This window comes from Streptomyces sp. NPDC001732 (assembly GCF_053596315.1).
This window is the reverse complement of the sequence record NZ_JBSFFY010000007.1, coordinates 114418-229760: the sequence shown is the minus strand read 5'-3', so window position 1 is coordinate 229760 and position 115343 is coordinate 114418. Positions and strand designations below refer to the sequence as shown.

The window sequence follows — 115343 nt, the reverse complement described above, 5'->3', positions numbered from 1 at the left end:
CCGCGGCGGTCCGGGCCCGCTGGAGCTTCACCCACGGATCGGTGGACCAGACGCGCTGGGTGATCAGCAGACAGGGCGCGTGGACGGCGAGGATCGGTACCCGGTGGTAGTCCGAGAGCCTGCGCAGCGCCTCGATGTCCTGGCTGACGGGGTCGGTCCACACCATGACCTCGACACCGTCGTAACCGAGACGCGCGGCGATCTCGAAGGCCGTCGCCGTCGACTCCGGGTAGACGGAAGCCGTCGACAGGGCGACCTTCGCATCCGGGATGCGCACCACTGGTTCTGCCACTGGGCCAGCGTACGGGCAGCCGTACGCCGGACCGAGGGCTCCGGGCGGAAAGTGAGAAGGGCCATGTGGCTGGTTCCGGCCGCCGCACGTCCTTCAGGACGGGCTCGCGGACGGGCCTCCGGAGCTCTTCCGAAGAGCCCTGGCGGTCTCCCGGACGGGTTCGTGAACGGCCGCCCGGACGGGTACGCGGACGGCCGCGCCTCCCCGTACGGCCCGGTGCGCCCCGCGCCGGTCAGTCCCGCGCCGGTCAGCCTTGCACCGATCAGTCCCGCGCGGTGAGCCTTGCACCGGTCAGCCCCGCGCCGGTCAGCTCAGCGCGGCCCGTTCCGCGGGCAGGTGGTCCAGGCGGCGCAGGATGACGCCCTCGCGCAGCGCCCAGGGGCAGATCTCCAGCTCCTCGACCCCGAACAGGTCCATGGCCCCCTCGGCGACCAGCGCCCCGGCGAGCAGCTGCCCGGCCCGGCCCTCGGAGACTCCGGGCAGGGCGCTCCGCTGCTCGACGGTCATCGTCGCCAGCTTGGGCACCCACTCCTCCAGCGCCTTGCGGGTGAGGCCGCGCTGCACGTACAGGCCCTCGGCGGAGCGCGCGGCGCCCGCGATCCTGGCGAGCTGCTTGAAGGTCTTGGACGTGGCCACGACATGGTCCGGGCGGCCGAGGCGGGTGAATTCCCCGACGCTGCGGGCGATACCGGCCCGCACATGGCGGCGCAGCGCCTTCACCTCCGCCGGGTCCGGCGGGTCGCCCGGCAGCCATCCGGCGGTGAGCCGGCCGGCGCCGAGCGGCAGCGACACCGCGGCGTCCGGCTCCTCGTCCATGCCGTAGGCGATCTCCAGCGAACCGCCCCCGATGTCCAGGACCAGCAGCCGTCCCGCCGACCAGCCGTACCAGCGGCGGGCGGCGAGGAAGGTGAGCCGGGCCTCCTCCGCGCCGCTGAGGACGGCGAGCTCGATGCCCGTCTCGTCCCGTACCCGGGCCAGCACCTGATCGGCGTTGCTCGCCTCCCGCACCGCGGACGTGGCGAACGGCAGGACGTCCTCGCACCCCTTGTCCTCGGCGGCCTGGAGCGCGTCGGTGACCGTCGCCACCAGCCGGTCCACGCCCTCGGGGCCGATCGCCCCGTCCTCGTCGAGGAGTTCGGCCAGGCGCAGTTCCGCCTTGTGCGAGTGCGCGGGCAGCGGACGGGCGCCGGGATGCGCGTCCACCACCAGCAGGTGCACCGTGTTCGAACCCACGTCGAGGACTCCGAGTCTCATACCCGGAACGCTACCGGCCCTGCGGACTTACCCTTGGCGCGTGCCAAAGACGAAAAAGGCGAAGCCGGGCAAAAACACGAAGAAGCAGAGAACGAAGCAGGAGATGCGGCAGGAAGTGAACGGGCCGGACCGGGCCGAGGACGAGAAGGGCATCGATTTCGCACGCGCCTGGGTCGAATTCCCCGACCCCGCGGACGACGAACAGATCTTCCGCTGCGACCTGACCTGGCTGACCTCCAGGTGGACCTGCATCTTCGGCAGCGGCTGCCAGGGCATCCAGGCGGGGCGGGCCGACGACGGGTGCTGCACGCTGGGCGCGCACTTCTCGGACGAGGACGACGAGAAGCGGGTGGCCGAGCACGTCGCGCGGCTGACTCCCGAGCTGTGGCAGTTCCACGACGTCGGCACGGAGACGGGCTGGGTCCAGCTCGACGACGACGGGGAACGCCAGACGCGGCGCTGGAAGGGCTCCTGCATCTTCCAGAACCGCCCCGGCTTCGCGGCGGGCGCGGGCTGTTCGCTGCACATCCTGGCGCTGCGGGAGGGGCGGGAGCCTCTGGAGACCAAGCCGGACGTCTGCTGGCAGCTGCCGATCCGGCGCACGTACGAATGGATCGACCGGCCCGACGACACCCGGGTGCTCCAGGTGTCGATCGGCGAGTACGACCGCAGGGGCTGGGGTCCGGGCGGCCACGACCTGCACTGGTGGTGCACGTCGGCGACCTCGGCGCACGGGGCCGGGAAGCCGGTCTACGTGTCCTACCGCCCCGAACTCGTCGAGCTGATGGGCGAGAAGGCGTACGCGCGCCTGGTCGAGCTGTGCGAGGAGCGCCTGTCCGCGCTCCTGCCGATGGCCCCGCACCCGGCGGACCCGGTCGATCCGGAATGACGGCGTGACGGGGTGGGCGCGGGGCCCCTCCGGGCCTCGGCGTCCTGTCCGGGCCTCGGCCTCCCGAGCGGCCTCCGCGGCTCCCGTGGCCCGGCCGCCCTCCGCGGCCTCAGCCCGTCGAGGTGGAGCCGCTCGGGTCGGTGGGGGTCGGGGTGCCGGACGGGTCCGGGGACGGTGACGGACCTGTCGGGCCCGGGTCCGTCGGTGACGGCGCGGTGTCGCTGGGGCCGGGGGTGGGGCCGGTCGACTGCGTGGGCTGCGGCGAGGACGTGGGCGGGCCGGACGGGCCGGGGGTCGCGGAGGGTTCGGCCGGGCCGGGACCGCCGGGCGTCGCCGCCCCGTGCCCCCGGATCACCACCGCGGCCCCCGACGGGGCGAGTTCGACGCGCGCGCTCCACGGGCCGACCGGTTCCCGCCGGTGATGCACGAGCACGCGGATCGTGACGCTCTCGCCCGCGGCGAGCGTGCCCGAGTGACGGCTCGGGCCCAGCCAGGAGGCGTTGGCGCGGGCCGACCAGGCGACGGGGGCGCCACCCGACGCGGTCAGCCGGATCAGGGTCGTGCCGCCGGACGAACGGGCCTCGACGGTGAGCCCGCCGCCGTCCCGGCCCGCGCTGACCACCTCCGCCGAGACGTCCGAAGCCCGCCCGGCCCCGAAGCGGGTGTCGGGTCGGGGCCGGGCGTTGCCCGCGTTCTCGTAATGGCCGTCCGAGGTGCCGCCGGGGCCGTACCGGGCGTCGCTCTCGGTGGCGGCGACCGACAGGCCCTCGCGGCCCTCGCCTGTCTGCGGCGCCCCCCGGTAGGCCGTCCACAGCGCGATCATCGGGGCCGCGACGACCGTCGCGACCACCGTCGTCGTGACGACCCTGGCCCGCAGCCGGTCCCGGCGCGCCGCGTGGTCCTTCGGGTTCATGGGGAAGCCGGCCCGGTCGAACCGCGGACCGCCCGACCGGTTGCGCTGGGCGTGTGCCATCGCGACGTACGCGGAGGGCCGGGGCGCCTCGACGACCGGCAGCGCGGCGGCCGGGGGGACCGCGGCACCCGGCCACGGCCCCTGGGCACCGGCCCGCTCGGCGGCCCTGCGGCAACGGGGGCAGTCGTCGACGTGGCGGACGATCTCGCGGCGCAGGGCGGTGGAGAGCAGGACGCGGCGGTCGCCGGTGAGCCGGGCGACGAGCGGGCAGTTGCCGGTCTCGACGACGGCGAGGGCGGCGCGGGTGCGCTCCACCTCGCAGGACGCGGCGGCCAGGAGTTCACGGGCGGCCGCCGGGTCGAGGCCCAGGACGGAGGCGACGGCGCTCGGGGCGAGGCGGTGGCGCACCGCGAGTTCGAGCGCTTCGCGCTGCTCCGGGGTGGTGCCTGCGGCCTCGGGCCAGGCCAGCTGGGCGAGTTCGCGGCGGTGCGCCTCGGCGGCGGCCTCGGACTCGGGGGCGCGCCCGGGGCTTACCTGCGCGCCGGCCGACCCGGAGGGGGCGGCGGGGGCCTTCGCGGCGACGGCCGGGGACGTACGGCGCCCGGTGCGCGTCCCCGGGGCGGCCGTACCGCCCGGCTGCTTGGCCGAGGGACCGCCCGGGGAGCCGCCCGGCCGTTTCCCGGACTTGTGCCGGTACGGCCTGCTGCCCTGCTTCTGCTCGACGAGCCTGCGCATGCACATCCATCTGGCCAGGGCGTACAGCCAGGATTTACGTTCCTCCTCGCCCGACGGGCACCGGCTCTCCTGCCGTTGCGCGATCGCGAGCACCCCGCCGAGCGCCTCGGTGGCGGCGTCGTGGTCGCAGAGCACGGAGAGGCAGTAGGTGAACAGTCCGTCGAGATGTGGTTCGTAACGAGCGGGCGGGCGGCGCGGCGAAGAGTGCGTCGAGAGGTGGGGCGCACCGTGCCTCGCCCGGTGTGCGCCGGTGGTGTGCGTAGGGGGCTCCAGACTGCTGCTCGTCACCTTGCGACCGTAGGCAGCACAGGCACATTTTTGGCCACTCTTCAGCACTTTTAACCCTTACGGGTGAACGTATCCCTCGAAAGGGGACAGGAATACCTCATTCCGCCGAAGTCGAGCGGCTCCGACCTGTGCGCCCGTCCGCTCCGGGCGGCTCCGGGCGGCTCCGGCGGGCGGTGCCCGGCGGCATTGTCAGAGCCCACCTATACGGTTGCGACATGGCTGCCCGTACGAAATCCGCGAAGGACCGGCCGTCCTACCGCTGCACCGAATGCGGCTGGACGACCGCCAAATGGCTCGGTCGTTGCCCCGAATGCCAGGCGTGGGGGACGGTCGAGGAGTTCGGCGGCGCCCCCGCCGTGCGGACCACCGCGGCGGGCCGGGTCAGTGCCGCCGCGCTCCCCATCGGCCAGGTCGACAGCCGGCAGGCCACCGCCAGATCGACCGGCGTCGGCGAGCTGGACCGGGTGCTCGGCGGCGGTCTCGTGCCCGGGGCCGTGGTGCTCCTGGCGGGCGAGCCGGGCGTCGGCAAGTCGACGCTGCTGCTGGACGTCGCCGCGAAGGCGGCGAGCGACGACCACCGCACGCTCTACGTCACGGCCGAGGAGTCCGCGAGCCAGGTGCGGCTGCGCGCCGACCGCATCCGGGCGATCAACGACCACCTCTACCTCGCCGCGGAGACGGACCTCTCCGCCGTCCTCGGTCATCTGGACGCGGTCAAGCCCTCGCTCCTCATCCTCGACTCCGTGCAGACCGTCGCGTCGCCCGAGATCGACGGGGCGCCGGGCGGCATGGCTCAGGTCCGGGAGGTGGCCGGGGCCCTCATCCGGGCCTCCAAGGAGCGCGGCATGTCCACGCTGCTGGTCGGTCACGTCACCAAGGACGGGGCGATCGCGGGCCCGCGGCTGCTGGAGCACCTGGTCGACGTGGTGCTGTCCTTCGAGGGCGACCGCCATGCCCGTCTGCGGCTCGTGCGCGGCGTCAAGAACAGGTACGGCGCGACCGACGAGGTCGGCTGCTTCGAGCTGCACGACGAGGGCATCACCGGCCTCGCCGATCCCTCCGGCCTCTTCCTCACCCGGCGCGACGAGCCCGTGCCCGGCACCTGCCTCACCGTCACCCTGGAGGGCAAGCGTCCGCTCGTCGCCGAAGTGCAGGCGCTGACGGTCGATTCCCAGATCCCTTCGCCCCGGCGCACCACCTCGGGCCTGGAGACGTCCCGGGTGTCGATGATGCTCGCCGTGCTGGAGCAGCGCGGCCGGATCAGCGCGCTCGGCAAGCGGGACATCTACAGCGCGACGGTCGGCGGCGTGAAGCTCTCCGAGCCCGCGGCGGACCTCGCGGTCGCGCTGGCGCTGGCCAGCGCGGCAAGTGACACCCCCCTGCCCAAGAACCTCGTGGCGATCGGCGAAGTGGGCCTCGCGGGCGAGGTCAGACGGGTCACGGGCGTCCAGCGCAGGCTCGCCGAGGCGCACCGGCTGGGCTTCACTCACGCGCTGGTCCCGACCGATCCGGGGAGGGTCCCGGCCGGTATGAAGGTCACAGAAGTCGCCAACATGGGTGATGCGCTGAGAGTCCTCCCGCGCCGCCCCCGCGCACAGGCCCCGCAGGAGGAGAACGCGCGCCGGTAGACTTTGCCCTGGTCTCGACCGTCCGTACGAACGGAACGAGGGACGCAAGGGCACCGCAAACCTGTGACCGGAGGAGTGCAGTGGCAGCCAACGACCGGGCAGCAGCGCCCGGAAAGTCCGGCCAAGGCACCGGTAACGAGGCGCTGATGCGCGCCTCGCTGAGCGCCGTCGCGCCCGGAATGGCGCTGCGGGACGGCCTGGAGCGCATCCTCCGTGGCAACACCGGCGGGCTGATCGTGCTCGGCATGGACAAGACCGTCGAGTCGATGTGCACCGGCGGATTCGTGCTGGACGTGGAGTTCACCGCGACGCGCCTGCGCGAGCTGGCCAAGCTCGACGGCGCACTGATCCTCGACAAGGACATGACCAAGATTCTGCGGGCCGGCGTGCAGCTGGTCCCGGACGCGTCCATCCCCACCGAGGAGACCGGCACCCGCCACCGCACGGCGGACCGGGTCTCCAAGCAGTGCAACTTCCCGGTCGTCTCGGTCTCGCAGTCGATGCGCCTGATCGCGCTCTACGTGGACGGTGAGCGCCGGGTCCTGGAGGAGTCCGCGGCGATCCTCTCCCGCGCCAATCAGGCGCTCGCCACCCTGGAGCGGTACAAGCTCCGGCTCGACGAGGTCGCGGGCACGCTCTCCGCGCTGGAGATCGAGGACCTGGTGACCGTCCGGGACGTCACGGCCGTCGCGCAACGACTCGAAATGGTCCGCCGGATCGCGACCGAGATCGCGGAGTACGTGGTCGAGCTGGGCACCGACGGCCGGCTTCTCTCGCTCCAGCTCGACGAGTTGATCGCGGGCGTCGAGCCGGAGCGCGAGCTGGTGGTGCGCGATTACGTGCCGGAGCCGACCGCGAAGCGCTCCCGCACGGTCGCCGAAGCGCTGACCGAGCTCGACGCGCTCTCCCACACCGAGCTGCTGGAACTTCCGGTCGTGGCACGGGCGCTGGGCTACAGCGGCTCGCCCGAGACGCTGGACTCGGCGGTGTCGCCGCGCGGTTTCCGGCTGTTGGCGAAGGTGCCCCGGCTGCCCGGAGCCATCATCGACCGGCTGGTGGAGCACTTCGGCGGCCTGCAGAAGCTGCTCGCCGCCAGCGTGGACGACCTCCAGACCGTGGACGGCGTCGGCGAGGCGCGGGCCCGGAGCGTGCGCGAGGGCCTGTCCCGGCTGGCCGAGTCCTCGATCCTCGAACGGTACGTGTAACGGCGCTCGCGGATACGCGCCGCGGGTGCCGTGCGTCCCGGCGCCGTTCAGTCCCTCCGCGGGTGCCGGTCAGTCCTTCGCGAGGACGAACGAGGCGCGCTGCACCGGCTCGCCCGGCGCCTTCGCCTCGACCAGGTACGTACCCGGGCCCACCGTCGCCGCGGGGGGTGTCGCGCACTGCGGGGAGCTCTTCCTGCGGTCCCATTCCACGACGTGCACGACGGTCTCGCCCGCCGGGACCTTCAGCAGCAGGGTCCCCGCGTCGCGCGGGCAGTCCTTGGAGGACCACACCTGGCTGTCGTCACCACCGGCCTCGGTGACGGTGAGCACCGCGCTCTTCGGACCGAGGTCGGCCTTGCAGGCGGTGGCCGAGGTGTTCCTGGCGATCAGCCGGAACTTCGGCTTCTCGCCGGGGCTGTAGTCGAGTTCGGTGCGCAGGCTCAACTGGAGTGCCGCGGGGGCGCAGTCTGGGAGCGGGGAAGAAGCGGGGACGCGCTGACCGGTCGTCACTCCGTCGCCGCCCACACCGCCGACCCCTGCGCCCGAGCCGTCGCCCGTACCGCCGTCGGCGCCGGAACCCTGGTCCGTACCGTCGCCGGAGCCCGCGGACGTGCCGCCGTCGCTTCCGGCGGTGCCGTCCGACTCGTCCGACTCGTCGCGTCCGCCCGGCTGTTGGCTGATGGCCGGGCCGGAACCGCCGGGTCCGGGCGTGATCGCATGCGTGGGAGCCGAGCCGCTCGGCCGGGAATCGTCCTTGTTCTCCTTGCCGTCGCGGGAGGTGACGCCCCACACGATCAGCACGGCGAGCAGCGCGACCAGCGTCGCCGCTACCGCCCTCCGCCGCCAGTAGATGCTGGAGGGAAGCGGCCCGATCGGATTACGCAAAGATCCCACGGCTCAAACTGTACGAGAGATCGGCGCGCTCTCCCGCCCACCCGCCGTTCCGAACCCCAAGTTTTACGGATCATCATCACGGGATGGCCGATTCTCTCCCCTGACTCAGATCGCCCGAAGCCTCGGTCCCCGCCACCCGGAGCCCCTGTTTCCGTCCTCTCGGGCCCCGTCCGACGGCCCGGAAGGACCACCCGGTTCCACTTACTACCCTCTGCACATGGACAGTTCAGTTACCGCCCCGCTCTACCGGGACATCACCGACTTCGCGCATGACATGCCGTCATGGGTGCAGCACCTCGCCGAGATATGGACGGAGCTCGGGCTCCTGGTCTTCGGTGTCCTGTTCGTCACCGGGTGGTGGCGGGCCCGCCACCGGACGGACGGCGCCCTGGCGCTGGCGGTGCTCGCCCCCGTCGCGACGGCCTTCGGCTACGTGTGCAGCGAGGTGCTCAAGTCGGTGGTGGACGAGGAGCGCCCCTGCCGGACGGTCGCCGGGGCGGCGGCCTCGCTGGTGACGTGCCCGCCGACCGGCGACTGGTCGTTCCCCAGCAACCACTCCGCGATCGCCGGCGCGGCGGCCGTCGCCCTCGCCATGGCCCGGCCCCGGCTGGCCTGGCTCACCGCGCCGCTGGCCCTGCTGATGGCCTTCTCCCGGGTCTTCGTCGGAGTGCACTACCCGCACGACGTGGCGGTCGGCCTGCTGCTGGGCGCCGCGGTCTCGGCCACCGTGGTCGCCGTGCTGCGCCGCCCGGCGCAGGCACTCGCCCGGACCGTACGGGACAGCTCCGCCCCGGTCGCCGCCTGGGCGTCGGGGCCGGGCGCGGGCACGGACACGGCCGGGCGCTCCTCGCGGCGGCACCGCCGCGGCTGACGCCCCGAGGGGGAGCCGAGGGAGCCCGGAGGGGTCCGGCCGGATCCGCTTGGGCCGGTTGCCGGACACCGGGGCGCAGACGGGTGGCATTATCACCCCAAGGGCCCTCACGGGAGACGACACCACCGTGCGCGGGGCCCTCGTCCGTTCTTCCGTGCCAGGATCGACAGTGCGATGACTGCCACGACTGCGACACAGACGCCCCCCACTTCCCTCCACTCCCCCGTGATCGGGTGGTTCGAACAGCACGCCCGCGATCTGCCCTGGCGCCGCCCCGAAGCGGGCGCCTGGGGCGTGATGGTGAGCGAGTTCATGCTGCAGCAGACCCCCGTCAACCGGGTCCTCCCGGTGTACGAGCAGTGGCTGGCCCGCTGGCCCCGCCCGGCCGACCTGGCCGCCGAACCGCCCGGCGAGGCGGTCCGCGCCTGGGGCCGGCTCGGCTACCCGCGCCGGGCACTGCGACTGCACGGCGCCGCGCAGGCCATAACGGAACGGCACGGCGGCGACGTACCGAGCGAGCACGGCCAGCTGCTCGCCCTGCCCGGCATCGGCGAGTACACCGCCGCGGCCGTGGCCTCGTTCGCGTACGGGCAGCGGCACGCCGTGCTCGACACGAACGTCCGCCGGGTGTTCGCACGGGCCGCGACCGGCATCCAGTACCCGCCGAACGCGACCACCGCGGCCGAGCGCAGGCTGGCCCGCGCGCTGCTGCCCGACGAGGACGAGCGGGCGGCCCGCTGGGCCGCCGCGACGATGGAGCTCGGCGCCCTCGTCTGCACCGCGAAGAACGAGGACTGCACCCGGTGCCCGATCGCCGGGCAGTGCGCCTGGCGGCTGGCCGGGAAGCCCGCCCACCAGGGGCCCCCGCGACGCGGCCAGACCTACGCCGGTACCGACCGGCAGGTGCGCGGACGGCTGCTCGCCGTGTTGCGCGAGGCCGTGACCCCGGTGCCGCAGTCGGCGCTGGACGCGGTGTGGGACGAGCCGGTGCAGCGCGCCCGCGCACTGGACGGCCTGGTCGCCGACGGCCTGGTCGAACCGCTGGCAGGCGGGTTGTACCGACTGCCGCTGACCTGAGGTCCGCGCCCCTCGCGCCCCGAGGTCCGTACCTCCACCGGTCCAGCGCTGTTACACAACCGATGGACAGCCGTGCGTCGGCGTATGGCTGCTCCGCACAGCCCCGTGACAACAGCTCCGTAGCGTCTTCGACGTCAGCCCGACCGAACGATGGCTGACGACGGTTCTACGGGGATCCACGGGGACGGAGGCGGTTGGAATGGCGCAGGGCGAGGTGCTCGAATTCGAGGAGTACGTACGTACCCGGCAGGACGCGCTGCTGCGCAGCGCGCGTCGGCTGGTGCCCGACCCCGTGGACGCGCAGGACCTGCTGCAGACCGCGCTGGCCCGCACGTACGGCCGCTGGGACGGCATCGCCGACAAGTCCCTCGCCGACGCCTACCTGCGCCGCGTCATGATCAACACCCGTACCGAGTGGTGGCGGGCCCGCAAGCTGGACGAGGTCCCCACCGAGCAGCTGCCCGACGCCAGCGTCGAGGACGGCACCGAGCAGCGCGCCGACCGCGCCCTGCTGATGGACGTGCTGGGCGTCCTGGCTCCCAAGCAGCGCAGTGTCGTCGTGCTGCGACACTGGGAGCAGATGAGCACGGAGGAGACGGCTGCGGCGCTCGGCATGTCGGCCGGTACGGTGAAGAGCACTCTGCACCGTGCGCTGGCACGGCTGCGCGAGGAGCTGGAGAGCCGTGAGGCGGCGAGCAGGGAGGCCCGGCTCCGCGAGGAGCGGGGCACGGCGGCCGACCGTGCTCCGGCCGTCGGCACCCCGGCGCGTGCGCGGGAGACCGCGCGGGTGCGGGTGCAGGCGGGCAGGCGTATGGACGAACGGGGGCGGGAGCGGTGCGCGGCCTGACAGCCAGCGACGACAGCGGCCACGGCGGCGACCGTGGCGGCGGGAGAGACGGCAGTGGGAGAAACAGCGGTGGCCGCACGGCCACCGGCAGACGGAGCCGGTCGCTGACCGGCTGGGCGGCGGGCGCCACGACTCTGGTCGGGCTCGCCGCCTTCGGGCTGCTCGTCACCGGCTGCTCGACAGGCGGGACCGGCACCCGGGACGAGGGCCCGGCCGGCACCCAGCCGATCATGCAGGCCACCCCCAGCCCCGACGCCTCGTCGTCGAACCGGCCCGCGCGGATCGACCCCGTGACGCTGCTCAAGCACGACCCCAAGGTCAGCGAGCGGGTCAGGACGGACCTGAAGCCCTGCACCGGCTCCGACTACCCGGTGGACACCTCGTACGGCACCCTGACCGGCGGCCCCTCGGCCGATGTCGTGGTGAACGTGATGACCTGCGGGGACTCGGTGGGCGTCGGCACCTACGTGTACCGCTCGCGGGGCAGCGGCTCGTACGAGAACGTCTTCGCCATCGAGCAGCCTGCGGTGTACGGCACCATCGACCGCGGCGATCTCGTGGTGACGACGCAGGTGTACGGGCAGAAGGACTCGGTCGCCTACCCCTCCGGCGAGGAAGTGATCACCTACCGCTGGGCGACCAACCGCTTCATCGAGCACGACCGGGTGCACAACGACTTCAACCGAGCCGTCGGCAACGGGGAGCCGGGCCTCTCCGCCGCACCGGCGGAGAACTGAGAGCTGCCCGATGGCCGAGACCCACGTCCTGTTCGTCGAGGACGACGACGTCATCCGCGAGGCCACCCAGCTGGCGCTGGAGCGCGACGGCTTCGCGGTCACCGCGATGCCCGACGGACTGTCGGGCCTCGAAGCGTTCCGGGCGAACCGCCCGGACATCGCCCTGCTCGACGTGATGGTGCCGGGGCTGGACGGCGTCAGCCTCTGCCGCCGCATCCGCGACGAGTCGACCGTCCCCGTGATCATGCTGTCGGCGCGGGCCGACTCGATCGACGTGGTCCTCGGCCTGGAGGCCGGCGCGGACGACTACGTCACCAAGCCCTTCGACGGAGCGGTCCTGGTCGCCCGCATCCGGGCCGTGCTGCGCCGTTTCGGCCATGCGTCGGGCGGACAGCCGGGCACCGGGGAACCGGAGTCGCAGGCCGTCGGCGGGGTGCTGGTCTTCGGCGACCTGGAGGTCGACACCGAGGGCATGGCGGTCCACCGCGGCGGCGAGCGGGTGTCGCTGACACCGACCGAGATGCGGCTGCTGCTGGAGTTCTCCGCGGCACCCGGCACGGTGCTCTCCCGCGACAAGCTCCTGGAGCGGGTCTGGGACTACGGATGGGGCGGTGACACCCGGGTCGTGGACGTCCATGTGCAGCGGCTGCGCACCAAGATCGGCCAGGACCGGATCGAGACGGTCCGCGGCTTCGGCTACAAGCTGAGGCCATGAAGCTACCGGCGCTGCGGACCGGAGTCCGCTGGAAGATCAGCATCGCGATCGCGGCGGTCGGCGCACTGACCGCGGTCGCCCTCAGCTTCGTCGTCCACAACGCCGCCCGGGTCTCGATGCTGGAGAACGCCCGCGAGGTGCAGCTGGAGCGGCTGACGTACGCGCAGCTGCTGTACGAGGCGACGAAGCCCCGCAAGGCCGACCCCCGGTTCGGGGCCAAGCTCAACGACCCGACGATGCCGCGCAGCCTGCGCGCGGAGACCAGCAGGAACCGGCGCGCCACCCACGTCGAGGAGTACGGGAACGGCACCCCCGACGTGTGGGCGGCCGTGCCGGTGGGCAACGGCGACGTGCTCTCGCTGCACACCCCGTTCGCGGACCGCAGCGCCACGATCATGGGCGACCTCGACCGGGCGCTGATCATCGGCTCGGTCTCGGTGGTGTTCGGCGGCTGCGCGTTGGGCGTGCTGATCGGCGGGCAGCTGTCGCGCCGGCTGCGCAAGGCGGCGGCCGCGGCGGGCCGGGTCGCGCAGGGCAACACGGACGTACGGGTCAGGGAGGCCGTCGGCGGGGTCGTCCAGGACGAGACCGACGAGCTGGCCGGCGCCGTGGACGCACTGACCGACGCGCTGAACGAACGGATCGAGGCGGAGCGCCGGGTCACCGCGGACATCGCGCACGAGCTGCGCACCCCGGTGACGGGCCTGCTGACGGCGGCCGAGCTGCTGCCGCCCGGCCGCCCCACGGAGCTGGTGCGGGACCGGGCACAGGCGATGCGGACGCTCGTCGAGGACGTGCTGGAGGTGGCCCGGCTGGACAGCGCGTCGGAGCGGGCCGAGCTCCAGGAGATCGCGCTGGGCGAGTTCGTCAGCCGGCGGATCGCGCTGCTGGACCCGGACGTGCGGGTGCGGGTCGTCCACGAGTCCTGGGTCGCCACCGATCCGCGTCGGCTGGAACGCATCCTCGGCAATCTGCTGGGCAACGCCGCGAAGCACGGCGCCACCCCGGTGGAGGTCACGGTCGAGGGCCGGGTGGTACGCATCCGCGACCACGGTGCCGGGTTCCCGGCGGCGCTGCTGCGCGAGGGGCCGAGCCGGTTCCGTACCGGGAGCAGCGACCGGGCCGGGCGCGGACACGGCCTCGGGCTGACGATCGCCGCCGGTCAGGCGCGGGTCCTCGGGGCCCGGCTGACCTTCCGCAACGCGGCGCCGGAAGGGGCGGCGCAGGGCACGGGCGGGGCGATCGCCGTGCTGTGGCTGCCCGAGCACGCGCCGACGAACACCGGCAGCTTCCCGATGCTCCCGCTGGCCGAGCAGCGGAGACCGGACGAGGACGACACGGCCGACGGGACCGGCCGGACGGGCAGGGCGAGCAAGGCAGGCAAGGCAGGCAAGGCAGGCAGGCCGGGCAGGCCGGGCAAGGACGGCAAGAGCAGCAAGGGCGGCAAGGAGTCGACCGGCCCGAAGCCGCTGCCCGGGGGCTGACCCGGAACCGGAAGCCACGGCCCGGGGGGCTGAACGGTGGTCGGCAGGAGGCCCGCGAGAGCACGAACGGCCGGGGCCGGGCCGGTGCTTGCCTGGCCCGGTACGACGGGAGGCTCCCGGGGCGTGCCCCGGGAGCCTCCTCTTACACGTACGCCGTTGGCGTCCTCCGTATCCGCGCGGCAGCGGGGTCAGACGGACTCGGCCTGCCTGGCGTCGGCGGGCGGGGCGTCCGTGACCGGCTTGGCCTCCGGGCCCGCCCCGCGCAGCGGCACCTCCTTGACGAAGACCGAGGCGACCAGGGCGACCACGCCGACCGAGGCGCCCACGAGGAACGCGATGTGCGTGCCGGACGACACCGCGAACTGGTAGGCCTCGCGGGCCGCCTCCGGCAGTTTCGCCAGGCTCGCCGCGTCCAGCTGGGCCGACTTCGCGGTGGCCGCCCCGCCGCCGCGGGCGACCATCTCGTCCTGCACCCGGCCGGTGAACAGCGCGCCCATGATCGCGACGCCGAAGGAGCTGCCGAGCGTACGGAAGAGGGTGGTCGCGGAGGAGGCGACACCCATGTCCCGCATCTCCACGCTGTTCTGCGCGACGAGCATCGTGATCTGCATCAGGAAGCCCATGCCGGCGCCGAGCACCGCCATGTAGACGCCGGAGGTGAGCCGTGAGGTGTCGACGTCCATCTGCGAGAGCAGGAACAGGCCGACCACCATCAGGGCGGAGCCCGCGATGGGGAAGACCTTGTACTTGCCGGTGTTGGTGGTGACCCGCCCCGCGACCAGCGAGACGACCATCATCGCCAGCAGCATCGGCAGGAGCAGCAGACCCGAGTTGGTCGCCGAGGCGCCCTGGACGGACTGCTGGTACAGGGGCAGGAAGAGCACCGCGCCGAACATCACGAACCCCGATATGAAGCCGAGGACGGACATCAGGGTGAAGTTGCGGTTGTGGAAGATGTGCAGCGGCATGATCGGTTCTGCCGCCTTCGTCTCGACGAAGAGGAAGCCGACGAGCGAGGCGACGCCGATCGCGACGAGCTCCATGATCACGGCGGAGTTCCAGTCGTACTCCGAACCGCCCCAGGTGGTGACCAGCACGATCGCGGTGATGCCGAGGGTCAGCAGTGCCGCGCCGAGGTAGTCGGCCTTCACCTCGGCGCGCTCCCGCTTCGGCAGGTGCAGCACGGCGGTGACCATGGCGAGGGCGACCGCGCCCAGCGGCAGGTTGATGTAGAAGCTCCAGCGCCAGCCGAGGTGGTCGGTGATGGTGCCGCCGACCAGCGGTCCGCCGATCATGGCGACGGCCATGACCCCGGCCATCATGCCCTGGTACTTGCCGCGCTCGCGGGGCGGTACGAGGTCGCCGATGATCGCCATGACGCCGACCATCAGGCCGCCCGCGCCGAGCCCCTGGACCGCCCGGAAGCCGATCAGCTGGCCCATGTCCTGGGCCATTCCGCTCAGTACCGAGCCGATCAGGAAGATCACGATGGACGTGAGGAAGATGCCCTTGCGCCCGTACAGGTCGCCGAGCTTGCCCCAGATCGGGGTGGAGGCGGCGGTGGCCAGGGTGTACGCGGTGACGACCCAGGACAGGTGCTCCAGGCCGCCGAGGTCGCCGACGATGGTCGGCATGGCCGTGCCGACGATCAGGTTGTCCAGCATGGCGAGCAGCATCGTGATCATCAGGGCGAGAATCACCACCCGCACGCTCCGCTGCGGTGCCCCGGATTTCCCGGCCGGACGGTCGGCGTCGGCCGCCTTCCCGTCGGCCGCCTTCTTCAGATCGGTCATTCGATCCCCCACTCCCCTGATCCCCTGCGCCGGCCCCGACACTTACTTGCCGCCCGGCTAGTTCACTACACTGGGGAAAGTAGACCCGTAACTTGCCGGGCGTCAAGTAAGTTTTTTGAGGGAGAGCTTCATGGGCAACACGTCGCAGCCGCGTCGCGGCAACACGCGTCAGCGCATTCAGGACGTTGCCCTGCAACTCTTCGCCGAGCAGGGCTACGAGAAGACCTCGCTCCGCGAGATCTCCGAGCGGCTGGATGTGACGAAGGCCGCACTGTATTACCACTTCAAGACCAAGGAAGACATCCTGATCAGCATCTTCGAGGACCTCAACCGGCCGCTCGGGGAGCTGATCGCCTGGGGCAGGGAGCAGCCCCGCACCCTGGAGACGAAGAAGGAGATCCTCCGGCGCTACAGCGCGGCGCTGACGGCCGCCTCCCCGCTCTTCCAGTTCGTGCAGGAGAACCAGGCGTCCGTACGGGAGCTCAGCATCGGCCGGACCGTCAAGAAACGCGTCATGGACCTGGTCGACCTGTTCATGGACCCCGGCGCGTCACTGGTCGACCAGATGCGCTGCTTCACCGCGCTCCTCGCGATGCACTCCGGCATGTTCGCCCTCAGGGACGCCGAAGGCGACCCGGAGGAGAAGCGCGCGGCCGTCCTCGAAGTCGCCTTCGAACTGATCACCCGGGCACACGCCCCGGAGTCCGGGGAGTAGGGCCCCTCGTCCGGGCCGTGCCGGGCGGGAGCGGGTCCGGGTCAGACGCGCACGCCCTTCTTGTGCAGGAAGCCGACCGGGTTGACCGCGGAGCCGTAGTCGGCGGTGTGCCGGATCTCGAAGTGCAGGTGCGGGCCGCTGGAGTTGCCGGTGTTGCCGGAGAGCGCGATCTTCTCGCCGGTCCTCACGGTCTCGCCGATGTGCACCTCGATCTTCGACAGGTGGGCGTACTGCGAGTACGTGCCGTTGGCGTGCTTGATCACGACGGCGTTGCCGTACGCGGGACCGTCGCCGCCACCATTGGGACCGGCCTTCACGACGGTGCCGCTGTGCGCGGCCTCGACCTTGGTGCCGACCGGCACGGCGAAGTCCTGGCCGGAGTGCTTGTGGGCCCAGCGGCTGCCGTCGTTGCCGAAGCTCGCGCTGAGCTCGTAGTGGTGCACCGGGGCCGACCAGCCGTGGGCCTTCTTCTGGGCGGCCTTCTCCGCCGCGGCCGCCTTCTTGACCGCCGCGGCCTTCTCGGCCGCCGCCTTGCCCTGCGCGGCAGCCTGCTCGGCGACCGACCGGGCCGCGGTGGTGCCGGTGAGGTCCGCGAGGTCCGGGGCACCCGTCGTGCCGCCTGCGAACGCAGCGCCCGCGCCGAGGACCATCGACGTACCCAGACCGGCCGCCACGACGGCACCACGGACACGGGACAGGGACGGACGGCGGGAGTGCTGGAACGAAACGCGCTTCGACATGGGCGGGAATCCTCCGGGAACGACTGGACCCGGCACTCGGCCGGGCTGGCCATCCCTTGGTAACCCCCACCCCCACTTCCACTCAAACACCCCATCTACGAATAAAAGCCGTATTCGAGACGTCGGGAATTCGCCAAGGCCCGTCGGGCGCGCACCCCGCTCACAGCTGTCGAAAGTCTTGCCGCGGACAGGTTTAGCCCCAGCTCCAAACCGTTCGAAACGGACAGATGGCAACGATCCGGCCCCCTGCCCCTCCGCTGCCGGAAACCCGCACCGCCACGGGCCGAAAGCCCCTGCGGCGACCACGACATCGCCTCCTACCGCCGCTAGTAGGCCCGAAACGGGCTGTGCGCCTTGTCACCGCCGGGGGCCGGAAGACCGCCGGTTCCGGGCCCTCCGACCCGCACGCTGGCTAGGGTGACGGGACCAGCTCGGCTCCAGGGGGGACAAGGCCATGGCCAGTGACGCCGCAGGCACCAGCGACATGAACGGGATCGAGCTCGCCGATGCCGTCGAGTCGATCCGCAACCAGCTCGTCGACGCCGCGGGCCGCGCCACCGGCCGCCCCCTGGCCTTCGAGGTCGGCGACATCCAGATGGAGTTCACCCTCGAACTCCGCAAGGAGATCAAGGGCGGGAGCAAGGTCAAGGCGTGGGTGGTCGAGGCGGGCGCCGACGCCTCCCGCGCGACCGGCCGCACGCACAAGGTCGCGTTCACCCTGAAGCCGCGCGACGCCGCGACCGGCGGGGCCTGGCAGATCGGCAACGACGAGCAGGGCAGTACGGCGAACTTCGGCGGTGGGGCCGACCGGCCGTGAGCCCCGCCCCGCCCGCCGCACCCGTGATCCGCACGGTCGTCGTCCTCGGCGCCGGAACCACCCAGGGCAGCGGCGTCCTGCTCACCGACCGGCTCGTGCTGACCTGCGCCCATGTGGTCCGGGGCAGCGGCCGGGCCTCGGTCGCCCACCCCCGGCGGACCGCCGGCACGACGGCGACGGTCGCCTGGATCGACCACGACCTCGACGCCGCCCTGCTGCTGACCGCCGACCCGGTGCTGCCGGTCGCCCCGGTGCGGCTGGGCGTCCTCCACTCCGAGCACGCCGTCGCCGGATGCGAGATCACCGGCTTCCCCGACATACAGCGGTACGGCTCCGAGCGGCATCTGGAGGCCGACCAGTACACGGCCACCGCCCTGCCGATGGCCGGACTCCTGCGCGGACTGCTGGTCTGCGAGCTGGACGGCCCGCCCCCGGTGAACGACACGAGGGCCCCGTCGCTGCGCGGCGTGTCCGGCGGCCCGGTCTTCGCCGGCAACGTCCTCGTCGGCATCGCCCGGCAGATCCCCCGGCAGCGCGACGGCCGACGCGTGGAGTGCGTACCGCTCGCCCCGCTGCTCGCCTCGAAGCCGTTCGAGCTGGTCTACGGGCAGACCGGCACCCCCCTGCGCCACGAGCGGGTGCACGGCCGCTTCCCCCGGGACGCGCGGTACGAGGAGGAGTACGCGGCGGCGCTCGGGGCCGCGTACCGCCGCACGAAGATCTTCGGCCTCGACGAGCTGGGCCGACGCGACTCCGAGTGGGACCTGGACACCGCGTACCTGAGCCTGGAGGCCCAGGAGAACCCCACGGGCCCCGGCCCGGAGACCACCGTCGAGCCGCCCCGGCGGATCGACGCGCTGCTCCCCGACCGCCCGCGGGTCCTGCTGCGCGGCGACGCGGGCGCGGGCAAGACGACGCTGCTGTGGTGGCTGGCCGCGCACGCCTCGGCCGGCACACTGAGCCCGGAGCTGGCCCCGCTCAACGGCCTGGTCCCGTTCGTCGTACCGCTGCGCACCCTGCGCGCCGAGGGCGGCACCTTCCCCTCCCCCGCACAGCTGCCCGACGCCGCCCGGCTGGTGGTCGACCGGGCCCCCGAGGGCTGGGTCGGCCGGGTGCTGGAGTCCGGCCGGGCCCTGCTGCTGGTCGACGGCCTGGACGAGGTCCCGCTCGACGACCGCGAGCAGGCACACCAGTGGCTCTCCCGCCTCCTGGACCGCTACCCGGACATCCGCTGCGTGGCCACCGTGCGCCCACTGGCCGTCGAGCCGGGCTGGCTGGACTCCCAGGACTTCGAGGAACTTCGGCTGCTGCCGATGGGGGACGAGGACATCGAATCCTTCGTCGCCGCCTGGCACCGGGCCGCCCGGCTGGACGACGACGACCACGAGACGCTCGGCATGCTGGAGAGGGACCTGATCGAGCAGTTCACCCAGAACCGGGCGCTGCGCAATCTCGCCCGTACGCCGCTGCTCTGCGCGGTGATCTGCGCCCTGCACCGACGCCGCCAGGGCATTCTGCCGGAGACCCGCTGGAGCCTGTACAAATCGGCCCTCACCATGCTGCTCGGCGACCGCGACAACCAGCGCAGGATCGACGCCCCCGAGGGCATCACGATGAACGTGGAGGAACAGGCCCAGCTCCTCCAGCGCATCGCGGTCTGGCTGGTGCGGGGCGGCCAGTCGGAACTGCACCGCTCGGCGGCACTGCACCAACTGGAACGCGCCCTGCCGGGCATGGAACGGCTACGGGACAAGGGCTCGCCCGAGGCGATCCTGGCCCATCTGCTGAACCGCAGCGGAGTCCTCCAGGAGCGCGCCGACGACGTCTACCAGTTCGCCCACCGCACCTTCCAGGACTTCCTCGCCGCGAAGGAGTTCGTCGAGGGCGACCACCTGCACGAACTGCTCGGTCGGGCGGGCTCCCAGAACTGGTACGACGTCATCCTGCTCGCCGCCGGCCACTGCGACCGCCGGGACCACCCCGTACTGGTCAACGGGCTGCTGGACTTCACCCCCGGCCCGGCCGACACCGTCACCCGCGACGAGATCGTCGTCCTGGCCGCGCTCTGCGCGCAGCACGCGACCTGGCTGGACGAGCCGACCCGGGAGAAGGTCCACGCGGCCGTCGCGGCACTGTTCCCTCCGACGGGCTACGGGCGGGCGGGGCTGCTCGCCCGCCTCGGTCCGGCCGCCCTGGCCCACCTGCCGGACCCGGCGCACGTGGCCGAGAGGAAAGAGGTCATCCCGTTCATCGACCTGATCAACAAGATCGGCGGGGCGGAAGCCGTACCGCACGCCCGCCGCTGGGCACTCGCCCACCCGGACCACAGCCACTGGTTCGAGGAGGACTGGGACAGGTATCCGGTACGGGCATACGCCCGAGAGGTCCTCGCCACCTTCGACCTGGCATACAGCACCCTGCGCATCGACACCCCGGAGAAGCTGGCGGCCCTGTGCGACCTGCCGTCCGCCACGAGCCTGGAGCTCCTCGGGAGCCTCGGCACCGCCGACCTCCACGCCGCTCTGCGCGACCGCCCATGGACCGGACTGACCTTCTGGCGGAACCCCTGCCTGACCGACCTCTCGTTCCTGGCGGACTGCGCCGGACAGCTCCACTCGCTGACGCTGAGCCACTGTCCCGGCGTACAGGACCTCGGCCCGCTCGCCGAACTTCCCACGCTGCAGAGGGTCGGGCTGAACATGAACCGCCTCCCCGTCGCCGCACTCGCCGGCACGGCTTCGAGGAAACTGCGCTACCTGTGGCTCAGCGGCCTGGCGGCCGAACGGCTCTCCCAGCTGCCCGTCCACCCCGAGCTGGGCACGCTGGCCATCAGAGGGAGGGCCCCGCTGGAGATCGACTCGCTCGATGGCTGGACGAACCTGCACCGACTGGAACTGAGCACCCGCACCCCGGTCCGCTCGCTGCTCGGCGCGCTCCGGCATGCTCCGCAGCTGACCCACCTCAACCTGACCGTGTCGTCCGCGAGGGAGTTCGCCGACGAACAGCCCGTGCCTTCCCTCGGCGGTCTGAGTCTCCGCCTCGGAACCGATGTGCTCGGGCTGGAATGGATCCCCCGGGTCTTCCCCTCCCTGAGGTTGTTGACGCTCCTTCCGCCCGAACATGTCCGCCGCATCGACGTCTCCCCGATCCGGGCGCTCCCCGACTGCAGGGTGAGGGTGCCCGGCTCCACAACGGTCATCGGCAACACCCCACCCCCCTGACCCCGCTCACCCACCGAAAAAGGGGCTGCCCCGGACCGTTCGCACGGTCCGGGGCAGCCCCTTCAGTCACTCAGCTCGGCGGCGGTGTCCTCACACGTCCTTCGACATGTTCGGGCCCGCGCCACCGGCCGCCTGCTCGATCGGCGGGACGTCGGGGAGGGCCGACTTCTCCTCGCCGCGGAAGGTGAACTTCTTCTCCTCACCCTCGCCCTCGGTGCCGACGACCACGATGTGACCGGGGCGCAGCTCACCGAAGAGGATCTTCTCGGAGAGGACGTCCTCGATCTCGCGCTGGATCGTCCGGCGCAGCGGCCGGGCGCCCATCACGGGGTCGTAGCCCTTCTTGGCGAGGAGCGTCTTGGCGTCCGCGCTGAGCTCGATGCCCATGTCGCGGTCCTTCAGGCGCTCGTCCACCTTGGCGATCATCAGGTCGACGATCTGGATGATGTCTTCCTGGCTGAGCTGGTGGAAGACGACCGTGTCGTCGACACGGTTGAGGAACTCGGGGCGGAAGTGCTGCTTCAGCTCTTCGTTGACCTTGTTCTTCATCCGCTCGTAGCCGGTCTTGACGTCGCCCTGGGCGGCGAAGCCCAGGTTGAAGCCCTTCGAGATGTCCCGCGTCCCGAGGTTGGTCGTCATGATGATGACCGTGTTCTTGAAGTCCACGACCCGGCCCTGGGAGTCGGTCAGGCGACCGTCCTCCAGAATCTGGAGCAGGGAATTGAAGATATCGGGATGGGCCTTCTCGACCTCGTCGAAGAGGACGACGGAGAACGGCTTGCGGCGCACCTTCTCGGTGAGCTGCCCGCCCTCTTCGTAACCCACGTAACCGGGGGGAGAACCGAAGAGCCGGGAAACCGTGTGCTTCTCGCTGAATTCCGACATGTCGAGGGAGATCAGCGCGTCCTCGTCGCCGAAGAGGAATTCGGCGAGCGTCTTGGAGAGCTCCGTCTTACCGACACCGGACGGGCCGGCGAAGATGAACGAGCCACCGGGGCGCTTCGGGTCCTTCAGACCGGCTCGCGTACGGCGGATCGCCTGCGAGAGGGCCTTGATGGCGTCCTTCTGCCCGATGACGCGCTTGTGGAGCTCGTCCTCCATGCGCAGCAGACGGGAGGACTCCTCCTCCGTCAGCTTGAAGACCGGGATGCCGGTGGCGGTGGCCAGGACCTCGGCGATCAGCTCGCCGTCGACCTCGGCCACGACGTCCATGTCGCCGGCCTTCCACTCCTTCTCGCGCTTGGCCTTCGCGGCGAGCAGCTGCTTCTCCTTGTCGCGGAGGGAAGCCGCCTTCTCGAAGTCCTGGGAGTCGATGGCCGACTCCTTGTCGCGGCGGACGCCCGCGATCTTCTCGTCGAACTCGCGGAGGTCCGGCGGCGCGGTCATCCGGCGGATGCGCATCCGGGAACCGGCCTCGTCGATCAGGTCGATCGCCTTGTCCGGCAGGAAGCGGTCCGAGATGTACCGGTCGGCCAGCGTCGCGGCCTGGACCAGCGCCTCGTCCGTGATGGAGACACGGTGGTGGGCCTCGTAGCGGTCGCGCAGACCCTTGAGGATCTCGATGGTGTGCGGCAGCGAGGGCTCCGCGACCTGGATGGGCTGGAAGCGGCGCTCCAGCGCGGCGTCCTTCTCCAGGTGCTTGCGGTACTCGTCGAGCGTGGTGGCGCCGATGGTCTGCAGCTCACCGCGGGCCAGCATGGGCTTCAGGATCGAGGCCGCGTCGATGGCACCTTCCGCGGCACCCGCACCGACCAGGGTGTGCAGCTCGTCGATGAACAGGATGATGTCGCCGCGGGTGCGGATCTCCTTGAGGACCTTCTTCAGGCGCTCCTCGAAGTCACCGCGGTAGCGGGAGCCGGCGACCAGCGCGCCGAGGTCGAGGGTGTAGAGGTGCTTGTCCTTGAGGGTCTCGGGCACCTCGCCCTTGACGATGGCCTGCGCCAGTCCCTCGACGACCGCCGTCTTGCCGACTCCGGGCTCGCCGATGAGGACCGGGTTGTTCTTGGTACGGCGGGACAGCACCTGCATGACCCGCTCGATCTCCTTCTCGCGCCCGATGACCGGGTCGAGCTTGGATTCGCGGGCGGCCTGGGTGAGATTCCGGCCGAACTGGTCGAGCACCAGGGACGTGGAGGGCGTGCCTTCCGCGGGGCCGCCCGCGGTTGCCGCCTCCTTGCTGCCCGAGTACCCGGAGAGCAGCTGGATGACCTGCTGCCGCACCCGGTTCAGGTCGGCGCCCAGCTTCACGAGGACCTGGGCGGCGACGCCCTCGCCCTCGCGGATCAGGCCGAGCAGGATGTGCTCGGTGCCGATGTAGTTGTGGCCGAGCTGGAGGGCCTCACGGAGCGAGAGCTCCAGGACCTTCTTGGCCCGGGGCGTGAAGGGGATGTGCCCGGACGGGGCCTGCTGGCCCTGGCCGATGATCTCCTCAACCTGCTGGCGGACCGCCTCGAGCGAAATCCCGAGGCTCTCCAGGGCCTTAGCGGCGACACCCTCACCCTCGTGGATAAGGCCCAGGAGGATGTGCTCGGTGCCGATGTAGTTGTGGTTGAGCATCCGGGCTTCTTCCTGAGCCAGGACGACAACCCGCCGCGCGCGGTCGGTGAACCTCTCGAACATCGTTAATCGCTCCTCAGAGCGGTCAGGCAGTTAGGGGTCGGTCCCCTCCCTGTCCTTCCGCAGCTTAGTCCCGCAAGCGGGGACCGCTCATTCCAACTGCCGACACCGTCCTTGGCCTCCTGCCCCGAACGCCGACAACTTCTCCAACCCGATGGTGCGAGACGATGTTCCCGCAGGCCAGGCAGATACCCCTTTCGCCAGTACGCCGATGGCGAACGTGAGACGCCCGAACCTGCGTGTCGCCCCTCCCCACTAGGGATGTCTTACCCGCAATTACAGACAGTCCATGCGGCGCGCGCCGGTTCCCTCCGCTACGGGCGAACATTTTCGCGCTCCCGAACACGCCCCTACGCTCCCACCACGGACACATTGCGCACCCGTGTGCGGACCCTGCGTAACTCCCGGGGTGCCCGGACCGTTCTTCCGGCATGGTCATCACCGTCCCGTCTCCCCCGCCGTCGGTCAGCGGCGGGCGGGAGATCCATGGCGACCGCGCCCGGTGGGCGCATTGGTACGAACGAGAGCTCGGCTGGGCGACGGCGGGCACCGAGCCGGTGCGCCTGCTGACCGGGCTGCGGTTCGACGTGCTCCAGGTGCCCGCGGCCGTCGGCCACGCGGTGCTGCGGCGGGTGGACCGCACCGGGCCCGTGGCACTGTCGGGCGCACGGATGAACCTGCTGGTGGCGGCCGGGAGCGCCGAAGAGCTGCCCGGACTGCTCGACTGGCTGGAGTGGGGAGGCGTCACCCTCTCGCTGACCGCCTTCGGCGCGGGTGGCCGGATCACCGCCCCCGCGCCGCCCGGACGGGCGGTGGGCCGGCCGGGGGCCGCCGTGTGGCTGCGGCCCCCCGGGCTGCGGCACGAGGAAGGGTCGGGACTCCCGGCCCTCACCGGTCTCGGGAGCAGGGGCGGGAATGCTCCCGATCTCGTACGACTGGTGGACTCGGTGGCGACGGAATGCCACCGGGCCCGGTTGATGCGTGCCCGAACGGGGCGATCGACCGGTGGGTCGACCGCTCAGCCGTTGGCCTTCTCGTAAGCTTCGCGGATCTCCGCGGGAACACGGCCCCGGTCATTCACATTGTGGCCGTTCTCGCGGGCCCACTTACGGATCTCCGCGGTGTCCTTGTTGCCACCCGTGACGGCACGGCCCTTGCCGCGACCGGCCGCCGCACGGCCGCCCGTCCGCCGACCACCCTTGGTGTACGGCTCAAGAAGGCCACGAAGCTTGTCCGCGTTGCTGGTGGTGAGGTCAATCTCGTACGTCTTGCCGTCGAGCGCGAACGTGACCGTCTCGTCCGCCTCGCCGCCGTCGAGGTCATCGACAAGAAGGACCTGAACCTTCTGTGCCACTGGATTCCCTTTCATCGAAAATGCAGTACGCGGAAAGGAAACCGCTTTTCCCCGAAAAACACAAACCCCCGGGAGAGGTTCAGGATCGCGAGGACGCGGGAAACATGCGCGATTCGGACATAGGGTTCCGGCTTCTTGTGGCGGTCACAGATGCAGAAGCATCCGACTGTTGCCCAAGGTGTTCGGCTTCACTCGTTCGAGACCCAGGAACTCCGCTACACCCTCGTCATAGGAACGCAGCAGCTCACTGTAGACATCTCCGTCGACCGGTGTCTCTCCGATCTCCACGAAGCCGTGCTTCGCGAAGAAGTCGACTTCGAAGGTGAGACAGAAAACCCTGCGCACACCCAGCCAGCGGGCGGTCTGCAACAACTTGTCGAGCACTTGATGTCCGACTCCCGCACCCCTGATGCTGTGATCCACGGCGAGAGTACGCACTTCGGCGAGGTCTTCCCACATCACGTGCAGTGCGCCGCAACCGATGACGCGGGCGTCCTCGTCGCGTTCCGCGATCCAGAACTCCTGGATGTCCTCGTAAAGCGTCACCGTCGCTTTGTCGAGCAGGATGCCTTCACGTACGTAGCCGTCCAGGAGACGGCGGACCGATGCCACATCACTGGTCCTGGCACGGCGGACCGTGATGGCTACGTTTATGGCGGACGGGTCGGTACGGGAATCGGCGGAGGGAAGCTCTGGGGACATACCCCGACGCTATCGCCCGGCCTCCGGGCCCGCGCCATCGGCCGGTTCTCCGTCCACCGTCCCGGGCGCCTCTTCGGAAGCTTCTCCGGCCGCGTCCCCGTCCGCCCCGCCGGACGCTTCTCCGGTCGCCGCACCCTCGCGCTCCCCGGCCCGTTCGCCCCCGTCGGCCCGTTCGTCCGCGGATGCGCCGCCCGATTCGGCGGCCGGTGCGCCGGAGGGTCCGGCGAGATCGGGAAGAATGATCCGCATGGCGTCCTGGAGGGCCTCGCGCTGCTCGGGGGACATCATGCCGAAGAAGGCGACAAGAGCCGCTGCCGGGTTGTCGCTGTGCGACCATGCTTCGTTCATCAGTGCGGCCGAGTAGGCGGCCCGGGTGGAGACCGCCGTATATCTATATGCACGGCCGTCGACTTCCCTGCGCACCCAGCCCTTCTGATGGAGATTGTCCATTACCGTCATGACGGTGGTGTAGGCGATGGAGCGTTCCTGCTGAAGGTCCTCGAGGACTTCCCGCACGGTGACCGGACGGTTCCATTGCCAGACCCGTGTCATCACGGCGTCTTCCAGATCTCCCAATTGACGGGGCACAATGTCACTTTAGTGCCGCATGACCGGAATGACCGGTTATTCGTGCGACAAAAAGGCGCACGGCTCAAGACGAGCCGTGCGCCCTTCGTGTGCTGCGGGGTGCGGGGTCAGGCACCGCCGTCCGTCGAGGACTGCTGGGACGATCCGAAACGGCCCATCGCCATGTCCACGGCCTCGTCCTCCTTCGCCTTGTTGGGACCGCCCTGGCTCTTGACGATCGTCACGACGAGGCCGATGAAGAAGGCGGCCATCACCACGGGAGGCAGGAGCGCGGATACGTAGTCCATGCCGTCCAGAGTAGCGAGGCCGGTACGGACGTCCACGCGCCCCCTCCGCGTCGCGCCGCGGCCACCCCACGGCGTCGCGGTGCGACTACCCCACGGCGCGCTGCCGCGGCGGCGGGCCCGGACGGCGGCGGGGCGGGAAGACCTCCGAGGGCTTCGGTGCGGGACGCCCGGACGGCGCGGGACGCTCGGACGGCGCGGCGGGCCCGGACGGCGTCGCCGGGGTCTTCGGCCGTTCGGGTTCGTCACCGGCCACCCGGCCGCCCGGCAGGGCGAGCAGCCGACCGCGCGGCGCGGGGGCCGTCGCCGGGACGGCGCGTCCGGCCAGGCGGGCCCGTACCGACCGTTCCGCGAGCGTCCGGCAGCGTTCCAGGAGCACCGCGGCCGTCGGCCTGTGGCGCAGGGCGCGCAGTGCGGCGAGGTCGTCGGGAGAGGGGTCGTACCCGCCGGCCAGGGCACCCTGGAGCAGTTCCAGGTAGCCGGTGGCGGAGCCGGGGAGGGCATTGCGGTAGCGGGCGAGGTCGGCGAGGAGGAAGGCGCGCATCCGTCCCGCCTCGCCGACCGCCTCGTCCACGGCGCCGGCCAGGCGCAGGCACTCCTGGACGTCCTCGGCGGGCAGGGGCATGGGGTGGAGGACGGTGGCGAGGGCGCGTCGGAGCACACGCAGCTCGTCCGCGCCGAACGCCATGCCGCCCCGTGTTCCGTAAGGCGTGGGCATGAAGCGACAATACGTGCTAAATGGACAAAATCGGCTTAACGGGTCGTTGGCGGCGCGGCGGCGGCACTTCGCCACGCGCCGCGTTCCCGCAGGTACGACCCGTTTCCGCTACAGCCGCGAGGCGTTGCGCTCGTACACCAGGCGCAGGCCGATGAGGGTGAGCCAGGGCTCGTGCTCGTCGATCACGGAGGACTCGCCCAACACCATCGGAGCAAGGCCCCCCGTCGCGATGACGGTGACGTCGTCGGGGTCGGCCGCCAGCTCCTTCTTCATCCGGGTGACGACGCCGTCGACCTGGCCGGCGAAGCCGTGGATGATGCCCGACTGCATCGCCTCGACCGTGTTCTTGCCGATCACGCTGCGCGGCCGGGCCAGCTCGATCTTGCGGAGCTGGGCGCCCCTGACGCCGAGCGCCTCCACGGAGATCTCGATGCCGGGCGCGATGACGCCGCCGGTGTACTCGCCCCGGGCGGAGACCGCGTCGAAGGTGGTGGCCGTGCCGAAGTCGACGACGATCGCCGGACCGCCGTACAGGTCGACGGCGGCGACCGCGTTGACGATGCGGTCCGCGCCGACCTCCTTGGGGTTGTCCATCAGGATCGGCACCCCGGTCTTGACGCCCGGCTCGACGAGGACCGCGGGGACGTCGCCGTAGTAGCGGCGGGTCACCTCGCGCAGCTCGTGCAGGACGGTGGGGACCGTGGAGCAGATCGCGATGCCCTCGATGCCGTCGCCCAGTTCCATGCCCAGCAGCGGGTGCATGCCCATCAGGCCCTGGAGGAGCACGGCGAGTTCGTCGGCGGTGCGGCGGGCGTCGGTGGAGATCCGCCAGTGCTCGACGATCTCCTCGCCGTCGAACAGGCCGAGGACGGTGTGGGTGTTTCCGACGTCGATGGTGAGCAGCATCAGGCGTCGGCCCCGTCGGTGTCGGCCCCGTCGGTGTCGCGGAAGTCCAGGCCGATGTCGAGGATCGGCGAGGAGTGGGTGAGCGCGCCGACGGCCAGGTAGTCGACGCCCGCCTCGGCGTAGGCGCGGGCGTTGTCGAGGGAGAGCCGTCCGGAGGACTCCAGGACCGCGCGGCCGGCGACCAGGGCGACCGCCTCGGCCGTCTGCAGCGGGGTGAAGTTGTCCAGCAGGATCAGGTCGGCGCCCGCGTCGAGGACCTCGCGGACCTGCTGGAGCGTGTCGACCTCGACCTCGATCGGTACGTCGGGGAACTCGTCCCGCACCCGCTTGAACGCCTCGGCCACCCCGCCCGCGGCGATGACGTGGTTGTCCTTGACGAGCGCCGCGTCCGAGAGGGACATGCGGTGGTTGACGCCGCCGCCGCAGCGGACCGCGTACTTCTCCATGGCGCGCAGACCCGGGGTGGTCTTGCGGGTGTCGCGAACTGCTGCCTTGGTGCCTTCGAGCGCGTCGGCCCAGGCGCGGGTGGCGGTCGCGATGCCGGAGAGCCGGCAGAGCAGGTTGAGCGCGCTGCGCTCGCCGGTGAGCAGGTCGCGGGTGCGGGTGGTGACGGTCAGCAGCTTCTGGCCGGGGGCGACGCGGTCGCCGTCCTCGACGTGGCGCTCGACCTCGAACTCCTCGGTGCAGACGATGGACAGGACGGCCTCGGCGATGCGCAGCCCGGCCACGACGCCCGCCTCGCGGGCGGTGAAGTCACCGGTGGCCATGGCGTCCTCGGCGACCGTGGCGACGGTGGTGACGTCCACCCCGCCGTCGAGGTCCTCCTCGATGGCGACGTGCGCGACGTCCTCGACCTGCACCGGGTCCAGGCCCGCGTCGGCCAGCAGTCGCGCGAGGGCCGGGTCCAGGCCGCACTCCATGGCGCCGGGCCCGTAGGCCTCGTCCCCGCCGCAGCCGCAGCCGTCCCCGCAGCCGCCCTCGGACGCTGCGGACGCGCCGAGCTGGATCAGCGGTACGTCCACGGGGGTGGGGCGCGGATTCTCTTCGGGCGTGCTCACGGTTGCTGCTCCTCGGTGACGTCGGCGGGGTGGGTCTGGGGTGCGGCCGCGCGGTCCGGTTCCCGCGCGGGGTGTACGGGGCCGAATGCCTCGGTCTCCGTCGTGCGCAGGACCGGCCGGCGCTCCGGGGCGATCCGGACGACGATGTGGCGGCGCCAGTTCTCGTCGTCGCGCTCGGGCAGGTCCTCGCGCCAGTGGCAGCCGCGGGTCTCCGCGCGCTGCCGGGCTGCGGCGACCAGGACGCGCGAGACGAGCAGCAGGTTGGTGGCCTCCCACGCCTCGACGCCGGGCACCGCGACCTTGGGCTCGGCCGTCTCCACCGCCCGGACGGCGCCCTCGTGCAGGGCCTCCAGCTCGGCGGCGGCGGCGTCCAGGCTCCCGGCGGAGCGCAGGACCCCGGCGCCCCGGGTCATGATCCGCTGGATCGTGGTGCGGGACTCGGGGGCGATCAGCGGGGAGGGGGCACAGCTGGGCCCGGTGACCGGGGCGCCCGCGCGGGGCCGGTCCGCGACGATGTCCGCCGCGATGCGCTCGGCGAAGACGAGCCCCTCCAGGAGGGAGTTGGACGCCAGCCGGTTCGCGCCGTGCACGCCGGTGCAGGCGACCTCGCCGCAGGCGTACAGGCCGGGCACGGTCGTGCGGCCCCGCAGGTCGGTGCGGACGCCGCCGGAGGCGTAGTGCGCGGCGGGGGCGACCGGGATCGGTTCGGTGACCGGGTCGATGCCGTGGGCGCGGCAGGCGGCCAGGATCGTGGGGAAGCGCCGCTCCCACATCTCGGCGCCGAAGTGGCGGGCGTCGAGGTACATGTGCTCGGTGCCGTGCAGTGCCATCCGGCGGGTGATGGCCTTGGCGACGATGTCGCGCGGCGCCAGCTCCGCCAGTTCGTGCTGTCCGAGCATGAAGCGCGTGCCGGACGCGTCCACGAGGTGGGCGCCCTCGCCCCGTACCGCCTCCGACACCAGGGGCTGCTGGCCCTCGGAGTCGGCGCCGAGGTAGAGGACCGTGGGGTGGAACTGGACGAATTCGAGGTCGGAGACCTCCGCACCGGCCCGCAGCGCCAGGGCCACGCCGTCGCCGGTGGAGACCGCCGGGTTGGTCGTGGCGGAGAAGACCTGGCCCATGCCGCCGGTGGCGAGGACCACCGCGGGGGCGCGGACCGCGCCGACGCCGTCGTGCTGGCCCTCGCCCATGACGTGCAGGGTGACGCCCGCGGTGCGGCCCTCGGCGTCGGTGAGGAGGTCCAGGACGAGGGCGTTCTCGACGGTGTGCAGGGCGGCCTCGCGGACCGCCTCGACCAGGGCGCGGGAGATCTCGGCGCCCGTCGCGTCACCGCCGGCGTGGGCGATGCGGCGGCGGTGGTGGCCGCCCTCGCGGGTCAGCGCGATGTCGCCGTCGTCCGTGGTGTCGAAGCGGGCGCCCGTACCGATCAGCCGACGCACCGCGTCGGGGCCCTCGGTGACCAGGGTGCGCACCGCTTCCTCGTCACACAGTCCGGCGCCCGCGACCAGGGTGTCGTCCAGGTGCTGGCGGGGGGTGTCGCCCTCGCCGAGGGCCGCCGCGATGCCGCCCTGCGCCCAGCGGGTGGAGCCGTCGTCGAGACGGGCCTTGGTGACGACGACGGTGGCGAGGCCCGCGGCGGCGCAGCGCAGTGCTGCGGTGAGACCGGCCACGCCGGAGCCGACCACCACGACGTCGGCGTCGATGGACCAGCCGGGGGCGGGGGCGGTCAGCCGTATTCCGGTCACGGGATGGCTCCGAAGGTCAGCGGGATGTTGTCGATCAGTCGGGTGCGGCCCACCCGGGCGGCGACCGCGAGGATCGCGTCGCCGGTGGTGCGGTCGTCGGGGATCTCGGTGAAGTCGGCGGGGTCCACGAGCGCCAGGTAGTCCAGGGCGAGCGGCGGCTGCGCGGCCGCCGCGTCGTCGAGGACGAGGGACGCCGCGGCGCGCACCGCCGAGGGCCCGTCGACGGGGCGGGCCAGGGCCACCGCCTGGGTGTCGGCGGCGGCGCGGGTCTCGCCGAGCGCGGTGAGCGCGGCGGCCCTGCCGGTGGTGGCCGAGGTGGTCCGTGCGCGGGCGTGCAGCGCCTGCTGGGCGACGAGCCGGTCGCGGGCGGCGAACAGGGCCCGGGACAGGGCGAGGGCGGTGCGCCGCTCCTGGGCGTCCAGGAAGCGGTTGCGGCTGGAGAGCGCGAGGCCGTCCGGCTCGCGGACCGTCGCCACGCCGACGATCTCCACGGGGAAGTTCAGGTCGCGCACCATGCGGCGGATCAGCGCCAGCTGCTGGGCGTCCTTCTGCCCGTAGAACGCGAGGTCGGGGCGGGTCAGGTGGAGGAGCTTGGCGACGACGGTGAGCATTCCGTCGAAGTGTCCGGGGCGCGAGGCCCCTTCGAGCCGCTCGCCCATGGGGCCCGCAGAGATCCGGACCTGCGGTTCGCCGCCGGGGTAGACCTCGTCGACGGACGGCGCGAAGACCGCGTCGGCCCCGGCGGCGCCCGCCACGGCGAGGTCCGCGTCGAGGGTGCGGGGGTAGCGGTCCAGGTCGGCGGCCTCGCCGAACTGGAGCGGGTTGACGAAGACGGTGACGACGACCTGCCCGTCCGGGCCTGCGGCCTCCCGGGCGGCGCGGATCAGCGTGGCGTGGCCCTCGTGCAGGGCGCCCATGGTCATGACGACGGCCCGCGGCCCCTTCAGCGGGGCGAAGGCGCCGAGTTCGGCGGCGGTGCGGAGCAGGGCGGGCGCGGGGGCGTCGGGGGTGTTGGTCGGGTCGCTCATGTCGGGTGTGTTGGTGGTGCCTGGTGTGTTGGTCGTTCCGGGTGTGCCGGTTGTGTTGGTAGCGCCGGGCCTGCCGGTCGTTCCGGGTGTGCCAGTGGTATCGGTCGTGTCGGTCATCGGGACTCCTGTGGGCCGGTACCCGTGCCGTCCGCCAGTGCCCCGAGCAGGTCCTCGGCCAGCTCCGGCTTGAGCATGCCGTGGGCGAGCGCGCGGTCGGCGGTGGCACGGGCCATCGCGACGTATCCGGCCACGGTCTGCGGGGCGTGCCTGCGCAGCTCGCCGATGTGCGCGGCGACCGTACCGGCGTCGCCGCGGGCCACCGGGCCCGTCAGGGCGTCGTCGCCGGAACGCAGGGCGTTGTCGAGCGCGGCGCCCAGGAGCGGGCCGAGCATCCGGTCGGGGGCCGAGACGCCCGCCGTGCGCAGCAGCTCCATGGCCTGGGCAACCAGGGTGACCAGGTGGTTCGCGCCGAGGGCGAGCGCCGCGTGGTAGAGCGGACGGGACTCCTCCGCGATCCATTCGGGCTCGCCGCCCATCTCGATGACCAGCGCCTCGGCGGCGAGCCGCAGTTCCTCGGGGGCGGTCACGCCGAAGGAGCAGCCGGCCAGCCGCTGGACGTCGACGGGGCTGCCGGTGAACGTCATCGCCGGGTGCAGGGCCAGCGGCAGGGCACCGGCCCTCAGCGCCGGGTCCAGGACCCGGGTGCCGTACCGCCCCGAGGTGTGGACGATCAGCTGTCCCGGCCGTACCGCACCGGTCTCGGCGAGGCCCTCGACCAGGCCGGGCAGGGCGTCGTCGGGAACGGTCAGCAGGACCAGTTCGGCGCGCGCGAGGACCTCGGCGGGCGCCACCAGGGGGATGTCGGGGAGCAGGGCCGCGGCCCTGCGCCGGGAGGCGTCCGAGACGCCCGACACGGCGACCGGCCGGTGTCCGGCGAGCTGGAGGGACGCGGCGAGAGCAGGGCCCACCCGGCCCGCGCCCACGACACCGACGGTCAGACGGGCGGGGCGGTCCCTCGCGTCGAGGGGTTCCTTGGGAACTGTTGCATTCACGCGGCGATGGCCTTCCGTTCCAGTCCGCAGGGGGTACCGGACGATTTCTCTGCATGCTACGCCAGCGTTTCGCCGGGCTCCCGGCCGTCCACAGCCTGTGGGAAACTCCGGCCCCGCCCTCGCCCCGGGGGCCGGGACCTGGGGCCGGGAAAACGAGGTGGCCCCCGTCGGGTCCTGCGTGATGATCGTCCCATGACCGACACGGACGAGCAGGCACGGCAGCGGCGGGAACGGGAACAAGCGCAGGAGCAGGAGCAGGAGCAGGAACGGGATCAGGAGCCGGAGCAGAGCCAGGGACAGACGCAGGAGGACGCGCAGCGGCTGCGCAGGCTGAAGGCCTGGCGGACGGCCGAGCGGTCCCTGGCCCGGCTCTCCTCGGACTTTCCGCTCGGCGAACGGCTGGCCGAGCTGGCGGCGGAGGCCGGCACGGTCACCGCTCTCGACCGCCCCACGGACTTCTACGGCGACGGCATCGTCGCCGACCTGGAGGAACGGATCGCCGGCCTGCTGGGCACCGAGGCCGCCTCGTTCTTCCCGACCGGGACGATGGCGCAGCAGGTCGCACTGCGCTGCTGGGCGGGGCGGACCGGCAGTTCCACGGTGGCCCTGCACCCGCTCGCCCACCCCGAGGTGCACGAGCGCGGCGCGCTGGAGACGCTGAGCGGGCTGCGCACCGTCCACCCGACGACCGAGCCCCGGCTGCCCACGGCACAGGAGGTCCGCGACTGCGCCGAGCCGTTCGGCACCCTGATGCTGGAGCTGCCGTTGCGCGACGCCGGTTTCGTGCTGCCCACCTGGGACGAGCTGGAGGCCGTGGTGGCCGCCGCCCGGGAACGTGATGCGGTGGTGCACTTCGACGGCGCGCGGCTGTGGGAGTGCGCCCCGCACTTCGGGCGGGAGCTGTCGGAGATCGCGGCGCTCGCGGACAGCGTGTACGTGTCGTTCTACAAGACCCTCGGCGGGATCTCCGGGGCCGCGCTGGCCGGTCCCGCGTCCCTGGTCGAGGAGGCCCGCACCTGGCGCCACCGGTACGGCGGCCAGCTCTTCCAGCAGTTCCCGGCGGCGGTCGCCGCGCTGATCGGGCTGGACCGGGAGCTGCCGCATCTGGCGTCGTACGTGGCGCAGGCGCGGATGGTGGCCGGGGCGCTGGCCGAGGGCCTCGAAGCGGCCGACGTCGGATGGTTCCGGGTGCATCCGGAGCCGCCGCACACGCACCAGTTCCAGGTGTGGCTGCCGTACGGGGCGGACGCCCTGACGGAGGCGGCGGTGCGGCTGGCGGAGGAGACGGGCGTGGCGCTCTTCCGCTCGTGGCACCCCGCGCCCTCCGGCCCGCCCGGCCTGTCCTTCACCGAGATCACGGTGGGGCAGTCGGGGCTGGAGTGGACGGCGGAGGACGTGCGGGAGGCGGTGAAGGAGTTTGTGAAGCGGCTGGCGTAGCAGGGCCCCGGTACCGGGACCGTGCGCCGCCGGCGGACAGGGGCCACAGCGCCGCCCGCAGTGCCGTCCGCAGACGGCCGCGCGCCGGGCGGCCCGCGATCACCGCCTCGAAGCGGCGGCGGTCCCGCATCTCGCGCACCACCGCCCGGTCGTGCCGTCCCGGCTCCGGCGGCGGCCCTTCTCCCCGCTGGGCCGCGCGGTAGCTGTCGAACATGCGCTGCTGAATGGCGTCCATGGCCTCAGCGTGGTGCGGCCCCCGCCGGGACGGCCCGTCACTTGACGAGCACCGTCAAACGACCGGGACGCTTCCGTCCGCACCCCGCACCATGGAGGAGTGAGCGTGCACATCGACATCGCCGGGCTGGCTCCCGAGCACATCGTCTTCCAGACCTCTCCCCTCGCCGAACTGGGGCTGGCCCTGCATGCCCTCTCCGAACCCGGTCACCACCCGGGGCTGCACGGCTGGGCGACGGCCACCGCCAGTGCGCTGGAACCCGACCTCGCCGACCGGCTCCACGAGGCCGAGTTCCTGTGGCGCAACACGTTCTCGGACATCTTCATGGCCTTCGCCGGAGTCCCCGGCGGTGACGGCAGGACGGGCGCGACCCTCGCCGAGGACCTGGACGTCCTCGACCGGCTGGACGACGAGCGGTTCACCTCCGCCGCCCTGGAGTTCACCTGCTCCCGGCTGTACGGGGAGGGCGCGCCCTCCCCGCTCAGCGACGCGACGATGCGGGCCCGCGCCCTGGACATGGCGGCGGCGCGCGGCCCCCTGCAGGTGGAGTTCACCCAGCAGCTGCTGGCCGACCCCGCCCCCGTGCGCTGCTGGATCCGGCGCCTCTTCGAGGACTGCGACCAGGCATTCTTCGCCGACACCTGGCAGCGGGTGCGGGTCCAGCTGGTCGCCGACGCCCGGCACAAGACGGATCTGCTGCGGCGCAAGGGCATCGGCGAGGCGCTGGAGGCGGTGTCCCCGGCACTGTCGCTCGACGAGACCGGGACCCGGATCAACGCCGACAAGCTGGTCGAGGGCCGGACCAGCGCGGTCGACCCGGCCATCGGCCCCGGGCTCACCCTCGTCCCGTCCACCTTCGGCTGGCCCCACCTGAACCTGCTGCACGCGCCCGGCTGGCGCCCGGTGATCCACTACCCGGTGCACCGGCCCGAGCTGCCCTCCCCCGCCTCCGTGGAACTGCTCCAGCTGCGCATGGAGGCGCTGGCCCACCCGATGCGGATGCGCCTGTGCCGCCACCTCGCCCGTTCCCCGTACACGACCGGCGAACTCGCCGACACGCACGGCATCACGGCGCCCGAGGTCTCCCGGCACCTCGCGGTGCTGAAGAAGGCGGGCCTGGTCACCACCCGACGGCGCGGCCGGTACGTGCTGCACCAGCTGGACCTGACCTCGGTGGCGCGTCTCGGCAGCGACTTCCTGGAGGGCATCCTGCGCTGACGCCCGACGGGCCGGGCCGGCCTCGGCCGCGCCCCCGTGCAGCCGCCCGAGCCGTCCCGTCCCGCCGAACGGCTCAGCCGGCCCCGCCGCCGGCCCGGACCAGCCCCGTCTCGTACGCGAGGACCACGACCTGCACCCGGTCGCGCAGGCCCAGCTTGGTGAGGATGCGGCCGACGTGCGTCTTCACGGTCGCCTCGGAGAGCACCAGGCGCGCCGCGATCTCGCCGTTCGACAGGCCCTGGGCGACCAGCAGCATCACCTCGCGTTCGCGTTCGGTGAGGCGGGCGATGTCCTTGTGCTGCGGCTCGCTGTTGCCGGTCGGCAGCAGCGAGGAGAAACGATCGAGCAGTCGGCGGGTGGTGGACGGGGCGACGACCGCGTCGCCACTGTGCACGGAACGGATGGCGGCGAGCAGTTCGGCGGGCGGCACGTCCTTGAGCATGAAGCCGCTCGCCCCGGCCTTCAGCCCGGAGAACGCGTACTCGTCGAGGTCGAAGGTGGTCAGTATGAGCACCTTGGGAGCGTTGGGCTGCGCGCAGATGCGGCGGGTGGCCTCGACCCCGTCCAGCCTCGGCATCCGCACGTCCATCAGCACCACGTCGACGGCGGTGGCGCGAAGGATCTCGATCGCCTCCGCGCCGTCACCGGCCTCGGCCACGACCTCCATGTCCGGCTGGGCCGCGAGCACCATCCTGAAGCCGGTGCGCAGCAGCACCTGGTCGTCGACGAGCATCACGCGGATCGCCATGAGGGGTTCTGTCTCCTGTCTGTCCCGCAGCCTGCGGATAGGTCCCGGAAGCCTCCGGGACGAGAACGTCTAGTGGGCCGGTTTCAGCGGCAGCAGCGCACTGATCCGGAAGCCGCCGCCGGGGCGCGGCCCGGCGTCCAGTGTGCCGCCGACCATGCCGACCCGCTCCCGCATGCCGATCATGCCGTGGCCCGCGCCGTCGGCGCCGCCGTCCTCGTACAGCTCGTGCGCCGCGCCCCGCCCGTCGTCCTCGACGAGCAGCCCGAGCCCGTCGTCGAAGTAGACCAGCCGCACACTGGCCCCGGCGTCCGGGCCGCCGTGCTTGCGGGTGTTGGTCAGGGCCTCCTGCACGATGCGGTACGCGGTCAGTTCGACGCCGCTGGGCAGCGGGCGCGGGGTTCCCTCGACCTTGAAGTCGACGGGCAGACCGGTCTGCCGGACCTGTTCGATCAGCTCCTCGATCTGCTCCACGTCGGGTTGCGGGACGTACTCCCCGCTCTCCTTGGTGTCACCGGTCCGCAGCACCCCGAGCAGCCGCCGCATCTCGGCAAGGGCCTGCCGACCGGTGCTGGAGATGGTCTCCAGGGCCTGTTTGGCCTGGTCGGGGGCGGCTTCCATGACGTATGCCGCGCCGTCGGCCTGCACCACCATCACCGACACGTTGTGCGCCACGACGTCGTGGAGCTCGCGGGCGATCCGGGCCCGCTCGGCCGCCACCGCGACCTTCGACTGCGCCTCTCGCTCCCGCTCCAGCCGGGCGGCGCGCTCCTCCAGCTGGCTGAAGTAGGCGCGCCGGGTCCGCATCGAGTCGCCGAGCACCCAGGCGAGCACGAACGGCACGGTCAGCACGACGACGACGAAGACTTCCTCGACCCAGCTGCTCGGCCGGACCTGCCCGTGCCAGCGCAGCTGGGCCAGGCCCGCCGCGCCCAGGCTGCAGACCAGCGCGAGCCGGGACGCCCAGCGCTTCCCCACGGTGGCCACGGTGAAGACGATCACCAGCAGGGAGAAGTTCGCGGGGCCGGGCCCGAACCCGGTGACCAGTTGCGCCACACCCATCGCGATGGCGAGCAGCAGCATCTTCTCCGGCGCACGCCGGCGCAGCGCGACGACGACGCAGAGGCCGAGCACGATCGGGAGGGCAGCGACCCGCGCCACGCCGCTCTCCGGGGTGCCCACCAAGGACACGCCGGAGACCCCGAGGAGGACGACGGCCCAGAAGCAGTCGACGCCCAGCGGGTGTCTGCGGAGAAAATCGTAGAGACGCTGCACGTGACCCAGCGTAGGGAAAGGCGATGGGTGCAGGGGTCAGCCGAAGGGTCGATCCGGTTTCCGGGCCCGTACTCCCGAAGGTGGAGACTTGCCCCCGTGACGGATGAGTGGCGTGGGTGGCGTGCGGCGGCAGAGGCCGCGCTGTACGGGAACGGGGGGTTCTACCGGAGCCCCGAGGGGCCCGCGGGCCACTTCCGCACCTCCGTCCACACGGGCCCGCTCTTCGCCTCCGCCGTGGCCGGACTGCTGGTCCGGACGGCGCGGGAGCTGGGCACCGACGCGGTCGACCTGGTGGATCTGGGGGCCGGGCGGGGCGAGCTGCTGACCGGGGTGCTGGCCGCGCTGCCGGCCGCGGGCGCCGGGGACCTGGCCGTACGGATGTACGCCGTGGAGCTGGCCGACCGGCCGCCCGGCCTGGACCCCCGGATCGAGTGGTGTGCCGAGCCGCCGCCGGGGACGCGCGGCCTGCTGTTCGCCAACGAGTGGCTGGACAACGTCCCGACGGAGGTGGCCGAGACCGACGCGGACGGCGTCGAGCGGTACGTCCTCGTGCGGACGGCGGACGGCGCGGAACGGCTGGGCGAACCGGTGACCGGGGCGGACGCCGAGTGGCTGCGCCGCTGGTGGCCGTCGGCCGGGCCGGGCGGCCGGGCGGAGATCGGCCGCCCCCGCGACGAGGCGTGGGCGGCGGCGGTGGCCACGCTGGCCGAGGGGCTCGCGGTGGCGGTGGACTACGCGCACGGGCGGGAGGCGCGGCCCCCCTTCGGCACGCTCACCGGCTTCCGGGCCGGGCGCGAGGTCCGGCCCGTTCCGGACGGCCGCTGCGACCTCACCTCGCACGTGGCCCTGGACGCCTGCGCGGCGGCGGGCGAGGAGGTGGCCGGTGCGCCGCCCGAGCTCCTGACCCAGCGCGAGGCGCTGCGCGGGCTCGGCATCGACGGCGGGCGCCCGCCCCTGGCCCTGGCGTCGAGCGACCCGGCCGGTTACGTACGGGCCCTCGCCTCGGCGGGCGAGGCGGCGGAACTGACGGCCCGGGGCGGCCTGGGCGACTTCGGCTGGCTGATGCAGCGCAGGGGCCGGGACAGAGGCTGAGGCAGGGGCCGGGACAGAGGCTGAAGCAGGGGCCGGGACAGAAGCTGAAGCAGGGGCCGGGACAGAAGCTGAAGCAGGGGCCGGGACAGAAGCTGAAGCAGGGGCCGGGACAGAAGCTGAAGCAGGGACTGAAGCAGGGCCGGAGAACGGATGCCCTGAGCTCGGAGTCCCAGCGCGTTCACGCGATACTGGCCGCATGACGGAGACGACAGTCGGCATCGGCGGCGCGGCGGAGAGCACCGACATGGTGCTCAACATCGGTCCCCAGCACCCTTCCACCCACGGCGTGCTCCGTCTGCGCATCGTCCTCGACGGCGAGCGCATCCAGCACGCCGAACCGGTCGTCGGCTACATGCACCGGGGCGCGGAGAAGCTGTTCGAGGCGCGCGACTACCGGCAGATCGTGATGCTCGCCAACCGCCACGACTGGCTGTCGGCGTTCTCCAACGAGCTGGGCGTCGTGATGGCCGTGGAGCGGATGCTCGGCATGGAGGTCCCCGAGCGCGCCGTCTGGACCCGCACCCTGCTCGCCGAGCTGAACCGGGTCCTGAACCACCTGATGTTCCTCGGCTCGTACCCCCTCGAACTGGGCGGTATCACTCCGGTGTTCTACGCGTTCCGGGAGCGCGAGGACCTCCAGACCGTGATGGAGGAGATTTCCGGCGGCCGGATGCACTACATGTTCAACCGCGTCGGCGGCCTCAAGGAGGACCTCCCGGCGGGGTGGCTCGGCCGGGTCCGGGAGGCCGTCGCCGCGGTCCGGTCCCGGATGGACGTGTACGACGACCTGGTGCTCGGCAACGAGATCTTCCGGGGTCGCACCCGCGGCGTGGGCGTGCTGTCGGCCGGGGCGGTGCACGCGTACGGGGTGTCCGGTCCGATCGCCCGCGCCTCGGGCGTCGACTTCGACCTGCGGCGCGACGAGCCGTACCTCGCGTACGGGGAGCTGCGGGACACGCTGAAGGTGGTCACCCGTGACGCGGGCGACTGCCTGGCCCGCTTCGAGTGCCTGCTGGAGCAGACGCACAACTCCCTGGACCTGGCGGACGCCTGCCTGGACCGGATGGCGGACCTGGCGCCCGGCCCGATCAACCAGCGGCTGCCCAAGGTGCTGAAGGCCCCCGAGGGCCACACCTACGCCTGGACCGAGAACCCGCTCGGCATCAACGGCTACTACCTGGTGTCCAAGGGCGAGAAGACCCCGTACCGGCTGAAGCTCCGCTCCGCCTCGTACAACAACATCCAGGCGCTCACCGAACTGCTGCCGGGCACGCTGGTCGCCGACATGGTGGCGATCCTGGGCTCGCTCTTCTTCGTCGTCGGCGACATCGACAAGTAGCCGGGGTGTCGGGGTGTCGGTCCCGGGACCGACACCCCGGGACCCGATGGCCGGCGGCCGTTACGAGATCGCGCTGCGCAGCTCCACCACGTCGAGCTGTTCGGTCTCGTCGTGCGCGGTGAGGTCGATGACCTTGCCGACGGGCCGGCTCCCGGCCGTGCCCGTGCGGTGCGCGGCCAGGGCCTCCTCGCCGACCACGTCCGCGAGGTCCTCGTCCTGCACGGACTCGATCGCGGCCTTCGCCGCCTTCGCCGCCTTCTGCGTGCCGAAGAAGTCGAAGCTGCCCTGCGGCACCGGAGCGCGGCGGGACGCCGTGTGCGGGGCCACGGCGCTCGCGGCCGGCACGGTGCGCGCCGCGGGGAGCGCGGCGGACAGCCGGGGGGCGGCCGGCAGCGGCGCCGACTGCCGGGCGGCGGGCAGCGCGGCCGTCGGACGGAGGTGCTGCGCACCCGTCGCGTCCCCAGTCGTCGCGTCCCCGGTCGCCGGGCCCGTGGCCGCCGTGTTCCCGGTCGCCGGGGCCTCGGTCGCCGCGTGCCTGCCCCGCTGCTCCTCCGGGTCCCGGGCCCGCTCCGCGAGGTCACGCTTCCTGGCCTGCTCGGCGGTGCGGCGCGCCTCCTGGAGCACCCCGTTGCGCGAGAGGTCCTCCAGTGCCTGGGCGGCACGCAGATAGGCGGCCGGTGTCGGAGTGCTGCGCGCGGCCGGGAGCTCCCGGGGCGCGGCGGCCTCGATGGCGAGCTGACGGCGGCCTTCGAGCGCGCTGGCCCGCTCGGTCTCGGCATTGGCGTACCGGCGCAGCAGCGCGGCGTGCTCCCCGCGCAGGTTCGCGAGCTCCACGCGCTTGCGGCGCAGCTTCGTCTCCAGCCGGACGCGCAGCTCCCGCGACTCCTCCAGGTCGGACTCCAGCTCCGCCAGCCGCTCCTCGGCCCGCCACTCGTCACCGGCACGGGCCCGGGTCAGCTCCGCGACCCGACGCCCCGCCTCCCGGTCCCAGCTGCGCATCAGATACGCGCCGGTCACGGCGGAGGCCGCCGTGACGGCCACCAGAGCGCGCAGGGCCAGGGGCTCGGCGAACAGCCAGGCGCCCCCGGCACTCAGGACCGAGACCCCGACGACCGCCGAAGGCGGAAGGATTCTGTGCAGAGGTGGCGAATGGCGATGACGTCCACGTGGCATGGCCTGAAATTTACCGTGTGTACGGGACACTTGGGGGGCCGCCCGGCAATCTGTTCCCGGCCGGTTACCTGACGGCCCCGTTGTTCTTGTCCGGCGGCCCCCGGTCTCCCCGATTCCTACTTCTTGACGAGGCCCTTCGACCGCAGATAGTCCCCGGCCACATCGGCGGGTTTTGCGCGCTCCGCGTCGACCTTGCGGTTCAGTTCCGCGAGATCCTCGGTGGTGAGTGCCTCGGTGAGCCTGCCGAGCGCATCGGCAATGTCCTGCGAACCCGCGTCCTTCGCATTGACCACCGGCAGTACGTTGTCCGCGTTCTGGAGCTTCTTGTCGTCCTCCAGGAACACCAGGCCGTAACTGTCCAGCACCGCGTCCGTGGTGGTGGTGAGGACCAACTGGTCCTTGCCGTCCTTGACGGCCTGCTTGGACTGCGGCGTACCGACTCCCTTGGGGTCGACACCGGTGACGTCGATGCCGTAGGTCTTCTTCAGACCCGGTGCGCAGAACGGCCGCACCTCGCACTCGTCGCCCGCCGCGATCTTCACCCCGAGCTTCGACCTGCCGAGGTCGGAAAGGGTCTTGAGCTTGTTCTTCGTGGCGAATTCCGCCGTCACCGCGAAGGCGTTCTGGTCGACGGCGCGGCCGGCCGGGAGCACCTTCAGTCCGCGCGGGGCGGCGAGCTTCTCCAGCGCCGCGACCGTGGCCGCCGCGTCACCGGAGGCGACCGGCTTCTTCGCCGCCTCCTTCGCGCCGTTCACCTTGGCATTGAGGAATTCGGCGATCGTCGCGGCATATTCGGGGACGACGTCGATCTCGCCCTTCTCCAGGGACGGTTCGTACAGTTCCCGGTTGGCCACCGTGGTGACGGAGGTGCGGTATCCGGTGTCGCGCAGGATCTGCGCGTACAGCTCCGCGAGCACCTTGGACTCGGTGAAGGAGGCCGCGCCGACGACGAGCGGCCCCTTCGTGCCGGAGCCGCCGGAGGAGCCCTGGCCACCCTTCTCCTTCTCCAGGCTGTCGCCGCCGCAGGCCGCGAGCGACCCGGCCAGCGCGACCATGCCGATGACCGCGCCGACCATGCGCGAGGTCTTGCTCATCGTTGTTGTTCTCCGTCCACAGCCACAGGGCTGTATGGGGTGTGATGCGGGGCAGGAGCGATACGGGTGCACGAGGCGTACGAGATGTACGGGGCGCACGAGGTGCGGCGCGGGGCCGAGGTGTACGAGGTGGGACGCGGGGCCGCACCGGGGCCGTACGGGACGCGGGAACGGGGCAGGCGGGGGCGAGGGAAGCGGTGGGCTGCATGCGGCCCTCACGCCGTCCGGCGGCGGCGCAGCGGCGACAGCAGCCGGTCCAGGCCCATCAGCACCGCCTCCACCAGCAGCGCGAGCACGGCGACCAGTAGCGCCCCGGCGACCACCTGGGGCGTGTTGTACGTGTTGAACCCGGCGGTGATGATCCGGCCCAGGCCGCCCAGACCGGCCAGCGCGGCGATCGTCGCCGTGGCGACCACCTGGACCGCGGCGGAACGCAGTCCGGTCATGATCATCGGATGGGCCAGCGGGAGCTCGACCCGGGCGAAGAGCTGCCGGCCCGACATCCCCATGCCGCGCGCCGCCTCGACCACCGACCGGTCCACCTCCGTCATCCCGACGTAGGCGTTGGTCAGCAGGGGAGGCACGGCGAACAGCACCAGCGCGATGATCGTCGGCGCGTATCCGGCGTTGCGCAGCGGCGAGACCATGAAGAGGGACAGCACCGCGAAGACCGGGATCGCCCGCCCCACGTTGGAGATGTTGACGGCCAGTGCGCCGCCCTTCCCGATGTGTCCGAGGTACAGCCCCGTCGGCAGTGCGATCGCGCACGCCAGGACGAGCGCGACACCGCTGACGTACAGATGCTCACCGAGCCGGTGGGACACACCGCTCTCCCCCGACCAGTTGGCGCCGGTGGTGAGCCAGGCCCAGGCTTCGCCGAGAACTCCCATGGATTCAGACCGCTCCGACCACGGCGTCGGTGTCCGCCCGCGGGGTGCGTATTCGGGTCCAGGGGGTCAACAGCCGCTGCACACCGAGCAGCAGCAGATCCGCGACCACCGCGAGCAGCACGCACAGCACCGAGGCCGTGAGCACCTGGGCCTTGAAGAAACTGGGCAGCGCGTCGCCTATGAGATTGCCGAGGCCGCCCCTGCCGATGATCGAACCGACCGTCGTCAGCGCGATCGTCGAGACCGTGGCGATCCGCACCCCGGCCATCAACGCGGGCAGCGCCAGCGGGAGTTCGACCTCCCACAACAACCGCACCGGCCCGTAGCCCATGCCCTTCGCCGCCTCCTTCGCCTCCGGCGGAACGGCCTCCAGCCCCGCCAGGATGTTCCGCACGAGGACGGTCAGCGAATACAGCACCAGCCCGGTGACGACCAGCGCGGCGGAGAGCCCGAACAGCGGCAGCAGCAACGAGAACATGGCGAGCGAGGGCACCGTGTAGAGCACCGTCGTCAGTCCGAGCACGGGCCCGGCGAAACGACGGCCGCGGCGCGCGAGCAGCGCCAGCGGAAAGGCCACCACGAGTCCGATCAGCACCGACACCGCCGTGATCCAGATGTGCTGGACCGTCGCATCGGTCAACTCCTGGCTGCGGGAACGGAGATACTCCCCGCAGATCCAGTCGTTCGTCACCAGGCAGTTCTGTCCCGAGGCCATCCGTCCCCCCTCCCCATTACCCACGCGTACCGAACTCCGGCGAGCCTATCCTCGACCACTGACAATCGCCGAGGCCCGTTGTATTTCAGCAACACGTCCTTCACAGAACACGCGCCACAATGGGGAACCATGATCCGATTCGAGCACGTCACCAAGCGGTACGCGGACGGCACCACTGCCGTCGACGACCTTTCCTTCGAGGTCGCCGAGGGCGAACTGGTCACGCTCGTTGGACCGTCGGGATGCGGCAAGACGACCACCATGAAGATGGTGAACCGGCTGACCGAACCGACCGAGGGACGGATATTCCTCGACGGGGACGACATATCCGCCGTCGACCCCGTCCGGTTGCGTCGCCGTATCGGCTATGTGATCCAGCAGGTGGGGCTCTTCCCGCATCGCACGATCCTGGAGAACACCGCGACCGTCCCCCATCTCCTGGGCTGGAAAAGGGGAAAGGGACGGGAGCGCGCCGCGGAACTCCTCGACCTTGTCGGACTCGATCCTTCCGTTTATGGCGACCGCTATCCGGAACAGCTCTCCGGCGGTCAGCGTCAACGCGTCGGCGTGGCGAGGGCACTGGCCGCCGATCCGCCGGTGCTGCTGATGGACGAGCCTTTCGGCGCGGTCGACCCGGTCGTACGGGAACGCCTGCAGAACGAATTCCTGAAACTCCAGGAAAAGGTCCGCAAAACCGTGCTGTTCGTCACGCACGACATCGAGGAGGCGGTCCGGCTCGGGGACCGCATCGCCGTCTACGGGCAGGGCTCCATCGAGCAGTTCGACTCCCCGGCCACCGTGCTCGGCGCCCCGGCCACCCCGTACGTCGCGGACTTCGTCGGCGCCGACCGCGGCCTCAAGCGGCTGTCCGTGACGCCCGTCGAGGAGAGCGACCTCGACCACCCGCCGGTCGTCCGCCTCGACGACCCCCTGGCGAAGGCGGCCGAACGGCTGCGGGCCGAGGGGGCGCGCTGGGCCGTCGTCCTGGACGGCGGGGGCAGCCCGTACGGCTGGCTCCCGGCCGACGCCCCCGCCACCGGGGGAACGGTGCGCGCGCACGCCCGCGCGATGGAGGCGCGACTGCCCCTCGGCGCCCCGCTCAAGCAGGCGTTCGCCGCCATGCTCCAGCACGACGCCGGCTGGATCGCCGTCGTGGACGAGTACGGCGGCGGCCGTTTCCTCGGCGTGCTCACCCCGGCCAGGCTCCACGAGGCACTGCGCCGCTCGATCGACGCGGACGCCCGGGACGTCCCGCGCGCCGGGGTGGCGGTCGAGAGCGTGGCGAGCACCCGCTCCCCCGCCGCCACCGAGTCCTGAGCCCTGGGGCCCCGGAACCCGTTGGAATCCGGAACCCGGAACCCGTCGCTCCCCCGGGGCCGTTGCCCCCTGGCTCCCGGACCCCGAACCCGTTGCCCCCGGCCTCGCCGCCCCGCCCCCGGCCCCGTCAGCTCTCGCTGAGCCGGCCGCTCATCCACTCCAGCGCCGGCGGGATCTCCCGCCGCCAGGTGTTGAAGTTGTGCCCGCCGCTGTCCAGCACGATCGACGAGACCTGGGCGGGCGACTTCACCTTGGCGACGAACCGCTGCGTGGCGCGGTAGTTCCCCTCGCCGTGCCGGGACGTCGTGACCAGGAAGGACGAGGCGGGCTGCTTCGGCAGGTGGTCCAGGCTCCACATCAGGTCGGCCCGGTCGCGCGCCCGCTGGTCGCCGTGGAAGAGGTCGCCGGTCGTCGGGTCCTCGGCCGCCTTGTAGTACGCGGAGAGCCCGACGCTCGCGGCGAACCGGTCCGGGTGGTGGAGGCCGATCTTCAGCGCACAGTAACCGCCGGTCGAATTGCCCATGATGCCCCAGTTGCGGGGCAGCCTGCCGACCCGGTACACGTCCGAGACCACCTGCGGCAGGTCCTCGGCGAGGAACGTCTCGGTCTGCGGCCCGCCCTTGATGTCCACGCACTCGGTGTCCCGCGGCGGCGCCAGCGTCGGCCGCAGCATCACCAGGATCATCGGCTGCGCCCGGCCGGCCTTCACCCGTTCGTACGCCGTCTGCGGGTACCGGAGGCCCTTCAGGAGGTTCTCCGCGATGCCCGGATAGCCGGTGAGGACGACGACCGCGGGAAACTTCCGGCGGGCGAACGCGGGCTGGAAGTACTCGGGCGGGAGGTACACGTACGCCGAGCTCTCGATCCCCGACCGCCGGCCCGAGATCACGACCTTGTCGATCCGCCCCTTCCTCTCCGGCCGCGAGGCGCCCGGCACGTCCGGCAGCTGCGCGCCCACCCGGACGATGTTCTTGGCGGCCAGCGTCCCTGCCGCGTGGTCCGTGACCACCCCCAGGTCCTGCTTCCGGCCGAGCAGGTCGTCCCACGAGCCGTAGAAGAGGAAGGAGTTGTTGGCCACCAGACCGACCGAGGCGAAGAGCGTCACCTGGGTCACCAGCAACAGGCCGACCCTGCCGAGCACCGGGCGCACGCCGCGGCGGGCCAGCCGGGGCCAGAGCCAGACCGTGGCGGCGAAGAACGCCACCGCCAGCGCGACGACCAGGCCCAGGAACACATTGCTGGTGAGACCCATGGTGGGGTGAGCTTTCTTGTCTGGAAATTTCCGGCCGACGGGTGAACCACCGTTCCGGAAGCCTCGTCCTACAAGTCGCACATCGTCCGAAGGGCTACGGCCGAAGGACTCAAGAATCTCTCGCGGAACCACGGGAAGCGATGTCTGTCACGCTAGATGGGGATAAATCAGGATCGGTTCCGAGCCCTGTACGCAGGTTCGTCCACGGCCCGCGCCCCGAGTCCGTACCGGCCCTGGTCGGCACCGCCTGCACCGCCGTCGGCCTGATCGATGTCGCGGCGGGCGTCTTCCCGCGCTTCCGGCACAGCCGGATGCACACCCTCGCCGAGGTGCTGCCCGGCGCCCTCGGACCGTTCGCCGCCGCCCTCTCCCTGAGCGCGGGCGTCCTCCTGCTGCTGCTCGCCCACGGCCTCAAGCGGCGCAAGCGGCGGGCCTGGCGGGCCGCCGTCGTCCTGCTGCCGGCCGGGGCGCTGGCGCAGTTCGCCTACCGGCACTCGGTCATCGGCACCCTCGTCTCGCTGGCCCTCTGCCTGCTGCTGGTCCGGCACCGCGGCGAGTTCGCCGCCCTGCCCGACCCCCGGAGCCGCTGGCGGGCCCTGGCCAACTTCGTACTCCTCGGCGCCGGCTCGATCGCCCTCGGGCTCGTCGTCGTCAGCGCCCACCCCGGCCGGGTCGTGGGCAACCCCAGCATCGCCGACCGCCTCCAGCACGTGCTGTACGGGATGTTCGGCATCGAGGGCCCCGTCGGCTACTCCGGGGACACCTCCTGGACCGTGGGGTACTCGCTCGGCGCCCTCGGCCTGCTCACCGCCGTCACCACCATCTACCTCGCCTTCCGCCCCGAACACCCGGCGGCCCGCCTCACCGAGGACGACGAGGCCCGGCTGCGCGCCCTGCTGGAGAAGCACGGCGGCCGCGACTCGCTCGGCCACTTCGCGCTCCGCCGCGACAAGGGCGTCGTCTTCTCCCCCAGCGGCAAGGCCGCCGTCTGCTACCGCGTCGTGTCCGGGGTGATGCTGGCCAGCGGCGACCCGATCGGCGACGTGGAGGCGTGGCCGGGCGCCATCGAACGCTTCATGGACGAGGCCAAGGCCCACTCCTGGACCCCGGCCGTGATGGGCTGCAGCGAGACCGGCGGCGAGGTCTGGACCCGCGAGACCGGCCTCGACGCACTGGAACTCGGCGACGAGGCGGTGGTGGACGTCGCGGATTTCTCGCTCGCCGGGCGGGCGATGCGCAACGTACGCCAGATGGTGAAGCGCATCGAACGTCTCGGCTACGAGACCCGGGTCCGCCGCGTCCGTGACATCGACGAGGCCGAGCTGGCCCGCATCCGCCGCGCCGCCGCCGACTGGCGCGGCACCGACAACGAACGCGGCTTCTCCATGGCGCTCGGCCGGATCGGCGACCCCGCCGACGGGGACTGCATCGTCGCAACCGCCCACAGGACCGACGAGCACACCGCCGACTCCCCGTACGGCGACCTGAAGGCCGTGCTCCACTTCGTCCCGTGGGGCGACGACGGCATGTCCCTCGACCTCATGCGCCGCGACCGCTCCGCCGACCCCGGCATGAACGAACTGCTGATCGTCGCCGCCCTCCAGGCGGCCCCCCGGCTCTCCGTCGAACGCGTCTCGCTGAACTTCGCGATGTTCCGCTCGGCGCTCGCCCGGGGCGAGAAGCTGGGCGCGGGGCCGGTGCTGCGCGTCTGGCGCGGACTGCTGATCTTCCTGTCGCGCTGGTTCCAGATCGAGTCGCTGTACAAGTTCAACGCCAAGTTCCGGCCCCGCTGGGAACCCCGCTTCGTGGTCTACCGCGCCGCCCGCGACCTGCCCCGCATCTCGCTCGCCGCCATGCGGGCGGAGGGCTTCGTGAACGTCTCGCTGCCCCGCCCCCTCGCCCGCCGTTTCCCGGCCCCGGCCCCCCGCCCCTGCGCCCACACCCCGGCCCCCGAGCAGGAGCAGCACGTACGCGCGGCATAGCACCGCACCGTACGGGGCCTACGCTGGTCGCATGAGTACGTTGCGTGGACGAGGCACGGTCCAGGGCCTGCCGGAGTGGGACCGCTGCGCGGTCATGGGTGTCGTGAACGTGACGCCGGACTCCTTCTCCGACGGGGGCCGCTGGTTCGACACCACGGCCGCGATCAAGCACGGCCTGGACCTGGTGGCCGAGGGCGCCGACCTGATCGACGTCGGCGGCGAGTCCACCCGCCCCGGAGCCAGCCGGGTGGACGCGTCGGAGGAGCTGCGGCGTGTCGTCCCCGTGGTCCGGGGCCTGGCCGCCGAAGGGGTCACGGTCTCCGTGGACACCATGCGGGCCCGGGTCGCCGAGGAGGCCGTCGCGGCCGGAGCCGCCCTGGTCAACGACGTGAGCGGCGGCCTCGCCGACCCGGACATGGTCCCGGTCGTCGCCGCGGCCGGAGCCCCGTTCGTAGTGATGCACTGGCGCGGCTTCAGCGAGTCCATGAACAGCCGGGCGGTGTACGGGGACGTCGTCGCCGAGGTCGTCTCGGAGCTGCGGGAACGGATGGACGCCGTGGTCGCGGGCGGCGTCGCGCCGGAACGGATCGTGATCGACCCCGGTCTCGGCTTCGCCAAGGAGGCCGCCCACGACCTCGCCCTGGTGGCCCGCCTCGACGCGTTGCGCGTCCTGGGCCGCCCGCTGCTGGTCGCCGCCTCCCGCAAGCGGTTCCTCGGCCACGTACTGGCCGGCGAGGGCGCCGCACCGCCGCCCGCCCGCGAACGCGACGCCGCCACCGCGGCGGTCTCCGCGCTCTCCGCCCACGCGGGCGCCTGGGCCGTCCGGGTCCACGAGGTGCGGGCCACCGCCGACGCCGTACGGGTCGCCCGTGCCGTCGAGGGAGCCGCGTGAGCGGGGGCCGCGACGAGCACGCGGAGGCAGCCGCCGACATCGCGGCCGTCGAACGGGCCAACACCGCCTTCTACGAGGCGATGGAGCGCGGCGACTTCGACGAGCTCTCCGGGCTCTGGCTGCCGGGCGAGGACCTCACCGTCTCCTGCGTCCACCCGGGCTGGCCGGTGCTGACCGGGCGCGGCGAAGTGCTGCGCAGTTACGCCCTGATCATGGCGAACACCGAGTACATCCAGTTCTTCCTGACCGACGTCGGCATCTCCATGACCGGTGACACCGCCCTGGTGACCTGCACGGAGAACATCCTCAGCGGCGGCCCCGCGGAGGACGGCAGCGCGCTCGGCCCGCTGGTCGGCCAACTCGTCGTGGCGACCAATGTGTTCCGTCGCACACCCGACGGCTGGAAGCTCTGGTCCCACCACGGCTCGCCCGTGCTGGCCGAGAGCGGGGAGGAGGAGGGCGAGGAGCCCTCCTCCTGACCCCCTCCCGCCACCGGAGAACCCCGCTTTTCCGGCAGGAGAACGCCCCTCCCGGCGGGGAGCGGGCGCGCGGGCGCACCCCGGAAAAGGGGTTGGAACCCCGCGAGGCGGGTATACGCGGCTACCAGCCCCGTGAGGTCCTGCCCACGGCCCCCACGGGCGGGCACTGTCGGTGCCCGAAGGTAGATTCGAAAGAGGGCACCTCGCCGTCCGCACGCGGCCCCGTGTCTCTACGCCCAACGACAGCAGGAGTGATTCGCGTGGATCGTGTCGCGCTGCGCGGCCTCAAGGCCCGTGGACACCATGGTGTTTTTCCCCGGGAGCGGGAAGAGGGCCAGACGTTCATCGTGGACCTGGTGCTCGGCCTCGACACCCGCCCCGCGGCGGCCGCCGACGACCTGACGAAGACGGTGCACTACGGCATCGTCGCGGAGGAAGTGGTCGACGTGGTGCGGGGCGAGCCCGTCGACCTGATCGAGACCCTCGCGGAACGCATCGCCCAGACATGCCTCAAGCACGCAGGGGTCGAGGAGGTGGAGGTCGTGGTGCACAAGCCGGACGCGCCGATCACCGTCCCCTTCGACGACGTCACCATCACCATCACCCGGAGCCGAGCATGACTGCGTTTTCCACCGAGGGGCAGAGCGACCCGACCGTCCAGCCGGTGCCCGCCTCCGTGGTCGAGCAGGTGGACGCGGCGGACACCACCCTGTCCAACCCCAAGCTCGCCGTGATCTCCCTGGGGTCCAACCTCGGCAACCGCCTGGAGACCCTCCAGGGGGCCGTCGACGCCCTGGAGGACACCCCCGGCCTGCGGGTCAAGGCGGTCTCCCCGGTGTACGAGACGGAGCCCTGGGGCGTCGCCCCCGGCTCCCAGCCCTCGTACTTCAACGCGGTGATCGTCGTGAAGACGACCCTCCCCCCGTCGTCCCTCCTGGAGCGCGGCCAGGCCGTCGAGGAGGCCTTCGACCGGGTCCGCGAGGAGCGCTGGGGCCCGCGCACCATCGACGTCGACATCGTGACGTACGCGGATGTCGTCTCCGACGACCCGGTGCTGACCCTCCCCCACCCCAGGGCCCACGAGCGGGCCTTCGTCCTCGCCCCGTGGCACGACATCGACCCCGGGGCCCAGCTGCCCGGCGTCGGGCCCGTGGCCGAGCTGCTGGCCCGGATCGGCCGGGAGGGCGTGCTGCCCCGACCCGATCTGGAACTCCGTCTGCCCGAGTAGTCGTTAGGCTCGACGGACACGGAAAAGGTCCGCCGCCGAGCGGGCCCGGCCCCCGACGGCACGGACGCCGTCCACGGCCGGACCCTCGGCACACGGACCACTGCAGCGAAGGGCGGACCACTCGGTGAAGCAACTACGGCTCGGGGTACTGGCCGGCCTCTTCGCCGCGGCCGGAGTGCTCTCCTGGGGCGGGGCCCGCCTCTGGGACTCCCTGGGCAGTCTGCCGAGCGTGCCCCTCGCCGCACCGATCGTGCTCGCGGTGATCGCCGTCATCCTGCTGGCCACGGCGCTCTCGATCCGTTCCCGGCTGCGCGCCCAGCGCGAGCGCCGGCCGGGGGCCAAGGGCGTCGAACCGCTGATGGCCGCCCGAGCGGTCGTCTTCGGCCAGGCCAGCGCCCTGGTCGTCGCCCTGGTCTCCGGGATGTACGGCGGCATCGGCGTCTTCCTGCTCGGCTCCCTCGACATCCCGGCCCGCCGCGACCAGGCGATCTACGCGGGCTTCGCGGTCCTGGCCGGCATCGCGGTCGTCGCCGCGGCCCTCTGGCTGGAACGCATCTGCAAGCTCCCCGACGACGAGAACGACGACAAGGGCTCGGCGGCCGCATAGCGGTCACCGGGCCCTCGGCCCCTCACCGGTACCGGACCGGAAACACCGGGCCGACGCACGTCGTCGGCTCCCCGCTCCCGTCCCGGCTGCTCGGATCCCCCCGGGTCAGCTCGCCATGATCAGGCTCATGGCCTCGGCGCGCGTCGCGGGGTCGCGCAGCTGCCCGCGCACCGCCGAAGTCAGCGTCTTCGCCCCCGGCTTGCGGATGCCGCGCATCGACATGCACATGTGCTCGCACTCGATGACCACGATGACCCCGCGCGGCTCCAGAATCTCCATCAGGGACTCGGCGATCTGCGTGGTCAGCCGCTCCTGCACCTGCGGGCGGCGGGCATAGACGTCGACGAGCCGGGCCAGCTTCGACAGACCGGTGATCTTCCCGGTGGTCGCCGGGATGTACCCGACGTGCGCGACGCCCCGGAACGGCACCAGGTGGTGTTCACAGGTGCTGAAGACTTCGATGTCCTTGACCAGGACCATCTCGTCGTGGCCCAGGTCGAACGTGGTCGTGAGGACGTCCTCGGGCTCCTGGTACAGGCCCGCGAATATCTCCTTGTACGCCCGCGCCACCCGCCCCGGCGTCTCGCGCAGTCCCTCGCGGTCCGGGTCCTCGCCCACCGCGATGAGCAGTTCGCGTACCGCGGCCTCGGCCCGCTTCTCGTCGAACTCGCCGATCGAGCCCTGGCCGTCCAGCGTCACCGGGTCGGTCATCTGTGCCTCGTTCCTCTGAGCTGTCACTCGCGCACGTCTCCGCACGGATGTACGGAAAAGCCGCGCCCCCACAGGCTAGAACCTGTGGGGGCGCGGCTTCCATTCCGGGCCCGGAGCGCCCCCGTGAGAGGGGCCACACGCGGGTGGGACTCAGCTCTCGGGGCGTTCCTCCGGGACCGCCTCGGTGGCCGGGACGGCGTCCGTGGGGACGACCGAGCCGTTCGCCGTGGTGGCTCCGTTGGTGAGGGCGAGCTCCTTCGGCGAGAGCACCGGCGGACGCGTCGACGGGGTACGCCGGGCGGAGCCGGTCCACGCCGGACGGGCCGGGCGCTTCACGATCGGGGCGAAGATCTCGGCGATCTCCTCCTTGCCGAGCGTCTCCTTCTCCAGGAGCTGGAGGACCAGGTTGTCCAGCACGTCGCGGTTCTCGACGAGGATCTCCCACGCGTCGTTGTGGGCGGTCTCGATGAGCTTCTTGACCTCTTCGTCGACGAGCGCCGCGACCTCTTCCGAGTAGTCGCGCTGGTGGCCCATCTCCCGGCCCACGAAGGGCTCGGTGTTGTCGCCGCCGAACTTGATCGCGCCGAGCCGCTCCGTCATGCCGTACTGCGTGACCATCGCGCGGGCCGTCGCCGTGGCCTTCTCGATGTCGTTGGCCGCGCCGGTGGTCGGGTCGTGGAAGACCAGCTCCTCGGCCGCGCGCCCGCCCAGCATGTAGGCCAGCTGGTCGAGCATCTCGTTGCGCGTCGTGGAGTACTTGTCCTCCTCCGGGAGCACCATCGTGTAACCGAGGGCGCGACCGCGGGAGAGGATCGTGATCTTGTGGACCGGGTCCGCCTGGGGAGAGGCCGCCGCGACCAGGGCGTGTCCGCCCTCGTGGTACGCGGTGATCTTCTTCTCCTTCTCGGACATGATCCGGGTCCGCTTCTGCGGGCCCGCCACGACGCGGTCGATGGCCTCGTCGAGCATCTTGTTGTCGATCAGCTTCTGGTTGCTGCGCGCCGTGAGGAGCGCCGCCTCGTTCAGCACGTTCGACAGGTCGGCACCGGTGAAGCCGGGCGTGCGGCGGGCGACTGCGCCGAGGTCGACGTCCTTCGCGACCGGCTTGCCCTTCTGGTGCACCTTGAGGATCTCCAGACGGCCCTGCATGTCCGGCCGGTCGACCGCGATCTGCCGGTCGAAGCGGCCCGGACGCAGCAGCGCCGGGTCGAGGATGTCCGGCCGGTTCGTGGCGGCGATCAGGATGACGCCGCCCTTCACGTCGAAGCCGTCCATCTCGACGAGCAGCTGGTTGAGCGTCTGCTCGCGCTCGTCGTGACCGCCGCCCATCCCGGCACCACGGTGCCGGCCGACGGCGTCGATCTCGTCGACGAAGACGATCGCCGGGGCGTTCGCCTTGGCCTGCTCGAAGAGGTCACGGACCCGGCTGGCACCGACACCGACGAACATCTCGACGAAGTCGGAGCCGGAGATCGAGTAGAAGGGGACGCCCGCCTCGCCGGCGACGGCGCGCGCGAGCAGCGTCTTGCCGGTACCGGGAGGCCCGTACAACAGGACACCCTTGGGGATCTTGGCGCCGACGGCCTGGAACTTCGCCGGCTCCTGGAGGAACTCCTTGATCTCCTGAAGCTCCTCGACGGCCTCGTCCGACCCCGCCACGTCGGCGAACGTCGTCTTCGGGGTGTCCTTGGTGATCAGCTTGGCCTTGGACTTCCCGAACTGCATGACCCGGGAGCCGCCGCCCTGCATCTGGTTCATCAGGAACAGGAAGACGACCACGATCAGGACGAAGGGCAGCAGGGAGAGGAGGATCGAGATGAACGGGGACTGCTTCGACGGCGAGACGGTGTAGCCCTTGTCGATCGCGCCGCTCTCGAACTTCTTCTGCAGCGTGTCGGCGAGCTGGACGCCCTGGTTGCCGATGTAGCTCGCCTGGAACTTGCTTCCGGACTCGCCCGAGAGCTTCTGGCCCTTCTTCAACTCGATCTTGATGATCTGTTCGTCACCGGTGGTGAGCTTGGCCTGCTCCACCTGGTCCTTGCTGATCGCCTGGATCACCTTGCCGGTGTCCACCGATTTGTAGCCGCCCGACGAGCCGACGACCTGCATCAACACGACCACGGCGAGGACGGCCAGCACGATCCACATGACCGGCCCACGGAAGTATCGCTTCACGTCCATCCATACGGGGCGAAACCGCCCCGTCCCTCCTGCCCGTAGGTAAATGCTGCTGTGAGAAAAGAAAGACTGTTCTTCGGACGGTACCCCAGCATTGTCACCCTCGACTGCCGGGTACGTCTGTCAAAACCCGCCTTCCGAGGCTCAACGACGGGGATCCGGTGAAAGGTTCCCCGCCGTCGGCCCCGGCCGGTCCGGGCCTCGGGCCCGACGGGTGCCGGGAGGCGGTCAGCCGCCGTAGACGTGCGGGGCGAGGGTGGCGACGAAGGGGAGGTTGCGGTACTTCTCCGCGTAGTCCAGTCCGTATCCGACGACGAACTCGTTGGGGATGTCGAAACCGACCCACTTGCAGTCGAGCGCGACCTTGGCCGCGTCCGGCTTGCGCAGCAGGGTGCAGATCTCCAGGGACGCGGGCTCGCGCGAGCCGAGGTTCGACATCAGCCAGGACAGGGTCAGACCCGAGTCGATGATGTCCTCGACGATCAGGACGTGCTTGCCCTTGATGTCGGTGTCCAGGTCCTTGAGGATCCGGACCACTCCGGAGGACTGGGTGCCCGCGCCGTACGACGAGACGGCCATCCAGTCCATGGTGACGGGGGTGGACAGCGCGCGCGCCAGGTCCGCCATCACCATGACCGCGCCCTTGAGGACGCCGACGATGAGCAGGTCCTTGCCCGCGTACTCCGCGTCGATCTTCGCGGCCAGCTCGACGAGCTTCGCGTCGATCTCTTCCTTGGGGAGGAGCACCGACTGGAGGTCGGTGCCCATGTCCTTCTCGTTCACCCGCGTCTCTTTCTCTGCCTGCCGGTCACGGGGGCGCCGCCCCGTGATCCGTGCGGCCGTCCGCCTGCGGGCCGACCGCTCGTGCTTCAGCTCTGCCGAATGACCAGTCTGCCACCCTGCCGCCGGGCTTCGACCCGTCCGGGCAGGTTGATGGCTTGTTGGCCGCGCCAGCCGGTGATCAGCCGGTCGACTTCCTCGATGTGCCGGGCGAAGAGCGAACCGGCCGGGGAACCGGCCTCCATCACGGCCCGGCGCAGCACCCGGCGGCGCACGGCGGGGGGCAGGGCGTAGAGCTTGTCGCACTCCAGGCGGCCGGCGTCGTCCCGCACGGTGCGGTCGGCCTCGGCGGCCCAGGTGTCCAGGGCGTCCGCGTCGTCGCGGGAGAGCTGGGCCGTGCGGGCGAGGGCCTCGACCACCCCTTTGCCGAGCGCCTTCTCCAGGGCGGGCAGACCCTCGTGGCGCAGGCGGGAGCGGGTGTAGGCGGGGTCGGTGTTGTGCGGGTCGTCCCAGACGGGCAGGGACTGGACGAGGCAGGCCTTGCGGGCGGTCTGGCGATCGAGCTGGAGGAAGGGGCGGCGGTAGCGGCCGGCCGGTCCGGACGCGGCGGCCATGCCGGAGAGCGAGCGGATGCCGGAGCCGCGGGCGAGACCGAGCAGCACGGTCTCCGCCTGGTCGTCACGGGTGTGCCCGAGCAGGACGGCGGCGGCGCCGTGCCGCTCGGCCGCCGCGTCCAGGGCGGCGTAGCGGGCGTCGCGGGCGGCGGCCTCGGGGCCGCCTTCCCGGCCGACCCGCACGGCCACGGCCTCGACCGGGTCGAGGTGCATGGCGGTGAGGCGGTCGACGACCTCGGCGGCCCGGGTGTCGGAGCCGTCCTGGAGGCCGTGGTCGACGGTGATGCCACCGGCCCGGATGTCGAGTTTGCGGGCCTCGAAGGCGAGGGCGGAGGCGAGCGCCATGGAGTCGGCGCCGCCGGAGCAGGCCACCAGCACCAGCGGGGTGTCGGGGCGTTCGGGGAGTGCGGCGCGCCGCCTGCCCGCACCGGCTTCGGCGAGCTCGGGGCGCGGGGTGCGCCGGAGGTGTCCGGCGCTTCGGGTGTGCTCGGTGAGTACGTCGTGGAGTACGCGGCGGACCGCCAGGCGTATCGCCGCGACCGCAGGATGGGGACCCATGTCCGGTGCCCTTCGTGAAGTTTGGGGAGATGCCTCGAAGTGGCGGACGGGAGATGTGCCGTCACTCAGAGTGCGTCGATGGTGACAGAGGCGAGCAGTCCATCGAGCATTGCACGCCTTCTCATGCCCCTACGGTCCCTCGGATGGGTGATTACCGGCGCGTTTTCATTCAGTCGCCCGCCGTGATCACGACTCTGCCTTACGGTGCACCCTCGCGATCCAGTCCGCCGGCTTCGCGATCTCCGCCTTCGTCGGCAGGGTGTTCGGCGAGGTCCAGACCCGGTTGAAGCCGTCCATGCCGACCTCGTCGACCACGGCGCGGACGAACCGTTCGCCGTCGCGGTACTGGCGCAGCTTGGCGTCGAGCCCGAGGAGCTTGCGCAGCGCCTGGTCGAGGCGGCTCGCGCCGCGTGCCCTGCGCTGCTGGAACTTCTCCCGGATCTCGCCGACGGAGGAGACGACCTCGGGGCCGACACCGTCCATCACGTAGTCGGCGTGGCCTTCGAGCAGGGACATCACGGCGGTGAGCCGGCCGAGGATCTCCCGCTGCGCGGGGGTCTGGACGATTTCGACCAGGCTGCGTCCGCCGTCCTCGCCCGCCTCGCCCTCGGGGCGGCCCCCGGCCAGGGACTGGGCGGCCTCGCGGAGCCGTTCCAGGACGGTCATCGGGTCGATGTCGGTCTCGTCGAGGAATGACTGGATCTCGCCCTGGAGGTGGTCACGGAGCCAGGGCACTCCGGTGAACTGGGTGCGGTGGGTCTCCTCGTGGAGCGCGACCCAGAGCCGGAAGTCGTGCGGGGCCACGTCGAGTTCGCGCTCGACGTGGACGATGTTGGGGGCGACCAGCAGGAGTCTGCCGCCGCCGGCCGAGGCGGGGAACTCGCGGGTGGCGGGGGCGAAGGTCTCGTACTGGCCGAGGACCCGGGAGGCCAGGAACGACAGCAGCATCCCCACCTCGACGCCGGTCACCTTGCCGCCGACCGCGCCGAGCACGGCGCCGCCGGCGGTGCCCGCGCGCCGGTCCTGCATCTTCGTCAGGAGCGGGCGGAGCAGTTCGCGGAAGCCCGCGACGTTGGCCTTGATCCAGCCCGCCCGGTCCACGACCAGGACCGGGGTGTCCTCCGGCTCGACCCCCTCGGGGATCATCCGGGTGAAGGAGCGGACGTGCTCCTCCGAGGCCCTGGCGTGCCGCCGCAGTTCGGCGACGACCTCGCGGGCCTCCTCACGGCTGATCTCCGGCCCCGGCCGGACAAGTCGGATCGCGGTCGCGACCGCGAGGTTCCAGTCGACCATCTGGGCACCACCGATGCTCGTCATGCGTCAACCGTACGTGCTCGGGTCCGTCCGCGGTGCGGTGTCGCCCGGGTCTCAACGGGTGCGGGCGGCGAGGCTGGTGGCGAGCGCGTCGAGGGAGGACTGGGCGTCGGACGGGGAGGTGGTGCCGGATGCCAGGAAGGCGAAGGCGAGCAGTCGGCCCTGTTTGTCGACGACCGTTCCGGCGAGGGTGTTCACCCCGGTGAGGGTGCCGGTCTTGGCGCGGACCAGGCCGGTTCCCTCGGACTTCCCGGTGTAGCGGTCGCTGAGCGTGCCGGTGAAACCGGCCACGGGCAGGCCGGTGAGGACGGGGCGCAGTTCGGGGTGGGCCGGGTCGGCGGCGCGGGCGAGGAGGCCGGCCAGCAGCTGGGCGGTGACCTTGTCCTTGCGGTTCAGTCCGCTGCCGTCGGCGAGGACGGCGCCGGCCGTCGGTAGGCGGAGCCGCTTCAGCTGCTCGGTGACGGCCCGTCGGGCACCGGCGAAGTCGGCGGGCCCGCCCGCCGCGATGGCGGTCTGCCGGGCGAGCGCCTCGGCGATGTCGTTGTCGCTGTTGGTCAGGGCCCGTTCGACCAGGGCGGAGAGCGGGGCGGAGAGGTGTGCGGCGACCTGCCGGGCCCCGGCGGCCGGGCGGCCCGGCTTCAGTTCGGACCCGGTGGCGATCCCTGCGTCGTCGAGGAACTTCGCGAAGGCGCGGGCGGCATCCTTCGCCGGGTCGTCGCTGCGCGGGGCGGGTCCGCTGTCGGTGTCGTCGAGCCTGCCCTCGTCGACCATCAGGGCGCTGACCGGCGCGATGTTCTCGTTGGGGCCGATCGGGTGCCGCGCGGGCCCGGAGTAGCGGGAGGTGTCGTACGAGAGGTGGGCCCGGTCGACGCCGTGCTCCTTGAGGGCGCGTGCGGTACCGGCGGCGAGCGCGCGCAGGGCCGCCCGGTCGAGGGTGGGATCGCCGCCGCCGACCAGGGTGAGGCCGCGGTGGTCGGGGGAGGCCAGGACCTTCGTGGCGATGCGGTGGTCGGGGCCGAGCGCGCTCAGTGCGGCGGCCGCGGTGGCGATCTTGACGGTGGAGGCGGGGGTCATGGGGGTGCCGGCGCCCTGCCCGTACAGCCGGGTGCCGTCGGCCGTGTCGATGACGACGGCGGTGTGCCGGGTGCCCAGGGCGGGGGTCTTCAGCAGTGGGTCGAGGGCGGCGCGGAGGTCCGACGCCGCGCCGTTCGGGGTGTGCCGGGCGTCCGGGGCGGCGTTGTCGGCGGGGGCGAGGGCCCCGAGGACGGCCGGGGCGCTGGGGGCGGGCTCCGGCCCGTCGGGGGTGCCGGTGCCGTGATGTGCGCCACCTGTGCGGTTCCGGGCGGCGGCCCAGTCCTGCTCGGCCTTACGCTGGCCCGAGTCCCAGGGGCCGACGGCAAGGACGACGCCGGCCGCGAGGACCAGACCGAGCCCGGCGGAGACGGCGGTGAACTGCCGGTCGCTCAGTCCCTTCAGCCTGTTCACGGCACCCCGGCGGGTGAGTCGGCTCAGCTTGTCCAGCGGATTGACCGACGGTCTCTTCACCGGCTCGTCCACCGTTGACCAGCCCCTTTCGCGAGCACACATCTGCGTGGGGGACACTTAATCACCAGTCGTATGTGTTGATCATGGAGGAGCCACCCGTGGAGTTCGACGTCACCATCGAGATCCCGAAGGGTTCGCGGAACAAGTACGAGGTGGACCACGAGACCGGTCGGATCCGCCTGGACCGTCGACTCTTCACCTCGACCAGCTACCCGGCGGACTACGGCTTCGTCGAGAACACCCTCGGCGAGGACGGCGACCCGCTGGACGCGCTGGTCATCCTGGACGAGCCGACCTTCCCCGGCTGCCTCATCAAGTGCCGCGCCATCGGCATGTTCCGGATGACGGACGAGGCCGGCGGCGACGACAAGCTGCTGTGCGTGCCGGCCTCCGACCCCCGGGTGGAGCACCTGCGCGACATCCACCACGTGTCGGAGTTCGACCGCCTGGAGATCCAGCACTTCTTCGAGGTCTACAAGGACCTGGAGCCCGGCAAGTCCGTCGAGGGCGCCGACTGGGTCGGCCGCGCCGAGGCCGAGGCCGAGATCGAGGCCTCCTACAAGCGCCTCGAGGCGCAGGGCGGCGCGCACTGACCTCCGGACCGCGGCCGGTCTCCGGCCGGGTCACGCGAGCCGGGGCAGATGAACCGAAACACGTGAACCGAGGCACGTGACACGGTTCCGCTTACGGTTCCGTACGGGAACGGGCGGTACTCCTTCCGTGGGAGTGCCGCCCGTTTCGCGTACCGTCCGGCGCACACGGGCGGCCGGTCGCGCGGGTCCGTCCAGTGCGCACGGCAGCCGATCGCCCGGGTCCGCCCGGCGCGCACGGCGGCCGATCGCACGGCTTCCTCCGGGCGGCGGGAGCCGCCGGGCCCGGGGCCGTTGACGGCCCGGGGTGGCCCCTCCCTGTGTTCCGTTTCGGCCCTCCTGGCGTTCACGGGCTTGTTCGCGGCCATACTGGGCACAAGCGCAGCCGTGGACGCGCAGTGACGAGGAGCGAGGGCGAGTGGTGGCGGAACCGGGCGGTCCGGAGGACCAGAAGCCCCAGTCCGACGAGGCGCGCAGCGCCTTCGTCCCACCTGCCGGGGTGGAGCAGCGCACGCCCGCCTCCGAGGACGACCACCCGACGTCGGAGTTCGCCATTCCGGCCGGTCTGGCGGACACCCCGGGGTCGGGCACGGGTTCCGCTTCCGGTTCCGGTCAGGGCTCGGGCCAGGGGTCGGGCTCGGACACGATCGGCTCCGCCTTCGCCCCGCCGAGCACCTACAGCGCCCAGCACTCGCCACCCGCCTTCACCCCGGCCCACGGCATCCCGATGATCCGGCTGACCAAGGAGGCCCCCTGGCAGGACCGGATGCGCACGATGCTGCGGATGCCGGTCGCCGAGCGCCCGGCGCCCGAGCCGGTGCAGAAGTCGGACGACGTGGGGCCCGCGGTGCCGCGCGTGCTCGACCTGACGCTGCGCATCGGGGAGTTGCTGCTGGCGGGCGGCGAGGGCGCCGAGGACGTCGAGGCGGCCATGTTCGCGGTGACCCGCAGCTACGGCCTGGACCGCTGCGAGCCCACCGTCACCTTCACCCTGCTGTCGATCTCGCACCAGCCGTCGCTGGTCGACGACCCGGTGACGGCGAGCCGCACCGTGCGCCGCCGCGGCACCGACTACACCCGGCTGGCCGCGGTCTTCCGGCTCATCGACGACATCACCGCCGAGGACGTCGAGGTCTCGCTGGAGGAGTCCTACCGGCGGCTGGCGGAGATCCGCCGCAACCGCCACCCGTACTCCGGCTGGGTGCTGACGCTGGCCGCCGGCGGTCTCGCGGGGGCGGCCTCGGTGCTGGTCGGCGGTGGTCCGCTGGTGTTCGTGGTGGCGGCGGTCGGCGCGATGCTCGGCGACCGGCTCGCCTGGCTCTGCGCCGGGCGGGGGCTGCCGGAGTTCTACCAGTTCGTGGTGGCCGCGATGCCGCCCGCCGCGATGGGCGTGGCGCTGACCATCACCCACTGGTCGGACGTACGGCCCTCGGCAGTGATCACCGGTGGACTGTTCGCGCTGCTGCCGGGGCGGGCCCTGGTGGCGGGCGTGCAGGACGGGCTGACCGGTTTCTACATCACCGCCGCCGCGCGGCTGCTCGAAGTCATGTACCTGTTCATCGGCATCGTCGTCGGTGTGCTGCTCGTGCTGTACCTGGGGCTCCAGCTGGGTGCCCAGCTGAACCCCGAGGCCAGGTTCGTCCCCCACGACCGGCCGGTGGTGCAGATCCTGGCGTCGATGGCGCTCTGTTTCGCCTTCGCGATCCTGCTCCAGCAGGACCGGTCCACGGTGCTCGCGGTGACCCTCAACGGCGCCGTCGCCTGGGTGATCTACGGGGCGATGGCCCGGACCGGCGACATCTCGCCGGTGCTGGCGACCGCGACGGCGGCCGGTCTGGTGGGCCTGTTCGGGCAGCTGTTCTCGCGCTACCGGTACACCTCGTCGCTGCCGTTCATCACGGCGGCGATCGGCCCGCTGCTGCCCGGTTCGGCCACGTACTTCGGTCTGCTGGCCGTGGCGCAGGGGCGGGTGAACACCGGACTCGCCTCGCTGTCGACCGCGGTGGCCACGGCGCTGGCCATCGCGATCGGGGTGAATCTGGGGAGCGAGATCTCCCGGCTGTTCATGCGGGTGCCGGGAGCGGTCGGTGGGGCGAACCGCCGTGCGGCCAAGCGGACCCGCGGCTTCTGAGCGGCCCGTACGTACGACTGCCGCGGCTTCGGACCTGCCCGTACGTACGGCTGCCACGGCTTCGGACCTGCCCGTACGTACGGCTCGGGCCGACCCGCCCGGGTGGTGGCTGCGGATCGGCCCGATTCGTACGGCTGTGGACCGGCGGTCAGCGCTTGGCGTGACGGCCGCGCTGGCCCGTGGAGGGGATGTTCCCGGCGGCCGGGCCCCGGCCCTCGCCGCCGCCCGCCGCCGCTTCCTTCTTCGACTTGGAGCGGGCCCGCAGGAACTCGATCGCGATCGGCACCACCGAGACGAGCACGATCAGGATGAGGATCGCCTCGATGTTCTTGTGAACGAAGTCGATCTTGCCGAGGGCCGAGCCGAGCAGCGTGACGCCGACGCCCCAGAGCACCCCGCCGATGATGTTGAACACGATGAACGAGCGGTAGTTCATCCGGCTCACACCGGCGATGATCGGGGTGAACGTACGCACCACGGGCACGAAGCGGGCCAGGATCAGCGACTTCGGGCCGTACTTCTCGAAGAAGTCGTGCGCCTTCTCGACGTTCTCCTGCTTGAAGAGGCGGGAGTCCGGGCGGTTGAAGAGCGACGGGCCGACCTTGCGGCCGAAGAGGTAGCCCACCTGGTCACCGATGATCGCCGCCAGCGCCACCAGGACGCAGACCAGCCAGAGCGGCGTGTGCAGCTTGCCCGTCGTCACCAGCAGGCCCGTGGTGAACAGCAGGGAATCGCCGGGCAGGAAGAAGCCGATCAGCAGACCGGATTCTGCGAAGACGATGACCAGCACACCGAGCAGGCCGAACTGCCCGATGAGATAGTCCGGGTCCAGCCAGCTCGGTCCGAGTGCAAGCGTATTCAAGGGTCCGGGCTCCTGGATCGATCGATGACGGCTGCGTGGCCGCCCAAAGCTATCAACGCAGGACGGCACCTCCGGGTTCCAGTGGCCCGTGCGGGGATGCACACCGGGCGAACCGGGGCAAAGCTTTCTCCAGGAGGTGCCACACAATGGGCATTGAGGATTACGGCGGCGGGCAGACGGCCCAGTCGGACGTGCTGGTCGTCACGACGAACGACGTACCGGGCTACCAGGTGACGCAGGTGATCGGGGAGGTCTTCGGGCTGACGGTCCGCTCCCGCCATCTCGGCAGCCAGATCGGCGCCGGGTTGAAGTCCATGATCGGCGGCGAGCTGAAGGGGCTGACCAAGACCCTCGTCGAGACCCGCAACCAGGCGATGGAGCGGCTCGTCGAGCAGGCCAGGGCCCGGGGCGCCAACGCGGTCCTGATGATGCGCTTCGACGTGACCGAGGCGGCCGACGTGGGCACCGAGGTCTGCGCGTACGGCACGGCGGCCGTGATCAGCAGGACGTGACCGGCGAAAGCCTGACTGGCGAAAGCCGAGCGGAAGCCGGGACGGACCGGGACGGGATCGACTGAAGTCGAGCCGGACCGGTCGGCAGTCGTGGCGGGGATGCTCCGGAGCGCCCCCGCCACGGCCCGCCGCTGACCGCCACGGCCCGCGCGGCCCGGTCAGGCCAGCAGGCGTTCCGCGTTGGCGTCGATCGCGTCCCGCAGGTGCTCGGCCAGCCCCGGCCCCATCGACTCGTAGAACTCGCGGAACCGCGGGTCGGACACGTACATCTCGCCGAGCCCCCGGTGCACCTCGGGGGTGCACTCGTAGAACCACCGGCCGATGTGGAGCCGGTGCGCCTCGGCCAGTTCCATCGCGCGTTCGCCGGTGGCCGGTTCACCGGACGCCATCAGCGCGCCGTAGGCGGCGCCCCATTCCGCGACCTCCGCCTGCATCCGCTTCCAGTCGTCCTTGCTGTACGACGCAGCGCGGCGCTGCGACTCGGCGTACGTGTCGGTGCCGCCCCAGCGGCGCTCGGCCTCCTCCGCGTGCGCCTCGGGGTCCTTGTCCCCGAAGACCTCGAACTTCTCCTCGGGCGTGAGGTTGATGCCCATCTTCCGTGCCTCCATGGCTTTCTCGACGGCGTCGGCCATCTTCCGGAGCTCGGCGATCCGGTCGGTCAGCAGCCGGTGCTGGCGGTGCAGGTGTTCCTGCGGGTCCGCCTCCGGGTCGTCGAGCAGTACCGCGATCTCGTCGAGCGGGAAGCCCAGCTCCCGGTAGAACAGGATCTGCTGGAGCCGGTCGAGGTCGCCCTCGTCGTAACGGCGGTGACCGGCATGGCTGCGTCCGCCGGGCGAAAGCAGCCCGATGCCGTCGTAGTGGTGCAGGGTGCGCACCGTGACTCCGGCGAATCCGGCGACCTGTCCCACGGAGTAGTCCACGACTCCCCGCTCCCTTCTCCGTTCGGGTACGTCCCGATCCTGGATCCTGACGTCACGTGAGGTGCAAGCCGGAACACCGTCGCGTCTTGCGGCACCTCACGCCCGGCGGCACCTCCACGTTCGCCACCATCGGGGAGTTATGCGGCTTTTACGCCGTTATGGTGGTCCGGTGGCCACCGATTCTCCCCCGCTCTCCAGGTCCGCCCCCGAGTCCACCCCCGCACGTCGGCTGCTGCCCGTCATCGTGCCCGCGCTGGCCGTCGGGGTCGCCTCCGCCCTCGTCCTGCTCGGTGTGAGCCTGCTCGCGGAGAAGTTGCAGGGCGTGCTCTGGGAGACGCTCCCCGACGCGCTCTCGATCGGCCGTTACTCCACGCTCTGGATGATCGCGATGCTGACCGCGAGCGGGCTGGCGGTCGGGCTGCTGATCCGGGCGGTGCCCGGCCACGCGGGGCCCGATCCGGCGACCACGGGGCTGGTCGATCCGCCGCTGCCGCCGGCGGTGGTGCCGGGGCTGCTGCTCGTCACCGTCCTCACCCTGGCGAGCGGGGTCAGTCTCGGGCCGGAGAATCCGATCACGGCCGCCAACGTCGCGCTGGCCTTCTGGCTCGGCCGCCGGTTCGCGCCCGGCACCTCCGCCGAGCTGTGGCTCTCCCTGGCCGCAGCCGGCACCGTCGGCGCACTCTTCGGCACTCCGGTCGCCGCCGCGCTGATCCTCTCGGAGACCCTCGCCTCCCGCCCCGGGCCGAGGGCGCTGTGGGACCGGCTGTTCGGGCCGCTCGCGGCCTCCGCCGCCGGGGCGCTCACCATGACGCTGCTGGCGCACCCCAGCTTCGACCTGTCGCTGCCGCCCTACACCCGTCCGCACTGGGGCGACCTGCTGTCCGCCGCCGTCATCGCCCTGGCGGGCGCGGCGCTCGGCCTGCTGGCGGTGTACGCCTTCCCGTACGTGCACCGGGCCTTCCGGGCCCTGCGGCACCCCGTCCTGGCACTGGCGCTCGGCGGGCTGCTGCTCGGCCTGCTGGGCGCCCTGGGCGGCCATCTGACCCTGTTCAAGGGGCTCGACGAGGTGAAGACGCTCACCGCCACCCCGGAGGGCTGGTCGGCCGGGGAGTTCGCCGCCATGGCCGTGGTGAAGACGGCCGCACTGCTGATCGCGGCGACCTGCGGCTTCCGGGGCGGGCGGATCTTCCCCGCCGTCTTCGTGGGAGTCGCGCTGGGGCTCTGCGCCCATGCCCTCGTCGACCGGGTGCCACCGGCGCTCGCGGTGACCTGCGGGGTGTTGGGGGTGCTGCTGGCCATCACCCGGCAGGGCTGGCTGAGCCTGTTCACCGCGGCGGTGCTGGTCGGCGACTCGGCCGTGCTCCCGATCCTGTGCGTCGCCTCGCTGCCCGCCTGGCTGTTGGTGACCGGCCGCCCCCAGATGCAGCTGCACGAGGACGGTACGCCGCTGAGATGAGCCCGGCGCCGGACCCGCCGCCCGGTCCGCTGTCGGGCCCGATGCCCGGTCCACTGTCGGCGTGCCGCCCGGCGCGCCGAATGCCACGGACTTCCGTATCGTCGCATTCGCATGCACACGTCCCGCCAGTCCTGTCGGAGGTCCGGCCATGCCCACGCCCGTCAACGTCGCCGTCATCTACTACTCCGCGACCGGCACCGTCGCCACGATCGCCAAGGCCGTCGCGGAGTACGCCGAGAAGGCCGGGGCGGAGGTGCGGCTGCGCAGGGCCGGCGAGCTGGCCCCGCAGGCGGCCATCGACTCCAACCCGGCCTGGGCGGCCAACGCGAAGGCCACCGCGGACATCCCCGTGGCAACGCCCGACGACATGGTCTGGGCGGACGCCGTGGTCTTCGGGACGCCGACCCGGTTCGGGAACGTCACCTCCCAGCTCAAGCAGTTCCTCGACACCCTCGGCGGGCTCTGGCAGGCGGGCCGCCTCGCCGACAAGGTCTACAGCGGCTTCACCTCCACCAGCACCGCGCACGGCGGCCAGGAGTCCACCCTGCTCGCGCTCTACAACTCGATCCATCACTTCGGCGGCATCCTGGTCGCCCCCGGCTACACCGACCCGTCGAAGTTCGTCGACGGCAACCCGTACGGCACCTCGCACGTCGCGGGCCAGGGCGACATCCCGGTCGGCGAGCAGACCCTGACCGCCGCCCGGATCCAGGCCGAACGGGTCGTGAAGTTCACCCGGGCCATCAAGGACGGCCTCGCCGCCGAGTCCTGAACCGCCCATGTCCGCACGGTGCGTAACGTACCGACAGATCACGTCGCCGCCCGGCCGCCCCGGATCGCACAAGGCCGTCGCCGAGAACCGAGAGCTGGGAAGCAAGAACCGAGAACCCAAGAACCCAAGAACCGAGAGCCGAGAAGGGCCGTCCGCCGATGCCTCTCCACGAAGGTTCCTCCCCCGCCGCGGAGCCGTCCACGGAACGCCGCAGGCTCGCCCTCAACCCGTTCTTCGGGGAGGCCGACCCGGTCGCCGGCATGGAGCTGGCGCCGCCACGGCACCGGCTGCCCGACGGGCCCATGCCGCCCTCGATCGCGTACGGCCTGGTCCACGACGAGCTGATGCTCGACGGCAATTCGCGGCTCAACCTCGCCACCTTCGTCACCACCTGGATGGAGCCCCAGGCCGGGGTGCTGATGGGCGAGTGCAGCGACAAGAACATGATCGACAAGGACGAGTACCCGCGCACCGCCGAGCTGGAACGGCGCTGCGTTGCGATGCTCGCCGACCTCTGGCACGCCCCCGATCCCTCGACGGCCGTGGGCTGTTCGACGACCGGTTCCAGCGAGGCCTGCATGCTCGCGGGGATGGCGCTCAAGCGGCGCTGGACGGCCAGGAACGCCGACCGCTATCCGGCGAGTGCCAGGCCGAACCTGGTCATGGGCGCCAATGTGCAGGTCTGCTGGGAGAAGTTCTGCAACTTCTGGGAGATCGAGGCGCGGCAGGTCCCGATGGAGGGCGACCGCTTCCACATCGACCCGCAGGCCGCGGCCGACCTCTGCGACGAGAACACCATCGGCGTCGTCGGCATCCTCGGCTCCACCTTCGACGGTTCGTACGAGCCGATCGCGGAGCTCTGCGCCGCCCTGGACGCCCTCCAGGAACGCACCGGGCTCGACATCCCCGTCCATGTGGACGGGGCGTCCGGGGCGATGGTGGCGCCGTTCCTCGACGAGGACCTGGTGTGGGACTTCCGGCTGCCCAGGGTGTCCTCCATCAACACCTCCGGGCACAAGTACGGCCTGGTCTACCCGGGCATCGGCTGGGCGCTGTGGCGCTCTCCGGCCGAGCTGCCCGAGGAGCTGGTGTTCCGGGTCAACTACCTGGGCGGCGAGATGCCCACCTTCGCGCTGAACTTCTCCCGGCCCGGCGCCCAGGTGGTGGCGCAGTACTACACCTTCCTGCGGCTGGGGCGGGACGGCTACCGGGCCGTCCAGCAGGCGTCCCGGGACGTGGCCCGCGGGCTCGCGGAGCGGATCGAGGACCTCGGCGACTTCCGCCTCCTCACCCGCGGCGACCAGCTGCCCGTGTTCGCGCTGACGACCGCGCCGGACGTGGAGGCGTACGACGTCTTCGACGTGTCACGGCGGCTGCGCGAGCACGGCTGGCTGGTGCCCGCGTACACGTTCCCGGCCAACCGGCAGGACCTGGCGGTGCTGCGGGTGGTGTGCCGCAACGGCTTCTCCTCGGACCTCGCCGAACTGCTGCTCGGGGACCTCCGGCGGGTCCTGCCCGATCTGCGCCGCCAGGCGCACCCGCTGAGCCGCGACAAGCAGGCGGTGACGTCCTTCCACCACTGAGTGCCGGACGGGCCCCGGCCGGGCGGGACTCTCGAAACACGCCCTAGTGCCGTGGCCGGAAGGGTTCACCGGCTCGCGACGCCCGGCACGGCACCTCGCCGCGTTGTCGCATCACCCGAGTACATCCAGTGCGCGGGCAATGCTCCGCCTTGCGATGCACCGCACCGGACGCCGCGAGCTTTCCGGCAAACCTTTCCGGCCACAGCACTAGCGGTCGATCCGGGCGAACCTCCGTACCGCGAGCGGGAAGAACACCACGGTCAGCGCCAACGGCCAGGCCACGGAGAGGAGTCCGGCGTGCTCGGACGCCCAGGTGCCGCCGGAGCCGCCCGGATTGCCGAACAGCTCGCGCACCGCCGTGGCCGTGGCCGACATCGGGTTCCACTCTACGACCGAGCCCAGCCGGCCGGGCATCGACTCGGGGGCGGCGAAGACGTTGGAGAGGAAGCCGACCGGCCAGACGAGGATCTGCACCGCCTGCACCAGCTCCGGCTTCCCGGCCACCAGCGCCAGGTGGATGCCGATCCACAGCATCGCGAACCGCAGCAGCAGCAGAAGCCCCACCGCCCCCAGCGCCGCGGCCGGGCCGTGGTGCCAGCGCCAGCCCACCGCCCAACCGGCGCCGGCCATCACGACGAGCGCGGCCGTCGACTGGAGCAGGTCCGCGGCACAACGGCCGACCAGCACCGCTCCGGAGACCATCGGCATGGCACGGAACCGGTCGATGACGCCCTTGCCGAGGTCCTGGGTGACCGCCAGCATGGTCGACTCCAGCCCGAAGACCATGGTGAGCGCGAGCATGCCGGGCACCAGGAACTCGGTGTTGTCGCCGTCGACGCCCTGCCCGCCGCCGACCAGGTAGTTGAACATCAGCAGCAGCATCACGGGGAAGACCAGGCCGGTGACGACCTGCACCGGCTGCCGCGCCCAGCGCGCCAGTTCGCGGCGGGTCATCGTCCAGGAGTCGGACACCGCCCAGCTCATCGTGCTCATGCCGCCACCTCCGCGTTCTCCGGCTCCCGGCCGGTCAGCGAGAGGAAGACCTCGTCCAGCGTCGGGCGCCGCACCGCGATGTCCTCCGCCTCGATGCCCGCCTCCTCCAGGGCCCGTACGATCCGGGTCAGGGTCGCCGTCCGGTCCGGCGCCGGGGCCCCGACCAGCCGCCGGTCCGCGTCGACCACCGCGCCGTCGCCCAGCAGCAGTGCGGCGGACGCCAGTTGCGAACCGTCCCTGAGGACGACGTCGATGCGGTCCTGGGCCACCCTCGCCTTCAGCTCGTCGGCCGTCCCCTCGGCGGCCACCCGTCCGGCGTCGATCACCGAGATCCGGTCCGCGAGCTGATCGGCCTCCTCCAGATACTGCGTGGTCAGCAGTACGGTCGTGCCCGCGCCCACCAGCGAGCGCACCGCCGACCACACCTCGGCACGCCCGCGCGGGTCGAGCCCGGTGGTCGGCTCGTCCAGAAAAAGCACCTCCGGATCGGTGATCAGGGAGGCGGCCAGGTCGAGCCGTCGCCGCATGCCGCCGCTGTACTCCCGGACCGGCTTGCGCCCGGTGTCCGCGAGCCCGAAGCGGGCCAGCAGTTCGTCCGCCCGCGCACCCGCCCGGCGTGCGCCCAGGTGGTACAGCCGGCCGAACATCTCCAGGTTCTGCCGGCCGCCGAGCTCCTCGTCAACCGCCGTGGACTGCCCGAGCAGCCCGATACGGCCCCGGACCTCGCGGGCCCGGTCCCGTACGTCGAGCCCCGCCACCTCGACCCGCCCCTCGTCGTGCCGCAGCAGCGTCGACAGAATGCGTACGGCCGTGGTCTTGCCCGCGCCGTTGGGGCCGAGCACGGCGTGGACGGTGGAACGGGCGACCGTGAGGTCCAGACCGTCCAGGGCGCGCTTCTCCCCGTACCGCTTGTGCAGGCCTTCGACGACGATCGCATCGGCCAAAATCGCCACCCCCTCCCATAGTCAAACTTGACTAGTGGGATCGAAGGTAACCGCACCGACCTCATTCGTCAAACTTGATTACTCGTCGTCGCCGGGATCGCGGACGCCCGTCGCGTACGGGTTCTCCTGCCCCTCGGCGAGCACGCCGACGAAGGGGTCGCCCTCCCCCGCGAAGGTGTACGCCCCGCCCTCGATGCGGGCGATCAGTCCGCGCGTCCACTCGGCGTCGGCGTCCGCGGAGTGGACCCACATGTTCATGATCTCGCCGATGTGGCCGATCGACTGGGGCCCGGCCTCCGGCGTGTAGTACTCGGTGACCGAGGTCCGCCAGGCCGCGAGGCCGGCCACCCGCTCCTTGAGCAGCGCGACCGCCTCGGCCCGTGCCAGGTCGACGATGCCGCCGAGGCCCGCCGACAGTACGTCCGGCTTCTGGTCGTACGAGGTCAGCGCGGCACGCACCAGCGCCAGGTACTCCTCGTTGCCCGCCTCGGTGATCTCGTACTCGGTGCGAGGCGGGCCGCCGGCCGTGCTCGGGGCGGTCTCGTGCGCGACCAGCAGGCCCTGCTTCGCCATCTGCTTGAGTGCGTGATAGACCGACCCGGGCTTGGCGTTGGACCACTCGTGGGCGCCCCAGTACTCCAGGTCGTTGCGGACCTGATAGCCGTGCGCCCGGCCGTGCTGACGCACGGCGCAGAGGACCAGCAGCCGGATCGCGGACATGTCACGCACCCTTTCTATTCAACTTTGATCAGCGTATCCCTCCGCCTCGGCGACCAGCTCGAAGGCGGTGCGGCCGTCCAGGGACTCCCGGATGATGTCGGCATGCCCGGCGTGCCGGGCGATCTCCTCGACGAGATGGACCAGCAGCCACCGCATCGAGCACTGCTCCCCCTTCGGGAACCAGGGCGCCTCGGGCAGCGGGAAGGTGTCGTCCATGCTGGCACCGAGCGGATGAACTTCTCGGTCTCGGCCGCGATGCCGTCCCAGAACTCCAGCATCTGCGGCACCGTCTCGTCGCCGACGAGACGGAAGCTGTCCGCCCAGGTCTCCTCGGTGCGGGCGGCCTCGTTCGGCTGCTGCTGGGCCAGCCGCAGCCAGTTCAGCTCGGTCTCGGCGACGTGCTTGAGCAGCCCGGAGAGGGAGAGCGCGCTGGCGCTGGGGCGGCTCGCCGCCTGCTCCTCGGTCAGCCCGAGCAGGGAGCGCCGGATCGCGCCGCGCTGCGCCTCGACGAAGGAGAGGAGTACGCCGCGCTCGTCGCCGGGGGTGCCTGCGGGAACGTGAGTGACCATGATGTCCGCCTTGATGATCCGTGCCGGTTCTTCCTGACACCGACCAAGCTATGCCCCATCGCGGTCAGCTTCTGTCCTAAAGAGAAAGGAGTACGGGCCACTCGGCCGGGAGCATCGGTCGGCCGGAAGAACGCCGGCCGGCGGGAAGAACGCCGGCCGGCGGGAAGAACGCCGGCCGGTCGGACAGGGAGGACGGACGGCCCGGTCAGAAGGGGAAGACGGCCCGGTCGTGCTGGACGGAGACCCATCGCTGGGTGGTGAAGGCGTCGACGGTCGCCTCGCCGTTCAGCCGACCGAGCCCGGAGAACTTCTCGCCGCCGAAGGCCACCAGCGGGTCGTCCTGGACGGTGGCGTCGTTGACATGGAACATCCCGCTGACGACGCGCCGGGCGAACCGCACCCCGCGCTCGACGTCGCGGGTGTGCACGGCGCCGCTCAGCCCGTACGGGGTGTCGTTGGCGATCCGTACGGCGTCGTCCTCGCCGTCGAACGTCATCAGCAGCGCCACCGGGCCGAATATCTCCTGGGACGGCAGCGGGGAGTCCTCGGGGAGCCCGGCGAGCACGGTCGGTTCCACGAGGTTGCCGCGGGTCCGGCCGCGGACGAGCGCGGTCGCCCCGTCGGCGATCGCCCGGTCGACGAGCGCGGTCAGGGCGTCGGCCCGGAAGGTGTTGATGACCGGGCCGATCCGGGTCTCCGGATCGCGCGGGTCACCGGTCGTCAGCGCGGCCACCGCTGCGGTGAACTTCTCGGTGAACTCCCGCTCGATCCGGCGGTCCACCAGGATGCGGTTGGCGGCCATGCAGACCTGCCCTTGGTACACGAAGCGGCTGAAGACGGCCGCCTCGACCGCGTAGTCGATGTCCGCGTCCTCCAGCACCACCAGGGCGCTGTTGCCGCTGAGTTCGAGGATCGTCCGCTTGAACTGCCCGGCCGCGATCGCGCCGACGTGGCGGCCGACGCGGTCCGACCCCGCGAAGGAGATCACCGCGGGCACGGGGTGCTCGATGAACGCGTTCCCGATCTCGGCGACGTCGGTGATCAGGACGTTGAGCAGTCCGGCGGGCAGTCCGGCGTCCTCGAAGATCCTGGCGATCAGGCCGCCGCCGACGACCGGGGCGTTCTGGTTGGGCTTGACGACGACCGCGTTGCCGAGCGCGAGGGCCGGCGCGACGGACTTCATCGTCACCAGGAAGGGGAAGTTGTAGGGGGTGATCACACCGACGACGCCGACCGGCAGCCGGTGGATGCGGTTCTCCTTGCCGTCCGCCGGGGAGGGCAGAAGACTGCCCTGCGGGAGCAGGGCCCGGCGAACCGCGTCGCGCAGGAATTCCAGGGCGGCGCGGAACTCGTACTCCGCCTTGACGCGGGTGCCGCCCAGCTCGTCGATGATCGCGTCGACGATCTCGGCGTGCCATTCCTCGGTGATGCGCAGGGCGCGTTCCAGGACCGCGCGACGCTCGTACGGGCCGGTGGTGGCCCAGGACCGTTGGGCGCGCTCGGCGGCACGGTAGGCCAGGTCGACCTCGCGCGCGGTCGCTATGGGGATCTCGGCGAGTTTCTCCCCGTTGTAGGGGTTGAAATCGATGATGTCCCACGAGCCGCTGCCGGTCCGCCATTCACCGTCGATGTATTGGTGGGCCAGCTCGTGGAAGAAGGACATACGATCCCTTAACTCATCCGCAGACTTCCGTCGAACCGTCATGGTACTGATGAATCAGATGAGTTGGAGCAGACCGCGGAGCAGATCGCGGCTCTCCTCGGCATCCGGACTGTCTTCGCGCAACCGCACCATGGCCTTTTCGTACTGTGCGACTTCTTCTGCCTTGTCCAGATAGAGCGCACTTGTCAGCTGCTCCAAATAGACAATGTCCGACAGATCGGATTCCGGGAATCGCAGCATCGTGAAGGAGCCGCTCTCCCCGGCATGCCCACCGAAACTGAAGGGCATCACCTGGAGAGTGATGTTGGGCTGCTCCGACATTTCGATCAGATGCCGCAATTGCCCCCGCATCACTTCCCGGTCGCCATACGGTCGGCGCAGCGCGGCCTCGTCCAGCACGGCGTGGAAGCCGGGCGCGTTCTCGGACACGAGGGTCTTCTGGCGTTCCAGCCGCAGCGCCACGCGGCGGTCGACCTCGGCGGCGGGGGCGCTGCTCCCCATGCCCCGGGTGACGACCGCGTGCGCGTACGCCTCGGTCTGCAACAGCCCGTGGATGAACTGGACTTCGTACACCCGGATGAGCGAAGCCGCCCCCTCCAGTCCGACATAGGTCTGGAACCACCCGGGCAGCACGTCTCCGTAACTGTGCCACCAGCCCGCCACGTTGGCCTCGCGGGCCAGTCCGAGCAGGGCGTCCCGCTCCGCCTCGTCCGTGACGCCGTAGAGCGTGAGCAGGTCCTCGACGTCCCTGGCCTTGAAGCTCACCCGTCCCAACTCCATGCGGCTGATCTTCGACTCGGAGGCCCGGATGGAGTAGCCGGCCGCCTCACGCGTGATGCCGCGCGAGTCGCGCAACCGCCTGAGCTGCGAGCCCAGCAGGATGCGCCGCACCACAGATCCACTCGACTCGCCTGCCGCCACCGGTCCGTTCCTTCCCTTCGCTTCCTGGACATCGGGGCTCCCCCCGATCCCCAAGTGCCGGATTCTGCCACCAAAACGCTTCAGCCCGTACTCATTCGATTACGGAAATGAGAAGGGTTCCAGAAAGCTGCAAAAATACGTACGGGAAGAAATGACCAAGAACCGGCACGGGTTCGGACAGGTCCGGCGCGTGCACGTGCATCTGCCCTTGCATCTGCCCTACGCATTCGGAACGATGGGGCCCGCGCACCTGCGTGCTCGTTCGTGTTGTGCCGCTGTACCCCCCGCAGTACCGATACAGCCGCGAATCCCGGGAGTGCCTCGCATGGGGACGAATGGATCGACGATGCTCGAGCCGTTAAGGCAGGGGCTTCCCCCCATCGATCCCTCAGCCGTCTTTGGATCGGCCACCTGCACACTGCCCGCCCGCTACGAAGCCGTGGGCGGTGCACGGAGGTTCACCCGGACGACACTGGACGGATGGGGCCTGAGCGAGCGCTTCGACGACGTCGCACTGGTCGTCTCCGAACTGGTCACGAACGCCCTGCGGCACGCCCTGCCCGGGGACAACGCACCGGACCCCCGGGACCCGCCCGTACGGCTGCACTTGATGCGCTGGAGCTCGCGCCTGGTGTGCGCGGTGCGCGACCCCAGCCAGGAGAGCCCGATCGCCTCCGAGGCGCCGGACTCGGCGGAGTCCGGGCGCGGCCTCTTCCTCGTGGAGTCCTTCAGCGACTCCTGGGGCTGGCACCCGTCCCCCGCGCCGGATCCCGCCAACCCGGACGGCTCGGTGGCGTACGGCAAGGTGGTCTGGGCGCTGTTCCGGCTCACCGACGGCAGATGACCCGACGGCGCACGCCCCTGCGGGGTGTGCGCCGGGGCGCATTTCGGCGGAACGGGTTGCGGTGGAGCGCGTTCCGGCAGGACGGGTTGCGATGGGGCGCGTTCCGGTGGGCCGCGTTCCGGTGAGGCGCACTCTGCGGCAGGCATGCGGCGCTTATTCCGGAAGGACTTGCTCCGGAGGGGCTTGCTCCGGAAGGGCTTGCTCCTGTGGCGCGCATTCCGTGGTCGCCATGACGGGCGGACCGGCGCGAGGCAGTCAGCCGCCCGCGACCAAGTGGTCGAACTCCCCGTCCTTCACACCGAGCAGCAACGCCTCTATCTCGGCCGGCGTATAGACCAGGGCCGGCCCGTCGGGATGGCGCGAATTCCGCATCGCCACATCTCCGTCGGGCAGTTTCGCGAACTCCACGCAGGATCCCTGGGAGTTGCTGTGTCTGCTCTTCTGCCAGACGACTCCGTGAAGCTCTGTGGCCGCCATGCCGTTGTACACGTGGTGCACAGGACGCTCCCCGAGTTGCAAGGTGCAAGTGTCAACTGTCTTGGATCATATCTCTGTTCAAATTTCCCTGCATGAGCAGATGCATGCGCGGATGCACGTGCACGCGGGGTGTTCCCGCGATTACAGCTTTACTCCCAGGGATAGACGCGCGGGACGGCTCTTCGGCTCCGTCTACCCCGAGATGAACTCACCACCCCGATGGACCGCGCTGATAACTTGGCTCGGACTTTCGCCGACAAGGGGGAATTACAGATGCACAGAGTCGTACGTGCCGGTGCAGTGATCGCGACCGGAATCCTCGCCACCGTCGCGCTGACCGGTTGCAGCAGCGACAGCGGGAAGAGCGATCCGGGCAAGGACTCCGGCGCGGGGCAGGAGAAGCCCGGTCAGGGTTCCGGAGACGGCGGAGACGGCGGCGCTTCCGCGGGCGACGCTTCCACGCTGGAGGGCGGCTGGGCCGGCAAGACCGGCGGCAAGGCGATCGTCCTGTCCGTGTCGTCGGGCAAGGCGGCGCTCGTCACCGAGCAGCACGCCTGCACGGGCACTGTGCAGGACACGGACAAGGTGGTGCTCGCGCTGAAGTGCGTCAGCGGCGGCACCGACCGCACCACCGGGTCCATCGAGTCCAACGACGGCAAGACCGTCGTGATCTCCTGGGACAGCGGCATCAAGGACACCCTGGCCAAGACCGACCCGGGCGCCCTGCCGTCGGGCCTGCCCGACCTGCCGGACATGTCGGAGCTGCCGACTTCCTGACGGCCCGGCCGGGCACGCGACCGCCCGGCCACCCGACCACCCGACCGGTCCACCGGTTCCGGGGCCGGTGCCCGGGGTGCGCGGACGCCTCACTCCGGCCTGGAATCGGGCTCCGTGCCGGGCTTCGACTCGGACTTCGACTCGGACTTCGGCTCGGGTTTCGACTCGGACTTCGGCTCGGGCTTCGGCTCGGACTTCGGCTTGGGCGACCCGTCCAGTCCCCGGGAGAATTCCTCCAGGGCGTCGAGGAGGAGGTGGGCCCCTTCCCGTACGAAGGGGTCCTCCTTCCCGTCGCCCGTGCGCTGCCGCGCGTCCCACTCCGCCAGCGCCTCGCGCACCTCGGACCAGTCCGGTACGCGCCGTTCCCGCACCTCCTTCGCGCCCCGTTCGGTGGCCCGGCGCAGCGCTCCGGCGAGGCGCGCGGCGTTCGGTACGGGGGTGGCACCGCCGCCGGGCAGGTGGGCCTCCAGCAGCATCGCGGCCCGGCCGAGTTCGGCGAGCGCGTGCTGGGTGTCGTCGGCTGCGGCACGGGAGAGGCCGCGATTGCGCACCGGTTCGTGCTGGGCCACCGCCAGCGCCTCCTGCCAGGCGACCCGCGCCTCGCGGGTGTCGAGCAGCGCCGAGCGCACGTCGTCGTGGCCGCGTTCGGCCGGTTCGGCGTACTGGTCGACGACCGAGGCGGCGTACCGTCCGTCCGCCTTCAGCCAGTCCCCGAGCCTGCCGCGCAGCCGCGGCGTCTCCCACGCCGGGTAGAGCGCGTACGAGATCATCGCGAGGAGCCCGCCGGCGAGGGTGAGGACGACCCGTTCCAGCACGGTCTGCGACCAGTTGTCGCCCGCCATGCCGAGCAGGAAGACGACGTACGCGGAGATGCACGCCTGGCCGACCACGTACCCCGTGCGCATCAGCAGGTACATCAGCAGGGCGCAGAGCACGGCGAGCACCGCGGCCAGGCCCGTCCCCGGCCGGGTGGCCTGGACGATGCCCGTGGCGAGCGACACCCCGACGATCGTGCCGCCGAACCGGGCCACGGAACGCCCGTACGTCTGGGAGAACTCCGGCCGCATCACCATGACGGCCGCCATGGGCGCCCAGTAGCCGTGGCCGAACGGCAGCGCGGTGCCGGTGAGGTAACCGACGGCCACGACGACGGAGACCCGGACGGCGTGCCGCAGGATCGGCGAACCGGGGCGCAGCTCGGCGCGCATCGCCTTCACGACGACGGGGACCAGCCGCAGGAGGGTGGGGCGCCGGCGGTGCGGTGCGGCGGCGGGGGTCTCGTCCGGGGTGGCGGTGGTCCCGCCCGCGGGGGTGGGGGTCCCGCCCGGGGTGGCAGGGGCTCCGCCCGGGGCAGTGGAGGTTCCGCCCGCGGGGGCCTTGATGGACTCGGCGACCCGGTCCGCCTCGGCCTTCTCCTCCTTCGTCCCCTCGCCGTCGGCCGTCTCGATGACGTCGGAGAGCAGCGCGCCGAGCCGGTCGGCGGCCCGGCGCGGCGGCCCGGTGAGCAGCGTTCCGGTGTCCGGGGTGCGCAGCGCGGCCACGGCGGCCGGGGACAGTTCGACCGGCTCGCCGTGGCGGATCGCGTGGGCCGCCGAGTCGAGCACCGACCCGGCGGCGGCCAGGAGTTCGCGGACCCGGTCCCGCTCGGGCCCCTCGGACGGCACGCCCAGCGACGGGTCGGCGAGCGAGGCGAGGACCGGCCGGATGCGTTCGGCGATGCCCCGGGAGCCCCGCAGTTCGGGCGGGCGGCGCCGGGCCTGGCGCGGGGTGACCGCCGCCGCGTTGCGGGCCGTCATCAGCGGCACCGGGTCGAAGGGGGCGACCGGGTCGTGGCGCAGCCGCCGGGCGTAGTCGGCCTCGGCGGCCAGCGCGTCGGCGAGGGCGTCGCGCTGGGCACCCCATCTCCGTACCGGGAACAGGACGATCAGCGTCGCCTGCACGAGACCACCGACCAGGATCATCACGGCGTGCACGGCCGAGTTCGCGACGGAGGTCGGCAGGGTGACCGTGACCAGCATGATCGCCACGTTGGAGGCCGCGATGAGGCCGCCGGTCGGCCCCGCCGCCCAGGCCAGGCCCGCGACGAACGTCCAGATCACCAGCAGGAGCAGGAAGAGCGGCAGCCGGGAGCCTGTGAGGTAGCCGAGGAACGTGGACATGGCGAGGCTCGCCCCGGATACCAGCGCGAGGACCGGCCGGGGGCGCCAGCTGCGCTGGAACGTGGCGATGGCCGCCTGGAACGCGCCGAACGCGGAGCTCGCGGCGACCACGGGGCCGAAGAGCGCGAGGGAGATCCCGATGACGAGGGCGAGACCGGCCGCGCCGCGGATCGCGATGAGCGGTTCGAGACGTTGCCGCTCGATCTTCAGCCCCGAGCGGGCGGTCTCCTTCAGCGCCCGGAGCCAGCTCATGCCCAGAGCCTAACCGGAATTACCGTTTTGCCCCGAGTCGAAAGGATTCGAGTCCGCCTGGGGCCCGGAAAGCCACCCGGGCTCTGCGGCCAGGGGTCGGCAGCTGGCAGTCGGCAGTCGGCAGTCGGTGGCCAGGAGACCAGGGGGGTCAGGGGACCGGGTGGCTGCGATCAGAGGTGGACGGTCAGCGGTTTCCGCGTCGGCCGCGCAGTTCCGGGCCGTGCCCGCCCCCGCCCTCGCCTCCGCCCCCGTCCATCCGCGCCCGGTCCGCGGCGGCCGTTCCGTGGGTCCATCCGTCCAGGTCCGTGACGCCCCTGACCCGGGTGGTCGTGGTCCGGGGGAACATCCGCTCGGCAGTGTCCGTGACCGCCATGTCGCGGGCGGCGAGCACCGGGAGCAGCTGTGGGTCACCGGCCTCCGCCGTTCCCGCACCGGCCCCGGTCCCGGCCTCGGCCTCGGCGGCCGCGGTGACGCGGGCGGTGTCGGCGGCGAGCCGACTGCCCAGGCGCTGGGCGTACGCCATCAGGAAGGCCTGCCGGAACGTCTTGGTCCGCTTGCGTCCGCCGGCCCGCTGGCCCGCCTCCGCCTTCGTCATCGCCACCGTGCCCTGGACCAGCAGGGAGGTGTACAGCAGCTCCACGGAGTCCAGGTCCGGCTCGAAGCCGACCACCGTGGAGAAGCCGAGGTCGCTGTTCCACACCGCGCGGCAGCGGTTCGCGGAGGCGACCGCGTCGAGCAGGATCGCCTTCGCCGTCTCGTACGGCGCGTCCACCCCGATCCGGCACGCCCCGGGCGCCTCCTTGCTGTGCGCACGGGCGGCGAGCAGGGCCTCGTCGATGGAGTGCCGGGCCATCAGCTCCTGGGCCTTGGTGGTCAGGGCCTCCGCCTCCTCGGGGAAGCCGGTCGCCTCGGCCTTGGCGAGCAGGGCCCGGATCCGGGTCAGCATCCGGGGTTCGTCGTGCGCGGGCGGCAGGTGGAGCCCGTGCGGGGACGCGCCGGGCGGCGGCCCGACCGGTTCGATGGTGGGGAGCCGGAGCAGCAGCCGGTACAGCCCGAGGACGGCGGACGCGTAGGAGAAACGGTCCGGCCGGTTGCGGGGCGGGGCGTCCGGGAGCCCGTCGAGCTGGGCGCGCCAGCGCGGCGGCAGCGACTCGTACCGTCCGGTCTCCGAGCCGATCAGCCCGGCGGCGATCCCGGCTGCGGTCTCGTCGAGCTCGCGGCGGACCGTGCGTACGACGTCGGCGGGCTGCCAGCCGCGCTCCCAGGCCCGGCGGACGAACTCCTCGCCGCGCCGGAACAGTTCCGCGTCGGCCGTCGGATCGGCGGCGAGGAGCGAGGCGCCGGTGTCGGGACCGGCGTCGCCGTCCGAGTAGAGGGCCGCCGAGAATGCCTGGTCGATCACCGGTTCCATGAGGTCAGGGTAGGCAGGGCGGAACGGCGGGGTATGGCTGGCCCCACCGTGCGCACGGGCCCTGGTGGTCGTGATCGCCGGACGCGGAAACGGTTCGATCGTGGGCATGGTCTTCCCGCGCCCATCGGCCTCATCCACTTCATCGTCCGCGTCCGCCTTACACGCCTCGGGCACCTCGCACGCCTCGCACACCTCAGCGTCCGGTGTGTCCGGGAACGTCGCCGATGCCGTACGACTCCGCTCCGTGCGCCGCTCCTACGGCCGGGTCGACGCTCTCGACGGTGTCGACCTCACCGTCCGCGCCGGAACCTTCACCGCCGTCATGGGCCCGTCCGGGTCCGGCAAGTCCACGCTGCTGCACTGCGCGGCCGGGCTCGACCGGCCGACGTCCGGCACCGTCGAGGTGGGCGGGACGGAGCTGACCGGGCTGAGCGAGCGCCGGCTGACGCTGCTGCGCCGGGACCGGATCGGCTTCGTCTTCCAGTCGTTCAACCTGGTCCCCTCGCTGACCGCCGCGCAGAACGTCGCGCTGCCGCTGCGTCTCGCGGGCCGCCGCCCGTCCCGTACCGAGGTACGGGACGCCCTGGCCCGGGTCGGCCTCGCGGACCGGGCGGGGCACCGGCCCACCGAGCTGTCCGGCGGTCAGCAGCAGCGGGTGGCCCTGGCGCGGGCCCTGATCACCCGGCCCGCGGTGCTCTTCGGCGACGAGCCGACCGGCGCGCTGGACACCGCGACGAGCCAGGCGGTGATGGAGATGCTGCGGGAACTGGTGGACCTGGAGGGACAGACGATCGTGATGGTCACCCACGACCCGGTGGCCGCGGCGTACGCGGACCGGGTGGTCTTCCTGGTCGACGGGCAGGTGGCGGACGACCTGGCCGCCCCCGGCGCCGAACGGATCGCGGCCTGGCTCGCGGCGGGACGCGAACGCGATGGACGCGATGGACGCGATGGACGCGACGGGCGCGACGGCAGGCCCGACGGACCCGCGGACGGCGACCCCACGGACGACGGCGCGTACGCCCCGTACGGCCGCACGCCCGGCACCGTCACCGACCCCGGCACCGACTCCCACCCCGCCACCGGCGTCGGGACCCAGGCCCCGGAGGCGTCGTGCTGACCATCGCCCTGGCCTCCCTGCGCACCCGCTGGACCACGCTCATCGGCACCTTCGTCGCACTCGGCCTGGGCGTGGGGCTGATCGCGACCATGGGCCTCGGGCTCGCCTCGACCCTCGACGTCCCGGACCGGGCGCCGCAGCGGTTCGCCGGATCGCCGGTGGTCGTGATGGGCACCGACACCCTGACCGTGCGGGTCCGGCGCGGTCCGTCCACAGCAGAGGTGAGCCACAGGCTCGCCCATCCACACCCTGTGGACATCGAACTCCTGCGCGAGCTCCAGGCGCTCGGCCCGGTGACCCGGGACGACAGCCCGGAGGTCGTCGGACCGCCTCCCCCCACCGGTCGAAAGTCTTCCACCACCGGCCGGGGGCCCTCCCCTACCGGCCGGAAGCCCTCCACCACCGGTCGGGGGCCCTCCGCCACAGACCGGACGACGGTGCGCGGCCCGGACGCCGTGGGTGTGGACGCGCCCGTCGCCGAGGTTCGGCGCGTCGTCGGCGACCGCGCCCTGGTCCTCACCGGGGACGAGCGGCGCCGCGCCGACCCGGCCACGGAGCGGGACGCCGAGGGGCTGGTGACCGTGAACGCCCTGCTCGGCACGGCCGGTGGCGTCGCCGCCTTCGTCTCGGTCTTCGTCGTCGCGTCGACGTTCGCCTTCTCCGTGGCCCTGCGCCGCCGCGAGTTCGGGCTGCTGCGCACGGCGGGGACGACGCCCGGCCAGTTGCGGCGGCTGCTGCTGACGGAGGCCGCGGTGGTCGGGGCCCTCGCCTCCGCCGCCGGTTGCGCGCTGGGCCGCCTGGCCGCACCGGTACTCGCCGACCTGCTGGTGGACGAGGCAATGGCGCCGTCCTGGTTCACCGTCCGCCCGGCCGCCTGGCCGCTCCACGTCGCCTTCTGGACCGGGCAGGCCGTGGCACTCGCGGGGGTCTGGGCGGCCTCGCGGCGGGCGGGCCGGACCGGCCCCGCGGAGGCGCTGCGCGAGGCCGACATCGATACGGGCGTGCTCCCGCCGGTCCGCCGGCTGCTCGGAGTCCTCCTGCTCGCGGGGGCGGCGTTCCTGATGGCGAAGTCCCTCGTCACCGACCCGTCCGCGCTGCTGAAGCGGAAGACGTACACCACCGGGCCGATGGTCCTGATCACGGCCGCCGCGCTGCTCACGCCGCTGCTGGTGCGCCCGCTGGGCCGATCGCTCCGGCTGCCGGGGGCGACCGGGACGCTCGTGACCGCGAACACGTCGGCGGCGCTGCGGCGTACGGCCGCGATCGTCGCGCCGGTGCTGGTCACCGTGGCGCTGGCCGGTTCGGTGACCGGTTCGGCGATGACGGTACCGGCCGCGCGGGCGGCGGAGGCGCGCGAGCACACCCGGGCCGATCTGGTCGTGACGGGACGGGAGTTGAGGCCCCGTCCGGTGCCGGGCGCGACGCTCTCCGCCTCGGCCCCGACCGCCGTCCACGTACGGGAGGAAGGCACCGCCCTCATCACGTCCGAGGCCCGCGCGGTGGACGACCCGAAGGCCCTCGCGGCAGTCGGCCGACTGCCGGTGGTGGCGGGCGACATCAGGGACCTGGACGACCGCTCGATCGTGGTGAACGAGGAGTGGGAGCAGCACACGGTGGGCTCGACGGTACGGGTGTGGCTGGGCGACGGGCGACCGGCGAAGCTGCGGATCGCGGCGGTGCTGGCGCTCGGCACGGGGAACAACGGGGCCTACGTGACCAGGGCGAACGCCCCGGCGGCCGTGGTGGACCGGATCGACGTACGCCTCTCGCCGGGCGCCGACCGGGCCGCTGTCACCGCACAACTGCGCAAGACGGGCGGCACCGTGCGGCCGGTGGAACAGTGGCTGGCCGCGACGCACCCCCGCACCAGCGCGCAGACCCGGTTCGGCCTGGCCGTGGTCCTGGGCATCGCGCTGGTCTACACGGTGCTCGCGCTGGCCAACACGCTGCTGATGGCGGGGTCCGTACGGTCCTCGGAGCTGGATGCGCTCCGGCTGGCCGGCGCCACCCGGCGGCGGGTCCTCGCGGTGGTGGCCGGGGAGACCCTCTTCGCGGTCGGGCTCGGGGCGTTGCTCGGCCTTGCCGTGACCGCGGTGAACCTGGCGGGCGTGGGTGCCGCGCTGGCCTCGCTGTCCGCGCCGGTCGAGGTGTCGGTGCCGTGGTCGCTGATGGGCGGCGCGGCGGGGGTGTGCGCGGTGGTCGCGGTGGGGGCGGCGCTGCTGCCGGAGGCGGTGCGCCGCACGCGCTGCCGGTGACCGAGGGCCGGCAGGGCCGGGCGAGGCAGCCGGACCGGGCAGTTGAACCCGGGCGGGCAACGTGTGTGGTCCATCCAGCCGCACCTGCTGACGGGGCATCCGCTTTCCCCTTTCGTCACGTTTTAGCGTGCTTCCCATTCCACCCAGAAGCCGTAGACGGAGGCGATCGAGGAATGACCGGAGCAGGAGCAGAAACCGGAACCGGAACCGGAACCAACATCGGAGTCGGCATCGGAAACCGACAGCAGGACGCGAAAGCACAGGGGCTCACCTCGCGACGGCGCGTGCTGGCCGCCGCCGCGCTCGCACCGGCACTGGCCGCGGCCGGGACCGCCCCCGCCCTCGCCCGGCCCACCGCAACGACCGGGCCGGCCGAGACCGGAACCGGTACCAGGGCCGGAACCGGAACAAGGGCCGGGCACGGCAAACAGATCAAGCCCGCGCGGACCGAGCCGACGGACTGGGCAGGCGTGGCGAAGGCGCTGGGCCGCAGCGGCAGCATGCTGCGCGGCACGACGTACCACACGGCCTTCCCCCGGCGGGACCTGCTGGTGGTCTCCGACGGCGTCGTCGTCACCCCGGGACTCGCGCTGGGCACACACGTGGCCTTCGTCCGTTACGCCGACGGCAGCACGATGGTGATGGGCGACGTGGCGGTCACCGAGGAGGAACTCCAGCAGGTGACCGATGCCTGGCAGGCGCACGGGATCGAGCAGACCGCGCTGCACAAGCACCTGCTCTCCCACACCCCGGACGTCTGGTGGACCCACATCCACGCGCACGGCTACGACGCGGTGGCCCTGGCCCGCGGGCTGCGCGCGGGATTCGACCGCACCGCCACCCCGCCCGCGCAGCCGCCGCGCCCCCCGGCGCCGGTCGACCTGGACACCGGCGCGATGGAGGCCGCACTGGGCGCCAAGGGCACCGTCGACGACGGGATCTACAAGATCCCCTTCATCCGCCGCGAGACCGTCGTGGACGGCCACCTGATCCTGCCGCCGGGCCTGGGGGCGACCAGCGCGTTCAACTTCCAGCCGCTGGGCGGCGGCCGGGCCGCGCTCAGCGGCGACTGCGCCATGCTCGCCTCCGAGGTCCCGCACGTGCTGAAGGCCCTGCGCCGGGGCGGAATCAAGCTCGTCGAGCTGCACAACCACCACCTTTCGGAGAGCCCTCGCCTGTTCTTCGTCCACTTCTGGGCCGTGGACGACGGCGTCGAGCTCGCACGGGCACTGCGCCCGGCGGTGGACGCCACCAACGTCGTACCGGGCAACTGACCCCGCGACCGGGCGGGCCGCGCCGCGCACCCCGGTCGCCGCACCACACACCGCCGACACGCACCCCTGGCCGCCGGACTGCTGCACACCACCGGCCGCCGGGCGAGGTGCTGTGCCGACCGCCGGACCGGGGCGCCGTGCCGACCGCCGGACCGAGGCACTGCGCCGGCCCCACCGAACCGGGGCGCTGCGCCGGTCGCCGGATCGCATTGCGCCGGTCCAGCGACCGGCGGCGCCGAATCTGTTCTGCATATGGACCAATCGGCCGGGAGCGGCGCGTGTCCATGCCGACGACCGGGCACCCATGGTCCCGTCCGGCCCGCACCCCGCACGGACGAAGCCCGGCCCGCAGCCGCACGAACCGACCGTCAGACTCCCCCTCTGGAGCTCCGCATGGAACCAGCCGCCGACGCCCGGCACTGCCCGTTCGACTACGCCGACGCCCTCGAATTCGACCCGGTGCTCAGACACTTGATGACCGAGGCGCCGGTGTCCCGCATCCGCCTCCCGCACGGCGAGGGCGAGGCGTGGCTCGTCACCGGCTACGACGACGTGCGCACGGTGACCACCGACCGGCGCTTCAGCCGCAGCGCCATCATCGGCCGGAACTTCCCGCGCATGACCCCCGAACCGATCGTCCAGGACGAGGCGATCAACGTGATGGACCCGCCGGGCAGCAGCCGTCTGCGCAGCCTGATCTCCAAGGGTTTCGCACCCCGTCACATGGAGCGCATGCGGGTGCGCACCCAGCACGTCGTCGACGAGCTGCTGGACCGGATGGAGGAGAACGGCTCCCCGGCCGACCTGTTCGCACACCTGGCGGCCCCGCTGCCGCTGACCACCATCTGCGAGGTCCTCGACATCCCCGAGGAGGACCGCGCGCAACTGCGCGCCCACGCCCGGACCATGATGGACACCACCGTCGAGAACAAGGACGCGGCGGTACGTTCCAAGGCCGATCTCCGCGCCTACTTCGCCACGTTGACGGCGCAGCGACGGGCGGACCCGGGCGACGACCTGATCAGCGCGCTGGCCACCGCCCGCGACGGGGACGAGATCCTCAACGACCAGGAACTGACCGTCATGGCCATGGTCCTGCTCATCACCGGCCAGGACACCACCACGTACGAGATCGGGAACATCGCCTACACGTTGCTCACCAGGCCCTACGAGCTCGCCATGGTGCGCGATCGCCCCGACATGCTCCCGCAGGCCATCGAGGAGCTGCTGCGCTTCATCCCCTTCCGCAAGGGGGTCGGCATCCCCCGGGTCGCCACCGAGGACGTGGAGCTGAGCGGGGTGCGGATCCGGGAGGGGGACATCGTGCACGTCTCCTATCTGACGGCCAACCGCGACGGCCGGAAGTTCGACCGCCCCGACGAGCTGGACCTGGAGCGCAACGGGCCGTCCCACATGACCTTCGGCTGGGGCGGACACCACTGTCTCGGCGCCCCGCTCGCGGCCACGGAGCTCCAGGTCGCCATCGGAACGCTGCTGAAGCGCTTCCCCGCCCTGAAACTGGCGGTGCCGGCCGAGGAGGTGCGCTGGAACAAGACGTCGATCTGGCGCTATCCCCTCGAACTCCCCGTCACCTGGTGACCGAGGAGGCCCCGTACGCCCGACGACCGGATGCGTTCCGGCACCCCCGGTGACCAGGGGCGCTCCGGTCGCGCCTCGACTTCGAAGCGTCTGGCCCCTTCGAACCGTCGTACGCACAACACCACGCACCTCGCGTACGCCGGACACGTCACGCACATCGCGTACGCCACGCACGCCCGGGTCCGGCCGAGGCCCGACCCGGGCCCGGCAGACGAGAGGCCGTCATCGATGATGCGCCCGTGCGGGGCGGGCGGCAACCGGAACGGTCCGGGACACACCGGGGCACGTCCGGTCCGACCCACCCGCCCGCCCTGCGGTCCGGCCCACGTCCGGTCCGACCCGCATCCCGCCCGGCCCACGCGCCCGCCCAGTGCGCATCCGCTCCGGCCCACACGCCCCTCCTGCGGTCCTCGCCGTCTCGACATGCGGCCCCGATCCGCCTGCCGTAACGTGAACCCGACGGCCACCCATTCCGTGGCGGATCAGCTTCCGCCCACGAACGGCTAGAGCTCAGTCTTCGACGGTCGGCCCGTCCGCGCCCGTTCCAGGGGCACCTGCTCGGCGCCGGAATCCACCAGCTCCGTCCCGCGCGACCGCGTATGCCGACGCGAGGCCGCGCGTGCAAAGCCGTGGTGGCCGCCTCCCGCCGACAAACGCCCCTAAAGAAACCTTCGGGCCCGGCCGTGTGGACCATGTCCGCTAGGAGGAGTTCCATGGCGGTTCTCTGCAAGCCGGCCATCGCGGTTCCCGAGCACGTCATCACCAACGAGGAAACCCTTGAGCTGGCCCGACGGTTGCACGGCGACCATCCGCAGATCGACCTGGTTCTTCGTCTGATCGAACACACCGGGGTGCAGAAACGGCATCTGATCCAGCCGATCGAAAAGGTGCTGCAGCACCCGGGGTTCGACGCCCGCAGCATCACCTACGAGGAACACACCAAGGCCCGGGTGCCTGCGGTGGTGCGCCGGGCGCTCGACCAGGCCGAACTGGAGCCCGAGCAGATCGACTTGATCGTCTACGTCTCCTGCACCGGCTTCATGATGCCGCCGCCGACCGCATGGCTCATCGGTGAAATGGGCTTCCGCCCGGAGACCCGACAGCTGCCGATCGCCCAGCTCGGCTGCGCCGCGGGCGGTGCGGCGGTGAACCGGGCCCACGACTACTGCACGGCGTACCCCGACGCCAACGTGCTGATCGTGGCCTGTGAGTTCTGCTCGCTGTGCTACCAGCCCACCGACCTGGGCGTGGGATCGCTGCTGTCCAACGGACTGTTCGGCGACGGCATAGCCGCCGTCGTGCTGCGGGGCAGCGGCGGTACGGGAGTACGGCTGGAGCGCAACGGCTCGTACATCATCCCGGACACCGAGGACTGGATCTCCTACGCGGTCCGGTCCACCGGGTTCCACTTCCAGCTCGACAAGCGGGTGCCCGGCACCATGGAGCCCCTCGCTCCGGCGCTGGAGGCGGTCGCCGAGGAGCACCAGTGGAACGCGGGCAAGATGGACTTCTACATCATCCACGCGGGCGGCCCGCGCATCCTGGACGACCTGAGCCACTTCCTGGACGTGCCGCCCGAAGCGTTCCGCTTCAGCCGCGCCACGCTCACCGAGTACGGCAACATAGCCAGCGCCGTGGTGCTCGACGCCCTCGGCCGCATGTTCGACGAGGCATCGGTCCTCGACGGGCACCGCGGGCTGATGGCCGGCTTCGGTCCCGGCATCACCGCCGAGATCTCCCTGGGCACCTGGACGAGCGAGGCCGAGTCCTGAGCCTCCCCCCGCCGCCCCGTCCCCGGTGACCGCCACCTACGGTCCCGGGGCCGGGCGGCCGGGCGGCAAGGGCCACCACACAGCCCCCTCCAGGCCCGCGCGCCCGGACGTCGCTGTCAGTGCCGGGTGCAAGACTCGACGGCATGACCGAACGTTGGGCTCTGGCCATGACGGAGACCGGTGGCGCGCTCCTCGCCCCACTGGCTCCCACCGGCCTGCCCGCCGGCCCGGTCGTGGCCGAGCCCGACCTGGTGGCGGCGGTCCGTTCCCGCCCGGAGGTGACCCGCTGGGTCTGGCGGTCCACCGCCGAGATCTACCCGCGCCTGCTCGCGGCCGGCGTCCCCGTGGACCGCTGCTACGACATCGAGGTCGCCGAGTCCCTTCTCCTCGCCCACGAGGGCCGCCTCGGCGAACCCCGCTCCGCCGCGGCCGCCCACGCCCGCCTGCACAACGCCCCGGTGCCGCCCGATCCCCCGCCCCGCACCGCGGAGCCCGGCTCGCAGTCCTCCCTCTTCGAGCCCCGCTCCGGCACCGAGCTGCCCTTCGACGACCTGCTCCAGGTGTACGCCGACCAGCTCCGCCGCCACGACGCCACCGCCCACCCGGCCCGGATGCGCCTGCTCACGGCCGCCGAGTCGGCCGGCATGCTGGTCGCCGCCGAGATGAACCGGGCGGGCCTCCCCTGGCGCGCCGACGTCCACCGGGACGTGCTGGACGAACTGCTCGGCGAGCGGTACGCGGGCGGCGGCGAGCCCCGCAGACTGGCCGAGCTGGCCGACGAGGTCTCGGCCGCCTTCGGCAGACGGGTCCGCCCCGACCTCCCCGCCGACGTGGTGAAGGCGTTCGCACAGGCCGGCATCAAGGTCAGGTCCACCCGGCGCTGGGAGCTGGAGGAGCTGGACCACCCGGCGGTGGAGCCCCTGATCCAGTACAAGAAGCTGTACCGGATCTGGACGGCGCACGGCTGGAGCTGGCTCCAGGACTGGGTGCGCGAGGGCCGCTTCCGCCCCGAGTACCTGCCGGGCGGCACGGTCAGCGGCCGTTGGACGACCAACGGCGGAGGGGCGCTCCAGATCCCCAAGGTGATACGGCGGGCGGTCGTCGCCGACGAGGGCTGGCGCCTGGTCGTCGCGGACGCCGACCAGATGGAGCCCAGAGTGCTCGCCGCGATCTCCCGCGACCGCGGCCTGATGGAGGTGGCGGGCCACCACGGCGACCTGTACACGTCCCTGTCGGACCGGGCCTTCCACGGCGACCGGGAACACGCCAAGCTCGCCCTGCTGGGCGCGATCTACGGCCAGACCTCGGGCGACGGCCTGAAGAACCTCGCCGCCCTGCGCCGCAGGTTCCCGCTGGCCGTGGCCTATGTCGACGACGCGGCGAAGGCGGGCGAGGAAGGCCGCCTCGTACGGACGTGGCTGGGCCGCACCAGCCCGCCCGCGGCCGGAAGCGGGGAGGACGAGGAGGCCGGCCTCCCGCAGGAGAGCGCCGACCCGCCCTCCGCCGACGGCGAGTTCACTCCCGGCTACGCCTCGACGAACGCCCGTGCGCGGGGCCGTTTCACCCGCAACTTCGTGGTGCAGGGCAGCGCCGCCGACTGGGCGCTGCTGCTCCTGGCCGCCCTGCGCCAGTCGCTCCGCGCCGCCGGGCTCCGGGCCGAGCTGGTCTTCTTCCAGCACGACGAGGTGATCGTGCACTGCCCGCGGGAGGAGGCGGAGGCGGTGGTGGAGGCGATCCGGGCAGCCGGGGACCTGGCCGGCCGGACCGCGTTCGGCGAGACGCCGGTGCGTTTCCCCTTCACGACGGCGGTGGTGGAGCGCTACTCGGACGCGAAGTGACCACCCCGGAACCACCCACCGCTCCCCTCCCCGGAACCACTCACCGCCCGGAGCCGCTCACCGTCCGGAGCTGGAACCGGAATCGGACTCTCCGCTCTTTCCCCGCTCCTTCTCGTCGGGCTCGGCAGCGGACCGCGACGGGTGGTCCGGCGCCGTGCTCTCCCCGAACCCGGCCAGTCCGTGGTCGTAGTGCACGGGACGCAGATGCTGATGCCGGTGGCGGGCGTTGAGCAGATGAATGACGTACGCCGCGAACGCGATCATCGCGAGGACGACCACGACGGTGACCAGAGTGTCCATGCGGTACCGGCCCCCTTCGATGCGCAGGCCGACAGAACCGGCTCGCCGGGAGCCGTACACATCCAGGCTACTCCGCAGCCCCGCACCCGCCCCCGGGCCACGGACCGGACGAAGCAACGAGAAGCGGGGGACGAGAAACGGGAAACAAGAAAGGGGGTCCGGGCCGATGGTGCCGTCGGCCCGGACCCGGCGCGGTGCGCACCCCCCGTGAGGCAAGTCCGGGGTGCGCACCGCGCGGCGGTGGTCCGCCTGCGCCGTGCTGCGCGTCTACCCGCGTTCCCACAGGGCGGGGACGTTCGGCGGTTCCCAGCCGGCCATGGCCGAGTGCGCCTGCAGACAGCGGTACACGACCCCGCCGTACGTGACGCGGTCTCCCGCGTTGTAGGAGGTTCCGACCGCCCAGGTGGAGCCGGGCGGGTCGGTGGGCGGGTCGGTGGGCGGAACGGTCGGACCCTGGTCGACGGCGAGGACGAAGTCGAAGGACCCTTCCTTCGCGGAGCCGACCTCCCGGACGTTCATCAGGAGTGCCGGGTCGAAGATGGTGTCGGTGTTGTTGCGCGGCTCGTCGGGGAAATAGAGCTGGGTGGTCAGGATGCCCGAGCCGGGCGCCTTGGCCTTGACGTGGATGTGCCGCGTACGGCCCGGGTAGAGCCCCGGCACGATCGTGGTCAGGCTGAAGGCCCCCGAGTTGTCGGTGAACTGGTGGCCGCGGAAGGCGAATCCGCTCATGTCGTACGCGCCGTTGGTGTCGGCCTGCCAGAAGTCCAGGAGCACTCCGGGGATGGGCTGGCAGCCCCGCCCGAAGACGTAGCCGCTCACGGTCAGCCGGACGCCGGGGGTGCTGCCGGTGATCAGGCTCGTGCGGAGCGGGGAGTTGGGCTTGAAGTAGGGCCCCTCGATCTGCTCGTGGGTCGGGCCGTCGCCGTCGTCGCAGTTCGGCGTGGGGGCCAGCGGCCGGCCGTCGGCCCCTGCGTCCCGGGCCAGCGCGACGCCGCCGCCCGCGAGCAGCGGGACGGCGCCGGCGACCAGGGCGGCCTTGAGCAGTGTCTTGCGGCTGATCCGACGGGGGTCGCCGGAACCTTCGGGCACTTCTGGAGTCATGGCTGATTCCTCGGTATGGGGGAAGGACACGGGCATGACGTGAGATGGCGTGGAGCGACGTGCGGCGTGCAGTGTGCGGTGCGCGCCGCCCGGCCGGGAGGCCGAAGCATCGGCCGGGCGGCATGGTCATCGGCAACCGGAATCAGTACCGGGAGGAGTACTGGTGCCGGAAGAGACACTGGTACCGAAGGGGCACTGGTGCCGGAGGAGGTACTAGATCCGCTGCCAGAGGGCCGGTACGTTCGGCGGCGTCCAGCCGGGCTGCGCCAGGTGCGCCTGGAGGCAGCGGTAGCTGTCGGAGCCGTACGTCACGACATCGCCCACCGCGTACGACGCGCCCTCGGCCCAACTGCCGCCCGGGTTCGGCGGATTGGTGGGCGGGTCGGTCGGGGTGCCGTTGGTTACCAGGGTGAGCCCGTACGCCTGGAGCGCCGGGTTCAGCGGCTGGAAGTACGTCGTACCGCCCTGGGAGCAGTTCCCGGAACCGCCGGAGGTGACGCCCTGCGCCTGGCTGCCGGAGATGAACGAACCACCGGAGTCACCGGGCTCGGCGCACACATTGGTGCGGGTGACCCCGGAGACGGTGCCCTCCTGGTAGGTGACGCTGGTGTTGCGCTGCTGGACCGTTCCGCAGTGCCAGCCGGTCGTCGAACCGGAGCGGCAGATCGACGAACCCTCCAGCGCCTCGGTGGATCCGGTGACCGTCACGTCCCCGTTGCCGTACCCGTTCACCAGGGCGCGCGGCGTCCAGTTGCTGTTGGTGGCGACCCAGGAGTAGTCACGGCCCGGGAAGGTGGAGCCCTGGAACGAGCCCTGCGCCTGCTGGTTGTAGCCGCTGGTGCTGACCCCGGGCGTTCCGCAGTGGCCGGCGCTGACGAAACCGGACTGGCTGCCGCGCTTCACCGGGAAGCCTATGGAGCAACGCCCCGAGCCGTTCATGTAGTACGCGTCACCGCCCCGCAGGTCCACGAACGTGCGCGGCTGCTCCGTGGACCGGTTCACCTTCACCAGCTCGCGCGACACCCCGGCAGCGGCCAGGAAGGCGTCGGCCGCCGAAGTGTCGGCGGCCTGCACGACGACCCGGTTGGTGGCCACGTCGACGTACCAGACGGGCACGCCCTCGGGAGCGTCGCGCAGCGCCACCCGGTCCAACTTGGCCTTTGCTGCGTCGAGTTCGGCCAGTGCGTGGGCGACGACGACGGGCTCGGCACCGGCCTCGCGAATCTTGGCGGCGTCCGCGGCGTCGGTGGTGGCGACGGTCAGGGCCGCGTCGTCACCCCTCACCCGGGCCCCGGCGAAGTCCGCGCCGAGGGAGCGCTTCAGCCCCGCGGCGACGGCTGCCGCACGGGATTCGTGGCCGATCCTGCTGCGCGCCTCGGCGGCCGTGAGGCCGAGGTCACGCCGCATGGCCTCCAGCAGACCGGGCGAAAGCTGTTCGGCACCTGCGGCAGTGGGGGTGCCGGCGCGGGGAGTGGGGTCAGCGGACGCGGTGCCGGTCAGACCGGCGAGCGCGAGCGCACCGACGGCCACGGTGGCGGTACACGCGGCCAGGGCACGTCTGCGGAGCAGGGATCTCTCCACGGAACTCTCCTTGACTTCGGGGGAATTGCCGCCAAGGTAGCCGCGTACACGTCACCGCCAGGAGATCCCGTCCTCCCCCTCACTTCGCGTTATGGGGTCGCGCATGAGCATGAGCCGTCGAGGTGACGGGCCCGCGCCAACGGGGGCGAGGGTCGGGCGAGCGATGTGCGACCGGGGCGAAGAACACCCGGCGCCAGCCGACGGAGGCGAGCAGCCCGCCCACGACCGGGCCGATCGAGAAGCCGCCGACCGCGGCGCCGGAGTGGAAGAGCAGGGCCTTGTCGTGCCGGGCGCCCCCTCCCCCACCGAGCAGCCTGCCGCATGACCGGCAACAGAAAAGGCCAGGTCGGACAACATCCGACCTGGCCTTTCTCTGAGCCGCCTTCGGGATTCGAACCCGAGACCTACGCATTACGAGTGCGTTGCTCTGGCCAACTGAGCTAAGGCGGCGCGCCCTGTCGCACCATGGTGCGATCAGCAGCGTCGCCAAGTCTACACAGTTTCCGGGGGTGCTCCGTACCACCCTGGTTTCGAACCGTTCTCGCAGGTCAGTAGGAGATCGACAGGGTCAGGAGCACTTCTTGCCGTCACTCGGCGGGGTGCCTTCCAGGAGGTAGGTGTTGATCGCCGTGTCGATGCAGTCGCTGCCTCGTCCGTACGCCGTGTGGCCGTCGCCGCGGTAGGTGAGGAGGGTGCCGGAGGAGAGCTGGTCGGCCAGGGATTCGGCCCACTTGTACGGGGTGGCCGGGTCGCGGGTCGTGCCGACCACGACGATGGGGGCCGCGCCCTTGGCCTCGATGCGGTGGGGGGTGCCGGTGGACGGGGTCGGCCAGTGGGCGCAGTTCAGGGCGGACCAGGCGAAGGCGCGGCCGAAGACCGGGGACGCCTTCTCGAAGTCGGGGACCGCCCGCTCGGCGGCCTGGGCGTCGGTGAAGGCGGGCGGGAGGTCCAGGCAGTTCACGGCGGCGTTGGCGAACATGAGGTTCGCGTACGTGCCGTTCGGCTGGCGTTCGTAGTAGCTGTCCGCCAGGGAGAGCAGGCCGGAGCCGTCGCCGGTCCGGGCGGCGGCGAGGGCCTCACGGAGCTGGGGCCAGGCCGACTCGTCGTACATCGCGGCGATGACCCCCGTGGTGCCGAGGGATTCGGTGAGCCGGCGGGAGTCGCCGGTCTTGACCGGCCGGGCGTCGAGGTCGGCGAAGAGCCGCTTCAGGCGGGTGGCCGCGTCGGTGGTGGAGGTGGTGCCGAGCGGGCAGTCCGCCTTCTTCACGCAATCGGCGGCGAAGGACTGGAACGCGGTCTCGAAGCCCGCGGTCTGGTCGCGATTCATGTCGACGGCGGGGAGCGACGGGTCCATCGCGCCGTCCAGGACCAGGCGGCCGACCCGGCCGGGGAAGAGCTCGGCGTACGTCGCGCCGAGGAAGGTGCCGTACGACGCCCCGACGTAGTGCAGCTTCTCGTCACCGAGGAGGGATCGCAGCATGTCCATGTCGCGGGCGGTCTCGACGGTGGAGACGTGCGGGAGGACCTTGCCGGAGTGCTTCTCGCAGCCGCTCGCGAACCGCTTGTAGGCGTTGCTCAGCCCGGTGACCTCGGCCGCGTCGTCCGGGGTCTGGTCCACCTGGGTGTAGGTGTCCATCTGCGGGCCGGTGAGGCATTCGACGGGCTCGCTGCGGGCCACTCCGCGCGGGTCGATGGCGACCATGTCGTAGCGGGCCCGGACCGGGGCGGGGAAACCGATCCCCGCGTACCCCTGGAGGTACTCGACGGCCGAGCCGCCGGGGCCGCCCGGGTTCACCAGGAGGGAGCCGATCCGCTTGCCGGGCCCGGTGGCCTTCATGCGGGAGACGGCCAGACCGATCTCGTCGCCGCCCGGCTTCGCGTAGTCCAGCGGTGCCTTCATCGTCGTGCACTGGAAGCCCTCGACGCCGCAGTCCCGCCACTTCAGTTCTTGTCCGTAGTACGGCTTGAGCCCGTCCGGTACGGGCGGCACGGACGAGGTCGCCGACGCGGACGACGAGGCGTTCGTCGGGCTTTTGCCGGTGCAGCCGGAGACGAGGAGGCCGGCCACGCCGAGTGCGGCGGCGAGGATGCGGAGCGAGCGCCTGGTGTCCATCCCCGGAGCGTAGTCGCCGCCCGGCGGACCGCCCGACCGCCTGCCCGTACGGGTGAAAAGCGATGAAAAGCGGCAGTGGTCGGAGTGAGCACCGGTACGTGGGCGGCCATCGGTGCAGGGGGAGCACCGGTGCATGGGTGAGCACCGGTACGTGGGGGAGTGGCTGTGCGTGTGCCGGGAAGGCGGCCCCACGAGGCGGCTGCGCGTGCGCCGGTGCTCCCCCTGCACGTGATGGCCTGCCCCGAGGGGCGGCGCGGTGGGTCAGCCCGTGCGGAGCGCCATCGTCATCGCCTCCACCGCGAGCAGCGGTGCCACGTTGCGGTCCAGCGCCCGGCGGCAGGCGATCACCGCCTCTATCCGGCGCAGGGTGCGCTCGGGGGTGGATGCGCGGGCGACTCGGTCGAGGGCGTCCTGCACGTCCGTGTTGGCGATGGCGATCCGCGAACCCAGCTGGAGGGCCAGCACGTCGCGGTAGAAGCCGGTCAGGTCCGTGAGCGCGAGATCGAGGCTGTCGCGCTGGGTGCGGGTCTTGCGGCGCTTCTGCCGGTCCTCCAGCTCCTTCATCACCCCCGCGGTGCCGCGCGGCAGCCGTCCCCCGGCCGCCGCCCCGAGTGCGGCCTTCATCTCTTCCGTCTCCTTGGCGTCGACCTCCTCCGAGACCTGCTTGGCGTCATCGGTCGCGGTGTCGATCAGCTCCTGGGCGGCCTTGAGGCAGCCCCCGATGTCCTCGACCCTCAGCGGGAGCTTGAGCACGGCGGCACGGCGCGACCGGGCGCGCTCGTCGGTGGCGAGGCGACGGGCCCGGTCGATGTGGCCCTGGGTGGCCCGCGCGGCGGACGCGGCCCGCTCCGGGTCGATGCCGTCGCGCCGGATCAGGACGTCGGCCACCGCGTCGACCGGGGGCGTGCGCAGCGTGAGGTGGCGGCAGCGGGAACGGATGGTGGGCAGCACGTCTTCGAGGGAGGGCGCACAGAGCAGCCACACCGTGCGGGGCGCGGGCTCCTCGACCGCCTTCAGCAGGACGTTCCCCGCGCCCTCGGTGAGCCGGTCGGCGTCCTCCAGGACGATGACCTGCCAGCGGCCGACGGCCGGCGAGAGCTGGGCGCGGCGGACCAGCTCACGGGTCTCCTTCACCCCGATGGAGAGCAGGTCCGTACGGACCACCTCGACGTCGGCGTGCGTACCGATCAGGCTGGTGTGGCAGCCGTCGCAGAAGCCGCAGCCCGGTGCGCCGCCCAGGGCGCGGTCGGGGCTGGTGCACTGGAGGGCGGCGGCGAAGGCGCGGGCCGCGGTGGCACGGCCGGAGCCCGGCGGGCCGGTGAACAGCCAGGCGTGGGTCATCTTCGACCCCGAAGGCACCGGCTCTCCCCCGGCATCGGCGGTGACCAGCGCATCGGCGTCCCGGGCGGCGGCCGCGAGCTGCTCCTGCACGCGGTCCTGCCCGACCAGGTCGTCCCATACGGTCATGGGTCACCGCCCTTCCGATGATGTGCGCCGCGCGGCTGTCGTACGGTACGGCCGCGCGGGCTGTGGTGTCGCCGTCCGCCGGTCGGGCCGCCGCCCGGCGCGACGGTCTCCGATCCGGCTTGCATGATCCGGTCTCCATTGTGAGGGACGGGTCTGACAATCCCGACAGAGCCGCGACCCGACCGCCCGGGACCGCCCTCGCGACCCGGCCGCCGTCGGACCGCCCGCCTCGAACGGTCTGCCCGATCCTCCGGCCCCGTCCGGCCGCCTCGGGCCGCCCGACCGATCCGACCGCCCAGTCGGCTCGCCCCACCTGCACGGACGGCCACCCGCACGGTCGCCCGCCCCGAACGAACGGGTGGGGCAGCCCGACGGTCTCGCCCGTCACGGCTGCCCCACCCGGTCATCTCACTCGTTGTCCCGTCCGGTCATCCCACCCGAGGTCCCGTCCGGTGTCCCGTCCGTCAGCGGCGCGGGCGGCGGCCCCGGCCGGAGCGGCCCGGGTCCCCGTCGTCATGGGAGTCGTGGTGCTCGCCCAGCAGCTCGTCCGCCAGCGTCGGCAGATCGTCCAGCGGGGTCTCCTCGGCCCAGTCGGGGCGGGGGCGCCGACCGCGCTCCCCCTCCTCCCGCCGGTCCTGCGCCGACTGCGGGTCGCCGATCTGCGGGAGCTCACGGGTGCGCTCGTTCTCGCTCTCCGCCGCGGAGCCCGCCGGACGCTCGTCGCGGAAGATGCCCCGCGGAACCCGGTCCTCCGGCCTCGCCGTCCGGGGCTCGCGCGCCTGCGCGGTGTCCCGTACCGGAGGGAGGACCGCCGTCTCGTCCGCAGCACCCGTCACACCCGTCGCGCCGGGCCGGTCCGAACGGCCGGTCCGGTCGTGGATCTTCGGGAGCATCGCCGTCTCGGCCTCGTCGGAGCGCGTGGACGGTGCGGGCGGCGAGGGCACCTGCTGCGTCACGTCGTTCGGGTTGACGATCGGCGTCGGGACCGTGATCTCGTTCTCCGGCACGGAGGCGGCCGCGGCGGCCTCCGCCCTGGCCCGTTCCGCTGCCTCGGCGGCCTCGGCCTCGGCCTGCCTGCGGGCCGCCTCGGCCCTCAGCAGCGCCTCCTCGGCCTTGCGCTGCTTCTCCAGCCGCAGCGCCTCGGCCTCCTTGCGCAGCCGCGCCTCTTCCTCGGCCTGACGGCGCAGCCGGGCCTGTTCGGCTTCCCGGGCCGCTTCCTCGGCCTCGCGGCGGACCCGCTCCTCCTCGGCCACCCGGCGGGCTTCCTCGGCCCGCTGCCGGGCCTCCTCCGCCTGGCGTTCGGCCTCGCGGCGGCGCGCCTCCTCCAGCTCGCGGGCCTTGCGCTCCTCCTCCTCGGCACGGAGCTTGGCCAGCTGTTCCTGCCGCTCGCGCTCCAGCCGCTCCTCCTCGGCCTTCCGGGCCGCCTCTTCCTCGGCCTTGCGCCTGGCCTCCTCCTCGGCGGCCCTGCGCGCCTCCTCCTGGGCCTTGATCTCGGCCTCGGAGAGCGGGAGGAGCTGGTCGAGCCGGTGGCGTACGACCGTGGTGACGGCCTCCGGGTCCTGGCCCGCGTCCACCACCAGGTAGCGGGTCGGGTCGGCCGCGGCCAGCGTCAGGAAACCGGACCGTACGCGGGCGTGGAACTCCGGCGGCTCCGACTCCAGCCGGTCGGGCGCCTCGGTGAACCGTTCCCTCGCCGTCTCCGGGTCCACATCCAGCAGCACCGTCAGATGCGGTACGAGTCCGCTCGTCGCCCAGCGCGAGATCCGGGCGATCTCGGTCGGGGACAGATCGCGGCCCGCGCCCTGGTAGGCGACGGACGAGTCGATGTAGCGGTCGGAGATGACGATCGCGCCGCGCTCCAGCGCCGGGCGGACGAGCGAGTCGATGTGCTCGGCCCGGTCGGCGGCGTACAGCAGTGCCTCGGCCCGGTTGGAGAGGCCCGCCGACGACACGTCGAGCAGGATCGAGCGCAGCCGCTTGCCGACCGGCGTCGCCCCCGGCTCCCGGGTGACGACGACCTCGTGGCCCTTGGCCCGGATCCACTCGGCGAGCGCCTCGACCTGGGTGGACTTGCCGGCGCCGTCACCGCCCTCCAGGGCGATGAAGAAACCGGTCGCGGCGGGGGCGACGGCCGGGTCGCCGCCGCGCAGCGCCTCGCGCAGGTCGCGGCGCAGCGGCACGCCGGAGCGGTCGTCCGTCTTCGCGAGCACGATCGCGGCGACGGGCAGCAGCAGCGCGCCGATCAGCATCAGGGTGAAGGCCGCCCCGCCGTGCGCGAAGACGAAGTCTCCGGCGGTCAGCCGGTGGGTACCGATCGCGGCGGCCAGCAGCGGCCCGCCAAGCGCGCCGAGCCCGATGAGGACCCGGGCGACGGCCTGGAGGTGGTCGGTGGTCCTGGCCCGGCGGGACTCCTCGGTCTCCTGGTCGACCAGGACGTGCCCGGTGTGGGCGGCGACCCCTGCCGCGTACCCGGCGAGCACCGCGATCATCAGCACGGTCGCCGTGTCCGGCACGAGGCCCATCGCAAGGAGCGCGATGCCGGTGACGGCGGTGGCCAGGGCGAGCAGCCGGCGCCGCGACAGGGTGGGCAGGACCTTGCCCGCGGTGCGGACGCCGACGCCGGTGGCGCCGGTCAGCGCGAGGATCAGCAGGGCGAAGGTGGCGGGTCCGCCGCCCAGGTCGGCGGCGTGCAGTACGGCGACGGCGGCAGCGGCGGCGATGGCCCCGGCGACCGTGGCCGAGGCAGCGACGACCAGTGGGACGGCTCCGGTGCGTCCCTTGTCGGGCCCGTTGCCGGTCGACGGGCGGCGCAGGCCCTCCAGCGGCGAGCGCGGGCGGGGCGTCTGCGTACCCGGCAGCTCCAGGAAGTACAGGACGGAGATCGAGGCCGAGAAGAGGCCTGCGGCGAGGTACGAACCGAGGGCCGCCTGGTGGATCGAGAACCACTCCAGGCCCGAGCCCAGCAGGTTGCCGATGAGGGTGGCGACCAGCAGGGCGGTCGCGGCCACGGGGATCGCGGCGTAGTCGGTGCGGACGGAGAGCCGGCGCAGTGCGTCGAGGTGGTCGGGCAGCGGGCGCACGGCGGCGCCCTCCGGCGGCGGGGCGGGCAGCAGCGCGGGGGCGGCGCCGTCCTTGGCGACCGTCCACAGGCGCTCGGCCGCACCGGTCACGAAGACGGTGACGAGGATCATCATGAGTGCCTTGTCGGGCATCCAGTCGATCCACAGCGGCGCGACGACCAGCAGCGCGAGCCGCAGCCCGTCCGTGCCGATCATCAGCCACCGCCGGTCCAGCGGTCCGCCGGGCGCGGTGAGCGTCGTCAACGGCCCCAGGAGTACGGCTCCGAAGAGGAGGGTGGCAAGGATCCGGGCACCGAACACCGCGGCGACGGCAAAGGCCGCCCCTCGGTACCCGGCTCCGAATGAGCCTTCCAGGACCGCTGCTTGCAGCGACATCAGCACCAGCACGAGAAGGGCGAGTGCATCGCCGATACCGCCGACGAGCTGTGCGCTCCACAACCGCTTCAGCGGAGGAACACGCAACAGGGCTCGTACGGCGCGCTCGCGTGAGTCTGCGGCAAGTGTGTCGGAGGTGGGGCTCACGACCGTTGGCTGCTCGGCTCGCGTCATCCGCCCAGCCTATCCGGAGCCATGGGGTCCCCGGAGGCCCCGTCCGAACATACGGGCGCCCGAGCAGTTCCGGCGCCCGCGGTTCACCCGGCGCGCCCCGCCCCGATCGTCTCCCGGCCGCCCCCGACCGGCGCTTTCCGTCCGCCGGGCCCGGTACGCACGAACGCCGACCCGGTACGCACGAACGCCGAAGGGGGCCGGATCCTCCCGGCCCCCCTGTTGACGCGCTGCTCACCCGACGTACCCGACCGCGTACGGTCCACCCGACGCGCGCGGCCGTACCCGACACGTACGACCCCCGGCCCCCGGCCCTCAGCCCCGAGCGGCTGGCCCCGGTCGGCTGCTCTCAGTCCTCCACGGACGCCGCGGCCGTCTTCTTCGCCGCCGTCTTCTTGGCCGTCGTGGTCTTCTTCGCGGCCGTCGTCTTCTTCGCCGCCGTCTTCTTGGCGGTCGCCGTGGTCTTCTTGGCGGCCGTCTTCTTCGCGGCCGTCTTCTTGGCGGGGGCCTTCTTCGCCGTCTTCTTCTTGGCGGGCCCCTTGGCACGCTTCTCGGCGAGCAGCTCGTAGCCGCGCTCCGGCGTGATGGTCTCGACGCTGTCGGCGGTCCGCAGCGTCGCGTTCGTCTCGCCGTCGGTGACGTACGCGCCGAACCGGCCGTCCTTGACCACGACCGGGGCCCCGCTCACCGGGTCCGTGCCCAGTTCCTTCAGCGGCGGCTTGGCGGCGGCCCGGCCGCGCTGCTTGGGCTGGGCATAGATCGCGAGGGCCTCTTCGAGCGTGATGTCGAAGAGCTGCTCCTCGGAGGTGAGCGAACGCGAGTCCGTGCCCTTCTTCAGGTACGGGCCGTAGCGGCCGTTCTGCGCGGTGATCTCGACGCCCTCGGCGTCCTCGCCGACGACGCGCGGCAGCGACATCAGCCTGAGCGCGTCGGCCAGCGTCACCGTGTCCAGGGACATGGACTTGAAGAGCGAGGCGGTCCGCGGCTTCACCGCGTTCTTTCCGGTCTTCGGGGTGCCCTCGGGCAGCACCTCGGTGACGTACGGGCCGTAACGGCCGTCCTTCGCGATGATCTGGTGCCCGGTGACCGGGTCCGTGCCGAGCTCGAAGTCCCCGCTGGGCTTGGCCAGCAGCTCCTCCGCGTACTCGACGGAGAGCTCGTCGGGCGCCAGGTCCTCCGGCACGTCCGCGCGCTGGTGGCCCTCGGAGTCCTTCTCGCCCCGCTCGATGTACGGCCCGTAGCGGCCGACCCGCAGCTTGATGTCGTTGCCGACGGGGAAGGAGGAGATCTCGCGCGCGTCGATCGCACCGAGGTCGGTGACGAGGTCCTTCAGACCGCCGAGGTGGTCGCCGTCGCCGTTGCCCGCGTCGGAGGCCGCGCCCGCCCCGGCCACGTCGTCACCGGCGCCGAAGTAGAAACGCTTCAGCCACGGGACGGACTGGGCCTCGCCGCGCGCGATGCGGTCGAGGTCGTCCTCCATCTTCGCGGTGAAGTCGTAGTCGACGAGCCGGCCGAAGTGCTTCTCCAGCAGGTTGACGACGGCGAAGGAGAGGAACGACGGGACGAGCGCCGTGCCCTTCTTGAAGACGTAGCCGCGGTCCAGGATCGTGCCGATGATCGACGCGTACGTCGACGGGCGGCCGATCTCGCGCTCTTCGAGCTCCTTGACCAGCGAGGCCTCGGTGTAGCGGGCCGGCGGCTTGGTGGCGTGGCCGTCGGCCGAGATCTCCTCGGCGGACAGCGCGTCGCCCTCGGCGACCTGCGGCAGGCGCCGCTCACGGTCGTCGAGCTCGGCGTTCGGGTCGTCGGCGCCCTCGACGTACGCCTTCATGAAGCCGTGGAAGGTGATCGTCTTGCCGGACGCGGAGAACTCGGCGTCCCGGCCGTCGCTCGCCCGGCCGCCGATCTTGACGGTGACGGAGTTGCCGACCGCGTCCTTCATCTGGGAGGCGACGGTCCGCTTCCAGATCAGCTCGTACAGCCGGAACTGCTCGCCGGTGAGGCCGGTCTCCGCAGGGGTGCGGAAGCGGTCGCCGGAGGGGCGGATCGCCTCGTGCGCCTCCTGCGCGTTCTTGACCTTCCCGGCGTACGTGCGCGGCTTGTCCGGCAGGTAGTCGGCCCCGTACAGCTGCGTGACCTGCGCCCGCGCCGCGGTGACCGCGGTGTCCGAGAGGGTCGTGGAGTCGGTGCGCATATAGGTGATGAAGCCGTTCTCGTACAGCTTCTGCGCGACCTGCATGGTGGCCTTGGCCCCGAAGCCCAGCTTCCGGCTCGCCTCCTGCTGGAGGGTCGTCGTCCGGAACGGGGCGTACGGGGAGCGGCGGTACGGCTTCGACTCGACGGACCGCACGGTGAACGCGGTGTCGGCGAGCGCGGCGGCCAGGGCTCGGGCATTCACCTCGTCCAGGTGCAGCACCTGGCCGGAGCCGGGCTTCAGCTGCCCGTCCGGGCCGAAGTCGCGGCCCTGCGCGATGCGGCGGCCGTCGACCGCGCCGAGGCGGGCGACGAGCGTCGAGGGATCGGAGGAGTCCCCGGCGCGGCCGGTGGCGAAAGTGCCGGTGAGGTCCCAGTACTCGGCGGAACGGAAGGCGATGCGCTCGCGCTCCCGCTCGACGACGAGCCGGGTCGCCACGGACTGGACACGGCCGGCCGACAGACGCGGCATGACCTTCTTCCACAGGACCGGCGAGACCTCATAGCCGTAGAGCCGGTCGAGGATGCGGCGGGTCTCCTGGGCGTCGACCATGCGCTGGTTGAGCTCGCGCGGGTTGGCGACGGCGGCCCGGATCGCGTCCTTGGTGATCTCGTGGAAGACCATCCGGTGGACCGGGACCTTGGGCTTCAGGACTTCCTGCAGGTGCCACGCGATGGCTTCGCCCTCGCGGTCCTCATCGGTGGCGAGGAAGAGTTCGTCGGACTCGGCGAGAAGCTGCTTCAGCTTCCTGACCTGGGCCTTCTTGTCCGCGTTGACGACATAGACGGGCTGGAAGTCGTGCTCGACGTCGACGCCGAGCCGACGGACCTCGCCGGTGTACTCGTCCGGGACCTCTGCGGCGCCGTTCGGCAGGTCGCGGATGTGCCCGACGCTCGCCTCGACGACGTATCCGGGGCCGAGGTAGCCCTTGATCGTCTTCGCCTTGGCAGGCGACTCGACGATGACGAGTCGGCGGCCGCCCTGTGCGGTCTCGCTGGTCGGGGACAACTTCGCTCTTCTCTCCGGTCGACGCTCGGTGGGCATCCGGGCAGCGCGATGACGCTGCCGACGGTGCTGTCGCTGCGGAGTGTGACGGTACAACCCGCCCCCGTGTCAAACGGCAAAAGCCCGCAACGGCCACTCGAACGGTAACCCGACTTCCGCCATTCCTGCCGCCCGGACTGCCCCGTCCACCGTGCGCACGGCCGCTGCCTGCGGGTTTCGGGGCGCGGTGACGGCGTTACGGGCACCGGGGGCGAGATGCGGACGACCCGGGCGTGTTCCGCGCCACGTGCCCTGCGCCCCGCGCCCGGTGCTCCGCTTCCTGTGGTCGGACACGGGTGATCGGGAGCGGCTCAGAGACGGAGGCGGGAGCGACTCGGAAACGGGAACGGCTCAGACGCGGGTGAAGCACCACACACCGAGGGTGAGAAAGAGTACGCCGAACACAGTGGCGAGCGCGGCGGATGCCACGGGGCTCACGCCGTGCGCCACCGGCGCGCGGTGCATCACGCGCGCCCCCGTCCACAGCAGCAGTGCGGCTCCGAACAGCGCGAACGCCGTTCCGGCGAAGACCGCGGGTCCGCTCTCCATGTCCGTACGCCTCTCTGTCCCGTGCCCGACGGCCCGTGCCCGACGGCCTGCGCCCGACGTCCTGTACCCGCCCGGGTGTGTGCCCGTCCGGTCAGGTGGAGGCTGTCACTCCTGGGCGTCACCGACGCGAACCCCGGATGAATGGCCGGATTCGCCGTCCCGGTCGCACTACCGGACCACCCACCGGCCGGGGGCCAACCGGAATCCGCACCGCGGCGACGCGCCGTCGGCGGCGACCCCGAACCCGCTGTCGGCGGGGCGGCTCGTCACGTACGGCGATACGGGGCCGTGCGTACGGCAATACGGGTCCGAACGGGAACGGAGCACGGCGGACCGTCGGCCTTGCGGGCCCCGGCCGGCCGTCGGCCCGCCAGGTCGGCAGTCCCACGGTCCGGCGCCCGGGGACCCGACTGCCCGGAACCGGAACCGGAACGGACGCCGCACGGACCGGCCCGAAAGGACCGGGCCGAATGGGATGCCTCGCCTGTCGAAACGCGAACCGAAACCCGAACCGGACTCCGCGACGCCCCCGCGTCACCCCCGACGGAACCGGCACCCCCGACACCCCGGCCCACCGATCACAGCATCGACAGCCCCGACGACATCAACGGCACCGGCAGCACCTGGGTCATGCGCTCACCCCGCCGACGGCGGCACCGGCTCCAGGAAGCCCTCCTCCACCAGCAGCCGGATCGCCTGCGGGGTCCGGTCACGCAGCAGCACCGGATCCTCGTTCATCAACTGGGCGATCGCGTCCAGGATCCGGCCCGCCGGCAGCGTCCCGTCGCACACACCCGCGAAACCCGCGCCCACGGCGTCGACCTTCGTCGCGCGCCGCATGCCCCGGTTCTGACGGAGCACCACGTGCTCGGGGTCCTCCGCGCCCGGCAGCCCGACCTGCTCCTGCACCACCTCGGCAGCCAGGGTGAAGTGCCCGGCCAGGAGCGCGGCGTCGTCCTGCTCCCGGAGGTAGTCCTGGCGGGCGAAGTGGGCCTCGACAGCCGGTCCGAGCGGCTGCTCCACCGCGTGCGGCCACTCCTCGATCACGATGGACGGATTCCCGGCCACGGCCGCGGCGGACTTGCGCAGGGTGATCCAGCCGAAGCCGACGCCCTTGGTCTTGCGGGCCTCGAACTCGTCCAGCCAGGCGTCGTACCGCGCGGCGTACTCGGCGGGGTCCGTACGGTGGTCGCCACTGTCGCGCAGCCACAGCTCCGCGTACTGCGTGACGTCCTGGACCTCGCGCTGCACGATCCAGGCGTCACAGCCGTGCGGAATCCAGGAGCTCAGCCGGCTCTGCCACTCCTCGCCCTCGACGTGCTGCCAGTTGGCGAGGAAGTGGGCGTACCCGCCCTCGTTCAGCCGCTCGCCCGTCTGCTGCACCAAGGTCCGGCACAGGTCGTCGCCCCCCATCCCGCCGTCGCGGTAGGTGAGGCGGGCGCCGGGCGAGATGACGAACGGCGGATTGGAGACGATCAGGTCGTACGTCTCCGTCCCGACCGGTTCGTAGAGGGAGCCCTGGTGCAGCTCGGCCGGGGCGGCGCCGGACAGCGCGAGCGTCAATCGGGTGAACTCCAGCGCACGGGGGTTGACGTCGGTGGCCGTGACCCGGGTGGCGTGCTGCGAGGCGTGCAGCGCCTGGATGCCCGAGCCCGTGCCGACGTCGAGCGCGGAGGAGACAGGCGTACGGACAGTGATTCCGGCGAGCGTGGTGGACGCCCCGCCGACGCCGAGGACCACGCCCTCCTCGCGCGAGCCGATGCCGCCCGCGCCGCCGACCGCACAGCCCAGGTCCGAGACGATGTACCAGTCCTGCCCCTCGGGCCCGCCGTACGGCCGCACGTCGACCGTGGCCCGCACCTCGTCGCCGGTGCGGATCACCCAGCCGCCCTCGACGCACTCGTCCAGCGGCAGCGCCGCACGGGCCTGCTCGTACGGCACCGGGTGCTGGAGCAGGAAGAGCCGCACCAGCGTGTCGAGCGGGGAGCCGCCCCGGGTCGCGCGCAACGCCGGAACCGTCTCGCTGCGGGCGAGCGCGGCGTAGGCGGGCGCACCGAGCAGGTCGAGGAGCCCGTCGGCGGTGAAGTCGGCGGCGAGCAGGGCTTCGCGGAGCCTGGGTGAACGGTCGGGCGCGGGGAGGCTGGTCGTACTCACCCACCCATTGTGGCCGCTCCCACTGACAACGGCAGCGGCCCGGCGCCCATCGGGGCCGCCGGGCCGTCCGCACAGCCGTCTCTCCACCGCGACGGTCGCACCGCCGCCGGGTTCACCTCCGTGGCCGCCGCCGGGCTCGTCCCCGTGGCCGCTGCCCGGTCACGCCTCTGGCTGCCGCTCGGTCACGCCTTCTTGCTGGGCGAGGGGGACGGTGAGGTGGTGGACTTCGGCGGCTTCGAGGCCGTCGGCTTCTGACAGCCCTTCTGCTTGGCCATCGCGGTACCGACCTCGCCGGACTGGAGCTTCTTCAACGACTCGTCACCGCTGGTGCTGATCTTGTTCAGTTCGTCCGCGATGCCCTTGAGCCCGTCGGCGAACTTCGCCTGGTCCTTCGTCTCCAGGGCGTCGACCTTCTTCTGCAGGTTCGCGTATGCCGCAGAGGAGGCGTTGAGCTCCTTCACGGCCTCCTTCTGCGTGGTCTCGCCGCCGTCGACCGGCGGCGGACCGGCCGATTCGACCGCCGCGCCCAGCGCCTTGTACGCCTGCGAGATCTGCTGGAAGGCGGCCGAGTCGGTGCGCTGCACGTCGGCGGGCTTGCTGTTGTCGGCGGTCTGCTGCTGAATGGCGGCGTTGGCGTTCGCGATCTTCTGGAGCTGCGGCTGGACCTGGTCGCAGACCTGCTTGGCCCAGGCGTTCACCTTCTCGCTCTTGTCGCCGTCGCTGCTGCAGCCCGACAGCGTGAGTACCAGTACCGCACCGCCGGACAGTGCGGCAGCTAGCTTCTTGTTCACCGGATCGGTCCCTTCCAAGGCTCTCGGCCCCGGAACTTACACGGCGGGCGCCCTCCTCCCGCGAGCCGGACGTCCGATGCATAACCTTTTGCAGCCATTTGCACCAAGGGAAACGAGGGAGATACAACTCACCCGCAAAGCCCTCGGAACCCGGGAACGCCTGGACGAACAGCCACCCGAAAGGGGTACGAATTCGAGGCCCTGCAGCGCCCTCGTCGCGATGCGGCCGGGCAGATCGTCAGGCAGAGGGAACGGACGACCGCCAGACGGACAAGCCACCGAGCCGCCGGATCACCGGATCGCTGGATCACCGCGAACGGAAAAGCGGACGGCGCATCAGAGCGTGCCGCCCGCCCGGCCATTGGCCCGAGTCCCCGTCAGACGCCCCCGGCTCTCCCTCCCTTCCCTCTCCCTCTTCCTCTCCTCCTCCGGCGTTTCACGAGACGGCCGCCTGCCCCGACGATTGCGCGGGCCGGTCCCCGTCGCCGGGGCCCTCCTCGTCCCCCACGGCGATCCCGCGTCGCTTGGAGGTGTAGACCGCTCCGACGATGACCGCGACGGCGATCGCCGACACCAGGGCCCGCACACCGGCGCTCGCGTCCTGCCCGTAGCCGAACTGAACCACCGCCGGGGCGATGAGCAGCGCGACCAGGTTCATCACCTTGAGCAGAGGGTTGATCGCGGGCCCCGCCGTGTCCTTGAACGGGTCGCCGACCGTGTCGCCGATGACGGTCGCGGCATGGGCCTCGCTGCCCTTGCCGCCGTGACGACCGTCCTCGACGAGTTTCTTGGCGTTGTCCCACGCGCCGCCGGAATTGGCGAGGAAGACCGCCATCAGGGTGCCCGTCCCGATGGCCCCCGCAAGGTACGAGCCGAGCGCTCCGACACCGAGCGTGAACCCGACGGCGATCGGTGCCATGACGGCGAGCAGGCCGGGCGTGGCGAGTTCGCGCAGGGCGTCCTTGGTGCAGATGTCGACGACGCGCCCGTACTCGGGCCTCTCGCCGCGGTCCATGATCCCCGGGTGCTCGCGGAACTGCCGCCGCACCTCGTAGACCACCGCTCCGGCGGACCGCGACACCGCGTTGATCGCAAGCCCGGAGAAGAGGAAGACGACTGCGGCGCCGAGGATCAGGCCCACCAGGTTGTTCGGCTGCGAGATGTCCAGGCTGAGCGTCATCTCCTCCGCCTTGGCCCCCACGTTGCCGACCGCCGTGGCGATCGCGTCGCGGTACGAGCCGAAGAGCGCCGATGCCGCCAGGACCGCGGTGGCGATGGCGATGCCCTTGGTGATGGCCTTGGTGGTGTTGCCGACGGCGTCGAGGTCGGTGAGGACCTGTGCCCCGGCCCCCGTGACGTCGCCCGACATCTCGGCGATGCCCTGCGCGTTGTCCGAGACCGGTCCGAAGGTGTCCATGGCGACGATGACGCCGACGGTGGTGAGCAGCCCGGTCCCCGCCAGGGCCACGGCGAAGAGCGCCAGCATGATCGACGTACCGCCGAGCAGGAACGCCCCGTAGACGCCGAGTCCGATCAGCAGCGCCGTGTAGACGGCGGACTCCAGCCCGATGGAGACGCCGGCGAGCACGACGGTGGCCGGGCCGGTCAGCGAGGACTTGCCGATGTCCTGGACGGGACGGCGGCCGGGCTCGGTGAAGTAGCCGGTCAGCTGCTGGATCAGGGCGGCCAGCACGATGCCGATGGCGACGGCGACCAGGGCGAAGAGTCGCGGGTCGCCGCCGTGCGAGGTGATCGTGCTGTCGCCGACCCCGCCCAGGTCCGCGTACGAGGACGGCAGGTAGACGAAGACTGCCACGGCCACCAGCACCAGCGAGATCACAGCGGAGACGAAGAATCCGCGGTTGATGGCGGTCATTCCGCTGCGGTCGGCGCGGCGCGGGGCGACCGCGAAGATCCCGATCATCGCGGTGATCACACCGATCGCCGGGACGATCAGCGGGAAGGCCAGCCCCGAGTCGCCGAAGGCTGCCTTGCCGAGGATCAGCGCGGCGACGAGCGTCACGGCGTACGACTCGAAGAGGTCGGCCGCCATGCCCGCGCAGTCACCGACGTTGTCGCCCACGTTGTCGGCGATGGTGGCCGCGTTGCGCGGATCGTCCTCCGGGATGCCCTGCTCGACCTTGCCGACGAGGTCGGCGCCGACGTCCGCCGCCTTGGTGAAGATCCCGCCACCGACCCTCATGAACATGGCGATCAGCGCGGCCCCGAGGCCGAAGCCCTCCAGCACCTTCGGAGCGTCGGCGGCATAGACGAATACGACGCAGGAGGCGCCGAGCAGACCGAGGCCAACGGTGATCATGCCGACCACACCACCGGTACGAAAAGCGATCTTCATCGCCCTGTGCGAAACGGTGGTGAGATCTTTTTCCGGTTCTCCCTCTGCGGGCGTCGCCTCACGTGCAGCAGCAGCCACACGGACATTACTGCGCACGGCGAGTCGCATGCCGATGTATCCGGTGGCCGCCGAGAAAAGTGCACCGATGAGGAAGAACAACGAGCGGCCCGCGCGCTGCGACCAGTTGTCGGCCGGCAGCAACAACAGAAGGAAGAAGACCGCGACGGCAAAGACGCCGACGGTGCGCAACTGCCGGGCCAGATAGGCGTTCGCGCCTTCCTGGACGGCGGCCGCGATCTCTTTCATGCGCTCGGTGCCCTCACCGGCCGCCAGCACCTGGCGCACCAGCAACCGAGCGACCACCAGGGCGGCGACGGCCACGACCGCGACGGCGACCACGATCACGCGATTGCCTTCGGTTAGTACCGCGGCGGCCAGAGAATCAGGTCGGCCGGAAGGGCCGGAGAATGCGGAATCTTGTGCCGGTCCTGCCAGTGGGATGTTGAAGATCTCCGCCATACGTCCTCCTTGACGCTCAGCGCTCAAGTCGTGGACGAATTGTAAGGAGCAGGAGCCGATCAAAACAGTGTGCGGTAAATCCAATTGCCCTCCACTGGCCGACCATTAAATGATCGAGACACGAGATCAACCCGAATGCAGTAATGGGGCAGGCACATTTTCCCCGGATCACCGGTCTCACGGAAAATGAATAAAGGCCCTGCTCAGCAGGGCCTCAAATGGCGGATCGAGAAATGGTCCGGAAGAGGGGCGGTGCAGCATCCCGACAGACGGACCGCTCCCGACATCGGCGCTGCCATCGGCGCATGTCTTCGAGCGCCCCGGGAACACGCCTTCGGATGCCTCGGAGGCACGTCTTCGGGCATCTCGGGGGGCACGTCTTCGAGCGTCCCGGGAGCACGCCTTCGGATGTCTCGCGGGGCACTCCTTCAAGGGAGCGCGGCCACGGGCGCCTTCGGCCAGGTCATGCGGATCACTCCGCCATTGACCCCCGACCGGACCTCCACGTCGTCGACGAGGCCGCTGATGACCGCGAGCCCCATCTCGTCCTCGCCGTTCGCGTCGTTTTCGTGATCCGGTCCACCGGGCCCCGCGCCGGGCGTGGCGCCGCGTGTCGCGGACGCTCCGGCCCGCCCACCGAGGCTGGGCTCGGCGCCCGGTCCCGGCACCTCGTCGCCGACCTCAACGGCGAAGGACTTCTCCTCCTCGATCAGGGCGACGGAGACGGGAGCGGTGATGCCGTGACTGCGGTGCAGCCCGACGGCGCGGCTGCAGGCTTCACCGACGGCGAGTCTGACCTCGTCGAGCACGGCTTCGTCGATGCCTGCCCGGCGCGCCACGGCGGCGGCCACGAGACGGGCCGTCCTGACGTGTTCGGGCTGGGCACTGAAGCGGAGTTCAACGGTGGCCATGCGATCCCCCTCAGACGTACGGGCGTGCATCCCAGGGTCCCGGGCCCGCTGCCCGGCGCCCCTACTCTTCTTCCGGAACCTGCAAGAACCTGCGATCGGCCGAACCCGCTTGTCGACCACCGGGCGAACCGGACCGTCGACTTACGGTCACCGACCGACCGCGGGCATCCACCCGGTGCCTGACCCGCTTCCGAGCGGGGTCTGGGCACCGAATACGGACGGCCCGGCCGACAGGCCGCCACCAATCCATCACACACCGGTCCGCGCCGACCCACAAACCCCGGGCCGACAGACCGGCCACCACCCGCCGACACCTGCCGAACGGCAAGCTGCCGACACTCCGGACATCCGCCCGGCCGTCGAGCGGCCAAACGTCGGCCGACAGCCCGGTCGAGCGGTGACCCGACCGGCGGACAGCCATGTCGGTCACCAGTGGCGCAATCGCCCGCCCAACCGGCGAACACTCCGGCCCACGGACGACCGGCCCTGCCGACGAACACCGGCAAACGGTCGAACCAGCCGGCCGTCGGCCGCCGACAGCCCGGCTGGACGGCTCGTCTTCGGTTGTCGTCCGGACGCCCCTGTCGTGTCGAGGCGCCGGATGTCGCCCGGTCCCTTCGGCCGTCCGGGGCTCCGAGCGCCGGTTTCCCGGGCACCGATCGCCCACGTCCGGCCGACGAGCCGCACGCCCGGCCGGCCGCTCGGCGGGAAAGCCTCGCGATCGCCCGGCGGACCCGTCCAACAGCAACCGACCGCCCGACGACCGAAGCCTGCCCGCGTCGCGCGGTCCGCCTGCCGGGTCCCGGCACCCGAACCGCGCACCGGCCGTGTGCCGGACCTGCCTTTCGGCCGGCCCGGCCGGTGAACCGGACGTCAGTCGGTGGCCGCGACGGCCTCGTCGACCGTGGTGTGGATCGGGAACACCTTGGTCAGACCGGTGATCCGGAAGATCTTGAGAATGCGCTCCTGGTTGCAGACCAGGCGCAGCGAGCCCTCGTGGGCCCGGACACGCTTCAGGCCGCCCACGAGCACGCCGAGGCCGGTGGAGTCGAGGAAGTCGACGCCTTCCATGTCGACAACCAGGTGGTAGCTGCCGTCATTCACCAACTCGACCAACTGCTCGCGCAGCTTGGGCGCGGTATACACATCAATCTCGCCACCGACCTCGACGACCGTACGGTCGCCACCAGGGCCGGACACATTGCGAGTCGACAAGGACAGGTCCACGGATCCTCCAGCACCTTGCTATCGAGCGGTCGCCCCTCGGTCTCCCCGGCGGAGCCGGGGAACGGATCGCCAGCCGCGATGGCATTCAATCACTTACCAGCAGGCATGCACGACGCCTTGGGACCATTGTCCGTCACGCCAGTGACACACTCGGTGCCGATGGCCAAGAATCACCGCCCCAGTCGACCACCCGGGAACAAGGACTCCGGTCCCTCTCCCGCCATGGTCCTCGACCGACTCGCCGCAGTGGCGGGCCGGTCCGCGCGCATCACTCATACGGAGCACTTGCCCCCGCGCAGGGGAACCCATGCCATCTGGCCCGATCTCATCCGGCCGGAAGTCGTCGCCGCGATCCGGAAGGCCGGAATCGACCATCCGTGGGCACACCAGGCGGCGGCCGCCGAGCACGCCCTGGACGGCGAATCCGTGGTCATCGCCACAGGCACGGCGTCCGGCAAGTCGCTCGCCTACCTCGCCCCCGTCCTCAGCACCCTGCTCGACGGCTCCGAGGCCCCGAACGGCCGCGGCTCCACCGCCCTGTACCTGGCCCCCACCAAGGCCCTGGCCGCGGACCAGAGGCGGGCGGTGAAGGAACTCGCGGCACCGCTCGGCAACGCCGTCAGGCCCGCGGTCTACGACGGCGACACCCCGGTCGAGGAACGCGAATGGGTGCGCCAGTACGCCAACTACGTCCTGACCAACCCCGACATGCTGCACCGCGGCATACTCCCGTCCCACCCCCGCTGGTCCTCCTTCCTGCGCGCCCTGCGCTTCGTCGTCATCGACGAGTGCCACACCTACCGGGGCGTCTTCGGCTCCCACGTCGCCCAGGTGGTGCGCCGCCTCCGCCGGCTGTGCGCCCGCTACGGGGCGGATCCGGTCTTCCTCCTCGCCTCCGCCACGGCGGCGGAACCCTCCGTGGCCGCGGGCCGCCTCACCGGCCTCCGGGTCACGGAGATCGCCGACGACGCCTCACCCCGAGGCGAACTGGTCTTCGCCCTGTGGGAGCCGCCCCTGACCGAACTGCACGGCGAGAAGGGTGCACCCGTACGCCGCACCGCCACTGCCGAAACCGCCGACCTCCTCACCGATCTGACCGTCCAGGGCGTCCGCTCGGTCGCCTTCGTACGCTCCCGGCGCGGCGCCGAACTGATCTCCGTCATCGCCAAGGAACGCCTCGCCGAGGTGGACCGCTCCCTGCCGGACCGGGTCGCCGCCTACCGCGGGGGCTACCTCCCCGAGGAACGCCGCGCCCTGGAACGCGCCCTGCACTCCGGACAGTTGCTCGGCCTGGCCGCCACCACCGCCCTGGAACTCGGCGTGGACGTCTCCGGGCTGGACGCCGTCCTCATCGCCGGCTACCCCGGCACCAGGGCGTCGCTGTGGCAGCAGGCCGGCCGTGCCGGACGCGCCGGCCAGGGCGCCCTGGCCGTCCTGGTGGCCCGCGACGACCCGCTGGACACCTTCCTCGTCCACCACCCCGAGGCGCTGTTCCAGCAGCCGGTGGAGTCGACCGTCCTCGACCCGGACAATCCCTACGTCCTCGCCCCGCATCTGTGCGCCGCCGCGGCAGAGCTCCCCCTCACTCGGCCCGACCTGGACCTCTTCGGTCCCGCCGTGGCCGAACTGCTGCCGCAGCTGGAAGCGGCGAAGCTGCTGCGCAGACGGACGACGGGCTGGCACTGGACCCGTCGCGAGCGCGCCGCCGATCTCACCGACATCCGCGGCGAGGGCGGGCGCCCCGTCCAGATCGTCGAGGAGGGCACCGGCAGGCTGCTGGGCACCATCGACGAATCGGCCGCGCACACCGCTGTCCACGAAGGCGCCGTCCACCTCCACCAGGGGCGCACCTACCTGGTCCGGAAACTGGACCTGGAGGACTCTGTGGCCCTGGTGGAGGAGGCCGTCCCGCCGTACTCGACCACCGCCCGCGACACCACCGCCATCGCCGTCCTGGAGACCGACACCGAGATCCCCTGGGGCGAGGGACGGCTCTGTTACGGCTCCGTCGAGGTGACCAACCAGGTCGTCTCCTTCCTGCGCCGCAAGCTGATCACCGGCGAGGTCCTCGGCGAGACCAAACTGGACCTGCCGCCCCGCACCCTGCGCACCCGGGCCGTGTGGTGGACGGTCACCGAGGACCAGCTCGACGCCGCCCGGATCAACCCGGAGATCCTGGGCGGGGCCCTGCACGCCGCGGAACACGCGTCGATCGGGATGCTGCCGCTCTTCGCCACCTGCGACCGGTGGGACATCGGCGGTGTCTCCGTGCCGCTGCACCCGGACACCCTGCTGCCCACGGTCTTCGTGTACGACGGCCACCCGGGCGGCGCCGGATTCGCCGAACGGGCCTTCCACACAGCCCGCGCCTGGCTGACCGCGACCCGCCAGGCCATCGCGTCCTGCGAGTGCGAGGCGGGCTGCCCGTCCTGCATCCAGTCCCCCAAGTGCGGCAACGGCAACGACCCGCTGCACAAGCGCGGCGCCGTGCGTCTCCTCACGGAACTCCTCCGCTCCGCCCCGCAGGACCCCGGAGAGCCGGATACTCCGGAGTCGAGCCCTCTGGAACCGGAGCGGCAGTCGGCTCCGGGGGCGTCATCCCCGAGGGAGCAGGAGGGGCAGGCGTCGGAGAGGCGGGGTCATCAGGAGTCGGTGCCGGGGGCATCGGCCGCAGAAGGGCGGGAGCGGCGTCCGGAGGACCGGCCCGGGACCTGACCGCCGACCCGTACGGCCCGAAGCCCACCCGGGCCGTCACATCGGCGATCTCCCCGTCCACCACGCACCGCACCAGCACCGCGCCCTGCGCCTCGGCCACCTTCCCGGCAGTCCCGCAGGCCGTCCCGGCTCCTCGCAGGGCCCGGTCCGCCGCTGCCAGGGCCGCCAGATCCGCCGCGCCACCGGCCCGGTGCCGGGCGACCACCACCTGCCCGATCGCCAGCACCACCGCGAACACCGCGCACAACGTGGCCGTGGTCATCGCCACCCACACCGTCGCCAGACCCTTGTCCCCGCCCTCCGGCCCTCCCTCTCCGTTCCCGCCGCCGGAGTCCCGCCCCGGATCCGGATCCCTGCCCCGACTCCGGCGGCGGCCCCGGTCACGTCCCCCGGCCCCACATCCACTCCTGCCCCCGCTCCCGGTCAGGCGCCCGACCACGGCACC

General features: G+C 71.9%; 90 protein-coding genes, 1 tRNA gene and 4 pseudogenes (2 of these 95 only partly in view). 39 read left to right on the top strand and 56 right to left on the bottom strand.

Annotation, left to right across the window (positions count from 1 at the left end; all coding sequences use genetic code 11):
- Both ACWCXX_RS10975 and ACWCXX_RS10970 read right to left on the bottom strand, forming a co-directional pair.
- Positions 1 to 280 carry the 5' end (the start) of a sugar phosphate isomerase/epimerase family protein gene (locus ACWCXX_RS10975; RefSeq protein WP_451126039.1) on the bottom strand. The gene continues 536 nt to the left of window position 1, outside the view, so only the first 280 of its 816 coding nucleotides appear in the window; it begins with the start codon at positions 278 to 280; its stop codon lies off the left edge, out of view.
- Positions 281 to 598: 318 nt separating this feature from the next.
- Complete coding sequence (locus tag ACWCXX_RS10970; protein WP_451126014.1) at positions 599 to 1546, bottom strand: Ppx/GppA phosphatase family protein; 948 nt, start codon at positions 1544 to 1546, stop codon at positions 599 to 601.
- A 40-nt stretch (positions 1547 to 1586) separates the two neighbouring features.
- Here ACWCXX_RS10970 and ACWCXX_RS10965 point away from each other — a divergent pair, with 40 nt between their 5' ends.
- Complete coding sequence (locus ACWCXX_RS10965; RefSeq protein ID WP_451126013.1) at positions 1587 to 2435, top strand: hypothetical protein; 849 nt, start codon at positions 1587 to 1589, stop codon at positions 2433 to 2435.
- Positions 2436 to 2544: 109 nt separating this feature from the next.
- On the opposite strand, the gene ACWCXX_RS10960 is transcribed toward ACWCXX_RS10965, so the two are convergent.
- Complete coding sequence (locus ACWCXX_RS10960; RefSeq protein WP_451126012.1) at positions 2545 to 4371, bottom strand: hypothetical protein; 1827 nt, start codon at positions 4369 to 4371, stop codon at positions 2545 to 2547.
- A gap of 215 nt (positions 4372 to 4586) precedes the next feature.
- On the opposite strand from ACWCXX_RS10960, the gene radA reads away from it, so the two are divergent.
- Positions 4587 to 5999 (top strand): DNA repair protein RadA, encoded by a 1413-nt coding sequence (radA, locus tag ACWCXX_RS10955; protein ID WP_283852278.1) that lies wholly within the window; start codon positions 4587 to 4589, stop codon positions 5997 to 5999.
- Positions 6000 to 6079: 80 nt separating this feature from the next.
- On the top strand, positions 6080 to 7204 hold the full coding sequence (gene disA / locus ACWCXX_RS10950) for a DNA integrity scanning diadenylate cyclase DisA (RefSeq protein WP_148840724.1): 1125 nt from the start codon (positions 6080 to 6082) through the stop codon (positions 7202 to 7204).
- Positions 7205 to 7273: 69 nt separating this feature from the next.
- Here disA and ACWCXX_RS10945 read toward each other — a convergent pair whose 3' ends face one another.
- On the bottom strand, positions 7274 to 8098 hold the full coding sequence (locus tag ACWCXX_RS10945) for a hypothetical protein (RefSeq protein WP_451126011.1): 825 nt from the start codon (positions 8096 to 8098) through the stop codon (positions 7274 to 7276).
- A gap of 217 nt (positions 8099 to 8315) precedes the next feature.
- Between ACWCXX_RS10945 and ACWCXX_RS10940 the strand changes: the two genes are divergently transcribed.
- The 6 genes and pseudogenes from ACWCXX_RS10940 to cseC form a co-directional block, all read left to right on the top strand.
- Positions 8316 to 8969 carry a phosphatase PAP2 family protein gene (locus ACWCXX_RS10940; RefSeq protein WP_451126010.1) on the top strand — a complete coding sequence of 218 codons (654 nt, stop codon included), beginning with the start codon at positions 8316 to 8318 and terminating at the stop codon, positions 8967 to 8969.
- 174 nt (positions 8970 to 9143) lie between these two features.
- On the top strand, positions 9144 to 10046 hold the full coding sequence (locus tag ACWCXX_RS10935) for an A/G-specific adenine glycosylase (protein WP_451126009.1): 903 nt from the start codon (positions 9144 to 9146) through the stop codon (positions 10044 to 10046).
- A gap of 199 nt (positions 10047 to 10245) precedes the next feature.
- Entirely contained in the window at positions 10246 to 10893 is a 648-nt protein-coding gene (locus ACWCXX_RS10930) for a SigE family RNA polymerase sigma factor (RefSeq protein ID WP_451126008.1), read from the top strand.
- Complete coding sequence (locus tag ACWCXX_RS10925; protein ID WP_451126007.1) at positions 10881 to 11630, top strand: hypothetical protein; 750 nt, start codon at positions 10881 to 10883, stop codon at positions 11628 to 11630. Before ACWCXX_RS10930 ends, ACWCXX_RS10925 begins: the two co-directional genes overlap by 13 nt.
- A gap of 10 nt (positions 11631 to 11640) precedes the next feature.
- Entirely contained in the window at positions 11641 to 12345 is a 705-nt protein-coding gene (gene cseB, locus ACWCXX_RS10920) for a two-component system response regulator CseB (protein ID WP_451126006.1), read from the top strand.
- Positions 12342 to 13670 (top strand): annotated as a pseudogene (gene cseC, locus ACWCXX_RS10915) (two-component system sensor histidine kinase CseC); the annotation flags it as partial. The gene cseB and the pseudogene cseC, both read left to right, overlap by 4 nt.
- A gap of 347 nt (positions 13671 to 14017) precedes the next feature.
- Here the strand turns inward: cseC and ACWCXX_RS10910 are convergent.
- Positions 14018 to 15622: an MDR family MFS transporter gene (locus ACWCXX_RS10910; protein WP_451126005.1), complete on the bottom strand. Its 1605-nt coding sequence runs from the start codon at positions 15620 to 15622 to the stop codon at positions 14018 to 14020.
- A 130-nt stretch (positions 15623 to 15752) separates the two neighbouring features.
- On the opposite strand from ACWCXX_RS10910, the gene ACWCXX_RS10905 reads away from it, so the two are divergent.
- The gene (locus ACWCXX_RS10905) at positions 15753 to 16337 is read left to right on the top strand and encodes a TetR/AcrR family transcriptional regulator (RefSeq protein ID WP_451126004.1); all 585 of its coding nucleotides are present in this window, start codon (positions 15753 to 15755) and stop codon (positions 16335 to 16337) included.
- A 41-nt stretch (positions 16338 to 16378) separates the two neighbouring features.
- On the opposite strand, the gene ACWCXX_RS10900 is transcribed toward ACWCXX_RS10905, so the two are convergent.
- Positions 16379 to 17077, bottom strand: a complete 699-nt coding sequence (locus ACWCXX_RS10900; RefSeq protein WP_451126003.1) for a M23 family metallopeptidase — start codon at positions 17075 to 17077, stop codon at positions 16379 to 16381.
- Positions 17078 to 17531: 454 nt separating this feature from the next.
- On the opposite strand from ACWCXX_RS10900, the gene ACWCXX_RS10895 reads away from it, so the two are divergent.
- A complete protein-coding gene (locus ACWCXX_RS10895) occupies positions 17532 to 17894 on the top strand; it encodes a trypco2 family protein (RefSeq protein ID WP_451126002.1) in 363 nt (120 codons plus the stop codon).
- Complete coding sequence (locus ACWCXX_RS10890) at positions 17891 to 21115, top strand: NACHT domain-containing protein (protein ID WP_451126001.1); 3225 nt, start codon at positions 17891 to 17893, stop codon at positions 21113 to 21115. The genes ACWCXX_RS10895 and ACWCXX_RS10890 overlap by 4 nt, the downstream gene beginning before the upstream one ends.
- A gap of 90 nt (positions 21116 to 21205) precedes the next feature.
- Here ACWCXX_RS10890 and ACWCXX_RS10885 read toward each other — a convergent pair whose 3' ends face one another.
- Positions 21206 to 23734 (bottom strand): ATP-dependent Clp protease ATP-binding subunit, encoded by a 2529-nt coding sequence (locus tag ACWCXX_RS10885; protein WP_451126000.1) that lies wholly within the window; start codon positions 23732 to 23734, stop codon positions 21206 to 21208.
- A 428-nt stretch (positions 23735 to 24162) separates the two neighbouring features.
- Between ACWCXX_RS10885 and ACWCXX_RS10880 the strand changes: the two genes are divergently transcribed.
- Positions 24163 to 24771, top strand: a complete 609-nt coding sequence (locus ACWCXX_RS10880) for an SCO3374 family protein (RefSeq protein ID WP_451125999.1) — start codon at positions 24163 to 24165, stop codon at positions 24769 to 24771.
- Here the strand turns inward: ACWCXX_RS10880 and ACWCXX_RS10875 are convergent.
- The 10 genes from ACWCXX_RS10875 to ACWCXX_RS10830 form a co-directional block, all read right to left on the bottom strand.
- On the bottom strand, positions 24750 to 25085 hold the full coding sequence (locus ACWCXX_RS10875) for a histone-like nucleoid-structuring protein Lsr2 (RefSeq protein WP_093894032.1): 336 nt from the start codon (positions 25083 to 25085) through the stop codon (positions 24750 to 24752). The genes ACWCXX_RS10880 and ACWCXX_RS10875 overlap by 22 nt on opposite strands.
- Before the next feature lie 144 nt (positions 25086 to 25229).
- Positions 25230 to 25787, bottom strand: a complete 558-nt coding sequence (locus ACWCXX_RS10870; RefSeq protein ID WP_451125998.1) for an amino-acid N-acetyltransferase — start codon at positions 25785 to 25787, stop codon at positions 25230 to 25232.
- A 9-nt stretch (positions 25788 to 25796) separates the two neighbouring features.
- Positions 25797 to 26339 carry a BlaI/MecI/CopY family transcriptional regulator gene (locus ACWCXX_RS10865; protein ID WP_451125997.1) on the bottom strand — a complete coding sequence of 181 codons (543 nt, stop codon included), beginning with the start codon at positions 26337 to 26339 and terminating at the stop codon, positions 25797 to 25799.
- A gap of 143 nt (positions 26340 to 26482) precedes the next feature.
- On the bottom strand, positions 26483 to 26662 hold the full coding sequence (locus ACWCXX_RS10860) for a hypothetical protein (RefSeq protein WP_451125996.1): 180 nt from the start codon (positions 26660 to 26662) through the stop codon (positions 26483 to 26485).
- Between the two features lie 85 nt (positions 26663 to 26747).
- Positions 26748 to 27347: a hypothetical protein gene (locus tag ACWCXX_RS10855; protein ID WP_451126038.1), complete on the bottom strand. Its 600-nt coding sequence runs from the start codon at positions 27345 to 27347 to the stop codon at positions 26748 to 26750.
- A 138-nt stretch (positions 27348 to 27485) separates the two neighbouring features.
- Positions 27486 to 28283 carry a type III pantothenate kinase gene (locus ACWCXX_RS10850; RefSeq protein ID WP_451125995.1) on the bottom strand — a complete coding sequence of 266 codons (798 nt, stop codon included), beginning with the start codon at positions 28281 to 28283 and terminating at the stop codon, positions 27486 to 27488.
- On the bottom strand, positions 28283 to 29341 hold the full coding sequence (gene nadC, locus ACWCXX_RS10845) for a carboxylating nicotinate-nucleotide diphosphorylase (protein WP_451125994.1): 1059 nt from the start codon (positions 29339 to 29341) through the stop codon (positions 28283 to 28285). Before nadC ends, ACWCXX_RS10850 begins: the two co-directional genes overlap by 1 nt.
- On the bottom strand, positions 29338 to 31086 hold the full coding sequence (locus ACWCXX_RS10840; RefSeq protein ID WP_451125993.1) for an L-aspartate oxidase: 1749 nt from the start codon (positions 31084 to 31086) through the stop codon (positions 29338 to 29340). Before ACWCXX_RS10840 ends, nadC begins: the two co-directional genes overlap by 4 nt.
- A complete protein-coding gene (panC, locus tag ACWCXX_RS10835; RefSeq protein WP_451125992.1) occupies positions 31083 to 32114 on the bottom strand; it encodes a pantoate--beta-alanine ligase in 1032 nt (343 codons plus the stop codon). The genes ACWCXX_RS10840 and panC overlap by 4 nt, the downstream gene beginning before the upstream one ends.
- Before the next feature lie 113 nt (positions 32115 to 32227).
- The gene (locus tag ACWCXX_RS10830; RefSeq protein WP_451125991.1) at positions 32228 to 33166 is read right to left on the bottom strand and encodes a Rossmann-like and DUF2520 domain-containing protein; all 939 of its coding nucleotides are present in this window, start codon (positions 33164 to 33166) and stop codon (positions 32228 to 32230) included.
- 192 nt (positions 33167 to 33358) lie between these two features.
- Between ACWCXX_RS10830 and ACWCXX_RS10825 the strand changes: the two genes are divergently transcribed.
- Positions 33359 to 34603: a threonine aldolase family protein gene (locus tag ACWCXX_RS10825; protein ID WP_451125990.1), complete on the top strand. Its 1245-nt coding sequence runs from the start codon at positions 33359 to 33361 to the stop codon at positions 34601 to 34603.
- A 340-nt stretch (positions 34604 to 34943) separates the two neighbouring features.
- Complete coding sequence (locus ACWCXX_RS10820) at positions 34944 to 36056, top strand: DUF5937 family protein (protein ID WP_451126037.1); 1113 nt, start codon at positions 34944 to 34946, stop codon at positions 36054 to 36056.
- Positions 36057 to 36129: 73 nt separating this feature from the next.
- Here the strand turns inward: ACWCXX_RS10820 and ACWCXX_RS10815 are convergent, their stop codons facing one another.
- Positions 36130 to 36804, bottom strand: coding sequence for a response regulator (locus ACWCXX_RS10815; protein WP_451125989.1), 675 nt, complete (start codon positions 36802 to 36804; stop codon positions 36130 to 36132).
- A 69-nt stretch (positions 36805 to 36873) separates the two neighbouring features.
- Positions 36874 to 38076, bottom strand: a complete 1203-nt coding sequence (locus tag ACWCXX_RS10810) for a sensor histidine kinase (protein ID WP_451125988.1) — start codon at positions 38074 to 38076, stop codon at positions 36874 to 36876.
- Between the two features lie 96 nt (positions 38077 to 38172).
- Between ACWCXX_RS10810 and ACWCXX_RS10805 the strand changes: the two genes are divergently transcribed.
- Complete coding sequence (locus tag ACWCXX_RS10805; protein ID WP_451125987.1) at positions 38173 to 39168, top strand: SAM-dependent methyltransferase; 996 nt, start codon at positions 38173 to 38175, stop codon at positions 39166 to 39168.
- Between the two features lie 196 nt (positions 39169 to 39364).
- Positions 39365 to 40507: an NADH-quinone oxidoreductase subunit D gene (locus ACWCXX_RS10800; RefSeq protein ID WP_451125986.1), complete on the top strand. Its 1143-nt coding sequence runs from the start codon at positions 39365 to 39367 to the stop codon at positions 40505 to 40507.
- Between the two features lie 60 nt (positions 40508 to 40567).
- On the opposite strand, the gene ACWCXX_RS10795 is transcribed toward ACWCXX_RS10800, so the two are convergent.
- The 4 genes from ACWCXX_RS10795 to ACWCXX_RS10780 all read right to left on the bottom strand — a co-directional run bounded on the left by ACWCXX_RS10795 (position 40568) and on the right by ACWCXX_RS10780 (position 44379).
- The gene (locus tag ACWCXX_RS10795) at positions 40568 to 41680 is read right to left on the bottom strand and encodes a hypothetical protein (protein ID WP_451125985.1); all 1113 of its coding nucleotides are present in this window, start codon (positions 41678 to 41680) and stop codon (positions 40568 to 40570) included.
- Positions 41681 to 41796: 116 nt separating this feature from the next.
- A complete protein-coding gene (locus tag ACWCXX_RS10790) occupies positions 41797 to 42774 on the bottom strand; it encodes an ABC transporter substrate-binding protein (RefSeq protein WP_451125984.1) in 978 nt (325 codons plus the stop codon).
- Positions 42775 to 42989: 215 nt separating this feature from the next.
- Positions 42990 to 43664 (bottom strand): ABC transporter permease, encoded by a 675-nt coding sequence (locus ACWCXX_RS10785; RefSeq protein WP_451125983.1) that lies wholly within the window; start codon positions 43662 to 43664, stop codon positions 42990 to 42992.
- A gap of 4 nt (positions 43665 to 43668) precedes the next feature.
- Positions 43669 to 44379, bottom strand: a complete 711-nt coding sequence (locus ACWCXX_RS10780; RefSeq protein ID WP_451125982.1) for an ABC transporter permease — start codon at positions 44377 to 44379, stop codon at positions 43669 to 43671.
- Positions 44380 to 44508: 129 nt separating this feature from the next.
- Here ACWCXX_RS10780 and ACWCXX_RS10775 point away from each other — a divergent pair, with 129 nt between their 5' ends.
- Positions 44509 to 45696 carry an ABC transporter ATP-binding protein gene (locus tag ACWCXX_RS10775; RefSeq protein WP_451125981.1) on the top strand — a complete coding sequence of 396 codons (1188 nt, stop codon included), beginning with the start codon at positions 44509 to 44511 and terminating at the stop codon, positions 45694 to 45696.
- 127 nt (positions 45697 to 45823) lie between these two features.
- On the opposite strand, the gene ACWCXX_RS10770 is transcribed toward ACWCXX_RS10775, so the two are convergent.
- Positions 45824 to 46948 (bottom strand): alpha/beta hydrolase, encoded by a 1125-nt coding sequence (locus tag ACWCXX_RS10770; RefSeq protein ID WP_451125980.1) that lies wholly within the window; start codon positions 46946 to 46948, stop codon positions 45824 to 45826.
- Between the two features lie 140 nt (positions 46949 to 47088).
- Here ACWCXX_RS10770 and ACWCXX_RS10765 point away from each other — a divergent pair, with 140 nt between their 5' ends.
- From ACWCXX_RS10765 to ACWCXX_RS10740, 6 genes are all read left to right on the top strand, one after another.
- On the top strand, positions 47089 to 48930 hold the full coding sequence (locus ACWCXX_RS10765) for a phosphatidylglycerol lysyltransferase domain-containing protein (RefSeq protein WP_451125979.1): 1842 nt from the start codon (positions 47089 to 47091) through the stop codon (positions 48928 to 48930).
- Positions 48931 to 48961: 31 nt separating this feature from the next.
- On the top strand, positions 48962 to 49822 hold the full coding sequence (gene folP, locus ACWCXX_RS10760; RefSeq protein ID WP_451125978.1) for a dihydropteroate synthase: 861 nt from the start codon (positions 48962 to 48964) through the stop codon (positions 49820 to 49822).
- On the top strand, positions 49819 to 50301 hold the full coding sequence (locus tag ACWCXX_RS10755; protein WP_451125977.1) for a nuclear transport factor 2 family protein: 483 nt from the start codon (positions 49819 to 49821) through the stop codon (positions 50299 to 50301). Before folP ends, ACWCXX_RS10755 begins: the two co-directional genes overlap by 4 nt.
- A gap of 260 nt (positions 50302 to 50561) precedes the next feature.
- Positions 50562 to 50921 (top strand): dihydroneopterin aldolase, encoded by a 360-nt coding sequence (folB, locus tag ACWCXX_RS10750; protein ID WP_451125976.1) that lies wholly within the window; start codon positions 50562 to 50564, stop codon positions 50919 to 50921.
- The gene (folK, locus tag ACWCXX_RS10745) at positions 50918 to 51529 is read left to right on the top strand and encodes a 2-amino-4-hydroxy-6-hydroxymethyldihydropteridine diphosphokinase (protein ID WP_451125975.1); all 612 of its coding nucleotides are present in this window, start codon (positions 50918 to 50920) and stop codon (positions 51527 to 51529) included. Before folB ends, folK begins: the two co-directional genes overlap by 4 nt.
- A gap of 124 nt (positions 51530 to 51653) precedes the next feature.
- Positions 51654 to 52136, top strand: a complete 483-nt coding sequence (locus tag ACWCXX_RS10740; RefSeq protein ID WP_451125974.1) for a DUF3180 domain-containing protein — start codon at positions 51654 to 51656, stop codon at positions 52134 to 52136.
- A gap of 105 nt (positions 52137 to 52241) precedes the next feature.
- On the opposite strand, the gene folE is transcribed toward ACWCXX_RS10740, so the two are convergent.
- The 6 genes from folE to dacB all read right to left on the bottom strand — a co-directional run bounded on the left by folE (position 52242) and on the right by dacB (position 59878).
- Positions 52242 to 52847 (bottom strand): GTP cyclohydrolase I FolE, encoded by a 606-nt coding sequence (gene folE, locus ACWCXX_RS10735; protein WP_283852315.1) that lies wholly within the window; start codon positions 52845 to 52847, stop codon positions 52242 to 52244.
- Positions 52848 to 52997: 150 nt separating this feature from the next.
- On the bottom strand, positions 52998 to 55028 hold the full coding sequence (gene ftsH / locus ACWCXX_RS10730) for an ATP-dependent zinc metalloprotease FtsH (RefSeq protein ID WP_451125973.1): 2031 nt from the start codon (positions 55026 to 55028) through the stop codon (positions 52998 to 53000).
- A 225-nt stretch (positions 55029 to 55253) separates the two neighbouring features.
- Complete coding sequence (hpt, locus tag ACWCXX_RS10725; RefSeq protein WP_451126036.1) at positions 55254 to 55793, bottom strand: hypoxanthine phosphoribosyltransferase; 540 nt, start codon at positions 55791 to 55793, stop codon at positions 55254 to 55256.
- Positions 55794 to 55894: 101 nt separating this feature from the next.
- Complete coding sequence (tilS, locus tag ACWCXX_RS10720) at positions 55895 to 56977, bottom strand: tRNA lysidine(34) synthetase TilS (RefSeq protein ID WP_451125972.1); 1083 nt, start codon at positions 56975 to 56977, stop codon at positions 55895 to 55897.
- Positions 56978 to 57163: 186 nt separating this feature from the next.
- Complete coding sequence (locus tag ACWCXX_RS10715; protein WP_451125971.1) at positions 57164 to 58294, bottom strand: zinc-dependent metalloprotease; 1131 nt, start codon at positions 58292 to 58294, stop codon at positions 57164 to 57166.
- A 51-nt stretch (positions 58295 to 58345) separates the two neighbouring features.
- The gene (gene dacB, locus ACWCXX_RS10710) at positions 58346 to 59878 is read right to left on the bottom strand and encodes a D-alanyl-D-alanine carboxypeptidase/D-alanyl-D-alanine endopeptidase (RefSeq protein ID WP_451125970.1); all 1533 of its coding nucleotides are present in this window, start codon (positions 59876 to 59878) and stop codon (positions 58346 to 58348) included.
- A gap of 56 nt (positions 59879 to 59934) precedes the next feature.
- On the opposite strand from dacB, the gene ACWCXX_RS10705 reads away from it, so the two are divergent.
- Positions 59935 to 60429, top strand: coding sequence for an inorganic diphosphatase (locus ACWCXX_RS10705; protein WP_003968257.1), 495 nt, complete (start codon positions 59935 to 59937; stop codon positions 60427 to 60429).
- A 415-nt stretch (positions 60430 to 60844) separates the two neighbouring features.
- Positions 60845 to 62557: a threonine/serine ThrE exporter family protein gene (locus ACWCXX_RS10700; RefSeq protein ID WP_451125969.1), complete on the top strand. Its 1713-nt coding sequence runs from the start codon at positions 60845 to 60847 to the stop codon at positions 62555 to 62557.
- Between the two features lie 148 nt (positions 62558 to 62705).
- On the opposite strand, the gene ACWCXX_RS10695 is transcribed toward ACWCXX_RS10700, so the two are convergent.
- Positions 62706 to 63419 carry a DedA family protein gene (locus ACWCXX_RS10695; RefSeq protein ID WP_451125968.1) on the bottom strand — a complete coding sequence of 238 codons (714 nt, stop codon included), beginning with the start codon at positions 63417 to 63419 and terminating at the stop codon, positions 62706 to 62708.
- A gap of 146 nt (positions 63420 to 63565) precedes the next feature.
- Between ACWCXX_RS10695 and ACWCXX_RS10690 the strand changes: the two genes are divergently transcribed.
- Positions 63566 to 63931 (top strand): YbjQ family protein, encoded by a 366-nt coding sequence (locus ACWCXX_RS10690; RefSeq protein WP_451125967.1) that lies wholly within the window; start codon positions 63566 to 63568, stop codon positions 63929 to 63931.
- A 158-nt stretch (positions 63932 to 64089) separates the two neighbouring features.
- On the opposite strand, the gene ACWCXX_RS10685 is transcribed toward ACWCXX_RS10690, so the two are convergent.
- The gene (locus ACWCXX_RS10685; RefSeq protein ID WP_451125966.1) at positions 64090 to 64851 is read right to left on the bottom strand and encodes a MerR family transcriptional regulator; all 762 of its coding nucleotides are present in this window, start codon (positions 64849 to 64851) and stop codon (positions 64090 to 64092) included.
- 169 nt (positions 64852 to 65020) lie between these two features.
- Between ACWCXX_RS10685 and ACWCXX_RS10680 the strand changes: the two genes are divergently transcribed.
- The 3 genes from ACWCXX_RS10680 to ACWCXX_RS10670 all read left to right on the top strand — a co-directional run bounded on the left by ACWCXX_RS10680 (position 65021) and on the right by ACWCXX_RS10670 (position 68662).
- Positions 65021 to 66307 carry an ion channel protein gene (locus ACWCXX_RS10680; RefSeq protein WP_451125965.1) on the top strand — a complete coding sequence of 429 codons (1287 nt, stop codon included), beginning with the start codon at positions 65021 to 65023 and terminating at the stop codon, positions 66305 to 66307.
- 148 nt (positions 66308 to 66455) lie between these two features.
- Positions 66456 to 67079, top strand: coding sequence for an NAD(P)H:quinone oxidoreductase (wrbA, locus tag ACWCXX_RS10675; protein WP_451125964.1), 624 nt, complete (start codon positions 66456 to 66458; stop codon positions 67077 to 67079).
- A gap of 158 nt (positions 67080 to 67237) precedes the next feature.
- Complete coding sequence (locus tag ACWCXX_RS10670; RefSeq protein WP_451125963.1) at positions 67238 to 68662, top strand: glutamate decarboxylase; 1425 nt, start codon at positions 67238 to 67240, stop codon at positions 68660 to 68662.
- Positions 68663 to 68869: 207 nt separating this feature from the next.
- Here the strand turns inward: ACWCXX_RS10670 and ACWCXX_RS10665 are convergent, their stop codons facing one another.
- From ACWCXX_RS10665 to ACWCXX_RS10640, 6 genes and pseudogenes are all read right to left on the bottom strand, one after another.
- On the bottom strand, positions 68870 to 69655 hold the full coding sequence (locus tag ACWCXX_RS10665) for an ABC transporter permease (RefSeq protein ID WP_451125962.1): 786 nt from the start codon (positions 69653 to 69655) through the stop codon (positions 68870 to 68872).
- The gene (locus tag ACWCXX_RS10660) at positions 69652 to 70599 is read right to left on the bottom strand and encodes an ATP-binding cassette domain-containing protein (protein ID WP_451126035.1); all 948 of its coding nucleotides are present in this window, start codon (positions 70597 to 70599) and stop codon (positions 69652 to 69654) included. Before ACWCXX_RS10660 ends, ACWCXX_RS10665 begins: the two co-directional genes overlap by 4 nt.
- Before the next feature lie 78 nt (positions 70600 to 70677).
- On the bottom strand, positions 70678 to 71319 hold the full coding sequence (locus ACWCXX_RS10655) for a PadR family transcriptional regulator (protein ID WP_451126034.1): 642 nt from the start codon (positions 71317 to 71319) through the stop codon (positions 70678 to 70680).
- Between the two features lie 18 nt (positions 71320 to 71337).
- Positions 71338 to 71786, bottom strand: a pseudogene (locus ACWCXX_RS10650) (DinB family protein).
- 307 nt (positions 71787 to 72093) lie between these two features.
- Positions 72094 to 73551, bottom strand: a complete 1458-nt coding sequence (locus tag ACWCXX_RS10645) for an aldehyde dehydrogenase family protein (RefSeq protein WP_451125961.1) — start codon at positions 73549 to 73551, stop codon at positions 72094 to 72096.
- Between the two features lie 54 nt (positions 73552 to 73605).
- Complete coding sequence (locus ACWCXX_RS10640; protein ID WP_451125960.1) at positions 73606 to 74472, bottom strand: helix-turn-helix domain-containing protein; 867 nt, start codon at positions 74470 to 74472, stop codon at positions 73606 to 73608.
- A 346-nt stretch (positions 74473 to 74818) separates the two neighbouring features.
- Between ACWCXX_RS10640 and ACWCXX_RS10635 the strand changes: the two genes are divergently transcribed.
- Positions 74819 to 75316, top strand: coding sequence for an ATP-binding protein (locus ACWCXX_RS10635; RefSeq protein WP_451125959.1), 498 nt, complete (start codon positions 74819 to 74821; stop codon positions 75314 to 75316).
- Positions 75317 to 75571: 255 nt separating this feature from the next.
- Here ACWCXX_RS10635 and ACWCXX_RS10630 read toward each other — a convergent pair whose 3' ends face one another.
- Positions 75572 to 75814, bottom strand: coding sequence for a DUF397 domain-containing protein (locus tag ACWCXX_RS10630; RefSeq protein ID WP_148840675.1), 243 nt, complete (start codon positions 75812 to 75814; stop codon positions 75572 to 75574).
- A 252-nt stretch (positions 75815 to 76066) separates the two neighbouring features.
- Between ACWCXX_RS10630 and ACWCXX_RS10625 the strand changes: the two genes are divergently transcribed.
- Entirely contained in the window at positions 76067 to 76570 is a 504-nt protein-coding gene (locus ACWCXX_RS10625) for a hypothetical protein (protein WP_451125958.1), read from the top strand.
- 89 nt (positions 76571 to 76659) lie between these two features.
- Here ACWCXX_RS10625 and ACWCXX_RS10620 read toward each other — a convergent pair whose 3' ends face one another.
- A complete protein-coding gene (locus ACWCXX_RS10620; protein ID WP_451125957.1) occupies positions 76660 to 78981 on the bottom strand; it encodes an FUSC family protein in 2322 nt (773 codons plus the stop codon).
- 184 nt (positions 78982 to 79165) lie between these two features.
- On the bottom strand, positions 79166 to 80392 hold the full coding sequence (locus ACWCXX_RS10615) for a DUF2786 domain-containing protein (RefSeq protein ID WP_451125956.1): 1227 nt from the start codon (positions 80390 to 80392) through the stop codon (positions 79166 to 79168).
- Between the two features lie 205 nt (positions 80393 to 80597).
- Here ACWCXX_RS10615 and ACWCXX_RS10610 point away from each other — a divergent pair.
- The 6 genes and pseudogenes from ACWCXX_RS10610 to ACWCXX_RS10585 all read left to right on the top strand — a co-directional run.
- Positions 80598 to 81308 (top strand): annotated as a pseudogene (locus ACWCXX_RS10610) (ABC transporter ATP-binding protein); the annotation flags it as partial.
- 197 nt (positions 81309 to 81505) lie between these two features.
- Entirely contained in the window at positions 81506 to 83767 is a 2262-nt protein-coding gene (locus ACWCXX_RS10605; protein ID WP_451125955.1) for an ABC transporter permease, read from the top strand.
- Positions 83768 to 83940: 173 nt separating this feature from the next.
- Positions 83941 to 85041, top strand: coding sequence for a DUF1259 domain-containing protein (locus ACWCXX_RS10600; RefSeq protein ID WP_451125954.1), 1101 nt, complete (start codon positions 83941 to 83943; stop codon positions 85039 to 85041).
- Between the two features lie 393 nt (positions 85042 to 85434).
- A complete protein-coding gene (locus tag ACWCXX_RS10595; RefSeq protein WP_451125953.1) occupies positions 85435 to 86640 on the top strand; it encodes a cytochrome P450 in 1206 nt (401 codons plus the stop codon).
- A gap of 692 nt (positions 86641 to 87332) precedes the next feature.
- Complete coding sequence (locus ACWCXX_RS10590) at positions 87333 to 88412, top strand: type III polyketide synthase (protein WP_451125952.1); 1080 nt, start codon at positions 87333 to 87335, stop codon at positions 88410 to 88412.
- Positions 88413 to 88555: 143 nt separating this feature from the next.
- Positions 88556 to 90250, top strand: a complete 1695-nt coding sequence (locus ACWCXX_RS10585) for a bifunctional 3'-5' exonuclease/DNA polymerase (protein WP_451125951.1) — start codon at positions 88556 to 88558, stop codon at positions 90248 to 90250.
- Between the two features lie 57 nt (positions 90251 to 90307).
- Here ACWCXX_RS10585 and ACWCXX_RS10580 read toward each other — a convergent pair whose 3' ends face one another.
- The 14 genes from ACWCXX_RS10580 to ACWCXX_RS10515 all read right to left on the bottom strand — a co-directional run bounded on the left by ACWCXX_RS10580 (position 90308) and on the right by ACWCXX_RS10515 (position 112183).
- Positions 90308 to 90550, bottom strand: coding sequence for a hypothetical protein (locus tag ACWCXX_RS10580; RefSeq protein ID WP_451125950.1), 243 nt, complete (start codon positions 90548 to 90550; stop codon positions 90308 to 90310).
- 267 nt (positions 90551 to 90817) lie between these two features.
- Entirely contained in the window at positions 90818 to 91651 is an 834-nt protein-coding gene (locus tag ACWCXX_RS10575; RefSeq protein ID WP_451125949.1) for a carbohydrate-binding protein, read from the bottom strand.
- 213 nt (positions 91652 to 91864) lie between these two features.
- Positions 91865 to 93232, bottom strand: coding sequence for an alpha-lytic protease prodomain-containing protein (locus ACWCXX_RS10570; protein WP_451125948.1), 1368 nt, complete (start codon positions 93230 to 93232; stop codon positions 91865 to 91867).
- A gap of 376 nt (positions 93233 to 93608) precedes the next feature.
- Positions 93609 to 93682: transfer RNA gene (locus tag ACWCXX_RS10565), tRNA-Thr, on the bottom strand.
- A gap of 118 nt (positions 93683 to 93800) precedes the next feature.
- Positions 93801 to 95345, bottom strand: coding sequence for an alpha/beta hydrolase (locus ACWCXX_RS10560; protein ID WP_451125947.1), 1545 nt, complete (start codon positions 95343 to 95345; stop codon positions 93801 to 93803).
- A 261-nt stretch (positions 95346 to 95606) separates the two neighbouring features.
- The gene (locus ACWCXX_RS10555) at positions 95607 to 96812 is read right to left on the bottom strand and encodes a DNA polymerase III subunit delta' (protein ID WP_451125946.1); all 1206 of its coding nucleotides are present in this window, start codon (positions 96810 to 96812) and stop codon (positions 95607 to 95609) included.
- Positions 96813 to 97276: 464 nt separating this feature from the next.
- Positions 97277 to 100441 carry a dTMP kinase gene (gene tmk, locus ACWCXX_RS10550; RefSeq protein ID WP_451125945.1) on the bottom strand — a complete coding sequence of 1055 codons (3165 nt, stop codon included), beginning with the start codon at positions 100439 to 100441 and terminating at the stop codon, positions 97277 to 97279.
- Positions 100442 to 100787: 346 nt separating this feature from the next.
- Positions 100788 to 103640: a type I DNA topoisomerase gene (topA, locus tag ACWCXX_RS10545; RefSeq protein WP_451125944.1), complete on the bottom strand. Its 2853-nt coding sequence runs from the start codon at positions 103638 to 103640 to the stop codon at positions 100788 to 100790.
- A gap of 387 nt (positions 103641 to 104027) precedes the next feature.
- Positions 104028 to 104225 carry a hypothetical protein gene (locus ACWCXX_RS10540; RefSeq protein WP_451125943.1) on the bottom strand — a complete coding sequence of 66 codons (198 nt, stop codon included), beginning with the start codon at positions 104223 to 104225 and terminating at the stop codon, positions 104028 to 104030.
- A gap of 636 nt (positions 104226 to 104861) precedes the next feature.
- Entirely contained in the window at positions 104862 to 106379 is a 1518-nt protein-coding gene (locus tag ACWCXX_RS10535) for a DUF7059 domain-containing protein (RefSeq protein WP_451125942.1), read from the bottom strand.
- Positions 106380 to 106561: 182 nt separating this feature from the next.
- Entirely contained in the window at positions 106562 to 107170 is a 609-nt protein-coding gene (locus tag ACWCXX_RS10530) for a small secreted protein (RefSeq protein ID WP_451125941.1), read from the bottom strand.
- Positions 107171 to 107606: 436 nt separating this feature from the next.
- Complete coding sequence (locus ACWCXX_RS10525) at positions 107607 to 110045, bottom strand: sodium-translocating pyrophosphatase (RefSeq protein ID WP_451125940.1); 2439 nt, start codon at positions 110043 to 110045, stop codon at positions 107607 to 107609.
- A 428-nt stretch (positions 110046 to 110473) separates the two neighbouring features.
- Positions 110474 to 110956 carry an ATP-binding protein gene (locus ACWCXX_RS10520; protein ID WP_451125939.1) on the bottom strand — a complete coding sequence of 161 codons (483 nt, stop codon included), beginning with the start codon at positions 110954 to 110956 and terminating at the stop codon, positions 110474 to 110476.
- A gap of 873 nt (positions 110957 to 111829) precedes the next feature.
- The gene (locus tag ACWCXX_RS10515) at positions 111830 to 112183 is read right to left on the bottom strand and encodes an STAS domain-containing protein (protein ID WP_003967428.1); all 354 of its coding nucleotides are present in this window, start codon (positions 112181 to 112183) and stop codon (positions 111830 to 111832) included.
- A 78-nt stretch (positions 112184 to 112261) separates the two neighbouring features.
- Between ACWCXX_RS10515 and ACWCXX_RS10510 the strand changes: the two genes are divergently transcribed.
- Complete coding sequence (locus ACWCXX_RS10510) at positions 112262 to 114898, top strand: DEAD/DEAH box helicase (protein ID WP_451125938.1); 2637 nt, start codon at positions 112262 to 112264, stop codon at positions 114896 to 114898.
- 43 nt (positions 114899 to 114941) lie between these two features.
- Here ACWCXX_RS10510 and ACWCXX_RS10505 read toward each other — a convergent pair.
- Positions 114942 to 115343 (bottom strand): annotated as a pseudogene (locus ACWCXX_RS10505) (Rv3654c family TadE-like protein) (its annotated part continues 27 nt past the right edge of the window); the annotation flags it as partial.

Coding starts and splice junctions, on each gene's coding strand:
- ACWCXX_RS10865 (WP_451125997.1), bottom strand. CDS start 26,339: ATGACACGGGTCTGGCAATGGAACCGTCCGGTCACCGTGCGGGAAGTC.
- ACWCXX_RS10540 (WP_451125943.1), bottom strand. CDS start 104,225: ATGGAGAGCGGACCCGCGGTCTTCGCCGGAACGGCGTTCGCGCTGTTC.
- ACWCXX_RS10885 (WP_451126000.1), bottom strand. CDS start 23,734: ATGTTCGAGAGGTTCACCGACCGCGCGCGGCGGGTTGTCGTCCTGGCT.
- ACWCXX_RS10910 (WP_451126005.1), bottom strand. CDS start 15,622: ATGACCGATCTGAAGAAGGCGGCCGACGGGAAGGCGGCCGACGCCGAC.
- ACWCXX_RS10615 (WP_451125956.1), bottom strand. CDS start 80,392: ATGGAACCGGTGATCGACCAGGCATTCTCGGCGGCCCTCTACTCGGAC.
- ACWCXX_RS10715 (WP_451125971.1), bottom strand. CDS start 58,294: ATGACGAGCATCGGTGGTGCCCAGATGGTCGACTGGAACCTCGCGGTC.
- ACWCXX_RS10940 (WP_451126010.1), top strand. CDS start 8,316: ATGGACAGTTCAGTTACCGCCCCGCTCTACCGGGACATCACCGACTTC.
- ACWCXX_RS10575 (WP_451125949.1), bottom strand. CDS start 91,651: ATGACTCCAGAAGTGCCCGAAGGTTCCGGCGACCCCCGTCGGATCAGC.
- ACWCXX_RS10780 (WP_451125982.1), bottom strand. CDS start 44,379: ATGGCCTCGGGACAGAACTGCCTGGTGACGAACGACTGGATCTGCGGG.
- ACWCXX_RS10970 (WP_451126014.1), bottom strand. CDS start 1,546: ATGAGACTCGGAGTCCTCGACGTGGGTTCGAACACGGTGCACCTGCTG.
- ACWCXX_RS10855 (WP_451126038.1), bottom strand. CDS start 27,347: ATGGCGTTCGGCGCGGACGAGCTGCGTGTGCTCCGACGCGCCCTCGCC.
- ACWCXX_RS10895 (WP_451126002.1), top strand. CDS start 17,532: ATGGCCAGTGACGCCGCAGGCACCAGCGACATGAACGGGATCGAGCTC.
- folE (WP_283852315.1), bottom strand. CDS start 52,847: ATGACCGACCCGGTGACGCTGGACGGCCAGGGCTCGATCGGCGAGTTC.
- ACWCXX_RS10625 (WP_451125958.1), top strand. CDS start 76,067: ATGCACAGAGTCGTACGTGCCGGTGCAGTGATCGCGACCGGAATCCTC.
- ACWCXX_RS10790 (WP_451125984.1), bottom strand. CDS start 42,774: ATGAGCAAGACCTCGCGCATGGTCGGCGCGGTCATCGGCATGGTCGCG.
- ACWCXX_RS10860 (WP_451125996.1), bottom strand. CDS start 26,662: ATGGACTACGTATCCGCGCTCCTGCCTCCCGTGGTGATGGCCGCCTTC.
- ACWCXX_RS10935 (WP_451126009.1), top strand. CDS start 9,144: ATGACTGCCACGACTGCGACACAGACGCCCCCCACTTCCCTCCACTCC.
- ACWCXX_RS10670 (WP_451125963.1), top strand. CDS start 67,238: ATGCCTCTCCACGAAGGTTCCTCCCCCGCCGCGGAGCCGTCCACGGAA.
- ACWCXX_RS10645 (WP_451125961.1), bottom strand. CDS start 73,551: ATGTCCTTCTTCCACGAGCTGGCCCACCAATACATCGACGGTGAATGG.
- hpt (WP_451126036.1), bottom strand. CDS start 55,793: ATGGGCACCGACCTCCAGTCGGTGCTCCTCCCCAAGGAAGAGATCGAC.
- ACWCXX_RS10795 (WP_451125985.1), bottom strand. CDS start 41,680: ATGCCACGTGGACGTCATCGCCATTCGCCACCTCTGCACAGAATCCTT.
- tmk (WP_451125945.1), bottom strand. CDS start 100,441: ATGACGCGAGCCGAGCAGCCAACGGTCGTGAGCCCCACCTCCGACACA.
- ACWCXX_RS10785 (WP_451125983.1), bottom strand. CDS start 43,664: ATGGGAGTTCTCGGCGAAGCCTGGGCCTGGCTCACCACCGGCGCCAAC.
- ACWCXX_RS10800 (WP_451125986.1), top strand. CDS start 39,365: ATGACGGAGACGACAGTCGGCATCGGCGGCGCGGCGGAGAGCACCGAC.
- ACWCXX_RS10775 (WP_451125981.1), top strand. CDS start 44,509: ATGATCCGATTCGAGCACGTCACCAAGCGGTACGCGGACGGCACCACT.
- ACWCXX_RS10905 (WP_451126004.1), top strand. CDS start 15,753: ATGGGCAACACGTCGCAGCCGCGTCGCGGCAACACGCGTCAGCGCATT.
- ACWCXX_RS10520 (WP_451125939.1), bottom strand. CDS start 110,956: ATGGCCACCGTTGAACTCCGCTTCAGTGCCCAGCCCGAACACGTCAGG.
- ACWCXX_RS10585 (WP_451125951.1), top strand. CDS start 88,556: ATGACCGAACGTTGGGCTCTGGCCATGACGGAGACCGGTGGCGCGCTC.
- dacB (WP_451125970.1), bottom strand. CDS start 59,878: ATGTGTGCTCGCGAAAGGGGCTGGTCAACGGTGGACGAGCCGGTGAAG.
- ACWCXX_RS10765 (WP_451125979.1), top strand. CDS start 47,089: ATGTCTGTCACGCTAGATGGGGATAAATCAGGATCGGTTCCGAGCCCT.
- ACWCXX_RS10665 (WP_451125962.1), bottom strand. CDS start 69,655: ATGAGCACGATGAGCTGGGCGGTGTCCGACTCCTGGACGATGACCCGC.
- ACWCXX_RS10600 (WP_451125954.1), top strand. CDS start 83,941: ATGACCGGAGCAGGAGCAGAAACCGGAACCGGAACCGGAACCAACATC.
- ACWCXX_RS10590 (WP_451125952.1), top strand. CDS start 87,333: ATGTCCGCTAGGAGGAGTTCCATGGCGGTTCTCTGCAAGCCGGCCATC.
- ACWCXX_RS10815 (WP_451125989.1), bottom strand. CDS start 36,804: ATGGCGATCCGCGTGATGCTCGTCGACGACCAGGTGCTGCTGCGCACC.
- ACWCXX_RS10635 (WP_451125959.1), top strand. CDS start 74,819: ATGCTCGAGCCGTTAAGGCAGGGGCTTCCCCCCATCGATCCCTCAGCC.
- folK (WP_451125975.1), top strand. CDS start 50,918: ATGACTGCGTTTTCCACCGAGGGGCAGAGCGACCCGACCGTCCAGCCG.
- tilS (WP_451125972.1), bottom strand. CDS start 56,977: ATGGGTCCCCATCCTGCGGTCGCGGCGATACGCCTGGCGGTCCGCCGC.
- ACWCXX_RS10900 (WP_451126003.1), bottom strand. CDS start 17,077: ATGTCGAAGCGCGTTTCGTTCCAGCACTCCCGCCGTCCGTCCCTGTCC.
- ACWCXX_RS10850 (WP_451125995.1), bottom strand. CDS start 28,283: ATGCTGCTCACCATCGACGTCGGAAACACCCACACCGTCCTCGGCCTG.
- ACWCXX_RS10655 (WP_451126034.1), bottom strand. CDS start 71,319: ATGTCCGCGATCCGGCTGCTGGTCCTCTGCGCCGTGCGTCAGCACGGC.
- ACWCXX_RS10560 (WP_451125947.1), bottom strand. CDS start 95,345: ATGGACACCAGGCGCTCGCTCCGCATCCTCGCCGCCGCACTCGGCGTG.
- ACWCXX_RS10555 (WP_451125946.1), bottom strand. CDS start 96,812: ATGACCGTATGGGACGACCTGGTCGGGCAGGACCGCGTGCAGGAGCAG.
- ACWCXX_RS10870 (WP_451125998.1), bottom strand. CDS start 25,787: ATGTCCCCAGAGCTTCCCTCCGCCGATTCCCGTACCGACCCGTCCGCC.
- radA (WP_283852278.1), top strand. CDS start 4,587: ATGGCTGCCCGTACGAAATCCGCGAAGGACCGGCCGTCCTACCGCTGC.
- wrbA (WP_451125964.1), top strand. CDS start 66,456: ATGCCCACGCCCGTCAACGTCGCCGTCATCTACTACTCCGCGACCGGC.
- ACWCXX_RS10620 (WP_451125957.1), bottom strand. CDS start 78,981: ATGAGCTGGCTCCGGGCGCTGAAGGAGACCGCCCGCTCGGGGCTGAAG.
- panC (WP_451125992.1), bottom strand. CDS start 32,114: ATGAGCGACCCGACCAACACCCCCGACGCCCCCGCGCCCGCCCTGCTC.
- ACWCXX_RS10580 (WP_451125950.1), bottom strand. CDS start 90,550: ATGGACACTCTGGTCACCGTCGTGGTCGTCCTCGCGATGATCGCGTTC.
- ACWCXX_RS10770 (WP_451125980.1), bottom strand. CDS start 46,948: ATGGGTCTCACCAGCAATGTGTTCCTGGGCCTGGTCGTCGCGCTGGCG.
- ACWCXX_RS10690 (WP_451125967.1), top strand. CDS start 63,566: ATGGGCATTGAGGATTACGGCGGCGGGCAGACGGCCCAGTCGGACGTG.
- ACWCXX_RS10525 (WP_451125940.1), bottom strand. CDS start 110,045: ATGGCGGAGATCTTCAACATCCCACTGGCAGGACCGGCACAAGATTCC.
- folP (WP_451125978.1), top strand. CDS start 48,962: ATGAGTACGTTGCGTGGACGAGGCACGGTCCAGGGCCTGCCGGAGTGG.
- cseB (WP_451126006.1), top strand. CDS start 11,641: ATGGCCGAGACCCACGTCCTGTTCGTCGAGGACGACGACGTCATCCGC.
- ACWCXX_RS10930 (WP_451126008.1), top strand. CDS start 10,246: ATGGCGCAGGGCGAGGTGCTCGAATTCGAGGAGTACGTACGTACCCGG.
- ftsH (WP_451125973.1), bottom strand. CDS start 55,028: ATGGACGTGAAGCGATACTTCCGTGGGCCGGTCATGTGGATCGTGCTG.
- ACWCXX_RS10825 (WP_451125990.1), top strand. CDS start 33,359: ATGACCGACACGGACGAGCAGGCACGGCAGCGGCGGGAACGGGAACAA.
- ACWCXX_RS10595 (WP_451125953.1), top strand. CDS start 85,435: ATGGAACCAGCCGCCGACGCCCGGCACTGCCCGTTCGACTACGCCGAC.
- ACWCXX_RS10510 (WP_451125938.1), top strand. CDS start 112,262: ATGGCATTCAATCACTTACCAGCAGGCATGCACGACGCCTTGGGACCA.
- ACWCXX_RS10880 (WP_451125999.1), top strand. CDS start 24,163: ATGGTCATCACCGTCCCGTCTCCCCCGCCGTCGGTCAGCGGCGGGCGG.